Raw genomic sequence first — 103445 nt, forward strand, 5'->3', positions numbered from 1 at the left:
GTGGAGTGGAGCGACGCCGCGCTGGAACTCTTCTACGGCAGACCGGCCACCGAACGCCAGATCGCCCTGGCCGGGCTGGTCGGCGAGTTCCACCAGTGGCTCACCGCGCAGGTCACCGACGGCGCGGGGCAGCACGGCCTGATCGGCGCACTCCGGGAGCACCGGCTGCCGGACGGCACACCGCTCGACATACCGACGGCGGTGGCGGCCTGCTTCTTCGTCTTCATCGCGGCGCAGTCGACCACCGGGCAGCTCATCGCCACCGTGCTCCGCACCGGCTGCGCCGACCCGTCGACATGGGCCCGGGCGACCGACGAGGTATTCGCGCGGAACTGGGTGGACGAGGTGCTGCGCCGCGAGCCGCCGGTGACCACATGGCGCCGGGTGGCGGCACAGGACACCGAGCTGTCGGGCGTGCGGATCCCCGCCGGAGCCGAGCTGCTCCTGCTGTTGATGGGCACGGGGTCCGACCCGTCCGTGTTCGCCGAGCCGCAGCGGTTGTGTCCGCACCGGGAGAACACACGCCGCCACCTGTCCTTCGGTGCCGGACGGCACCGCTGCCCAGGAGCACTCCTGGCCCGTACGGAGGCCGCGACCGCTCTCCGCACGGCGGCGACGGTTCTGCCCGGCATCAAGCTGCTGGACGACGACCCCGACATGCTCGGGCTGCTGTCCTTCCGGGCACCACGGCGGGTACAGGTGACCCGGCGGCAGCCCGGCCCGGGCACCGAGGCGGTGCCCGGTCAGGCAGCCGGTGGGAGGCATGCGGCCTTCTCCCGGCCGTGAGCCGACACCGGGCGCGGGGCGCAGGAGGGGCAGTGTGGAGCACCGCCTTCCTGTGCGGAACGGCAAGGGCCGGACGTGACACGCGGGGCGGGCCGGGTCAGCGCGGGGGTGACACGCGGGCGGACCGGGTCAGCGCGGGGACGCGGAGGGCCCGTACCAGTCGAGACAGATCACCACGGCGTCATCGCTCAGTGGTGTGTCCCCGTGATGCGCGGCGAGCTCCCGCAGCACGGCGGCGGGCACCTGGCTCGGGGGCAGCAGGCGGGAGGCGCTGAGCGTACGGGCCAGAGCGCGGCCCCCGTACTGCTCTCCGTCCGAGGACCGGGCCGTGTACACGCCGTCGCTGGCGAGGAGCAGCCGGTCACCGGGTTCCACGGTCATGTACTCCGGTGTGTAGTGGGTGTCCTCGAACATGCCGAGCGGCATCTGAGCGTCGAAGCGGAGCGGCTCCACCGCTCCCGCGCGCAGACGCCATGCTCGCGGTGACCCGGCGTCGACCACCTCGACCTCTCCTGTGGCCAGTGTGAACCGCATCAACAGCACCGATACGTGGGTGTGCCCGCGATACTGCGCGTAGACGGCCTGGTCGGCCAGCGCGGCCTGGCTCGCGAGATCCAGACCGGCGCGCCGAGCGTTGCGCAGGGCGTTGACGGCGAGGTTGGTGAGGAGCGCGGCATCGATGCCCTCGCCCATGCCGTTGGTGACCGTGAGGGTGAGGTGGTCCGCGGACACCGACCAGTCGTAGTTGTCGCCGAGAACGGCGTACGCGGGTTCGAGGTGCGCACCGAGGGAGAACTCCCCACGGGAACAGGCACGCCCGGGCAGGAGCTGCCACTGCATCTCCGCCGCCAGAGTGAGGCGGGCCGCGCGCCTGGCCAGGACGTAGAGGTCCGTGTCCCGCTCGGCGACCAGGATCTCGTGGCCGAGCGCCTCGCAGATGTGCTGGATTTCGGGCAGCACCGTCGTGACACGGTCCTCGTCGGGCAGTCTCACCGAGAGCACGCCCATCCGGTCACCCCGGATGGTCACGGGCAGATGCACATCCACCTTTCCCGTCGCGCGATCGGGCACGACGACGGGCTCTTGCGAACCGAAAGCGCGGCCTTGCGGGCTGTCGTGGATGGGCAGCGGCTCCGTGGCCCACGGGATCTGTCCGACGGCTTGCAGCGATCGGACACTGTAGTCGGCGAGCCGGAGCTCGACGCGCTCGGCCTGGTACTCGCCGGTCAGGGCTGCCGTCACGATCCCGAGGAGGGCGTGAGGCGCCGCGGCGCGCAGGGCCCTGTCGACGGCGACGATCCTGTCCACGTTCCACTGCTTTCCTCGGGTTCCCGGACGGCCGCCGGGTACTGCCCCCCTCCGCGCGCTCCCCCTGCGGGGCCGCCGGGGTGCGGTGACGGGGTGCCTTCCGGGCCCTGTGTCAGCTCAGCCTCAGTCTAGGCCGGTGGGCGCCGGCGTGTCCGATGATCGCCCGCGTCACCCCGGAACGGCCGGGCGCCCTCGCCAGGGACTGCCCGTCGGTCCAGGCCGGCGCCCCTCCCCTGCGGCTCCCGTAGGGCCGCACCGCCGACCGGAAGGCCGTGGAGGGGCGCGCCGGCGCGGTCCGGCGCCGCCCCTCTAGGGTCGGTGGCCGGTGGTCGGCGCTGGGGGACGTTGTGCGCCTCGCGTCGAACCAGCGGGCTCGACCGAGTCGCCTGTCCACCGTGTCGTACCGAGACGTACGCCCTTCGCAGGACCAATTGCGGCCATGTGCGACCTATGTCACCCGGAACCGGTCAAGGCATACAATCGCGGCGGAATCAGGAGTGCGTCAGTACGTGGAACACGGTGAAGTAGCGGGTATGCGCCGTCTCCTGTGTCGCAGCGGGTTGTGCGAGCAGCGGACAGCGCCGGCCCAACGAGCGGTCACCCACGCTGTTGTCACCAGCGGCAACCGCGCCATGCCCAGGGGCCGGCAACTGCCACTCCTGGCCGCCCGATCATGAACCCGACTCCGGAACCAACGCGCCGATGGGCCGCGGTTGAGCGCCTCACTGCCACAGACGGCTGAAGTCCGAGCTGAACCGACGGGCAGCCCCGGCGGAAATGACACGTTTCCGGCGGCTGCCGACATCCGGACGAGTACGAGGGGGAACGTCATATGGCCATCTACCGGAAGTGGCTGGTCGCCGGTGTCAGTGCGATCTTCATGGCGACAGCCTGCGCCGAATCGGGTTCGTATCCGGACTCGCAGACGCAGGGCGCAGAGGCCGGAACGGACCGGGAAGACCCACCGGTGGACGAAGACACCCAGGTGGAGCCACCGGCCGACACCGGCGCGGAAGGCGGCGGAGTGGATTCGGACGACGCCTGGATGGCAGAGACCGAGGACGCAGTGGCGGTGGTGGACCGCTTCTGGCAGTCGCACTGGAACGACCACTTCACCGGGGCGTACCAGTCGCCGACCGTCTTCGGAGCCTATGTGGCCGGCACCCCGGAGGCTCCCAGCTGCGGAGGCGAGGCTGCCACCCCGCACAACGCGTTCTACTGTTCTCAGGGGGACTTCATCGCGTGGGACGTCGCGCTGATGCGTGACGGTTATGCGCAGGGCGACTCGTGGGTCTATCTGGTGGTCGCCCACGAATGGGCCCACGCGGTACAACGACGTGTTTCCGGACTCCGGGCGGTGGCAGCCGAGTTGCAGGCGGACTGTCTGGCGGGGGCGACCCTCTTCGGCTCCGAAGACCTCGTGTTCGAGCAAGGGGACGGGGAGGAACTGGCCCAGGCGCTTGCCGCCCTCGCCGATGAGACTCCGTGGACCCGTTCCGAGGACCACGGTGACGCCGCGCAGCGCACCACGGCGTTCAGCAACGGCGGCAGCAACGGCGTTGGCGCGTGCCTGCCGGACTGACGGGACAGGCCCGGCGCAACGTCCGTCGCGATGCCGACCAACTGCTGCGGGTGTGAGGGACGCACGGCACCAACGCATCGCCACAGCAGGGAAATCCACCGATCCGAGGAGACCATGGCCAACACCCCTGACGGAGGAACTGGCGGCCCGCCGGGTGCGCTGAGGCGAGCATGGTCCGAACATCCGGCGACCATCATCGCTGCGCTCATCGCGGCGGCTGGTGCTCTCGTGGGTGCCGTTGTGCAAGGCGTCAATTCGGCGGGGAAGACGAATGACGACTCCGCCCAAACGGAAACGCCTGTCGACCGCCCCCGGTTCCCGCCTCCCTCCTCGCCCACGTCGCCGGCACTGGATCGACCAGCCTCCGCGCGGCGATGGCAAGGCCCCGTCACCCTCCCACTGAGTCTCAATGTCACCTCAGCCGTCGGCGCCGAGCTGGACGGAGAAAGGCCGGGGAAGTTGGTGGGAGTGGATGACGACCTGCGGGGTGACTACAGCACGACGCCGGCCGTCATCGTGATGAGCGGTCGCGCCGCGGAAACAGGCAAGGACCTGGACGAGCTCGATGCGGCGACCTGCGAGGGCAAACTGCCTGCGCTGCCGGGCGATCCACCGAGGATCAGCGCCTACCGGGAAGGGACCTATTGCTTCGCCACATCCTCGGGTGGCGTCGGGGCCTTCGCGATCACATCGCGTCTCGCTATCTCCGATATTCCCGACTCGTTGGCCGTGCAGGTGGTCCTGTGGGACTGATCAGTCCCACGGCCGTCCCGCCGTCGGCCGCCTTCATTCACCACGGTGACCCTGGAGTCGCCCAGGAGGGGCCGCCGCCGCTTTCCCACAACCGCCTGGACGCGTTGATCGGGTTCGGCAGCCGTTCCACTCCCCGGCTGGGGCGAGCGTCGGAGGCACGGGCAAGCGGCCGGCCGGGGCCCGGCCGCCTTGTCCCCTCGAGGTCGCCCGGGGCCGCAGCGGCGGCGACGCCGCCCGCGCCACGGCCCGCGACGCCTGCCCCGGCGTCGGTACGCCCTACTCCACCGGCTCCCAGGCGCGGAGCAGGTCGAGCAGACCTGCGTCTCCTTCGATGCTCAGGGAGTCCGCCGGGATACGGTCGTACATGTAGAGGACCAGCTCACTGGCCGTGCCACGAACGGAGACGCAGGCCGCTTCCGGGCCCTCGCCGGCAGCGGCGGGGGGTGTCGCGGCGGATGCGGGGAGACGGGCGGAGCGTGCGCCGTCGGCGTCGACCGTGAGGCGCCAGGAATGGCCCTCGGTGGCGTGGAAGTCGAAGGCTGCGGGCTTGTGCGGCCAGGCACTCGTCGTGGCGACGCAGGTGAACAGAAAGTCCCCGACCCCGTCGAGTGCCACCTCGTCCGGCAGCGGCTGACCGGCACCCACGGCGACCTGAGCGTCGTAGGTGTGAACCGCGATCTCCTGGAGCTGGTGCCGGGCGACGGCACCGCAGGTCTGCGGTGACTGCGACGCACCCCACCAGGTCCAGCAACCGCGATCCGGGCCGGCCTCCCGCAGGGCGTCCAACAACTCCTGCGTCGATGCGGCCAACCAGGCCGACACGACTTCACGCTCCCCAAGTCCGGCCGGGGCGTCCGGCGCCGTGGACTTGGCAGTGGCGGCAGGTCCCGCGGCGACGGTGGCGGCCCAGGCGCGGCGCCCCTGGCCCAGGTGCCGCACCAGATCGGACAGCGTCCACTCGGGGCAGGTCGGCACCCGCACGTCGAGGCCGGGCGCCGAGGCGACCGCGGCGCGGAAGGCGGTCGAGCGTTCGTCGATCAGCCGCAGCAGATCGGGGAAGTCCAGGGTCTTTTCCACTCCGGATGTCTATCACCGTGCTCCGGCGACGGGACAGCGATTTACCCGTCGCCGCCGCGGCGAGCGCGGTGCCGTTCCGGTGCCGTGCCGACGTTCTCGGACGAGCACGCTCGCTGACCTCCGGGGGACGGTGGCGGGTCAGGCGGGTGGGCAACGGTGTCGGGGCAGGACGGTCCTGATCACCGAGAGGCGGCGGCGGTCGGGGCCTCCCGCAGAGTTCAGCATGCGTTCACTTCTGCCGCGACCAACCGTTTCTGCGGCAGAGAGCCGCTCACCTGCCGGCCCGTAAGAGTTCTCTTCCACGCTCCTTATCGGCCGGTTGCCCGGCTCCTACGCTCCGGGGTGACCAGTCGGTGGCACGCCCTGTGGTTCACCCCATCTCCCTCTGCAGAAGGAGTAGTTGTGGAACGACGTACTGTCCTCCGTGCCGCGATCGCCGGCGCCGGTGCGGCCGCCTTCTCGGGTTCGCTGTGGCGGCAGGCCGCCGCCTACCCCGCCGTGCCCGGCGCGAGCCCCTACGGCGCCCTCCAGGCGGCCGACGCCAACGGGATCATGCTCCCGGCCGGCTTCACCAGCCGGGTGATCGCCCGCTCGACCCAGACCGTGTCCGGCACCAGCCACAAGTGGCACAGCGCACCCGACGGCGGCGCCTGCTTCGCCGACGGTACGGGCTGGATCTACGTGTCCAACGCCGAGATCGGCAGCGGTGGGGGCGGCGCGAGCGCGGTCAAGTTCAACAGCAGCGGCGCCATCACCGGCGCGTACACCATCCTGTCCGGCACCCACAGAAACTGCGCGGGCGGCGCCACGCCCTGGAACACCTGGCTCTCCTGCGAGGAGGTCGACACGGGGTACGTCTACGAGACCGACCCCTGGGGTGTGAACGCAGCCGTCCGTCGCGCCGCCATGGGCCGTTTCAACCACGAGGCCGCCGCCGCCGACCCCGTACGCCGGGTCATCTACCTCACCGAGGACAAGTCCGACGGCTGCTTCTACCGCTTCGTGCCCACGACCTGGGGAAACCTGTCCAGTGGCACCCTCCAGGTCCTCAAGGACGTCTCCGGCACCCTGTCCTGGGCCAACGTGCCCGACCCGGACGGCAGCCCCACCGCCACCCGCTACCAGGTATCCGGCGCCAAGGTCTTCAACGGCGGCGAAGGATGCCACTACCGCTCCGGCATCTGCTACTTCACCACCAAGGGCGACAACCGCGTCTGGGCCTACAACGCCTCCGCCAACACCCTCGCCGTCGTCTACGACGACAACGTCGCCGGCGCCCCGCTCACCGGGGTGGACAACGTGACCGCCGCGGCCGTCGGAGACCTCTATGTCGCCGAGGACGGCGGCAACATGGAGATCTGCATCATCACACCCAACGACATCGTCGCCCCGTTCCTCAGGATCACCGGCCAGTCCTCCTCCGAGATCTGCGGGCCGGCCTTCAACCCGGCGGGCAACCGCCTGTACTTCTCCTCCCAGCGCGGCACGTCCGGCTCCAGCAGCGGCGGCATCACCTACGAGGTGACCGGTCCGTTCCGCACCTCCCTCTGACCGATCCCGCCGTCTCTCCGTCCCGGCGTCCCGCCGCCCAGCGGCAGGGCGCCGGGACGCCCCTGTGACCGTGGCCGGGCTGTCCCGTGCAGCCGTACGGGTCACCTGGTCCGGTAGCGGGCGGTACTCGTCGAGGGCGGCCCGCGCGTCCGGCACGGGCCGTGTCCCGCAGCAGCACGCCGGCCCGGCGGACCGGGTTGAGTACCGAGCCCGGGTGCTGAAGGTCGACCGGCGGGAGGACGACCGGCGGATCGAGCCACCTGCCCCGCCGATGCGGGACCGCGCCGTATCCCCGAGGCGTGCGCATCCGTGAGGCGTACCGCGACGCTTCGGGGACACGCGGGTGACGCACCCGTCACGCCCCTGTTGGGACACTGCGCCGGAGTGTCCCTGGAGCATCGGGCTCCTGTCGCCACCGATGTGCTTGTGGGAGGGGTTCCGCCGATGCCGGCGCCGAAGACTCTCGCGGTGCGGCCGACGGCGTCGACGGCGGTGTCCACGCCGGCGAAGCAGCGGCCGGAGACGACCGGTCCCACCCGGCCCCCGGTGGGCGCGTCCAACACGGCGGTGAAGAACGCCCTGGTGGGCGGGGGAGGACCGGCGGTTCCGCCCTTCGCCGGGCGGCTGACGCCCGCCGCCCAGGACATGGTGGGCAACGGAGCGGTCTCGGCGGCCGGCCGTGGCGAGGCGGGTGCCGCACCGGCGGCGCGGGGCACAAGGGAGGAGGCTCCGGCGGCGGGCGGCGGCGGGCAGCGGACGAAGTCCCGGCCGGGCCCCGAGGCGGACCCCAAGTTCGCGGCGCTGAAGAAGGACGTGCGGCACAAGAAGCGGGCGCTGGCCGCCTCCCACCCCCCGCCGCGTGCCGAGGCGGTGGCGGCGCAGGACGCCGCGCTGCCGCCCAAGGACGACGAGGTGGCGCAGGGCAAGACCGCCAACGCCGAGAAGATGAACGAGGCCAAGCCCAAGGAGTTCGACAAGGACGCCTTCATCAGGGCGGTCGAGAAGGCGATCGCGGACAAGGCCCCCAAGAACCTGGACGAGGCGGACAAGTTCGCCGGCTCGGGCAAGGCCGACGAGGTCCGGGCGGAGGTGCACGGCAGGGTCGGCGAGGGCAAGTCCGACTCGGCCGAGCAGATCGCCACGACGACCGCCGCCCCACCGGACACCACGGCGGCCGTGCCGAAGAAGGTCGTGCCGATGAGCGCGGACCGGCCGCCCGGCGCTCCGGGCGCGCCGAACCCCGCGCAGGCCGTGCCGGACACGCTGCCTCCGTCGGCCACCGACATGTCGGCCGGTCCCGCCGACGTCGACCGCCGGATGGCGGACGCGCAGGTCACCGAGGGCCAGTTGCGGAAGTCCAACGAGCCGTCGTTCACCAGGGCGCTGGGCGAGAAGCAGGCCGCCGAGCGGCACTCCGACACCGCGCCCGGGCAGTTGCGCAAGCACGAGGCGGCCGAGCTGCGCGCCTCCACGGCGCAGGCGAAGCGGCTCGGCACCGCCGCCATGGGCGCGATGGGCGCCGAGCGGGTGCGCACCGGGCAGCGGGTCGACACGGGCAAGAAGAGCGCGAAGAGCCGGGACGAGGAGAAGCGGGCCCAGGTCACGGCGGTCCTGCAAGGCGTCTTCGACACGATGAAGAGGGACGTCGAGGCGATCCTGGAGGGTCTGGACAAGCTCGTCGACGACCAGTTCAGCCGGGGTGAGAAGGCGGCCCGGGAGGCGTTCACCGCCGAGCACCGGCGGAAGATGGACGAGTACAAGGACCGCCGCTACTCGGGTGCCACAGGCAAACTGCGCTGGGTGCGGGACCTGTTCGCGGGACTGCCCGCCGAGGCAGACAAGATCTTCGAGGAGGCGCGCGACACCTACGTACGCCGGATGCGGCAGGTGATCTCCGAGGTCGCCGACACCATCGGCGCGGAGCTGAACCGGGCCAAGCGGCGCATCGCCCAGGGCCGGGCCGAGCTGCGGGACGCGGTGCGCAAGCTGCCGGCCGATCTGCGGACCATCGGGCAGCAGGCGGCGGCCGAGTTCAGCGACAAGTTCGACGAGCTCACGCAGGCCGTGGACGACAAGGGCACGCAGCTCGTCGACACCCTGGCGACCAAGTACACCGAGGCGCTCAAGGCCGTCGACGACGAGATCGCCGCGGAGAAGGAGAAGAACAAGGGGCTGGTGGCCAAGGCCGTGAACGCGGTCAAGGCCGTGATCAACACGATCATGGAGCTGAAGCGGCTGCTGCTGGCGGTCCTCGCCAAGGCCGCCCAGGCCGTCATGCTGATCCTGAAGGACCCGATCGGCTTCCTGCGCAACCTGGTCTCCGCCGTCGGCGCCGGTCTGCGGCGGTTCCTCCAGAACATCGGCCGTCATCTCCAGCAGGGCATCCTGTCGTGGCTGCTGGGCAGGACGGCCGAGGCGGGCCTCGAACTGCCCGCGAAGTTCGACACCCAGGGCGTGGTGAAGATGCTCGCCGGCCTGATGGGCCTGACGTGGCAGAACATCCGCGCACGGATCACCCGGAAGGTCCCCGAACCGGCGGTCGCGGCGGCCGAGACGGGCGTGCCGCTCCTCGCCGACGTGCGCAGACGGGGCGTCGCGGCGATGTGGGAGGACCTGCGGACGCGCGTCGGCGACCTGAAGAAGAAGCTGCTCGACGACGTCATCGCCTATGTCACTCCGACGATCGTGGTCGCCGGCATCACGTGGGTGATCTCGCTGCTCAACCCGGCGTCCGCGTTCGTCCGGGCGGTGAAGCTGATCATCGACTTCGTCCGGTTCATCGTCACCCAGGCCCGCCAGATATTCGACTTCGTCAACGCGGTGCTCGACGCGGTCATCGCCATCGCGCGGGGCGGCAGCGGCGGCGTACCGGCCCTGATCGAACGCGCGCTGGCCCGTTCCATCCCCGTCCTGCTGGGCGTCCTCGCGGCGGTCCTGGGCGTGGGCGGCATCGCCGGCCGGGTCCGGCAGATCGTCCAGCGGCTGTCCGCCCCGGTCAACCGGGCGGTGGACTGGGTCATCGACAAGATCGTCGGGATGGTCAAGAGATTGTGGGCCAAGCTCGGGTCGCGGTCCGGCAAGAAGGACCCCCCGAAGCGCCGCCCCGACCGCGACCGCCCCGGCACGCACCGCAGGCGCAGGCGTCCCGACCGGCGGCGCGGGCCCGACCGGCATCGTCCCGACCGGCGCGGGCCGAAGCGGAAGGACCGGCGCGACCCCCGGAAGAAGCGCCCCACCAAACGGACCGAGGCGGACAAGAAGAGCGCCCTCGACGCAGCCGTGCGTGACGCGACCCGCCTTCTCAACGAGGAGTCGGCCACGGTCGCGTCGGTGCGGCGCGGGCTCCCGGCCATCAAACGGCGGCACCGCCTCACCCGGATCGAGCTCAAGAAGGTGGCCGAGAACCAGTACCGCATCAGGGTGGCCGTCAATCCGGAGGCGGAGACGCCGGTCGAAGACCTGTCGGAACGGGAGTTCCCGTACAAGATCGCCAGGGCCCAGGGGCGCTTCGACGTCGTCAGGTACGGTCCGGTGATCACGCAGCTGCACGACGTCAAACCCGCCGTGCAGGGGAACGACCCCTTCATCGGTTTCGTCGTCAACATGGCGGCGATCCCTCAGGAGATCAAGGACAACCCCACCGTGGCCGCCCGGTACCTGAGCGCCGCCTGGGACGTCCCCGGAGGCGCGTCGGAGGACATGGCAGCGGCCAGGACCGCGGTCGTCATCGGTGTCAACACCTTCGAGAGCCTCAACCCGGAGAAGAACAAGAGCGAGCTGAGCGCGGCCATCGGCTCGGTCACGACACCGGCCAAACTCGTCATGGCCGTCTTCGGCTTCGTCTGGACGCCCAGGTGGGTCCACGTCGACAACGGCAAGGAGGGCGGCGACGCCCCCTTTGCCGAGGTGCGCGCCAAGTATCAGGGCCTCAAGGACGGCAAGAAGGAGCTCGCGGAGGCCAATGAGTCCGGTCTGCGGGACAAGAAGGCCCTGCCCTACGGTGTCTTCCGCCAGGAGGTGATCGGTTCCTCGTACACGAACAAGGCCGTCGACATCCTCCGCAAGGCCAACAAGCAGGTCCACATCGTCAGCCAGGACGCCGACACCAACGTCGCGACGACCAGGGGGATGGGCGTCCTCGCGGCCTACACCAAGGTGCTCGGCGAAATGCGGGAGCACCCACTGCTCACCATCGGTGGCTACACCTTCGAGAACTTCGACTGGCACAAGGTGGCCGAGCCCCGGACCGTACAACTGACGACGCTGTCAAACCAGGTGGACCGGGCGATCCGGGAGGCCGTCTCGAAGCTGTACACGCAGATGCTCTACCCCACCGAGCCGAACATGCTGATCAAGGCGTGGGACGAGGAAGGTTCCAAGGGGGTCTTCCAGGACTCCCGGACCCGCGGCCTGCTCCAGGCGCAGGGGGAGCTGTATCCCATCGGGGGTGCGGAGGGCCGGAAACTCAAGATCAGACTGATGGAGCTGTTCGGCGCCGACTTCTCCGTCGTCTACGCGCCCCTGGCCAGTACGACCACGAGCCCGGCTCCCGGAGATGACAAGCGTGCCCTCGAGGTGCCCTGGCAGAAGGTCGTCCGCGCCGCCCGCGGCGAAGACCTCCCTCAGGCGCTGAGTGCGGAAGAGATCGCCCGCCGCAGCCACAGGGCCTATGCGCTGGTGCTCCAGTCGCAGTCGATGGCCAGCGCCACGCGGCTCGCCCAGGAGTTCATCCAGTCCACCCCGAAGCCGCAGGGCGTCAGCAAGCGTGCCTGGCAGAGTCTGCAGGGTCAGCTCCAGGACTCGGTCTTCGTCCATGTCGAAGAGGTCGTCAAGCTGATGGCCGAGGATCCACGGCGCACCGTGAACAGTGTGGTGATCAGAAAACAGACCGCGCACCTCAGGCGCGAGGCGGAGCGTCTGGTCGCCACCGCGATCGAGGAGGGCAGGCCCCAGACGGAGGAGATCATCAAGAGGGCGCAGCGAGTGACGCGGCGGATCATCACCGCGCTGACCGCCGACGCGCTCAAGGGAGTGTGGGGAGAGCTGTCCCCGCTGCTGAACGGCATCATGGAAGAAGCCCAGCAGGGGGACCGGAGGGAGTCCTGAGTGCCCGAGGACGCGCTCGAGCGCCTGCGTGCCCAGGCGTCACGCGACGACTACGCCTCGATCGCCCGTCTGGCGAGAGCTCTCTACGCGGAGGGCCTGGGGCCCCGCGAGGTCGTACGCGAGTGCTACGGCGTCGGCTTCCCCGAGGAGTTCTTCGCCCTGGCCGAGGCGGACCCCGTGTCGCTGGACCTCATGGTGACCTTCACCCGCCTGCCCTGGCAGTTGGCCGTCACTCCCGACCGTGGCGGCCCGGGCGAACGGCCGGGCTCGCTGGACGACATCGAGCGGAAGGTCTTCGCCCGCGACCCGGACCTCGTCCCGCTCCTCCTCGGCATCAACACCAACCTCGCACACGGCGGTCGGATGCACTGCTACAGCCTCGACGAACTCGCGGTCGGCCGGACGGCCGTCTTCGGGGTGTGGAAGGACGTCGAGCCGCACAACGAGGTCGTACGCTGCGGTGATTCCCTCCTCGCCGTCCTGCGCGAGCACCACATGGCGTACGCCGACTGGCTGGAGGAGCAGATGTGGGACCCGGCGAACGCGCGGACCGAGCCGGTCGACGAGGAGACGGTGACCGAGGTGCGGGAGCTGGTCGACCGCATCGAGGAGTTGCAGCGCCTCGTCGCTGCGCGTCAGGACGGCTGACTCATGTCTTCGGCACGGTGACCGGTCGTACGGCTGGGATCTGCCGCATCGCCGCCATGGCCACCGCCGCGTTCCCGATCCCGTCGTGGGCGGCGATGATCGGGGGCCCCACGGTGGCCGGGAGCAGCGCCGTACGAGCCGTCGCCGCGTTGCTCACGGGCGCGGGGGTGGGCGTGGGGGTGGGCGTGGGCGTGGGGGCCGGTGACGTCTGGCGGACGGACGTCGTCGCGGTGTCCTGGGGGTACGCCGGCGGGACCGGGGCCACGAGGCGGCGCGGCGAGAGCGGGGATTCGGTGGGGAGCATCGATGTCACCCCTGGGACGCGGCGTCGAGCAGATGGGCGTGGGGGCCGAGTTCGGACGGGCGCAGCAGGCGGGCCTCGCGCTGGAACTGGCGCGCCACTCCGCGTACGACGTGCCGCATGGCGATCGCGTCGCCGTCGCCGTCCACCGCGGCCAGGGCGGCGGTGCGGGCCGCCGCGGTGATGCCGGCGCCCGTCATGTCCAGGCGGGCGAGCGCGTCCAGGTCGACGTCGGGTGCGAGCGGGGCCTCCGGGGGGAACGCCAGGCGCCACAGCCTGCGCCGCTCGGACGCGCCGGGCCGGGGGAAGTGGACCACGAAGTGGAAGCGCCGGGTGAACGCCGGGTCGATGTTGTCCTTCAGGTTGCTGGTGAGGATCACCAGGCCGTCGCTCGCTTCCAGGCGCTGGAGCAGGTAGCCGACCTCCATGTTGGCGTAGCGGTCGGTACCGTGCTTGACGTCGCCGCGCTTGCCGAACAGGGCGTCGGCCTCGTCGAAGAGCAGCACCGCGTGGCTCTCCTCGGCCTGCCGGAACGCGGTCTCCATGTTCTTCTCCGTCTCCCCCACCCACTTGGAGACGACCTGGGCCAGGTCCACCTTGAGCAGTTCCAGGCCGAGCATGCCGGTGACGATCTCGGCGCTCATGGTCTTTCCGGTGCCCGGCTCTCCGGTGAAGAGCGCCTTGACCCCGCCGTGCGCGGAGCGGCGGGCGAAGCCCCAGGTCTCGGAGATCCTGGGCCAGGCGCGGAACGCCGAGGCGATCTCCAGGATCTGCTGGAACTGGACGTCGGGCAGCACCAGGTCCTCCACGGTGCGCCGGGGCACGATCGAGCGCACGGCGCTTCCGCTCCGTCCACGGGTGACGGTGGCGATGGCGGGTTCGACGTGGTCGGCGACCGGTTCGGGGCGGCCGTTGCCGGCCAGGCGCGCGCCGGCGTCCGCTACCGACGCCACGGCGCGCAGTTCCCCGCCGCTCATCCGGTAGCGCACGGCGAGGTCCTCCAGGAGGGGGGCGTTCAGGTCCGGGAGCGCCGCGGACCACATGGCGCGCCGGTCGGTGAACCCGGGCGCGGGTACGGCGAGTTCGGCGTAGGCGCGTACGGCGAGCAGGGCCGCGGGGCGCCAGGGGCGCAGACCGGTCAGGCACACCGGCACACGGGAGCGGAGCAGCACGGCGGAGACGGTGTCGACGTGCTCGCGCCGGGTTTCGCCGTGCAGGTCATCGGTGGGGATCCACAGCAGCGCGCCCAGGGCGGCGGCCGTGCGCAGATCGGCCTCGGGATCGCCGGTCAGCGTCCGCAGCGGCGCCCCGGCGGCCAGGGCCAGTGCCTGTACGGCATCGAGCTGGCCGTCGGGCGGGCAGCCCCACAGCCCGGCCAGGTCGATGCCGCCCGTGCCCAGCGCCCGGCCCAGGCGGGTGAGCCGGTCGGAGGACAGGTGCGGGGCCAGGAGGCGCGGGTCCGGCGGTGCGACCTCGCCGGGGTCGTGCCCGAGCAGGCCGACGTCGGTGCCCCAGCCCAGCAGGAAGTCCAGCACCCCGGGGCCCAGGACGAGTTCCTGCGCGAGCTCGACCGCGGCTTCGCCGTACGGGCGCAGCAGCCCGTAACGGCGCAGCGGCCCGGCCGGTCCGAGCGCGCGGCGCAGGGCGAGACGGGCGGCCGCGCTCGCGTCCCGTTCGCCACCGCCCGGGTCTTCCGCGCTCAGCCCGCTCCCGGCCCGGTCCTCCTCGTTTCCGTTCCCTTCACCGCCGTCCTGGTCCGCGGCCCTCCCGGGTCCGTTCGGGGCCGACCCGCTCAGCGCCCCGACCGTGACCAGCAGTTCCACGCTCGGCAGCCGCCGGTTCAGGTTGTCCACGATGTAGGCGTAGATCCGCTCGTAGGCCGGGTCCAGTTCGGGCGCGGCGACCAGGAGCAGCGCGTCCTGTTCGGCGCGGGTCAGGCCGAACCGGGTGGCGAGCGCGTCCAGCGGGAGGGTCGTGCCCCTGGCGGACGTGCGTCGCCTCAGGTCCCGTTCGGCTTCCGGCTCGGGACGCCGGGGTGCGTCCGGCGCGGCCATCGCGTCGGTGAAGACGTGCACTTCGCCGAGCAGCACGTCGACCTGTTCGTCGGTCACGCAGTACGGCGTGAGGTCCGGCCGGGTGAGCCGGGCCGCGAGGAGCGCTTGTCGCTCGACGGCGGCGCGCAGCGCCCGGTGGAGGTCCGCGAGGCGGATCCGCAAGTGTTCCAGCGCCGGTTCCCCCATGGGGGTCACCCTCCCGAGAAGGTCAGGGCCCGCCCGCCCAGCCAGGGCACGCCCCGCACGTCGGCGAGCAGCCCGGCCCTCAGCAGGTCGGCGTGGCGCCGTCCCATCGGGACGCGTACCCGGACGGCGGCGGGCTCGAACCGGACGGTGGCCTCCAGGTCGGCCAAGCGGTGCAGGGTGGACAGCGGGTCGGGGGTCTCGCGGTCGCGCCAGAGCGTCCAGGCGATCGTGGACAGGCCGAGTGCGGCGGCGAGGGTGACGGTGCGCTCCAGTCCGCCGTCCGGCGCGAGGGGTACCGCTCGGCGCTCGGTGACCAGGGCGGTGACCAGTTGTGCGAACCGGTCGGCGTGGCCGGGCAGTTCGGCGGCGAGGCGCCGGTCGGGGAGCTGTCGTGCGGCGCCGGTCCACAGGGGGGTGCGCCAGGGCAGCCGCGTGACCGGATCGCCGCGCAGTGGGCGTACGCCGGTCAGGAACGGCACGCCCGCGGCGTCCAGTTCGCGCAGCGTGCCGGGGGGCAGGGGCCCGTCGCAGACGAGCACGGCCGGCCGCCCGCAGGCCTGCCAGTGCGGCAGCAGTGTGGCGAGGTCCGCCGTCCAGGCGATGGGGAACATGCCCTGGGCGTCCACGAGGAGGAGCCCACCGTCCGCGCCGGTGAGCAGCAGCGGATCGGCGGGGTCGTGGCCGCGGCACACCGCGAGCGCGAGGACCCCGTCGAGCACCGGGAGCGCGGGGCAGGCGACGCGGGCGAACGCGGCCAGCCCTTCCTCGGGGACGGGTGGTTCCAGCCCGGCGAACGCGGCGGCCGCCTCGGCGTCCCGTTCGCCGCGCCGCCAGCCGCGCGCGGTCACGCCCAGGACCTTGTACGCCAGGGCCGCGGCGAACAACGGTGCGTCCGCGGCCAGTTCGGCGCCGGCCAGGGCGGGGCCGATCGCGTCGAGGTACCCGATGCGGGCCAGGGGGCCGGCCATCAGGAACGGCAGCACGGACCACACGACTGCCTCCCGGGTGGCGCCGCGCGCCGCGACGGGCCCACCTGCCTGCGGAGGCGGTTCCCCGGCCGATCCGTCCCGCCCGCCCGCCAGGGACCGGGCGAGCCGTGCCACCGCGTCGTGATCCACCGACATCACGTACGCGGCGAACAGGTGGGGCAGGGCCTCGGGCCCGGCGCCCGCGGCCTCGGCGCGGAGGGGCTCGGGCAGCAGCCCGGCCGGGTCGCCCGGGCGGGCGCGACGGGCGAGCTCCGCGAGCAGCCGGGCGGCCGCCGCGTCGTCGGCGCCGAGCAGGGCGAGCGCGTACATCTCGAGCGCTTCCTCGGGCATCAGCGCGAGCAGCGCGTCCAGTTCCCCCCGTTCGTCGAGTTCGCCGAAGAGCGCGGCGGCCCCGGGCTCGGGCCGTAAAGTCGCCGGCGCGGCGAAGGACTCCTCGAACGACACGGTGGAGGCGGGCTCCTCGTCCGCGACCTCGGACAAGGAGACCGGTGCGACGTGGACCTCGGCGGTCACACGGGGGCGGCCGGGCCATCCGGGTCCGCCCGGCCGGACGGTGACGGTCACCGGTTCGGTGATCTCCACGTCCGGGCCGTCGCCGTCGAGCTGCTGTGCGAAGTGGTCCGCCAGCAGCTCCGGGAGGGTGTCGATGACGTTCCGCACCAGGGCGCGCGGATCGGGTCCCCAGCTCCACCCACCGCGCCGTTCCACCGTCACGGTGCACCGGTGCACCGTGATGTCCGCGGTTTCCCCGGCGGTCGGGGCGGTGGGCGCGGTCACGTCACCTTCTCCTTCTCCAGGCGGCCCGCCCAGCCGGCCACCAGCACCAGCACGCCGTGCGTGCCGCCCGGGGTGAGGGTCAGGGGAAGCTTCACCCGGTTCTGCTGGGCGGGGACCTCCCCTGCGAGCACGTGGGTGTCCTGGTCGTCGGAGACCAGGGCGACCACCTTGGCGGACCGTGCCACCGGGACCCCGACGGTGACGGTGAGCCCGTCCGCCGCCAGCGCGATGCTGTCGCCACCGGTCCAGGTGGGCAGGCGCAGCAGCGCCGGTCCGGGCTTGCCCTCGGGGGTCAGCTCGACGGCGAAGGCCAACGGGTCGGTGAGTGCCGCCGGTTCGTCGTCCACGGCAGCCACGGCGAGCTCCCGGGCGTTCAGCGGGAGGGTGGTGGTGCGGCCCCCGCCCAGGGAGACGCGCAGCGGCAGCTCGCGCCCGACGAGGGCGGCCACCTCGGCCGGGGCGGCGGCGCCGGTCAGGGCCAGGGCGCCCACGACATGGCCGGTGTCGGCCATGTACACCACGGTGAGAGCCATCGTCAGTCACCGCCGTTCGTCGCCGCGACCGTCGCCAGGACGAGGAAGTCGACGGCCCCGGGCCGTTCGACGACCGTGGCCGGGACGGCCAGGGGGTCGTACAGACGGGTCCGGCACCTGACCCTGCGGTCCTCGCCGACGGTGGCCTCCACGGTGCTGACCAGGGTGGTGTCCGTGGCGGTCGGTGGGGTGCGCGGGGTGAGCCGCACATGGATCACGACCCGGCCGTCGGCGACCTGTTCCGGGGTGACGCCGGAGGGCAGCGGCAGCAGCATCCCGTCGGTGGCGGTCCCGGACGTCACCAGGGTGCTGCCGGCCGGCATCCGGCCGCTGAAGCTGCCCTCGACGGTGAGGTTGCCGTTGGCCGCGACGGTCATCAGCGGGGCGACGGTGCCGCTGCCCTGGTACAGGCCGAAGACCAGGCCGGGCCGGTCGCCGCCGGACAGCACGAGCGCGGGCTCGCCCTCCTGGACGGCCGGCGTGGTCCGCAGCGTCAGGGAACCGGAGCGTGCGGCGACGGTGTCCGCGCGTACCCCGGCGAAGCGCGCCGCCATGCCGCGCGCCTTGGTCTCCACCCCGCTGAAGTGGCCGTCCGTCCAGCGGACGTAGCCGAGCAGGACGAGCCAGCGGACGGGTGGAGTCGCCGGCGGGGCGCCGGTCGCGGGCGGGCGCTGCTCCTCGACGAGCCGCTCGTCGCCGAGGCGCCCGAAGAGGATCTGGTACGACTCCTCCACGCGCGTGCCGGTGGCGCCACCGCCGCACGGGACGAGCCCGGGGGCCCTGGCGGGTTGCCGGTCGGCCGCGGTGAGGAAGACCGGGTAGAGCTCGTCCGTCGGCTGGTCGGCGCCGTTGACCTCCTCGAAGTCGCTCTCGCGCAGCACGACCGGTTCGGTGACGACCACCTCGCGGCCGGTGCCGTCGACGGCGATCCCCGGCGCCACGCTCACTTCGACGTGGCGGGCGTTGGTCAGCGGGTCGGTGCGGGGCTGGGTGACGAGCTCGAGGCCTTCGGCGATGCCCCAGTCGTGCAGGTGCCGCGCGTGCCGGACGGCCAGGCCCCGCGCGTAGTCCACGGCGGCCGACAGGTCCGCGGCGGCCAGTACCTGGCCCTCGTGGAAGGTGGGGCGCAGCGGGCCGGTCATGGCGTGCCCCCGGACTTCCGGTTACGGGTGGAACGGGTGCGCCTGGCCGGCGGCTTGGCGGGCTCGTCCCCATCGGGCGGTTCGTCCGTCGCCTCGTCGGAGGCGCCTGCCGCCGGTGCGGACTCCGTGCGGTCGGGTGCCTCGACCTGCTCCCGGAGCCGGACCACGTCGGTCCGCGCGCTGCCCAGTTGGGAACGCAGGTCCTCCAGCGCGGAGGTCAGGTCGGCGACCTGCGTGCGCAGCGCGGCCAGCTCGTGCAGGCTGTCGGTCACTTCGCTGGGGGTCGTGTAGACCTGCTCGTGCAGCGCCTTGGGCGGGGTCTCGCCGGGCGCGGGGGTGAGCAGCAGGGACAGCATCTCCTCCAGGTCCCCCGTGCGCGGCCAGTCGCCGAGCAGGCCCGCGGCGTACGGCCGGGCCACGTCGCCCTCCGGCGGGAGGTGCGGCCTCGGGTGCGCGGGTACGGGCCGGCAGCACAGCCGCTCGGCCAGTTCCCGCATCCGGTACAGCTTGGGCAGCCACTCGCCGTACGCCGACCCGCCGGGCAGTACCTGCTCGCGGGTGGCCGAGCAGAGCCGTACGACGTCGCAGCCGTCCAGCTCCACATGTGCGAGCAGCACGTCGGTGTCGGTGGAGTCGCCGCAGGGCGGGTTGAGGGTGGCGCACGCCGCGTCGGTCAGGAAGCGCCGCAGCGCGACGGTCAGGGCCGCTCCCGCTTCCGCGATCTGCTGTACCTCGGCGACGGTCGCCCGCTCCACGCTGTCCGGCGGCGGGGCCGGCAGCAGCGGGGGTACGTCGACGGCGGCGACCTCCGTGCGCAGCCCGCACTCACCGGCTCCACCGGTGAAGTCCAGGCGGCACAGCAGCCACTCCCGGATCAGTGCGAGGTCCGCCCGGAACTCGACCCGCAGCGCGTGGCTCAGCGGGGTGCCCTGGGCCAGCATGCGCACGTCCAGAGGCGCGTCGGCGTCGCCGCGCTCCGGTACGACCCTGGCCACCGTCTCGGTGATGACGGCGTGGGCGAGGGAGCGGCGCAGCGGGTCGGGCCAGGCCGCCTCCATGTCCGTGTCGCGGAGCCGGTCGCAGGCGGTGCCCAGGACGTGACGCGCCTCCTGGATGGAGGCGAGGTCCGGGTACTCCCGCTTGAGCCGTTCCTGCCCGGCCGGGTCGTGGGTGTCGTACCGTGCCACACCGCTGGCGAGGGCGCGTACGTGCTCGGTCGTCTCGCGGGCCGCCGGGGGCGGCGGCGGGCCCTCGCCGCCCGCGTTCCGGCGCAGCCAGGCGAGGGAGGTGGCGTACCGCCCGGCGTCGGCGGCGTCGAAGCGGAACGTCCGGCCGGTGCCGGCCGCGGCGGTGGACATAGCGTCGAGGTAGTGGCCGAGCCGCCGGGCCCTGGCGCGGGCCCGGTCGGCGCGTGGCAGGTCGCCGATGGCGGCGAGGAGTTGGGTGCCGGGGTTGTGGCGGTGGTCCTCGAAGTCGGCGCACCTGACGACGAAGCGGAACCCCTCCTGGATCCGGGAGGGTACACAGCCCGGTGAGGGGCAGGGTTCCTCCGTGGCGTACGGAGCCACCGGCTCCACGGGGAGCTCCTGGTAGCGCACGTACAGGCCGTAGCGGCGCCCGCCCTCGTCGTCGCACTCCTCCCCGCAGTCCACGCCGAGGCCGCTGATCCGCCGGTCCCGGACCAGGGCTCGTACGTCGACCTGTTCGGTGCAGGGCACCACGATGTCGTTGCCGGCGGAGTCGAGCGCGTGGCCGGGGTGGACCTCCACGGTTCCGCCGCCGCAGGGCGCGCAGGTGACGCCCAGGCCGCAGACGACCCCCGGCCCGTACAGGGAGCGGTTGTGCAGTCTGCTCTTCGCGGTCATGTAGTCGACCATCAGACCGAGGTCGTCCTCGGTCAGCAGTTGGCCCGCGAAGAAGCGAGGGCGTACGAAGGCGGAGGTGCGGGTGGCGTCACCACCGCAGCCGCATCCGCAGTCTGTTCGCATGATCAGCGCTCCTTCACGAAGAACCAGCTCTCGAAGACGTCCCCGCCCGCGCCCGTGCCGGACGTCCAGGGACCGATGCCTGACGGCGGGAGGTCGCACCCGGCGTCGCCGTACGCCGGGGTGTCGGCGTCGATGGCCGGTACGCGTCCGCCGACGTGGGTGCCGTCGACCGGGCGGCAGCAGCGGTCCAGGAGGAACGCGGACCGGACGGTGATCATGACGCGGTCGCCGTCCTGGAGCGTCTCGCGCGTGGTCTGGCGGTAGCGGAACTGATGGGTGAACTCGTCGCACTCGGCGTCCGGTTCGGCGAACGCGCCGCCCATGTACCAGGTGGAGGCGTTGCGGCCGCTGCCGCCCTCGATCACCTGGAGCTCTACCACTCCGGGGCGCAGCGAGTCGGTGCGTACGCCGGCGGAGAACCGCACCACCAGCCCGCCGTCCTCGTCCTGGGTGCCGAGCAGCGCCTTGGCCTCGTCGATGGTGTAGGTGTGCCCGTGGATCCAGTTGACACCGGTGATCACCGTGGGCAGATGGCGGCCGAAGGGGCGGCGGACGTTCATGTGGATCTGATGCCGGCGCACCGGCTGGTGCCGGTCCACGCAGTCGATCCGCGCCAGCCACAGCACCTTGTGGTCGCACGGGGCGCAGCAGGTGTCGCAGCGGTCGTCCACCGGCGGCTCGCACCCGGTGACGCAGACCTTGTAGCACTCCTCCGTCCAGCCGAACTCGCAGTCGGAGGTGTCCGCGCAGGCGTCGTTGTAGACGGCGCGGGTGGGCTCGACGGGCCGCTCGGCGTACCGGATGCCCACCCAGACCGTGTCGGTGTCCCGCTCGTCGGAGGGGAGTGCCTTCCACAGGTCGATCACGCAACCGCCGCGCACCACGACCTCGTTGCCGTCGCAGTCCACGGCGAGGCCGGAGGTGATCCTCACCTTGGCCTTGCGTTCGGTGTGCTCCGGCTGGGCGCCGGTGTCCCCGGCCGGTGACGGGGGCTCGTGAGCCGTCGCCGTGTGCTGATCGGCCGTCTCCGTGCGATCGTCGGCTTCCGTCCGCTCATCGGCCCGTGCCGCCGGGTCGGCCGCGGCCGGGCGTTCGCCGGGCGGGCAGTCGTCGTCCCACGGCACGGGCTCCACGTGCAGGCCGCAGACCACGCCGTAGCCCAGCAGGCAGCGCATGTGCAGCTTCAGCTTCTCGCGGTGGTAGTCCTGTTCGCGCTGGAAGTCCCGGGCGCCCAGCATCTGCCCGTGGAAGTAACGCAGCCTGCGCAGCGGTGGCGCGTCGAGCCCCGCTGTCCTCGGTGTTCCTGTCTCGGTCATCTCCCCGTCCTCTCACGACACTTGTGTATGCACACCGACGGCGGAGACGACTCCCACGCCCACCCCTCGGCGCGATCCCGCGGGTCCCGGTCTGAGCACCGCGTCGCGGTTCAGCCGCAGCGGGCTGCCGCCTCCGAGCACGGGCGGCGGCAGCGGGACGAACGCGGTGTCCACGCCGACCGTGGAGCGGGAACCGACCACGAAGCCGGCTCCGCCGGTCCTTACCGACCCCACCGTGTGCGCGGGCGCCTGGCGCTCCACCAGCCGCCGCAGGGCCCGCTGGTCGGCCGATCCGGCGGGCAGGAGCACCCGGAACCGGTGCGCGTGCGCGGCGAGCGGATCACCGTCCGGGTCCCCGAACGCACGCAGTGGCGCCGTGCCCAGGGCCGAGCCGCCGATCCGGAAACGGCTCGCCGACCGGCCGAACAGCCGTACCGAGCCCAGCCCTTGCCCCTGTCCCACCCCGCTCCCCGGTGGGCGCCCCTCCCCGTCACCGTCGACCGCCGCGCGCAGGTGCGCCCAGCGGCGGTCCGTGGCCAGCTCGTCGACGACCGGGGCCACCCCGAACACGATGCGCACCGCTTCCCGCAGCGCCCATGGCGTGCCCCGGCGCCGGTACAGCTCGGGGGCCGCGGCGAGGAGCGCGCGGCGGGTCGGCGCGTCCCAGTCCGCCTCGAACGACAGGCCGAGCAGCCCGGCGAGCCACGGCAGCACCCGGTCCGGCACGCCCGCCGGGTCGAGGAGCGCCGGATACCGCTCGATGACCCGGTCGAGGTCGGCGAGCGTGGCGTCGAACAGCGACAGGAAGCGCTCGGTGAAGTCGTCGGCAGCCGGGTCCTGCCGGAAGGCGGGCGGCAGCAGGTCGGCGCTGGTCACCCGGGGGAAGTCGAGCCGGATCCGGTGCACGACCGGGGTCGCGCCGCCGTCGCCCGACAGCTTCAGCCGTAGCCGCAGGTAGCGGCCGGGCGGCTGGTCGACGAGGAAGTCCGTGACTCCGGGGGCCGACGCCTGCCAGTCGCTCTCCTCGTACCGGCCGTCCTCGCTCACGACGATCCCGACCGACACCGCCGTGCCCGCCGGGACGTCGGCGTCCAGGCGTACGCGGTGCCACCGGCAGCGTGAGACGCCGCTGTCGATCAGGGTGGTGACGTACGAGCCGCTGGTGACGTACGCGCCGGCCGGCGGCGGCACGGTCGGCCGGGGCAGGCCCCGCCAGGTGTAGCCGTGGGCCAGGGGCCCGTCCGGGCCGTTCTCGCTCAGGCAGAAGCCCTCCTCGTCCACCGAGGTGAGCGCGGACGGCGGCAGGGCGTCGGCCAGTTCGTCCACGGTGACGGTACGGAAGGGCCGGCCGTGGCCGCCCCGGTGGATGGTCAGCCGGGAGCCGTCGTCGGCGAGCACCCACACCGTGTGCCCGGGGCCGGTGCGCAGCCCGATGATCTCGCCGCGCGCCCCGGTGCGGAGCGTTCCGCGGAAGCCGCCCGTGGAGCCGTACCGGCGCAGGTCGGTGCCGCCCCGGCAGGCGATCAGGACCTCGTCGCCCGGTGCCGTCGCGGCCCACCGGGGCCGCCGCACCGGGATGACGCCGGCGAGCTGGGCACCCTCACGGCGCCACACGAGCACCCGGTCGTGCTCCACCACGGCCAGCCGGTGTCCCCGTGCGGCGACCGACACCGGCTCGCGCAACAGGCCGGGGTCGCACGGGGGCTGCCATACGGGGGGGAAGGCGCCGGTGCAGGGGTCGCGGCGCAGCAGCCGGCGCTCCCCGGGGACGAGCAGGTACCAGCCGCACGGCCCGCACCCGGGTGTGAGGCGCGGGTCGGGGAACCACGGCAGGAGCTCGGCCCTGGTGGGGCCTTCGGGGTCGGTCCCGGGGTGGGCGAGGCGGATCCCGGCCGGGTCGTCGAACCCGACGATGCCGCCCGTTCCGGGCTCGCCGGCCGGGCTCTCGTCCCAGCCGACGTACGCGTCGAGCAGGCGGAAGGTGGCGGGGTGCGGTGCGCAGGTCATGGCCGGTCTCCTACCGGGATCAGCAGCGGGCGCTCCGGCCAGACCAGGTCGTGGGGCCCGATCGGGTGGTCGGTGCAGGGCGGCAGCCGCAGCCCGTCTACGGTGAGCGCGAGCCGGGAGACGGCCAGCACCCCGTCGACCGCGAGGAGCCGCCGGACGAGTGCGGTGTGCCGCAGCGCGCCGCCGAACGGCCAGCCCACGCCGTCCTCGCCGCCGCGCAGCGGGTCCAGGTACGTGCGCACCGCGTCGCCCGCGTGGGACAGGACCGCGGCCCGGTCGAGGTCCGGGTCGAGGGCGACCCACGACTCGACGGCGACCCGGCGGTAGGAGGCGGGGGCCGCGACGACGGTGACCCCGGCGGGGGCGGCCTCGCGGGTCAGGAAGTCGGCGACGGCCCGCAGTGTCGCGGCGGTGGGCACCGGCGGCTCGCCGCCGCCGTCGCCCGGCGGCACGACGAGGACGCCCACGACGCCGGGGATCGGCGCCCCGGCGAAGTCGGGGTGCAGGCCGGGTACGCCACGGGCGCGGGCGACCGACGCGCCGGGCGCGCGGGTGGCGAGCGGGCCGTAGTCGGCCGGGGCCACGGCGCGGCCCCGGGCGCGCAGTTCGCCGACGCCCCGGCGCGTCGCGGTGGCGTCGGACTCGGCGTCGGTGCCTCCGGAGGCGGGGAAGGGGTTGGTGACGCCGATGACGTACGGCAGGGCGGTCACCACGGAGTTGACGGCGCCCGCGCTCACGGCTCCGGCGCTGCCGCCGCCCACGCGGTAGCGGACGGCGCGGACGTTGCGGAAGCCGGGCGGTACGGCCGCGCCGTGGACGCCGTCGCCGAAGGTCACTTCGCCGGTCGCGTGGTCGACGGTGAAGACGCGGTCGTCGGCGCCGTGGCCGGCCAGGCTCTCCACCTCCCGCCAGCGGGCGGCGGAACCGGCCCGGGTGCCGAACACATCGGCGCCGGGGTCGTCGTCGACCTCGATGACCACGGAGTCGGCGAGGATGGGCACCTGACTGAGCCTCATCCGCCGGCGGCCGCTCGACCCGGTGTCCTGGACGGGTTGCAGCGGCTCGTCCCTGATGGTGCGGGCGGCCGTGGCGGGGACCGTGTTCAGGCGCAGCCCGGACAGCACGGGGGCGGGCCCCCCGAAGCCGCCGTGCGCGATCCGCAGGCGCAGCCAGCGCAGCGGCGGCCTCGGCCGGGCCCCGGGCGGGGTGCCGGGCTGCCAGGTGCGCGGGACCCGCAGTTCGACGGTCCCGCTCGCCCGGAACCCGGCGGTGGAGTCGCGCACCACCTCCGCGGGGACGAGCCGGGTGCCGTCCAGCACGTCCCAGCGCAGCAGCGGCGCCGGGGGCGGGGGCAGGGGGACCGGCCCGCCGGAGCCGGCCGGCGCGGGAGGGGCGGCGGCCACCACGAAGCCCAGTGACAGACGCGGGTGGGGGGCGGCCGTCCCGGCGAGCCCGATCCACAGGCCGTTGCCGGGCTGCGTGTCCCGGCCGAACAGCGCGAACGGGCGGCCGGGCCCGGCCGGTCCGGTCGGCAGGGTCTCCAGCGTTCCGCCGTCCTGGACGGCGAGGTCGGCGAGGGTGGCCGGGGTGGCGTACAGGTCCTGGTCCGTCTCGTACACCACCTGCCCCGCCGGCCCGGACGCCGCGCTCTGGAATCCGGCCGGTACGAGGACGGAGGCGCCGTCCGGCGGGTTGACCGTGAACTCCAGGAGGGCGGCCGCGGCCCCGGCCGGGCGCCTGCGCACACCGGCCGTCGCCAGGTGTTCGGCCAGCACCTTCTCCGGCAGCCGGTTGACGCGCGCGAGCACGGGTTCGGCCTGGGTGCCGAAGAGGCGGACGAGTGCGACACCGGCGTCCTGGCGGTCGGGGTCGGTCCAGTCCGGGGTGTAGCCCGCGATCCGGCGTCGTACCCGGTCCCGGACCGCCTCGCGGGTCGCGTCGGTCAGCTCCGGCTGGACGCCGGTCGGCCCGGGTCCCGGTACGACCCGTCCTTCCTCGTCGCGGGCCGCCTTCTCCCACCACACGTCTCCGGTCATGCCAGCCCCTCCCCCGGTTCGACGGCGGGCACGATCCGGGTGCGGACCGTCCGCAGGACGGGCAGGTCACCGGGCCCGAGCGGCACTTCCCGGCAGGCCTCGTCCGGGGCCGCCCCATCGAGGCCGATCGCCACGGCGGACACGTCCGCGAGGTCGCCCAGGGCCCGCTGCGCGGCCCGCAGCAGGACCGACGGGTGCAGCGGCCGGCCGAACGGCCAGCCGTCCCGGTCGTCGCCGCCGACGAGCGGGTCGAGGAAGCGGCGCAGCGCCTCGGTGAGCACGGTGGACACGCGGGCGCGGTCGGCGGGGTCGCCCGACAGGTCGGCGCGCACCGCCACGTCGCGGTAGCGGGGCGCGCGGACGAAGACCTCGGAGGTGAGCAGCCGGGCCCGCTCCAGGTGGGCGGCGACCGCGCAGAGCATGCCCGGGTCGGGCCGCGGCGCGGCGACGAAGTCCTCGCCGGTCACGTCGTCGCGCGGCACCGCCGGTACGAGGTGCACGGTGACCGCACCGGGCACCGGGGAGCACGGGAAGCCGGGATGCTCGCCGAGGGAGGCGTACGCGCGGGCGACGGCGACGCCCGGTGTCGTACGGGCGAGGGTGACGAAGTCGTCGGCGGTGACCGCGCGGGTCACCTCGCCGAGGGAGGCGGCGGCGCGCTGCCGTGCCTCGGTGACGCTCTCCGGTTCGGCGCCGCCTTCGGCACGGACGACGTTGACGGCCGTGACCGCCGCCGGGGACTCGCCGGCCGGGACCCAGTTGGCGGTCATGCCGCCGTTGCCGGACCGGCCGCCGCCGATGGCGTACTCGACGCTCGCGTCGGTGCCCGGGCGGGGGATGCGGCCGGTGAGTCCGTCGCCGAACACCACCGCGCCCTCGGTGCGGTCGAGGACGAAGACCCGGTCGGCCGGCCCGCCGAAGGTGAGGTCCGGCACGGGCCGCCACTCTTCGCCCGCGAGCCGTACGCGCGCCTCGATGAGCCGCTCAGCGGCGTCCGGCAGCACCAGGTGCTGGCCGGGCAGCTTGAGCCAGGCGTCGATCTGCTCCCGGAGCTCCTCGCCGGCGGTGTACCACTGACGGTGGTGGGCGGTGGAGACGTTGACGGCGAGCTGGAGCAGGCGCGGCGGCGCGGCGTGGGTGGCCGCCGGGGTGGAGAGGAGGATTCCGTGGTCCCGGGTGGTCCAGCCGGCGGGCGGGTGGAGCCGGACGACCCCGGAGCGCCTGAGCCCGGCCGTGCCGTCCTCGACCTTCTCGAACGGGCCGCGGACGTCCGTTCCCGGCCGGAACCATGACCAGGTCAGCTCGGCGGGTGGCGGCAGGTCGGCGACCGCCCCGGGCAGCCATGACGGTGCCGACGCGGCGGGCGCGTCCAGCTCGAACAGCAGGCTGAGCGGGCCGGGCGCGGGGTGGGCCCCGGTGAGCGGCAGGGTGAACCGGGCGCACGCGGGGGCCCCGTCGCTCGCGAGGAGCGGGACGCCCCGGCGGGACGCCAGGTCGGCGGTGCGGTCGCGGCCGGTCCACACGGTGACCTCGGCGCCCTCGGCGAGCGGGAAGACGGCCACGTCGTCGTCGAGGGTGAAGACCACCTGTGCAGCCGGGTCCCGGGTGAGCGCCGTCCCGGCGGGGACGACGGGGACGGCGGCGTCCGGTCGCCGGGCCGCGACGCGCAGCACGGTGGCGGCGGGCCGGGCCGGGTGCGGGGGTTCGAGGCCCAGCAGCCGCAGGACGGCGACCACGAGGGCGTCGGGCACCTGGTCGAGCCAGTACAGCCGCTGTTCGAGGAGGTAGGCGAAGAGTTCGAGGAGGGTGATGCCGGGGTCGACGGGCGCGTGCAGCGTCCAGGTGCCGCCGGATTCGGCGGGGGTCCGGCGGCGGATGGCCGCCATCATGTCGGCCCAGGTGAGGTCGTCCAGTTTGGGCGCGGGCAGGGTCATGGGGTCCTCCCCGCGGGGCCGCTGAGCCCGGCGTAGAAGGGGAACACCAGGTTGGCCTTGGTGTTGCTGCGCCGGATGCGGTAGACGACGGAGACGGTGATCCGTGACTCGTCGGCCGGGTCGGTCTCCGCGCGGACCTCGTCGAGCTCCACCCTGGGCTCGTGGTCGCGGACGGCGGCGGCGATGGAGCTCTCCAGGTCGCGCAGGTTCTGGACGCTGCCGGGCGCGAAGACCAGTTCGTGGGCCCGCGTGCCGAGTTCGGGCCGCATGACGCGCTCGCCCGTGCCGGTGAGCAGCAGGGCCCGCAGGCAGTGCTCGATGCTCTCCTCGCCGACGGCGTATCCCAGCCGTCCGGACGCGTCGGGCAGGATCGGGAACCGCCAGCCGGTCCCGAGGAACTCCTCGCTCATGCCGTCCTCGCCTTCTTGGCCAGGACTGCGGGGGTGAGCGGCGGGGTCGGCGGGCCGGTGGGCCCGGCGGCGGACGGGTGGGTGTGCGTGTTGAACGCCTGGAGCAGCGCGTTGCCGAGCACGAGGGGCTCGGTGGCGCCGCCGCCGAGGTCGATGGAGGGGGAATCGACCGTCACCTTGGGCGCCTTGAGGGTGATCTCCCCCTGCGCGGTCACGGTCACGCTGCCGCCCTCGGCGGCGGTGATCCGGATCGCCTTGCCCTCGTCGTCCATTTCCACGACGTGCCCGGCGGCCGAGGTGATGCGTACGGCGGCCTTGGACCGCGTGTCGTCGAGGAGCACCTCGTGACCGTGTCTGGTGCGGATGGTTTTCTGGTCGCGGCCTTCGGTACGGGCGGTCGGCGGCTTGTCCTTGCCGTTGTAGAGGCCGCCGAGCACGATCGGGAACCGCATGTCGCCGTGGACGAAGGCGACGAGGACCTCGTCGCCCTTCTCGGGCACGAACACGGTGCCGTAGCCGTGGCCGGCGTAGAGCTGGCTGACGCGGATCCAGTCGGTGACGGTGACGTCGTCGAACCACGGGAACTTCAGCTTGACGCGCCCCTCGTCGTCGCCCTCGTTCTCCACGACGAGCGCTTCGACGACCCCGTAGTACCGCTTGTCGGTGCTGCGGGCCCGTGGTGTGGTTCTGATGGTCACTGGTCCCCCTGGTGGATGCGCCGCCCGGTGAACTGGGTGAAGAACCCTCCGGTGTTGAGCGTGTGCTCGACGCGTTTGACGAAGTACATGCCGGAGAAGCGGCGCCCGAGGCCGTGGATCTCCAGGTTGTCGCCGGGCCGCAGCTCGGGCAGGCCGGCCACCTTGCCGGTGGCGGTGATGAACTCGTACGCCCGCTCCCGCAGCAGGCTGATGGCCAGTTCGCGGGCCTCCTGGTCGCTGCCGACGGGCGCGTCGACGAGGACTTCCTGGCGGCCCTGGAGGGTGGACTGGGCGACCTCGGGCCCGCTCTGCCCGTCGGCGGTGTTCTGCCCGGCCGGGAGGTTCTCGGCGGTCGCGGTGAACGCGATGGGCTGTTTGGTACGGGGGTCCCAGCCGCGCACGGTGACCTTGCTGACCTGCTGGGACACCGTCAGGGTCGGGGTGAACTCCAGCAGGTTGGGGATCAGCCCCGCGGGCTGGGCGGTGGGTCCCGTCGACAGCCCGGGCGCGTAGGCCAGCCGGTACACGCGCATGGGGCGGCCGTCGCGGCCGTCCGTCGGTCTGATGAAGTAGAGGGTGTCCTCCCCGGTCTTCGGGTCGGGCAGGATGTAGCAGTCGAAGTCCAGCCGCTTGGCCCGCTCCAGCAGGAAGGTGGCGTCGTCCTGGTTCTTCTGCACCACCCGGTCGTGCGTCGGCCCCTCCCGGGTGACCTCGACGCGGAGGTGGTTGCGCTGGGCGATCTGCTCGGCGATCCGCCAGTCGGGCATATTGCGGTAGATCTTGGTCTCGTTCTCGGTGGGCTTGCGGTCCTTGAGCCGCAGCAGCCCGTCCACACCGCTCACCTGGACGGTGGGGGACGCGCTCTCGGTGAACCGCGGGCTGAGCGTGGAGATGGTGCCGGTGGCGACGGTGAGCAGTTGGTCGGCGTAACCGAGCCGTACGGAGACCCGGCCGCCGAGCCGGAAGCTCGGCGAGTCGCTGTGCTTGAAGCGCAGGTTGGCGTCGTCCCAGTTGTTGAGGGTCAGATCGAAGCCGGACATCTCGTCGATGTCGCGGTTCACCTTGATGTCGATGATGTCGTTCTTCGTGGAGGGGTCCATCTGCAGGCCCTCGATCGTCACGTCGAACTCGGGCGCGTACCGGTCGGGGGAGGCGACCTCGGGGGTGGGAGTGCTCATGGCGCGCTCCTCACGGCAGCCGGGGCACGGTCAGCACCCGGCCCGGCCGCAGGTCCCGTGGGTCGGTGATGCCGTTGGCGCGCGCCAGCTCCCGCCAGGCGTCGGGCCGCCGGTACAGGGCGCTGGAGATGGAGCTGAGCGTGTCCCCGCGACGCACCACATAGCTCTTCTCCACCGTGGGTGAGGAACGCGGGGTGGCGGCGACCTGCACGGCGGCCGGCCGGAACTCCTTGAGCGTCAGGTCCAGCATGGCGCGCAGCGGGACGCCGTCGGGCCGGAACAGCTGGTAGTTGACGTCCAGTTTCTCCACGACACCGGTGAAGACCTCCTCGTCCCACACGAACCGCACGACCGGCGGGGCGTGTTCGCGGCTGTCGGGCCGCAGCAGGTCGCGCAGGGCGTCGACGTAGGTCTTCCGTACGTTCTCCAGGGTGTCGGAGGTGTCGACGAGCGCCTGGACGGTGAGGGTCTCCGTCCCGCCGCGCACGTACTGCAGGGGCGGGGTCTCCAGGCCGGGGATGGTGATCTCGGCGAAGGTGTTGGCCTTGCTCAGCTTGTAGTCGGTCGGGTTGAACCGCAGGGGGATGCGCCGCCGCCGCTCGTCGGCGATCACCGGGCGGACGATCTCCAGGTGGGCCTGGGCGGCGCCCTGGCGGGCGAAGGACACGGGCGTCACGCTCACGGCCGGTCCTCCCCGTCGCCGAAGCCGCGTTCGGCCTCGGTGCGCCTGGCGCGGGCGCACGCGTCCTCGTACAGCTTCGACCAGGCCTGGATGTGCTGGTTGAACAGGCGGGTGAACACGGCACCGTCGTCGCCGTCCACCTGGAAACGCACTTCGAGATGGTGAATGGTCACCTTCGGCACGTCGGTCACCTCCCTCGGTTCAGTGGCGGCAGGGCGCTCGCCGCGGTGTCCTGAAGGACCTTGGTCAGCCCCTCGTGGGCGATCTCCAGCGATTCGACGGCGATCGCGTTCTGCTCGGCGTGCAGGTCGGGTCCGGTCCACTTGGCGGCCAGGCCGCCGTGGAACGCCCAGGCCGCGCCGGGTGTCCCGTCCGGGCCGAGCACGATCACCGCGCCGTCGCGGCGGGCGCCCAGCGAGTCGGCGAGCCCGGCCTGGTACCAGGCCCACAGGCCCGGGTCGCGGACCACACCACGCTTGAGGGTGATCCGGTTCCACGAGTGGCGCACGGGGAGTTGGTGCACCGAGTCGTTGCGGCCGCCCTCCGGGTAGCTCGTCACCTCCAACTGCGCGCCCAGGCCGGCGACCTCCTGGAACGCGCCGGACGCGACCAGCGGCAGCAGCAGCGCCTGCGCGGACGGCAGGTACGCGTCACCGGGGTCCAGTGTGACCAGGAAGCGGTACTTCGGCAGCGGGTCCTGGTTCATGCCTCGATCACCTCCAGGCCCCGGTCCTGACCGAGGACGAGTCGCAGCCTGATGAACTCCATGGGTACGGCGGGGGCGACCTCGATCTCGCAGACGAGCTGCCCCGGGTCCTGCTCGGGCGGGTTGTCGGTGTCGTCGCACACCACCCGGAACGCCTGCTCGGGCCGTGCCCCGGCGAGCGCACCGGCCCGGAACGCGGAGAGCAGCACCGAGGTGACCGCCCTGACCAGCGTCAGCCGCAGTTCGGGCGAGTTGACGTCGAACACCAGTGGGCCGGCCACCCTGCGGATGGCGCGTACCAGGAGGTGCACGAGCCGGCGGTGCGCGATGTAGCGGGTGCGGGGGTCGGCGGAGAGGGTGCGCCCGCCCCACACCGTCAGCCCGCGCCCGCGTGTGCACCGCACCAGGTCCAGCCCCGCGTCGAACAGCCGCACCTGCTGTGGCTCGGGGAACTCGTCCACCAGGTCGACCGCCTCCAGGATCACGGCGTTGGCGGGCGTGTGGTGCGCCCCGCGCTCACCGTCGAGGCGGGCGATGACGCCCAGGACGTGCCCGGATGCGGGGACCGTGCGCAGGCCGTGCCCGTCCGGGGTGCGCAGCGCCGGGTGGTAGACGGCCGCGCAGGACAGGAGCGCGCTGTCGCCCGTCGCCGTGAGCGAGCGCACCCAGCCGACCGCCGCGTCCACGTCGGACAGCCCGGGCGGTACGTCCAGGACGGCCAGCCGGTCGTGCAGCGGGGCGACGGTACGCAGCAGGCCGAGCACGACGTCGGTGTGGGCGCTGGCGGTCAGGTCCGTGCCGAGGTCGGGCAGCGCCACCAGCGCCGGTTCCGGGAGCTCGGCCTGTACGGCCACGGCGTCCTCGTACGCCTCGCGGGTGGGCGCGGAGTCGGTGCCGTCCGTCAGCGTCAGGTGCCAGGCCATCGAGATCGGGCCGGGCCGCCCGGACGGCGGCGGGGGCCCGTCCGGGACGAGCCGGACGAAGCGGGAGGCGGCCAGCCGGTCCGCGAGAGCGGCGAGCGGCAGACCGGGGAACACCTCGGGCGGCTCGCCGGGCACGGTGACCCGTACGCTCACCGTCGGCGGCCCGGCCACGGTGCTGGCCTGGTAACGGACCGCGACGTGCGTGCCGTTGGCCCAGGCTCCGGGGCTGGTGGCGGCCACCCGGTACCGCGTGGCGGGGAAGCCGCTCAGCGGGCCGACGGTCCACCGGGCGCGGGCGGTGGCGGCCGGGCCGGACACACGCACCACCCAGGCCGTGCGGCCGCCGTTCTCGAAGAACCCGCGCAGGGCGTACGGGGTGGCGAAGGCGCCGTCCTGGTGGTGGCCCGCCCGGGAAGGCCCCGTGGGCGGACCGAAGGTGCCCACGACGTCGTTCCAGCTCTCCACCCGCACCGGGGTGGCGACGGGGCCCCGGCGGAGCCGGCCGAGGAACGCCGCCACGTCCGTGCGCAGCGGCTCCGCCTCGACGCCGCGCGGTGCGGACGACAGGGACACCCCAGGAAGCGCTGCACCGGTCATGTCAGGTCGATTTCCAGCTTCTCGACCGCGAGGACGAGCGTCTCCATGGCGACCTCGTTCTTGGTGGCGCTCAGGGTCGGGCCGGTGTACTTGGTCGGCCAGGCGCGGTTGAACTTCCAGCGCATGACCGGCCGGCGGTTCTCGTCGAGGAGCTCGATCTGGCCGGAGGTGCGCTTCACCTTGCCCTCGAGCGCGTCGAATACCCACGTCCAGAATTCGACGTGGCCGGTGATGCCCCGCTTGAAGGTCAGGTTGGTGAACTTCTTGAGCCCCGGGATCTTGCGGACGGTGATGTCCTCGCTCCCGTTGCGGTACTCGATCGGCGGGATCTCCAGCTCGAGACCGCTCACTTCGGTGAAGGACCCGCTCACCGCGATGCCGTCGTTGCTGACGTTGCTCACGATGACGCGGAAGTTGTAGGACGCGTACGGATCGTCCCTCATGGCAGGTGGCACGGTGGCCCCTCCTCACTGCTCGGTCGGATGCTCAGGTGAGCTGGGTCTCGCGCGTCTTCTGCTGGATCCGGAAGATCACGAACTCGGCCGGGAAGACCGGCGCGACCCCGATGACGCAGATGAGACGGCCGTTGGCCAGGTCGTCCTCCGTCATCGTGGTGCGGTCGCAGGCGACGAAGAACGCCTCTTGGGCGGTGGTCCCGGCGAGCGCGCCGCTGCGCCACACGGTGGTGAGGAAGTCGCTGACCGTCTGGCGGACCAGAGCCCACAGGGACTCGTCGTTGGGCTCGAAGACCACCCACTGGGTGCCCTCGTCGATCGACTCCTCCAGGTAGAGGAAGAGCCGCCGGACGTTGACGTACTTCCAGGAGCTGTCCGAGGAGAGCGTCCGCGCGCCCCACACCCGGTGGCCGAGGCCGGGGAAGTACCTGAGCGCGTTGATCCCCTTGGGGTTCAGCAGGTCCTGGTGGCGCCGGGTGATGTCCTGGGCGAAGCCGTCGGCCTGCCGGACGCCCCGGACGACCACGTTGGCGGGAGCCTTGTGGACACCGCGTTCCACGTCCACCCGGGCGTAGATGCCTGCCATGTGGCCGGACGGCGGCACCTCGACGTCGCGGTTGGTGGACGGGTCGCGGGTGACCAGCCACGGGTGGTACAGGGCCGCGTACTTGGTGTCGAAGGGCTCACGGAAGGCCTGGATGCCCTCCATGTCGAGGCCGTCGCGCGGGTCGAGGATCGCGAACCGGTCCTTGAGCAGTTCGCAGTGGGTGACGAGGCTCGATTCGACCGTGCCGGACCACATGCCGGGTACGGCGCAGACGGCCACCTCGTCGATGTCCTCCAGGGCGACGATGCCGGTACGCCGGCCACTGCCGCCGTCGGTGCCGACGAAATCGGCCACGCTCAGGGACTCGTACGCGTCGTCGCCGCCCGCCAGCGAGAGCCAGGAGCCGATCGCGGGGACCGGGAACCTGGTGGGGTCGGTGGACAGGCCGGGCAGCGCGGTGGCCCGTACGAGCTGGGAGCGGCTCTCCAGGGCGGTGGTCAGGTTGGCCGGGGTGTCGCCGGAGAACCGGAGGTTGCCGAAGGTCTCGGTGACCGTGGCGCCGCCCGGGTCGGTGAACCGGGTGCTGACCTCGGCCTCGATCAGGTGCATCCGGTCGGTTTCGAAGAAGGTGCCCGGTACGTCGCGGTCGAAGGTGACGGCGTCCCCACTGACCGTTTCGACGTTCACCGCGGTCAGGGTGGTGCCGTCGTCGAGCTGGACGACCGAGCCCTCGTACAGCCTGCTCGCGCCGCCGATCCGCAGGGTCCGTCCCGTCCCGGTGTTGCCGCGGCGGACCCGGCGCACCGTCAGGCCGGTCTCCCACGCGCCGTGCGTGGTGCCCGCCGGGAAGGTGAGCGTGAGCTTGCCGTCCGCCGGCCGGCCGACCTGGACCTTGAACCGGCCGGGGCCGATCTGCACCCACACATCGGCGGGGAGGTCGTCGGGGTCGAGCCCGGTCACCGCGGCGACCTCGGCCGTCTCGCTGTTTTCGGCCGCGTCCGCGACCAGGCGGGTGACGAAGAGCCCGCCCTCCTGCGGCTCCGGCAGCACCGGCAGCGTGGCGCCGACCATGGGCTGGACCCGTACCTGGACGCCGGCGCCCCAGGTGCCGGGGCTCACGGCGGAGAACCGCAGCGTCTGTTCGTCGCCGCGTTCACCGATCTGCACGTAGTCGCCCCGGGAGCTCCTGACCTCGGCGGGCAGCGGCTGGGCGAGGGTGACGCGGCGGGTGGCCATGTCGTAGCCGGATACGGTCACGGTGTGGATGGCCTGCTGGTCGTCGCCGCGCAGGATCTGGATCTGCTGGCCGGCCCCGGTGAAGCCGATCAGGTGCCCGAGCCGGAGGTGGGTGGCGCCCCGCGCGGCGTCGGCGGTGATCGGGCTGACCAGGCCCTGGCCCAGGGAACCGGACGCCGCCCGGGCTCCGCCGCTGGCGACCCGCTTGACGTACAGGCGCTGACCGCCGTTGTCGAAGAAGCCCTTGACGGCCAGTGGGAACAGCCACCAACGGCCGCCCTCGGAGAGGTTGTTCGCCCAGGCGTCCCGTACACCCGCGTCCGGCTCGGGCAGAAAGCCGCCGAAGGTGTTCTGGAACTCCAGGAAGTTCGAGACCAGTTTGGGCTTGCCGGTGTACGGGCCGCGAGCGGTGACCCCGACCATCCCGGCGGTGCTCGTGCTCACCCCCGCGATCGGCCGCGGCCCCGCGTCGATCTCCTCGATGTAGACCCCGGGGCTCAGGTACTCGGCCATGAATGGGCTCCTCACTGCTCGCGGATCTCGATGACGTGCTGACGCTCTGCGTCCTGGGGGAGGTGCACGGCCAGCGCCCCGGTCCGGCCCGGCCGCTCGGTGGCCTCGATGCGGAAGGTCTCCTCGACCGCGTGCTCGGATGCCCTCTCCCCCTCCCACCGCAGCGGGAGCCGGAAGGCTCCCCGGGCGTCGGAGAGGGTGCGTTCGTGCCACGGTGTCAGGTCCTGGCCCGTGCGCCCCCTGGCCTCGACGAGGGCGTTCACCACGGGCGCCCCGGAGGTGGCGTCCCGTACGACACCGTGGACCGTGCGCGCGCCGGGTGGGTAGGGGTAGGCGGTCCCGGGCAGCAGCCGGACCAGCCGCGGGGAGGCCTCGACGGCGGGCGGGTGGGCGTCGTTCCAGGGGTGCACCTGGAACTCGACGCCGACCAGGCCGGCCGAGAACGGCTGCCCGTCGGCCGGGTACAGCGGCAGTCGGCCGGGGGCGGCGACACGGACCCGGTGGCGCTCCGGCCGGCCCGCCCACGGCTCGGCGCGCCTGCCGAGTCCCGGAAAGGCGATGACTCCGCTGGGCGTACGCACCGCCTGGTCGTCCAGCCGCAGCCAGCCGCCGCCCGCCTCGTCGAACCGATCCAGGTGCACCTCCACGCCCGCGGTGTGCACCTGGCGTGTGTGGTCGTCGAACGGCACCAGCCAGACGGGGCTGTGGAGCGCCGACCGGGCGAGGGGCATGAAGGGGCTCATGGCGTCGCCGTTCCCTCGATGATCCGGCTCCGCACCGGCCGCACGGGCGTCTCCACGGCCGAGTCCAGGTCGACCACGCGCACCTCGTAGTTCAGCGAGAGCCGGTAGGGCTTCTGGATCGCGTACCAGACCCAGGACTTCTGGTCGAGGGTCAGCGGTGTCAGGGTGAGGTGCAGGGCATCGGTGCTGCCGGCCAGACCGCCGGACAACTGACCGCCGTCCAGGATCGCGTCGTCGTAGAACGTCTGGAGGGCGCGCCCCAGCATGCGGTGCTGGGTCGCCTGGTCGCCGCCCCACGGGGTGATCAGGTACCGCAGCAGCAGGGCCATCGGCGGTTTGCGGGTGGTGAGCGGGCCGGGTGGCTGGGAGCGCACCGGAGGCCGGTTGCGCGCGGTGGGGTCCTCGGCGATCTCGTAGAGGAACACGGTGAGTTTGGGGGGCGGCGTCTGCACCGTCTCCGAGAGGTCGTTCAGTTCCGCGATCGGCGGTTCCACCTGGCTGAGCCCGCGGAGGGACTGCGTCAGCGTGTTCACGATGACCGACGAGACGTCGGCGATCACACCGAAGTCACCCAATGCGAAGCCCCCCTCGGCCCGACGTGCCCGACCACGTATGCCGCGAGGATGCACAGTCCCCTGTGATCCGTCCGCGACTCACCCGTCGCACCAACGTCACCGACGCGTCCACACCGTGCGCCATGACGTCACCGGACACGGATCGACGACGCCGGGGTGACACCAGTGCGGGACACTCAGTTCCCATGGAGACCCCCTCAGCGCGGTCCGGTGTCCTGATAGTTCGGGTTTGGGTGGAAGGTGGTGGCGGGCCGGACGGCTTGCGCGCGCGCATCCTCCAGACCGTCGACGGGGAGGAGAGGCATCCCTCGGCGGCGTGCCGGCCCACCGACGTCCTCCTGGCCGTCCGGGCCTGGCTCGATGAGCTGCTGGAACAGGACGGGTGACGTTTCCGCGACGCTTCGTTGATTCCGGCGTGACGCCCGTACCACTAAAGAGTCGATCCTGCGGTCATAACTTGCCCGTAAGATGGCTCCGTCAATTTAATGATCCGAGCCGATAGTTCACCTAAACCGACATCGGTACCGGGGGCGTCGATGAACGGACAGGCACATCTCATTACCCTGAGACTCCTCAAGGGCTTCACTCTCGCTGTCGATCACACGCGCATTCCGGTCTGCTCCAGCACTCAACGGCTCCTGGCGTTCTTGGCTTTGCAGGACATGCCGAGGTCACGGACCTACGTGGCAGGAATTCTCTGGCCGGACGTCACGGCGTCGCGGGCCAGCGCGAACCTGAGGTCATCGCTGTGGCGGGCGGCGCAGACCGGCCATCCCATCATCGACGTGTCAGCGCGTGAACTGGCGCTTTCCCGGCACATCGTCGTGGACCTGCACGAGGCGGTCGCCTACGCGCACCGCCTGCTCGACAGTTCGCGTTCGTGCGACGACATCCTCACCATGCAGACATTGTCCAAGCTTTCGGCGGACCTGCTTCCGGAATGGCCGGAAAATGACTGGATGCTGATCGAGCAGGAGCAGTACCATCAGCTCCGCCTTTATGCCTTGGAAGCGATGACCGAACGATTCGTGTCGGCTCAGCGCTACGGCGAGGCCGTAGCCGCAGGACTCGCGGCCGTACGCACGGAACCATTACGGGAAAGCGCCCACCGCGTTCTCGTAAAGGCGCACCTGGCCGCCGGCAACAGGGGCGCGGCGCTGCGCCAATACGAACAATGCCGCCGCATCCTCCGGGAGGAACTCGGGCTGGAGCCCTCCTCCTCGCTGAGAGCCCTCGTGCCGCTGCGCGACCCGGAGCTCAGCGAGCACCCACGACTCCACCCCTCCACGACGGCCTGAGCGGCAGCCGCCGGTCCTGCCCTGCCCTGCCCTGCCCTGCCCTGCCCTGCCGCAGGAGCCGTTGCCACGGCGCCACTGGTTCGTCGACATGAGGTGAGGAGTCCCCCGCCGAAGGCACCTTCGAGAGCTCCGTGTCCTGCCGCGCCGAGCCTGCCGACCGGATCTCGTGACGCCCGCCCCCGCCGCTCCCGCCGGAACGGTACGCGCGCCGGCCGCCCCCCACCCACGCGCCCGGGAAGACTCGGCTACGCCCGTGAACCGAATGCCTTCCGGTACCCCTGCGGACTCGTTCCGACCACCCGGCGGAAGCGTTCGCGGAAGGCCGTCGGCGAGCCGAATCCGCACTGCCCGGCGATCCGCTCCACCGAATAGGAGGTCGTCTCCAGCAAGTACTGTGCCCGCCGCACCCGCGCCCGGTGCAGCCACTGCAGCGGCGTCGTTCCGGTCTGCTCGCGGAAGCGGCGGTTCAGGGTCCGGGTGCTCATCCCGGCACGTCCGGCGATGGCGTCCAGCGTCAGGCCCTTGTCACAGTTGTCCTCCAGCCAGCTCAGCAGCGGCTCGAAGGTCGCACCGGACGGTGCCGGTGGGCGGTCGTGGACGATGAACTGGGCCTGCCCACCCTCCCGTTCGAGCGGCAGCACGGACATCCTGGCGGCATGTGCGGCGACCGCGGAGCCATGATCCCTGCGGATCATGTGCAGGCACATGTCCATGGCCGCCGCCGCGCCGGCCGAGGTCAGGAACTGGCCGTTGTCCACATAGAGCACGTTCGGGTCGACCGTCACCTTCGGGTAGCGCGCCGCCAGGTCCGGCGCCGCGATCCAGTGCGTGGTCGCGCGCAGGCCGTCCAGCAGGCCCGTCGCCGCGAACAGGTACGCGCCGACGCAGACGGAGGCGATCCGGGTGCCCCCGTCCGCCGCCGCGTGCAGCGCCTCGGTGACACCCGGCGGCAGCGGGTCCGGCGGATCCTCCACACCGGGCAGGATGATCGTGTCCGCCTCGGCCAGCGCGTCCAGTCCGTACGGCGCCTGCACCGTGAACGCGCCGGCACTGACCTGCTCCTGGTTCGAGCAGACCCGTACCCGGTACGCCTCACGGCCATCCGGAAGCCGGGCCCATCCGAAGGCGTCGATCGGCGCGGAGAGGTCGAAGGGGATGACCCGGTCCAGTGCGAGGACGGCGACGGTGTGCATGACGGAATCGTAGGGCGGGATTGTGGGGGTCCGCCGAGGTGCCGCCGGCCACCTTCCACGCCGCCGCCTGGCGGCGGAGGAGCCGTAGCGCCCCACGAATGCTCCGTGGCGTAAATCCGTTGAGGCATGGCACTATTGCCACTTCTCCCCCGCACCGGACGCCGCCTACCGTCACGGCCGTGACCAAGTTCCTCCTTGCCGTCCACGTCCTTGCCGCGATCATCGCGATCGGGCCCGTCACCGTGGCCGCCAGCATGTTCCCGCCCGCCGCGCGCCGGTCCATGGCGTCGCCCGCTGATCCGCGGGCCGTCGAGACCGTGCTGCTGCTGCACCGCGTCTGCCGGGTGTACGCCACCGTCGGCGTTGTCGTGCCGGTCTTCGGCTTCGCCACCGCGTCCACCATGGGAGTGCTCGGTGACGCCTGGCTGATCGTGTCCATCGCGCTGACCGCCCTCGCCGCACTGGTCCTGGGCGCGCTGATCCTGCCCGGGCAGAGCGCACTGCTCGAAGCGAACACCGGCAGTTCGCGGGAGGCGACCGTGCGGCTCGCGATGTTCACCGGTGTCTTCAACCTGTTGTGGGCGGTCGTGACAGTGCTGATGATCGTCCGGCCCGGGTCCACGACCGGCGCCTAGGCCGTGTCCGGCGTCGATGTGAAACGAGGGAGGGCATCCGGGTCAACACCTGGCTGGCCCATGCGCCTCGACCCGGGAGCCGGCGGCCGCCGTACCCGGCCCCCGTACTCCGGTGAAGTCCGCGGGCGCTCCACCTCTGGCTCCACCCAGCGGCGCAGGAGCCACGGCTGCGGTGTCAGTGTGCTGACGTATCCTTCCCGCCACCGCACACCGACTGGGGGGACCAAGAGAATTGACTGGCATGTCCGCTTTCCCACTGCCCTTTCAAGCTTCCCGTTCCCTATCCTTCGCGACACCCCGAACACTGCGGGAACTGCAGATGATGCAGTGCAGCTCCCACATTCGAGCGAAGCCGGGGTGGTTCGACAAGATGAACGATGCCGGCATCGTCGCCAGATGGACGCAGGAAGCGGTCGACCAGGGCCTCACCGAAGCGCAGGTGCGTTACGTGCTTGCCGAGCTGGTGCATTACGCCGCGCTGCGGGACGGACGGACCGGCATCGAGGTGTCCGCCGTCGACGGGGTGTGGCAGTCGGACACGCTGATCGACGACAAGCTCAGGTCCCGGCTGCGCGAGGCGGTCGAGGTTCTGGAGCAGGTTCCCGAAGAAGGGAAAGACTGGCATCCCGGATCTGACGGCCACGTACTGGATCTGGTCCATCCCTCACTGTTCTGCCTGGTGAAGGAGGCGAGCGGCGCGCCCGAGCGGGCGTGGCGGAACCCGACGGACCGCTATTCGACGTACGAATTCTCCGAGAAGTTCCAGTGGTTGCCCACGGACGTCGACGTGAGTGACGACGGCGATGTCACCTTCCGTTCGTACGTCAACAACGTCCACCCCGAGACGCATCGTGAACTGGCCGACGTCCTGCCGGACTTGCTCGCACGGTTCCGCCCGCTGCTGGAGAACGTGCTGACCGACCTGCGCCATCCGCGGCCCCTGCGGATCGAGGCCGATCCGTACGGGTGGTACGACTCGGAGCCGGAGTTCCCCGACAAGTCCTCCTACAGCGATCAGGAGGCCCACGCGGAAGCCGTCCGCGCATGGGAAGAGGCCCAGGACGACTGGTGGGAGAACCGCCGCCCGGTCATCCCGGACGCCCCGGTCTTCATCTCGCCCGAGGTGCCCGATGCATCCGCCCGAGTCGACCTGCGCGGCCGCCGTCTCCAGATCATCGTCAAGCTCGCCACCATTCATCTCACCCCGGACAAGCCCGAGTACCCCGGCGGTTCCTGGCATGTCGAGGGGATGTTGAACGAGCGGATCGTCTCGACCGGCATCTACTACTGGGACAGCGACAACATCACCGAAAACCGGCTGAGTTTCCGGACGGCACTCGACGACCCCTCCTACGAACAGAACGACGACAACGGTCTGCGTGAGGTCTACGGCCTCGAGGACGAAGACGGACTGAACCAGGTGCTGGGATCGGCGTCGACTCCAGCGGGCCGCTGCCTGGCGTTTCCGAACATCCTGCAACACCGCGTCGGCTCATTCCGCCTCATGGACCCCACCCGCCCGGGACACCGTAAAATTCTCGCGTTCTTCCTGGTCGACCCGTCGGAAACGATCGTCTCGACATCCGACGTACCACCACAGCAGCCATGGGCCGCCACCTCGACCATGACGCTTGAACAGGCCAAGGCTTACCGCGAACAACTCATGCAGGAACGCAAGTTCTTCGTCGACGAACACAACGAGCAGCTCTATGAACGTGAATTCTCCCTCTGCGAGCACTGAACCTCTTCGGTGCTGAATACGTTCAGGCCAGGACGGTGTGGACGGTCCGGATGACAGTGCGCCAGGAGCATTGCGTGCTTGTCCACCCGTCGACGATCGACCGGTCCCGTCGCGCCCCCGCGGTGGCCCGACCGGACAACTCGCCGCCCGGGTAGGGGAGATCGGGACCCGACGGCGACGTCCGGCCGCCGGCCGTCAGGCTCTCCTCCCCTGACCCACCGCGAGGCGAGGACGCGTACGCGCGCCTCGCCGCCGGGTTCGGCATCGGCACTTGTCGGACCTGTGGCATGAGGGAATACTGCGGCCCATGATCTCAAAGAAACTGAGGCAGTCATTGGTCGGCGCGGCTGCGGCAGGCGCGATGGTGCTGATCGGTTCGCCACCTGCCCACGCCGCCGCCGAAAATGTCGGCAATTCGGTGCTGACCCTCTCAAGTGGGCGCGGGTCCGTCACACACATAGATGACGGCGACAAGTTCATGGCCTGTGACCTCAAAGCCGACGGGTACGGCGTCTCCGGTGTTCTCTGGCACGTCTTCGACGACGGTTCCGCCACAATTGTCGCCCGTTACGACGACGGCGGCGACGCGGGATGCGACGCGGTAACGTACGACATCAAAACCGGAGAAACGTACTACATGACCCTGAGGTGGAACGGCTCCAGCTCCGGAACCGTTTCAGAGATCATGTACATCTGGGAATAGGCGGACGTCAGCGGCGACATCGTCCTGGCCGCGGTCCGCTCCGCGGCAGGCTCGGCCGTCAGACGGCTCCCCCGACCGAGCAGCGCCCCCTGCCGATCCCGGATCGGACGGTGTCAGTGGCTGGTGACAGGATCGAGGGGTGCTGATCAAGGGATACGACGTCGGCCCGTTGGTGCCGGGCGAGTCACTGCTGGTCCGCCCGGGCTTCTGGTCGAATTACCTTCTGGCGATGTGCAGCGACGGATGGTGTGCCGAGCGCCCGGTGCCGGAGTGGTTCGGCGACGACGGCGCCGATGTCGATGAGCTGTCAGAAGTGCTCTTCGATCCTGAACGCTGGCCGGTGTTCAGGGTGCCGGCAGAGGACGGCCCCGGAGCCGTGGTGGTCCACCGCAACCTGGATGGCGACTACGGCATGGACTACCTCCTTACCCATCCGGGCAGGAGCCGCGTCGAGCAGATCGCCGGCTGGGACGGAGATTTCTGGGGCAGGGGGCTGACATGGCGCGAACTGATCCGGATCGCTGACAGTCCGTCCTTTGCGGCCGAAGGCGTCCAGGACACGGCCATCCGCTTCCTGCTGCTGCTTCCCCTCCTCACCGACCCGGACGTGCCGGAAACGGCATCGGCACGGCTTGTCACCGCCCTGGCCGCAATCGGCGCGCCGCAAGACACCGCCTCCATCACGGCGGAGCATCTGCTGGCGCACCTCACGAGGAGATCCCGACACGACCCCAGGTGGGCGTCCCCGCTGAGCGGCAGCTGAGAGGCGATCCCGATTCCGGGTGCCCGGGCGGCCCCGAACCGCTCCGGCAGATCCCTCCGATGAGGCGTTCGGCGATGAGTCGCACGGATCCGCGTGGACACGAGGCGGGGCGGTACAGACAGCTGTACCGCCCCGCTCGCGTTCAGATGGCGCATCCAGGTGGGTGATCCGCCCTCTGCTCCTCCTCAAGGTGTCGCGCTCGCCGGAAGGTGAGCCCGCACAGCACGTTGGTGGCGAGGGGTGAGCATTCGCCAACGGTCACTCATCAGACCAGACCCGGCGGGTACCCGTAGTGCTGCCCGCCTCGTGTGAAGGCGCGCCAGGATTCCTCCGTGGCGGAGCGGTCCGGGAGGATGTCGACTCTGAACCCGCGGGTCGCCTCCAGGGTCAGCGCCCCTGCCGGCCCCTGGAGGACGGTCTCGACCTGCGGGCAGGCCCCGCCAAGTACGCGGCTGAGGAGAGCCGCGCGGTCGTCGTACAGCGTGGCGAAGTTGTCGAAGGCGTCCTCCTCCGCGCCGCCTCGCACGTACGTCATGTCACGGGAGCCCAGCAGTACCTGGCCGTCGTGCACCACCCGGAAGGCGCACTGGATGTGCAGCGCGAGGTCCTCCCCCTGCACGCCGGTGAGTTCCAGTACTCCCATGTCCACGGCACGGCCGACCGAGCGGATCACCGCTCCCGTCAACAGCCGCCGGACGCCCGTCGACTCCAGGTCAGCATCCACCGAACATCCCCTTGGCCTCGTCGATGATGCGATGGTAGTCGTACCCCTGACCGGTGATCCGGTCGTGCAGGGCACGGCGCTCGGCAGGGGTCACCTGGCGGCCGAGATCGCGCTCGACGGACCGCAGGGCATCCCTGAACTCCTTGTTCTCGGCCTGGTTACCGCGACGTGCGTGGTAGCCGTCGTCGTCCTGGTTGACGGCAAGGCCGACTACTGGGTGATCAACCCCAACGGCTCCGTCAACGTCCATGTCAATCAGGGCGGCGACGGGCACGGTGGCTGGAAGAACCTCGGTCAAGTCGCCTCGGGAGTGACCACCGAACACGGCCGCGTCCACTTCACTGACTTCGACGGCGATACGCACGCCGACTTCCTGCTGCGCGGCAGTGGCACGAGCACCGCCTACAGCGCCTGGCTGGGCAACGGCAGCGCCAACGGATGGAACGGCCTCGGACAGATCGCGAGCGGCGTGTAGCGACGCCGGATCGGTGCCTGCCGGCAGGCACAATTGCGTCCGGTCGGTCCCCACCGACCGGATGCTGCCGCGGTTGGTGACCCGCGGTCCAGGGTGCGGAGCGGTCGTGTCGGTCGCCGGGCAGACCCATGACGTTCAGCACGGATTCCGCACACTCGGGGATCTCGAAGGCGGAGTTCGCTCCTGAGGACGAGGCCAGTGCGAAGAGCCCGCACCGCCTCCAGGGTGGGCGCGTGCACTCCCACGCCCATAACCATGATGTCCCACCACATACGCCCCTGACCTGCGCGTTCCTACGGTCTGGCGACATGCGCATCGTCGCCGCGAGTCTCATCGGCACGACCGCTCGAGCGGGAGGAGGGGGTCCCGGCCACACGAGGTCTCGGGCAGTGGCACGGCCCGACGTGGCCAGATGCAAACGGCCGCCAACAACCAACGGATCCGCCCTCATCAGCCTCCCAGCACCGAATAGAGGAACGCCGCCACGGCCAAAGACAGCGTGACCGTGCCTGCGAACACGGCTCCGGCATGAAGCAGCGCATTCGCGTCGCAGGCCCCGCCACGCCGGGCCAGCATGCCGGCCGCCACCCCGACCAGCAGACCGAACAGAACATCGACCGCGACGAACAGGCATACCAGTACGAACTGAAGCGTGGACGGGCTCAAGGTCCCTCCCTCTGTCGATACGGAGTCTGTGACCGGCAATTTCGCGACTTTTGCGTTCGGCAGTGTCCACGGCGAACGAAGATGAACGAGAACGGTCTTCGAAGGGAGTGCGTCCGGCATGGGTGAAGCGGTCGACGGTCCGGCAGCGGCGCTCGCCGCACGACTGCGCGAGCTCCGCTTGCGGCGCGGGTTGCAGATGGGCGGGCTGCAACAGCGGTCCGGGCTGGGCCGCACCACCATCAGCCAGGCGCTCAACGGGCGCACGCTCCCGTCCGAGGCGACCGTCGTGGCACTGGCACGGGCGCTGCGTACGGAACCCGGCCCTCTGCTCGCACTTCGCCGACAGGCCACCCCGGAGAAGAGCGGGACAGCCGTGGCCGCCCCACACCGGACGTTCACCGATCGGTACCTGGACTATGTATCCGAACGGCACTCCCATCTGACCGTGGTAGGTCTGGACCTCAGCCGTCCGGAAGCGGCCTCCTGGCCGTTGGATGCCGCGTATCTGAGTCTCGAACTCACCGAACAGAACGAGGACTGGCGCGATGGCGACGACAGGCCGCACCAGACACACACCGTGTGCCGGGCCGAGCACGCGCTCGCCGGCCGCCGGCGCATCCTTCTCAAAGGGCTTGCGGGGAGTGGCAAGACCACTCTCCTGCAGTGGTTGGCAGTGTCCGCGGCCAAGGAGCGACTGCCTTCGGAGCTGGCCGACTGGCGGCGCAAGATTCCCTTCGTGCTCCCGCTGCGTACTCTCGTGCGGCGAGGACCGCTCCCCGCGCCGCACGAGTTTCTCGCCTCCGTGGGCTCTCCACTCGCCGCGGCGCAACCGGCCAGGTGGGCCGACGACCTTCTGGCCCGTGGACAGGCCATCCTTCTCGTCGACGGCGTGGACGAGGTCCCGCACGAGCAACGCCAAACAACTCGGAACTGGCTGGTCAACCTGTTGGCCACCTACCGTGACGTGGCCTGCGTGGTCACCAGCCGCCCCTCGGCCGTGCCCGAAGGCTGGCTGACGCCGGCGCCGCTGGGCTTCACCGAGCTCTCGGTACGCCCGATGGGTGCCGCTGACACCAGTCTGTTCGTCAGCAGGTGGCACACGGCGGCACGACAGAGCTGCACCACCGAGGAGGAGTCGATCCACCTCCACCATCTGGAAGACGCCCTGCGTCTGACGGTGCGGGCCGAGCGGGACGTGGCCCAACTGTCCACCACTCCCCTGATGTGCGCGCTCATCTGTGCCCTGCACCGGGAGCGACGCGGCCATCTGCCGCACAGCCGTATGGAGTTGTACGACGCCGCTCTGTCGATGCTGTTGGTCCGGCGCGACCGCGAACGCGACATCGCGGTGCCGGAGGGCATCCATCTGACCGAGCACCAGAGCATGCACCTGCTCCAGCATCTGGCCTACTGGCTGATCCGTAATCAACAGACGGAGATGGCGGAGAGCACTGCGGTCCGGCTGCTGGAAGAGACCTTGCTGTCCATGCCCACGGTCTGCGAGCAGGGCGGGGCAAGGAAGATTCTGAGCCATCTCGTGGGACGAAGCGGGTTGCTCCGTCAACCCACCCTCGACACGATTGACTTCGTCCATCGGACCTTTCAGGACTACCTCGGGGCAAAGGCGGCGGTGGAGGCACTCGACTTCCCGCTACTCGTCCGGCATGCGCACGACACGCAGTGGGAGGATGTGCTGCGCATGGCCATCGCCCACGCCCGCCCGGTCGAACGCGCGAGCCTGCTGCGCAAGCTCGTCGAGCGCGGTGATGAGGAGCCGGAATACCGCGCACGGCTGCACCTGCTGGCGGCGGCGAGCCTTTCGTACGCGACGGAGGTCAGCCCGGAGGCGCGGGGGCTTGTGACGAAGCGAGCGGCCGCGCTCATGCCGCCGCGCAGCCGGCAGGAGGCGGACACACTTGCCGCGTTGGGTCCCGGGGTGCTGGATCTCCTGCCACGGGATGCGGAGGGGTTGCAGGATGACGAGATAGGGGCCGTGGTTCGGACGGCCGGCCGCATCGGGGGTGATCAGGCATATGTCTTCCTCAAGCACTTCGCGCCGGCGTGCACTTCTTCATCCCGACACGAACTGGTGGACGCGTGGACGAACTTCGACGCCGTCGGGTTCGCCAGGGAGATCTTGGCCCCGTTCCGCGAGGATCTCACCATCGCGGTCAGCACACACGCACAGCTCGATGCCTTGCCGCTTCTGGCGCCCACCAAGCGCGTCACGTTCCGCCTGCCTTTGACGGAGGAGGAGATCACCAGGCACTTGTGTCCCGAGCGCCTCGAGGTACTTGACGTCTGGCAGGGGCACCGACTCTCGGACTTGTCTTTCGTCCGGCGCCTGACCGCGTTGAACTACCTCGCCGTCCGCGAATGCGCGGGGCTTGCCCATCTCGAGGACCTGGCGGGGCTAAGTCTTCCCCGTCTTCTACTCGGCGACCTGCCCGACACCATGTCCTTCAACGCTTTGGAAGCCCTGGCCGGCCTGACCGATCTCAAGCTCTACACAGTGCTGCCGTGGCGAACGCTCCGGGACCTTCCCGCACCTTCAGGGCTCACCAGTCTGTGGCTCGGCCAACAGATCCAGGCGTCCATCACCGGCATCGCTCGGTGGGAGAGCTTGCAGGACGTCGTCGTGAACCATCGGCTGGACGCCGTGGAATGGGAAGAACTGGCGAGTCTCCCACAGCTGGCTCGGCTCAACGCACGGGACATAGACCTCACCGCCGCTCCGCACATGCCTCACATCACCGAGCTCGTAATCAGCGGGGAGCGCACCGACAGCCGCTTGGACCTAGTACCAGACCGCTTTCCGAACCTGGAGGCCCTCACCCTCAGCTGCCTCCGGGAGTGGTCCCCCGACATCACTCCGCTGCAGGAGATCGACAATCTGCGGTTGACCATCATGAACACACGCCGCGTCACCGGTCTGGAGGGTTTCCCGTCTGACCGCATCCGCCTCTTCCCCAGACCGCGGGAGCTTTCCTGACTGGGACACGCGTACAGGTCGGACACGCGGGGCGAGGGGACGTTTAGGCCGCCTTGGCTGACGCAGCACGAGGCGGAGATCGTCTACGGTCCGGGAGGACACGGACGGTGACAGCGACCCCCGCTTCCATCCCGAGGTCGCCTTCACCCCTCCGGACAGCGATGAGGTCAGGGTCGAATCCAAGCTCGGCCGGCTGTATCCGATCGACTGCCCGACGCGGATACGCGTCCGGTACGACCCAGCCAAGCCCCGACGTGCCCGTCTGCAGGGCTACGGCGAACCTGGCATGTTCGGATCCCTGGTGGGCGGGGTCGCCGGGGCCCTCGTCGCCGTGGTGCTGATCCTGTCGATCTTCCGCACCACCTGGCCGCCGGCACGGCCCAGGAACAGGTTCTCGATCCGCCGCCTCGCCCCCTCGGTCATCGTGTTGACCTGACCCTTTGACGACCGCTCCCAGGGCGACGAACTCGCGGAGCCGACAAGGCATTCAGCGCCCTGAACAGAGGCATCACGACAGCGAACGCGCCGACGCCCTGCTGAAGGTCACCTTCATATGCACTGGCCCGCGTAAAGGAGGGGCACGAAACTGCCCCTTAGGGTGACCTGTCGGGAAACAGAGATCAACGCAGGTGAGAGATCACCATTGGGGGGACGAGAACGTGGCGGGACTGGTAGGCAGATCGGCGGAGCTCGAACGGCTGGATGCACTGCTCGTGGACCTGGACCGCTCCGGGCAGCCAAAGGTCGTCGACGTCGTCGGCGAACCCGGCATCGGAAAAAGCAGGTTGCTCGACGAGGTGTGCGCGCGGGCCCGCCGAGCCGGGATCACCGTGCTGCGCGGACGGGCCACCGAGTATGAACAGCATGTTCCCTTCCATCTGTTCACGGACGCTTTCGCCGATGCCGATCCCGGCGCACAGACCGCCTTCGCCGACCCTGCCGTCGCCGAGGTGCAGTCGGTGTTGCAGGGCATCCGGCACGCCCCGGGCGGCGGTTCCGTCGAGAGTGCGGCCGCCCGGTTCGGGCTGCATCGTGCGGTCGCGGCGTTCCTGACACAGCTGGGTGAGCGCGGTCTGGTGCTGGCTCTGGACGACGTGCACTGGGCGGATCCCGCGTCACGCGAGCTCGTGGACCATCTGATCCGGCACCCCGCGCGCGGACGCGTCCTGCTGGTGGTGGCCCGGCGGGTCCGGCAGACGCCGGCATCCCTGACCGCGGCGCTGACGCGCGGCTCGGACAGCGGGACCGTGCTCCACCTCGCCCTTGCGCCGCTCTCCGAGCAGGAGTCCGTCCTGGCGCTGGCGCCCGACATCGCCGAGGACCAGGCCAAGCGGCTGCACGCCGCCAGCGAGGGCAACCCCTTGTACCTGCTGGCGCTGGGGCACGCCCACCGCACCGGGGCGTTCCCGCCGGGCCTCGGCTCGGACACTCATGTCGCCGCCACGGACGACGCCGGGTACGCGGCCGACGTACCCGGCGGGCTCGCCGCGCTGCTGCTCGACGAGTTGGGCACGCTCACCGGATCGCAGCGCCGACTCGTCGAGGCGGTGGCGGCGCTCGGCGACCACGCCTCGTCCGCTCTGCTGGCCGTGGTGAGCGAGCGAGCCGTGCAGGACGTGGAGGAGGAGACCGAAGCCCTGGTGGCGCGCGATGTGCTGCGGGCCGGGCCGGGCGGCCGGTGGACGCTGCGCCATCCCCTGGTCCGGGCCCTGGTCCACGAGAGGACCGCGCCAGGGCGGCGAGCCGAACTCCACCGCCGCGCGGCGCGGGAACTGGCCCGACGCGGCGCTCCCGTCACCGAGCGGGCCGGCCACGTCGCACGGTCGTTGACCTGCTGGGACGCCCAGGCGGCGGAGGTGCTCATCGAGGCGGCCGCACGGTTCGCGTCGACCGCGCCGGCCACCGCCGCCCATCTGCTGGATGTCGTCCTGACCCATATGCCGGACGGTCCCGACCGCTTCACGCAACGCGGCGAACTGGTGCTGGCGCGCGCCCGCGCGCTCGGCGTCAGCGGGCACCTCCGAGAGAGCCGGGACCTGCTGCACACCCTGATCGAGACCGCCGGGAAGGACCATCCGGAACTGCGGACGCGGGCGGTCGCCCAGTGCGCCGTGATGGAGCGGCACCTCGGCCACTCTCCCGAGGCCACCGCCCTGCTGCGCCGGGAGCTGTCCCACGATCCCGGCCCGTCCCCCGCCCAGGCGGTCTCCCTGCGCCTGGCCCTCGGCATGTCCGCTCTGCTGACTGCGTCCTATCCGCAGGCACGCGCGGACGTCGCGCAGGCCGTCGCCGTCGCTCGCGCCGACGACGATTCCACCGGTGAGGCAGCGGCGCTCGCGCTTGCGGCCCTGGGCGAGGCGTACGAGGGAGAGACGGAGGCGGCGGCCGGGTTCGCCGACTCCGCCGCGTCACTCGCGGACGCGCTGACCGATCCCGGCCTCGCCGTTCTGTGCGAGGCGCTGGTCTGGCTGGCCTGGGCGGAAACCCTGCTGGAGCGCTACGCCGACGCCGAGCGGCACATCACCCGGGGGCTGGACATCGCCCGTCGCACCGGACAACTCCACGTTCTGCCCCACCTGTTGACGAGTCGCGCCTTCGTCCACCTCACCACGTGCCGTCTGCCGTCCGCGCTGGAGGCCGCCGAGGATGCGGAGTCCATCGCCCGGGCCGCGGGCAGCGACGACCTTCTGGGCTTCACCCTGGCCATCAAGACGCTGGTGCTGTTGCTGGCCCGACCGCTGGGCGACGGAAGCGCCCTGGCCACCGGTGAGGAGGCCACCGCAGCGGCCGGCCGCAGCAGGGGCTGGTGGTCGTCGCTGGCCTGGTGCATGCTCGGGCACGCGACCTTCGTCGGCGGTGACCCTCATCGCGCCCAGGAGACCATCACGAGGGCAGGCGGCGGCCCCGGACTGCCCCTGCTGCAGCCGTCGATCCGTCCGGGCCAGCTCGACACCCTCGCTGCCGCGGCCCTCACCGCCGGGGACGTCGCGGCGGCCGGCCGCTGGGCAGCCCAGGCCACCCACGAGGCCGACCGGCTCGGCCTTCACGGTCAGCGCGCGGCCGCCCTGCGCGCCCAGGCCACACTGGCCGAGCACCATGGCGAGACGGGCGAGGCCGTGCGGCTCCTCGACGCGGCAGCACAGGAATACGTCCGCTGCGGCCAGCCCCTGTGGGAGGCGTACTCGTTGCTCCGGGCGGCGCCCTTGGTGCAGCACACTGGTCAGGGAGCACGCGCCGCCGCGATGTGGCACCGGGCCCACCGCATCGCCGTCGGCGGCGGCGCACGCCTGCTGGTGGACCTCGCCGAACTGATCCGCCCACAGGTGATGGCGGAGACGCCGGCGCTTCCGGCGCAGCTCGCGGAACTGACCGCTCGTGAGCTGGAGGTGGCCGAGCTGGTGGCGCAGGGGCTGAGCAACCAGGACATCGCCGCCCGGCTCCATCTCAGCCGACGCACCGTCGAGACCCACCTGTCCTCGATCTACCGCAAGGCGTCGGTGCCGTCCCGCTCGGCCCTGGCCGGTCTCATGACCCGTGTCGGACTGGGAGCCGGGTCGTGAGCGAAGATACGCCGTGCAGTGGTCGCCGTCATTCATGAGTGCGGTCGTCAGCCACAGCACCGGGAGCAAGCACCGACGCCGTCCTGGCCAGGGCGATCAGCAGCCCGTACGTCCCACCGCGTCGGCCCTGCAAGGCGCCGGCGGGCGACAGCCCCATCGGCAGGAGGGCCAGAGGTCCCTTGCCCTCGCCTCGGTGTGGCGGTGCCGTGGGGCCGGCACGGCACATCCGTGAAACCACGTACTCCACGCCACCTCCGCACCGAACACCCGCGACTTGGCGAATCCCGTAGTCGATTACGTGTTTCCACTGAGGCCGCTGCCCCCGCCGCCGTCTACGGTCGATCAGTCGGACAACTCGAGCGGCAGAGGGGACTGCGTGAGAGGCAACGCCTGTGGCGTACGGGGCATTTGGGTGCCACTCCTGGTGACGGGGAGCCTGCTGGCCGGGTGTTCGGCCCAGGGGGCTGACGGCGGGTCTCCGCGGCGGACCGGGGCGTCCGCGCACACCGCCTCGCCGCGATCCACGGCGCCCCCGTCGGGCGGGTCGACCGCCACCCCCGTCCTCACACCCGACGCGTCCCTCGTTCCCAGGACGTCGAAGGACGGTCAGACGATGGTGGAGGCGGTGGTGTTCGCCCCGGGTGACTGGGGGCGGGGCTTTGTCGCCCAGGATCCGGCCGTGAGCAGGCCTGGCACCTGGGCCGTGCTGGACGACGGCTGCCGCTGGGAGCGGGAGAAGGCCCCTCGGGGAGTGCTGGCCGGCCTGTCCCGCTACAGCCTGCTGCCCGCCGGCCGCTCCCAGAACGCCATCAGGGTGACGGCCGCGGCCACCGTGCACTCCTCCGCCCTCGGCGCCGACGAACAACTGAGCACCACCCTGGAGGAAGTCCTGCGCTGCCCGGAGCAGCACCTCCGTGCCGACGCCCGGATCACCGGCCTGAACTCGCTCGGCACCCCCTTCGGCGCCCGCGAGCAGGAGTACGCCGACGACTCCGTGCTGGAGGCCGGGCAGTACGTCGAGAAGGGCGGCGCTGTCCAGCCCTACCGGTGGATGGTCGCCCGACTGGGCACGGTCGTCGTGGCCGTCTCCGTGACCGGCGGGAAGGGACACACGGAGCAGGAACTCCAACAACTGGGCGCCGACGCCCTGGGACAGATGCTGGCGCGCGTCCAGCAGCGCTTGAAGGGGAAGTGATGGACCCGCTGCGTACCTCCGACCCGTCCAGCCTGGCGGGTCATCGGTTGCTCGGACGCCTCGGGGCGGGCGGGATGGGCGTGGTCTACCTGGCCCGCTCGGCCGGCGGCTCCCTGGTCGCACTGAAGGTGATCCAGGCCGAGTATGCCGAGGACGACGGCTTCCGGGAACGGTTCCGCAGGGAGGCGGAGACGGCCCGCCGGATGACCAGTCCTTGGGTGGCGCCCCTCGTCGACGCGGACCCGGATGCGCCGCAGCCCTGGCTGGCCACCGCCTTCGTGCCGGGGCCCTCGCTCGGTGAGGCCGTCGCTGCCCACGGGCCGTTGCCCCTACGGGGCCTGCGAGTGCTGGGGATGCGGCTCGCCCAGGCGTTGGGGGACCTGCACGGCGTCGGCCTCGTGCACCGGGACGTGAAGCCGGGCAATGTGCTGCTGGCGCTCGACGGGCCCCGGCTGATCGATTTCGGTGTGGCCCGCGACCCGCAGGACACCGCGCTGACCTCGACCGGTGTGGTGGTCGGCACCCCCGGCTTCCTGCCGCCCGAACAGGTCCACGGCACAAGGGAGTTGGGTGTATCCGGCGACATCTTCTCGCTCGGGTGCGTGCTGGCCTTCGCGGCCACCGGCCGTCCCCCGTTCGGCACCGGCTCGCTGGACGCACTGCTGTACCGCACGGTGCACGACGCCCCGGACCTGGAGGGCGTACCCCGACCGCTCGCCGAGGTGGTGCGCGGCTGCCTGGAGAAGGACCCGCAGCTGCGGCCCACGGCGGAAGCGCTGTCGGAGACGCTCACGGTCGCCGCGTCCGAAACCCCACCCGACCCACGGGAGGTGCTGCGGGCGGTGCGTCCCGCGCCCATGCAGGACACCGACGCGCCGGATGCGATCGCCGACGGCGAGGCCGAGCAGGCGGCCGACGGGCGATTGCCCGCGGACGACGCCTGGTTGCCCGAGCCGTTGGTCCGGCTGATCGCGGAACGCTCGGCGGCCGGGCTCGCCCTGCCCGCCGTCGACGAGACCGAGGTCGACCCCGCGTCCGCCGGCACCGCCCCGCCGGACACCGCGGCCACGCAGCCGGCGGCCCGTGCCGTCGGCAGACGCCGGTTCCTGCTGCTGACCGGAGGCGCGGCGGCCGTCGCGGCGGGGGGTGGACTGGCGGCGTGGGCAGCACTCGACCGTGACGGCGGCGGGGAGGACGACGCCACGCCGGACGCCACCGGTCCGGTGTACACCCTTGGCCTGCACGCCGACCTGACGGGTAGGCAGAGGGAGGTCGGGCGGGCTCAGGAGCGAGGGCTGCGGCTCGCGGTCCACGAGTTCAACTCCCGTGCTGCGGACAAGCCCTTCACGCTCGCCGTGAAGACGGTGGACGACGGTGGCGATGCGACCCGGGCGCCCGAGGCGGCCAAGGAACTCGTCGCCGACCGTTCCGTGCTGGCGGTGATCGGTCCGACCACGGACGCCACCGCCCTGGCCTCGCTGGCCACGTACGACGCCGCGTCGCTGCCGCTGATCGCGGTGACGCCCGGTGCCACCGTGCTGCAGGTGATGGGCAGCCGGTCCTTCCTGCACGCCCGGGTGACGGACACGCTGCTGCCCCTCTATCTGGACGTGTACCTGCGCGGGACGGCAAAGTCGCGCACGGTCGGGATCGTCGACGACCGGGCGGCGGGCGCCTACGCCTGGGAGATCAGCAGCACCCTCGCCACCGTCCTCCGCAAGGTCCCACTGCCTGCCGTGCCCAAGGTGGTCAGCGCACTGCGCACCGACTTCGGGCCGACCCTGGACGCCATGCTGGTCAGGGGCGCCGATTCGGTTGTCTTCGCCGGTTACCACGACCGGGCCGCGCTGCTGGCCCGGGAACTGCACCGCCGTGACTTCCCGGGAGCGAGGGCCGCGGCCCAGGGGGTGCTCGACGCCCGGTTCCTGTCCGCCGCGGGGGACGCGGCCGACGGCTGGGTGATCGTCGCCCCAGCCATGGACGCAACCGTGGCGCCTGAGGCGAAGTCGTTCAGGGCCGCCCACCGCAAACTCTTCGGCGCGGAGCCGGAGCGGTACGCCGTGGAGACGTACGACGTGGCACAGTTCGCCGTGAAGACGCTGCGGTCACTGAGCGCCGGGCGCCGCACCCGGCAGACTCTGACAACGGCCCTGCGATCGGGGTCGCACAAGGGCATCGCCCGGAACCTCGCGTTCGCCAAGGAGACCGGGGCGCTGGTGGCCGACGGCAGCGGGGTCTACCTGTGGAAGGTCGAGGGCGGCAGATTCGCGTACCAGGGCCCGGCGCCGTACCAGGTGGCCACCTGATGGGGCATTGATGGAGCCGTTGCGCGGAGCCGACCCGGCCAGGATCGCGGGTTACCGGCTGCTGCGCCGCCTCGGCGCGGGCGGCATGGGCGTGGTCTACCTGGCCCGCTCCGGGGGAGGCTCGCTCACCGCGGTGAAGGTCATCCGCGCCGCGCACGCGGACGACCCGGGCTTTCGGGCCCGCTTCCGCCGCGAGGTGGAGGCGGGGAGCCGGGTGGCGAGCCCCTGGGTCGTGCCTCTTCTCGCCGCTGACCCTGACGCGGAGTCGCCGTGGCTGGCCACGGAATTCGTGCCGGGGCCCTCCCTTGCGGAGGCCGTGGAGGAGTGCGGCCCCCTGCCGTACCGGAGTGCCCGCGTCCTGGGGGTGCGGTTGGCCGAGGCGCTGGAGGCGGTGCACGGGGCGGGTCTGGTGCACCGGGACGTCAAGCCCGCCAATGTGCTGCTCGCGGTCGACGGGCCGCGGTTGATCGACTTCGGGATCGCCCGGCCGCCGGAGGACACCGCGCTCACCACGAGCGGGATGGTGGTCGGCTCCCCCGGGTTCCTCTCCCCCGAACAGGCTCAGGGGCGGGGGCGGGAGATCGGGCCGGCCAGCGACGTCTTCTCGCTCGGCTGTCTGCTGGCATACGCGGTGACGGGCGAACGCCCCTTCGGGTGGGGCTCGGCGGCCGAGGTGCTGGTGCGTACGGTCCACGACGATGCGGACCTGGACGCCGTACCGGCGCTGTTGCTGCCGCTGTTGCGGGACTGCCTGGCGAAAGAGCCCGGCGCCCGCCCCACCGTGGCCGAGGTCCGCGCGGCTCTGGACCGTGCGGACGAGGCTGAGGGCTGGTTGCCGGAGGCGCTCACCCGGTTGATCGCACGCCGTTCGGCCGCCGTCCTCGCTCTGCCCGCAGCCGAGGCGACCGAGGTGACCGGCACCCCGGCAGGCACCGACACGGTGCCGGGCTCGCGGGAACGGCCGCCGGGCGTCACGCGGCGCCGCCTGCTGGCGCTGGGCTCGTCCGCCGGGGTCGTGGCAGCGGGCGCCGCGGCCACCTGGTGGACCGCGGGTCGCCCCCGCCGCGCGTCGGCACAAGGGGGCGACACACGGCTTCCGCAGCGGGTGGTCGCCCTGCACGCCGACCTGACGGGGGACCAGAAGACGGCCGGCCTGGCGCAGGAGAGCGGTGTCCGGCTCGCCGTCGACCACCTCAACTCCCGTGCCGGCCGCGGCTTCGACCTCGCCCTCGAAGTGCGAGACGACGCGGGCAGCCCCACCCGGGCACAGCGGATCGCGCGGCAACTGTCGGCCGACGACCGGGTCAGCTCGGTGATCGGGCCGACCACCGACGCCTGTGCCAAGGCCGTCCTCGAGCAGTACCGGAAAGCGCTGCTGCCCATGATCTGCGTGTCGGTCGGGCTCGATGGGGTGTCCGCCGAGAGGTACCGGACGTACGCGGCCACCCGGCCCCCCGACCGCAACTTGGCGGCACCCCTGGTCGCCCACCTCGTCCGCACCGTCCGAACACGCAGAACGGTACTGATCGACGACGCTGCCGAGGGCGACTTCAGCTGGGAGCTCTGCGCGGACGTCGCCCAGGCGCTCCCATACGGACAGCGCACCACGACCCGGCGTACCCTCGCCGCCGAGGACGATACGACTGACGACTTCCGTGCCCTGGCCGAGTCGGTGACCGGCGGGAAGGCGGACGCAGTGCTGTTCGCCGGAGGCTTCGAACGCGCGGCGAAACTGGCGCGAGCGCTGCGCGCGGCCGGCTACTCCGGAGCCCGGTTGACCACCCAACGGGCCCTCGACCAGGACTTCTTCACCATGGCCGGAGAGGCCGCCGAGGGCTGGGTCTTCGCCACCACCTTCCTCGATCCGACCCGTGTGACGGCCGCGAAGTCCTTCGTCACCGACTACCACCAGCGCTTCGGCACCGCCCCACCCTGGTACTCCGCGGAGGCCTACGACGCGACGCTCTTCGTGGCCCGCGCGCTGACGACGCTGGGCGCGTCCCTCACCGAACGGGGCCCGCTCGTGGCACGGTTGCGGCAGACCGACTACCGAGGAATCACCAAGCGGCTGCGCTACACGGGCTCGAGCACCGGCTACGCCACCAAGGCGATGTACCTCTTCCAGGCGTCCGGCGGCCGCTTCCGCTTTCTGGGCCAGTTCGAGGACGCCACGGCCTGAGCCGCGCGAGCGGGGGTCCGCTCGCGTCACGGCTCCTCGGCCGCCAACGCAAAGGCCTGGGTGCAGGAACGACGACGAATGGCAGCCGTGGAAGGAGTGACGAGCCGTCACCGTCCTCGTCGGCGTGAGTCCGGTCGACTACGTGCGCCACTACGTGGTGTCCCGGATGGTGGAGCCATGTCGCCTCTGCGGTGATCGCTCCTCCAGCGGTACAGGACCGGGCGGGGCAGGACGCCCACCACCGAGTCGATCGCGCTGGCCGCCCTCTACGTGACCGCGCTGATCGGCGGCCCATGGCGGCCCAACTCATCTACATGGTCATGTTCGATGAGTTCTCGGAGTCCGAGCTGGTCACGATCACACCACTATGGTTCTTCCCGATCGTCTTCGGACTGTATGGCTTCGTCTCCCAGCGGCTGCTGCGCTGTATCGCCTCCGGACGCGCCGGGACCCTGGGCGAGGCCGCCCGCATGACCATCGACGTGGCAGGGCCATGGGCGGCCCTGGTGCTGTTCCCGTTCCTGGTACTGAAGTGGCGCAGCTCCCTGCTCGTGTCACTGGCCGCGGCGCTCTTCTGGGCCGTCCTGCTGCCTGTTCCTCACGGCCGTCTTCCCCAGCCTCTGAGCCCGGCTTCCGACACACAAGGAAGTGCCGCACATCAGCGCCGGTTCACCCAGCGCTGATGGTATGGAGGACCTCCACACCTCTATCAGCCCGACGGTCCGCTGCTGCCCGGCCGACGCGGCCGACGGCATGGCACCATCGGCCGGCTCCTCCGCGAGCTCGCGTCCGATCGTCGTGTCGCTCATGTGGCGTCTCCCCCTTGATCAGCGGATCCGCCGTTGATCGGAGAGTCCCCCGGCCCGTGAGGACGTTCAGCGCTCCGGGGCGCCGTCCCCGGCGAGCGCGTCGAGGTCCGGAAGCATCCCGGCCAGTTCCTCCAGCAGCCTGCCCATGTCCACCACGTCCGGCAGCGGGTGGTGGACGAAGCAGATCGCGTCCTTCGTCACCGACACCGCCGGTCCGGCGAGCTCGACCAGGCGCCCCGGCAGCTCCGAGGCGTAGAACCGCTCGGTCGTCCCCGCGCGGTCGTCGCTCATCGGCAGGTACGGCGCATCCAAGTGGAAGGTGAGCCCGAGCTCCGCCGCACTCCAGTTGCGCTCCAGACGCAGGCTCGGCCGGCTGCCCGGCACGTCGAACACGAAGACCAGCCAGTGGGCGTCGACCTTGCTCGTCAGGTTCTCAACGAGCCTGGCGACGGTGACCTGGTGCTCGCCGAGCGGACCGGTCACGGTGGTCCCGAGCTGCGCCCGCAGCAACCAGGGGAAGTGGACCGCATAACCGGCCCACCGCGCCCCGTCCTCGTCGCGCTCGACCTGCCGCCAGCCAGGACGAGCGGCAAGGGCACGCATCGCCCGGTCCGCCTTGCCGACCCGGCGCGCGGTACGGACCGCGAAGGTCAAGCCGATCAGGGACGGGGCCAAGATGACGGCGAAAAAGATGATCCAGCCCACCACGTGGTCCCTTCGCTCCGGCCCGGTAAGCCGTTCGCCCGTATCTTCGCGTCCTGGGTCTCCGCAGGACATCGGGGAAACCACGTAGGGGCCTACCGAATCCGGCGCCCGCCCGCCGCACACCCGGCCGCCGAGAAGGCACGAACGTCCAAACTCGGCCAGCCTCGTATGCGGACGTGCAGAGACGGTTGCGGAGGCACTGACACCAACTCCATGGTGGCCCCGCGCACACCCGACCCCATAACTATGGTGTCCCACCACATACGCCCCTGACCTGCGCGTTCCTACGGTATGGCGACACGCAAACGTCCCCGTCGACCGCCAGGAAGTGGTGCCGATGTCCTCCCCCGCGACCGCTCCACCAGCCCCCTCCAGCCTCAAGCGCATCGTCGCCGCGAGTCTCATCGGCACGACCATCGAGTGGTACGACTTCTTCCTGTACGGGTCTGCCGCCGCGCTCGTCTTCAACAAGCTGTTCTTCCCCGGCTCCGACCCCCTCGTGGGCACCCTGCTGTCGTTCCTCACGTACGCCGTCGGGTTCGCCGCCCGGCCGCTCGGGGCATTGGTGTTCGGGCACTACGGGGACCGGCTCGGGCGGAAGAAGTTGCTCGTGCTGAGCCTGCTGTTGATGGGCGGGGCCACCTTCGCCATCGGGTTGTTGCCGACGCACGCCACCATCGGGACGGCCGCGCCCGTGTTGCTCACCGTGTTGCGGTTGGTGCAGGGGTTTGCGCTCGGGGGCGAGTGGGGCGGGGCCGTGCTGTTGGTGTCGGAGCACGGGGACGCCGGACGGCGTGGGTTCTGGGCGTCCTGGCCGCAGACCGGGGCGCCCGCGGGGCAGTTGTTGGCGACCGGGGTGCTGTCCGCGCTGACCGCGCTGTTGTCGGACGCGGCGTTCACCTCGTGGGGGTGGCGTATCCCGTTCCTGTTGTCCGGTGTGCTGGTGATCGTCGGTCTGTGGATTCGTCTCTCCGTCGACGAATCGCCCGTTTTCAAGGCCGCGTTGGCGCGGGCGGAGGCGCGCGAGGCGGAGACCGCGCAGGTGGAGAAGATGCCGCTGGTCACCGTGGTACGGCACCACTGGCGCGATGTGCTGATCGCGATGGGCGCGCGGATGGCCGAGAACATCAGCTACTACGTCATCACCGCGTTCATCCTGGTGTACGCGACGACCTCGACCGGGCTCAGCAAGCAGACCGCGCTCAATGCCGTGCTCATCGCCTCCGCGGTGCACTTCGCGGTGATCCCGGCCTGGGGAGCGCTGTCGGACCGTATCGGGCGCCGACCGGTCTATCTGATCGGGGCGGTGGGCGTCGGGGCGTGGATGTTCCCCTTCTTCGCGCTCATCGACGGCAAGAGTTTCGGCGGCCTGCTGCTCGCCGTGACCGTCGGACTGGTGCTGCACGGGGCGATGTACGCGCCGCAGGCCGCGTTCTTCTCCGAGATGTTCGCGACCCGGGTGCGCTACTCGGGCGCCTCCATCGGGGCGCAGTTCTCGTCGGTGGCGGCCGGGGCACCGGCGCCGCTGATCGCGACCGCGTTGCTCGCCGACTACGGCAGCTCGACGCCGATCGCCCTGTACGTCATCGCCGCGGCGCTGCTCACCGTGGTCGCGATCGCGTGCGCCCGGGAGACCCGGAACCTCGACCTGGCCGACGAGGTGGAGGAGGAGCGGGTCGTGGCGGGGCGCTGAGCCGGTCGGGAAGGGCCGGTCTCCCCCATGTGGGGAGAGCGGCCCTTTCAGCGCGTGACCGCGTCCGCCATCGAGTGCAGGCGCAGCGCGAGCTGGATCTCCAGGGCACGGGACGGGGACTGCCAGTCGGGGCCGAGGAGCCGGCCTATCCGTTCCAGGCGCTGCGCCACTGTGTTCACGTGGACGTGCAGTTCGTCCTTGGTGCGGACCGGGCTCATCCCGCTCGCGAAGTACGCGTCGAGGGTGCGCACCAGGTCCGTGCCACGGCTCCGGTCGTAGGCGACGACCTCGCCGATCGTGCGGGACACGAAGCCGGCGATGTCCCGGGTGTCGGCGAGCAGCAGGCCCAGGAAGCCCAGGTCCGAGGCCGCCGCGCCCTCGCCGGAGCGGCCGAGCAGGCGCAGCGCGTCGAGGCAGCGGCGGGCCTCGGCGTACGCGGGGGCTATGTCGCCCGGGCGGGCGGCGGGCGCGCCGACCGGCGAGGAGGCACCGACGGTGACCGACTCGCGCAGGGTTCCGCCGAGGTGCCTGGCGGTCTGCCGGGCGAGCTCGGCCGCGGTGTCGTCCGGTCCCAGGGGCAGCAGCAGGACCGTGCCGCCGTCGCGGGCGGAGGCGAGGCCGTGGCGGGTGGCCGCCAGGTGCGAGGCGGCCGACCAGAGGCGCTGCCGGTCGGCGCCGTCCCGGTCCGTGCCGGGCGGGTCGGTGGCGGCGGGGTCGGCGTGCGGACCGGAGTACGGACCGGCGTGCGGACCCGGCCGGTCGAGGCGGGCGGCCAGCACCACGTGCGGGGCGTCGAAGTCGGTGCCGAGGCGGGCGGCGCGCTCCTTCAGCAGCCGCCGGTCGCGCTCGGGGGCGTCGAGCAGGTCGTCCAGCAGTTCACCCCGTACCCGCTGTTCCGCCTCCCCGGCGGAGCGGCGCGCGAGGAGCAGCAGGGAGGTGACCATGGCGGCCCGCTCCAGGGTCCGCTGGTCGACCGGGTCCAGGTCCGGCTGGCCGCGCAGCACGAGGGCCCCCAGGGTCTCGCCGCCGGCGGAGACGGCCGCGACCCATTCGTCACCGCGCCGCGTGGTGTGGCCGTCGACGGACTCGGCGGGAAGGGGGCCTTCCGTGAACTCCACGGCCCCGCCCAGGACTTCTGAGACGGTCGCCGCGACATCATGCACACCGCCGCCCCGCAGGACCAGCTCGGTCAGCCGGTCGTGCACCTCCGAGGCCCGCTCGATGACGCCGCTGTGGGCGCGGATGATGCCGTTGGCCCGCTCCAGCTCGGCCAGCGCCGACCTGGTCTCGGCCAGCAGGTTGGCGGTGTCGATGGCGACGGCCGCGTGCGCGGCGAACGAGCCGAGCAGCGCGACCTGTTCGCGCTCGAAGACGCGGGCGCGCCGGTCCGCGGCGAAGAGCACCCCGATCACCTGGCTGCCGAGCATGAGCGGCACGCCGAGGATGGCCACCAGGCCCTCGTCGCGTACGCCGGAGTCGATGGCCCGCGTGTGCCGGAACCGCTCGTCGTCGAAGTAGCTCTCCGTCACGTACGGTCGGGCGGTCTGGGCGACGAGGCCGCCGAGCCCCTCCCCCATGCCCAGGCGAAGCTGCTGGAAGCGTGCGGAGACCGAACCCTCGGTGACCCTCATATAGGTGTCGCCGCGGGCGGGGTCGTTCAGACTGAGGTAGGCCACCTCGGTGCCCAGCAGTGAACGCGCGCGCTGCACGATGGCGCGCAGCACCGCGTCGAGGTCCCGCAGCCCGGCGAGATCGTGCGCGGTCTCGAACAGCGCGGACAGCTCGGCCTCGCGGCGTCGTCGTCCCTCCAGCTCGGCGCGGACGCGCAGCGCCAGCTGCTTGGCGTGTTCGAGCGCGGCGAGAGCGCCGGGGCCGGCGCCGCTCGCGCGGGCGAGCAGCACGGGCCGGTCGTACGCCTCGACGGCCGCCCCGCGCGCGAGAAGCCCCAGGTAGGCGGCCGGGTCGGCGCTGGGCTCCGGCTCGCGGAGCTGTTCTTCGGACATGGTCACAGGGATACCTGCCGTACGGGTGGTCGCACCAGCCCTGTGGACAACCCCGGGTGCGTTCAGTGGGCGGTCCAGCCGCCGTCCAGGACCAGCGAGGTGCCGGTGATGAACGAGGCGTGCGGGGCGCAGAGGTAGGCGACGGCTTCGGCGACCTCGTCCGGTTCGACGAGCCGTTTGAGTGCCGAGTCCTTCAGCAGGACCTCGGTGACGACCCGCTCGGCGGGGATGCCGTGGGCGTCCGCCTGGTCGGCGATCTGGGCCTCGACCAGCGGGGTGCGTACGTATCCGGGGTTGACGCAGTTGGAGGTGACTCCGTGGGGTGCCCCTTCGAGGGCGGCCGTCTTGGAGAGGCCTTCCAGGCCATGTTTCGCGGCCACGTAGGCGGACTTGTAGGCGGAGGCGCGCAGACCGTGGACGGAGGAAACGTTGACGATGCGGCCCCACCCCTGCGCGTACATGTGTGGCAGTGCGCCTCTGATCAGCCGGAAGGGGGCTTCCAGCATCACGGTGAGGACGGTGTGGAAGACGTCCGGGGGGAAGTCCTCGATGGGGCGGACCAGTTGGATTCCGGCGTTGTTGACGAGGATGTCGGTGCCCGCCGCCATCTCTTCGGCGGCGTCGAGGTCCGTCAGGTCGAGTACGTGGGTTTCGACCGCCCCGCTCGCCGCGGAGGCCGCTTCGGTCAGGGCGTCGAGCCCCGGGGCGTCCCGGTCGACGGCCCTGACCTTCGCCCCGGCCGCCGCGAGCCGCAGCGCGCAGGCGCGGCCGATGCCGCTCGCCGCGCCGGTGACGAGGGCGGTCCGGCCGCCGAGGTCCAGGGAAGCGCGGCCGCCGAGGTCGAGGGAGGTGACGGTGTGGGGTGCGGTCATGCTCCGCACCTTATGGAGCGCGGCCTCCCGAACCGATGTGGTCCGCACCCATACTTCGCCCTAGTCGGCCATGGTGGAGAACCATGTGGGGCCGTCGGTGAGGGCCTGCTTGATCCGGAACAGCTCGCCCTCGCGCAGCGGCGGCAGCGCGTCCAGCGCGAACCACCCCACCTCGAGCGATTCGTCGTCGTTGACGCGCGCCCGGCCCCCCACGGCCCGGCAGCGGAAGCAGGTGTCCATGAACTGGCACTGGTCACCGTTGGCGTATGTGACCGTCGGCAGCGTCTCCACGAGGACCACGCGCTCGACGACGCACTCCACGGCCGTCTCCTCGTACACCTCACGTACGGCGCTCACGGCCGGCTGCTCCCCCGGTTCCGGAATGCCTCCGACGAGCGACCACCTGCCGTTGTCCGCGCGCCGGACCAGCAGGAGTCTCTCCTCGTCGTCGAAGACGACCGCGCTGACGCCCGGCAGGAGGAGCAACTGGTGCCCGGCGGTGGCCCGGACGGCCCGGATGAAGTCAGGAGTTGCCATGGGCCGACCCTAGGCGGTCGGGGCGGGCGGCGTGGACCGGCGGCGTGCGGCCCCCAGGTACGCGCTCCAGCCGACGCCTGCGGCGGCGAGGGCCACCAGGGCCGCCTCGGGCAGGGTGCCCATACGGGTCGCCGGCGTCAGCGAGGAGCGCAGCGGCACCTCGGCCACCAGGGCGTCCGGGGTGAACATCCGGGACTCCCGCACGATGGTGCCGTCCGGCCGGATGATCGCGCTGACGCCGCTGGTGACCGGGACGACGACGGAACGACTGTGCTCGACGGCCCGCACGCGGGACATGGCGAGCTGCTGGTAGGTCATCTCGCTGCGCCCGAAGGTGGCGTTGTTGCTCGGTACGGAGATGAGCCGGGCACCGTGGGTGACGGTGTCCCGCACCGCCCAGTCGAAGGCTGCCTCGTAGCAGGTGGCGAGTCCCACCCGGGTACCGGCGAGGTCGAACACGCCCACCTTGGTACCGGGTCCGAAGTCGCGGCTCACGCGGTCGACGTCCTTGTTGAAGATCCGCACGAAGGACCGCATCGGGATGTACTCGCCGAACGGCTGGACGTGCCGCTTGTCGTACGTCGCGACCGGACCGGCCTGCGGGTCCCATTGGATCAGGGTGTTGCGCAGGGGGCCGGTCTCGGGGGTGACGACGGCCCCGATGACGGTCGGCACGCCGATGGCCCTGACCGCCTCGTCGATGACGGACCGGGCGTCGTCGTTGCGGTAGGGGTCGAGATCGGAGGAGTTCTCCGGCCACAGGACGAAGTCCGGCCTGGGCGCCTTGCCGGCCGCGACGTCGTCGGCGAGCTGCTCGGTGCGGCGGGCGTGGTTGTCGAGGACGGCACGGCGCTGTTCGTTGAAGTCCAGGCCCAGTCGCGGCACGTTCCCCTGGATCGCCGCCACGGTCGCGGTGCCGTCCTCCGGAGCGTCGGAGACGAGGGGCTGGGCGGCGAGGGCGGCGGTGACCGGTACGAAGAGGGAGAGCGCGGCCGCGGCGAGGGGGCCACGGGGGAGGCCGCCGGTCGCCCTGTACGCCAGGAGGAGGCGTACCGCCTCGTACAGCCCGAAGCCGCACAGCGCGACGGCGAAGCCGAGCACGGGCGTGCCGCCCACCGCCGCGAGCGGCAGGAAGAGGCCGTCGGCCTGGCCGAAGGCGATCTTGCCCCACGGGAACCCGCCGAAGGGCACGCGCGCGCGTGCCGCCTCTCCCACGATCCACGCGGCCGCGGCGAACACCGGCCAGGCGGGAAGCCGCGACACGGCGGCGACGAGGAGACACGCGGCCGCGACGAAGAGGGACTCGGCGGCGACCAGCGCCAGCCACGGCACCGCCCCGACCTCCTCGCCGGTCCACACCAGGAGGGGCAGGAGGAAACCGAGCCCGGCGAGGTAGCCGAGGCCGAAACCCGCCCTGAGCCGGCGGCCGCGCAGCGTCCACCCGAGCAGGGCGAAGCCCGGCACGGCGAGCCACCACAGCGGGCGGGGCGGGAAGCTCAGGAACAGCAGGGCGCCGGACAGCAGCGCGCCCGTCGGCCGCGCCAGCCACCGAGGCAACCGGGCCCCCTGCTCCTCGGGGGCGGGGGGAGGGACATCGACGGTGGTCATGGTGGCGCTCACGTGCGGAGTCTACGGCGACCATGTGTGCGAACCCCAGCCCGGACGGCCGCGCCCCGGTCCTCCCCCCGGACGCGCCGGGTCAGGGCGGGCCCGTGGTGCCGGGGGGGCCGGGTAGTGGGGCGCCGTCCGGCCCGGGATCCTCGGGGCGCACCGCCTCGGGACGCACGTCCCGTGGACGCCCGTCCCGTGAACGCACCGCCTCGGGACGCACCGCCTCGGATCGCGGGCCCTCCGCCCGCGGGTCCACGGGACGCACCGCCTCGGGACGCACCGCCTCCGCGCGCAGGTCCTCGGGGGTCGTCCCGTCCAGGCCCCGCCACTCCGGCACGGCCGCCGCGCGCTGCTGGCCCCGGTGGCGCAGGCGGTGGCGGATGACGCGGACGGCGGCTTCCGCGTCGTCCACGGTGACCGTGAAGCTCCGCCCGTCGCCCAGGGTGAGGACGAGGCCCTCGCCCCGGCGGACGACGACCGCCGTGCCCTTCTCCGGGAGCCAGCGGTAGCCCCAGCCGCCCCATTGCCGTGGGGTGACCGAGGGGGCGAATTCGGCGCCCACCACGGTGTCGAGCGGGATGCTGCGGCGCGGCACGCCCATGTGGCCGCACCGCACTTCGAGGGAGTGCCGGTCCACCGTGAGTTCGACGTACACGAAGGCGAGCGTCCCGAAGAGCACGAGCAGCCCCGCCGCGACGCAGCCGACCACCGCCATCAACAGGGCGGCCGTACCGGAGGTCCACGACAGGTCCACGGCCAGTTCGATACCGAGGGCCACACAGGCCGCTCCGGCGGCGGCGAGCGCCCATTGGACGCGGTTGGTGGCTCGTCCGGTCCATACGTCGGGCACCGGGTCCGTGGGGGGGCGCTCGTTGTGGGAGTGGTCCCTCATGAGTAGCAGCGTACTCACGTACCGCAATCACGGCCCCTTGCGCGGGGCCGGTCCGACGAGCGGCCGGACGCTTCAGCGTGTCGGCGCGGCGGCTTTGAGGAGGCGGCCTTCGGCGTAGGTCACGGCGGTGTGCGGGAGCTCCGCCTCCCGGCCGCTGAGCAGCACCGTGAGGTCAGCGGGGTCCGCGGCGGGTGTCGCGCCGGGGTCGGGAAGGACGCCGATGCGGCGCAGTGCCTGGGCGGCGACCGCGTCGGCCGAGCCGTACAGCACCACGGGAGGGCGGCCGACGGGCCGTACGGCCGTCCGGATGCGTTCGGCGACCAGTTCGTAATGGGTGCAGCCCAGGACGACGGCCCTCACATCGGTGGGGGTGAGCGCGGCGGCCGCGGCGATGGCCCGGTCGATCGCCTCCTCGTCGGCGTGCTGGACCGCGTCGGCGAGGCCGGGGCAGGGCACCTCGGTGACGTCGACGGAGCCGGCGAAGTCACGGATGAGCCCGCGCTGGTAGGGGCTGCCCGTGGTGGCGGGGGTGGCCCAGATGGCGACCGGCCCACCGTCCGCCGCGGCGGGCTTGATCGCCGGGACGGTCCCGATGACCGGGATGGCGGGCTCCAGCTCGGCGCGGAGGGCCGGCAGGGTGTGGACGGAGGCGGTGTTGCAGGCGACGATCAGCGCGTCGGGCCGGTGCGCGGCGGCCGCGCGGGCCACGGCGAGGGCGCGCGTGGTGAGGTCGTCGGGCGTACGGGGGCCCCAGGGCATGCCGTCGGGGTCCGAGGAGAGCACGAGAGCCGCGTCCGGCCGCAGCCGACGCACCGCGGCGGCCGCCGCCAGGAGGCCGATTCCGGAGTCCATGAGCGCGATCTTCACCCGGTCACCCTAGCCGACACCCCTTGCGGCCCCGTCATTGTGGGGCAGACTGCGACGAATGAGCACCATTGCGTGGATCGCCCTGGGGTCGGTGGCCGCCTGGGTGTGGCTGCTGTTGGGGCAGGGCTTCTTCTGGCGTACGGATCAGCGCCTGCCGGGCCGTACGGCTCCGGCGCGATGGCCGTCGGTCGCCGTGGTGGTGCCCGCCAGGGACGAGGCGGAGGTGCTGCCGCTGAGCCTGCCGTCCCTCCTTGCGCAGGACTATCCGGGGCCGCTGGAGATCTTCCTCGTGGACGACGGGAGCGAGGACGGTACGGGGGACGTGGCACGAGCCCTGGCCGTCCGGTACGGAGGGCCGCCGCTGACAGTGACGTCGCCCGGGGCGCCGGCGCCGGGCTGGACGGGGAAGCTGTGGGCGCTGCGGCACGGAATCGGGCTGGCACGCGCGCGTGGGGCGGAGGCGGACGCGGAAGGGGCGGGCGGTCCGGAGTACCTGCTGCTGACGGACGCCGACATCGCGCACGAGCCGGACAGCCTGCGGGAGCTGGTCGCCGCGGCCACCACGAACGACCTGGACCTGGTGTCGCAGATGGCGCGCCTGCGGGCGGTGACCGGGTGGGAGCGACTGGTGGTGCCCGCGTTCGTCTATTTCTTCGCGAAGCTGTATCCGTTCCGCCGGGTCAACCGGCCGGGGGCCCGGACGGCGGCCGCCGCGGGCGGGTGTGTGCTGCTGCGTACGGAGGCGGCCGAGCGGGCGCGCGTACCGGAGTCGATCCGTCAGGCCGTGATCGACGACGTGGCGCTGGCCCGGGCGGTGCGGCGGGCCGGTGGCCGGATCTGGCTGGGGCTGGCCGACCGGGTGGACAGCATCCGCCCGTATCCGCGGCTGGTGGAGCTGTGGCGGATGGTGGCACGCAGCGCGTACGCCCAGCTGTGGCACAACCCGGTACTGCTGGTCGGCACGGTGGCGGGGCTGGGGGTGGTGTACGTGGCACCGCCCGCTGCGGTGTGCGCGGGTCTGTTCGCGGGCGACGCGGAGGCCGGGGTGCTGGGGGCGGTGGCGTGGGCGGTGATGGCGGGGACGTACGTCCCGATGCTCCGCTACTACCGGCAGTCGCTGTGGCAGGCGCCCCTGCTGCCCTTCACGGCGTCCCTCTATCTGTGTATGACGGTGGATTCGGCGGTTCGCCACTACCGGGGCCACGGAGCCGCCTGGAAGGGCCGCACCTATCCTCGTCCCGAGGTGGCGCCCGAGAGGTGACGGAGCGTCAAGGACTCGATGTCGGACGGAGCTGGAAAGGGGCGCCGATACCGGATGCCGGTGCTGATGTCGCAGCGCACTTTTCCCGGCACGCGGAGTAACGCCGTCTCAATTCGATGTTGATGCGATGTTGATGCGGCGTGAAGACTCCGCACGTCTGGCGGAACATTGATCAATTTAAGCATGGACATGCAGAAGCCCACCGCCGGCCGCCACGCCTGGATTTATGTATGGGGCACCTTGAGGGTGCGTCTCGGCACGCCACGCGGACCTGCCGGTAACCCCCCATCAGCCTGGCCTTTACACGGACGGTGACCGTTTTTCCCAGGTTCGCTCGTATTGGCGATCCGCCGCCACTCACACCGCGTAAAACAACCTGCTTATCGGCCTCCCCAACCAGCACATCGTGGGCTTAACTTATGTGCCATGACCTCCCCCCGTTCCTACGGCGGCGCTTACTACAACGCGCCGTCGTTCCCGGACACCCCGATCTACGACTCTCTCGTCGCGGAACGGGGCACGCCTCAGATCGCGCCGATCCGAGTGCCCGCCGCGTACGACACCGGCAACTCCTACCTGCCGGCGCTCCCCACGGCCCTTCCCGCCCTGCCGGCGGCTCCCTCCCAGCCCATGCCGTCCTACGGCGGCTCGTACGGCTATCCCCAGCAGGCAGCGCCGCAGCCCGCCCCGCTGCAGCACATGTCGGCGCCGTACATCCCGCAGCAGCCGACGGCGCCCCGTGGCGGTTACGGCTACCCGGGGCCCCAGCCGCACCAGCAGGCGCGGCCGGTCCCCGCCGGGTACGAGGCGATGCGCCCGGCGGCTCCGCGGCCCGTTCCGGCGCCCTCCCCGTACGACGACCCGTACAACCGCCCCTACCAGGGCGGGGGGTACTGAACCGTTCCCTAGGGATGTCATGCGTGCTGGCAGGATGAGGTCATGCCGAATCCTTCCCTGCACTCCCTGCACGTCCGTCCGGTCAAGTCCCTCGGCGGGTCCTCACCCGTCGAGGCGGCGGTCGAGCCATGGGGGCTCACCGGGGACCGCCGCTGGATGCTGATCGACGCCGAGGCGAAGGTGGTCACCCAACGTCGGCACGCCCGGCTGGCGTTGGCCTTCGCCGAGCAGTCCGCCGACGGCGGGGTCAGGGTGTCCGCACCGGGCATGGAGCCGTTGCCGGTCCCCGTGCCGGAGCCGTCGGTCACCGTTCCAGCGGAGATCTTCCAGACGAAGGTGGAAGCGGTACCGGCGGGAGCGGCCGCCGACGCGTGGTTCAGCACCTACCTGGGCGAGGACGTACGGCTGGTGCACCTGGACGACCCGGCCCGCCGCCGCCCCATCGACCCGCGCCACGCGCTGCCCGGCGAGACCGTCAACTTCGCCGACGGCTACCCCGTGCTCGTCACGACCGTCTCCTCGCTGGACGCCCTCAACTCCCTCATCGCCCAGGGCGACCACCCCGAGGAGGGCCCGCTGCCCATGGACCGCTTCCGGCCCACCGTGGTCGTCGGGGGCACCGCCCCCTGGGACGAGGACCACTGGACCCGTATCGCGATCGGCGAGGTCACCTTCCGCGTCGCCAAGCCGTGCGCCCGCTGCGTGGTGACCACGACCGACCAGCGGACCGCGGAGCGCGGCAGGGAACCGCTGCGCACCCTGGCCCGGCACCGCCTCAGCGGCAAGAAGATGATCTTCGGCCAGAATCTGGTTCCCGAGCGCACCGGCACCCTGCGCGTGGGCGACCCCGTGGAGATCCTCGCTTAGCAGCCGTGCGGTCCGTCGCATAGGCCGTGCCTTCACGGGAACCCGGGAGCTCGGCAGACGCGTTGACGGACACGAAAGGGGGTGCGGTGCTGTGCGTGCGGTCGTGGGGCTCTGGCGCTGGCGGCACAATCCTCTGCGCCGGGCCACCGATCTCGCCGAGGCCTGGGTGGCCCTGGCCGCCCTGCTGCTGATCTGTGTCGCCGCGCCGCTCACCGGCCTGGTCACCGGCGCAGCGACGAACACCTCGCTCCAGCAGTCGGTTCGGCTGCAGCAGGAGCAGCGTCATCCCACCACGGCCTGGGTCCTCGACCGCGAGGAGCACGACGAGCACGACGGTCGTGACCGGGTCGACGAGAACGAGGGGCGCGACGGGACCGAGGTGGCCGAGGAGCGCGACGGGCGTGGCGCGTACGAGCGTTCGGGGGCGCGCGACGCCGAGGCGACCACCGACCACCGGCTGCGCCGGTCGGTGCCGGCCCAGTGGACCGGGCCCGACGGCACGCGCCGCACCGGCGCGCTGACCACCGCGCGCCACGACCTCGCCCCGGGGGACACCTTCCGCATCTGGACCGACGACCGGGGGCGGCCGGTGAACCCGCCCATGACCGAGCAGACCGCCCGTGACCACGCCGTGCTCGCGGGCATCGGCACCATGCTCCTGTCGGCCGGACTCGTCGAGTGTGTCAGGCGGTTGATCGTATGGCGGCTGGTGCAGCGGCGGTACGCGCGCCTGGACCGGGCGTGGGCGCAGGCAGGTCCCGACTGGGGCAGGACGGGCGCGGGCAGCTGACCGGTCGTCGTCACCACGGTGACCGACCGGTCAACTCGCTCCCGCCGCGCGCGCTACGGTGGAGCGATCGTCCGGAGAGACGCGCGGCGCACGAGGTGGGGGCAGAGCAGCACCATGGCACAGGGCACGGTCCAGGTGACGCACACCGGCACATCGCGGTGGCGGCGCCGCACGGGCGAGTACGCCTCCCTCGCCGCGGCCCTGGAGGCGGCGGGCGACGGCGATGTCCTGACCATCTCCCCCGGTACGTACCGGGAGAATCTGGTCCTCCAGCGCGCCGTCACCCTGCGGGGCACGGAGGGCGCGGTCGGTTCGGTGCGCATCGCCCCGGCCGACGGGGTGCCACTGACCGTGCGGGCCTCGGCCACCGTCCAGGACCTGCACGTGGAGGGCCAGGACACCTCGGCGCCCGCGCTGCTGATCGAAGACGGCACACCGGAGCTGCTGGACCTGCGGATCGTGACCCGCTCGGCGGCCGGGGTGGAGGTACGGGGCGCGGCGCGGCCCACCGTGCGGCGCTGCACGGTCGACAACCCGGCGGGCGTCGGGATCGGCGTGCTGGACGGCGCGGGCGGCGTGTTCGAGGAGTGCGAGGTGGTCTCGGCGGGGCAGTCGGGCGTCTCCGTGCGCGGTGGCGCGCACCCCCGCCTGGAGCGCTGCCGGATCCATCACGCCTCGGGCTCGGGCCTGTCCGTCACGGGCGAGGGCAGTGGCCTGGAGGCGATCGGCTGCGAGGTGTACGAGATCAAGGGCAGCGGCATCCAGGTCGCCTCCCGGGCCGCGGCCCACCTCACCGACTCGTCGGTGCACCGGACGACGGCCGACGGGATCACGCTCGACACGGACGCCGTACTGACGCTCTCCGACTGCGACATCCACGACATCCCGGAGAACGCGGTCGACCTGCGTTCCCGTTCCGTGCTGACGCTGACCCGGTCCACGGTGCGGCGGTTCGGCCGCAACGGTCTGTCGGTGTGGGACCCGGGCACACGGGTGGACGCCAACCAGTGCGAGATCCACGACAGTACGGGCGATTACCCGGCGGTCTGGGTCAGCGACGGCGCGACGGCCGTCCTGGACTCGTGCCGTGTCCACGACGTGCCCGACGCGCTGTTCGTCCTCGACCGCGGCTCGCGTGCCGACGTGGTGGACAGTGACCTCTCCCAGGTACGGAACACGGCGGTGTCGGTCAGCGACGGCGCCACCGCGCAGCTCGACGACTGCCGTATCCGGGAGGCGTCCACCGGAGCCTGGTTCCGTGACCACGGCAGCGGCGGCACCCTCAACGGCTGCACCATCGACTCCGTGCAGACCGGCGTCATCGTCACCAAGGGCGCCGATCCGGTGATCGAGCGGTGCACGGTCACCTCCCCCGCGGAGGCGGGTTTCTACGTGTCGGCGGAGGGCCGCGGCACGTTCCACGCCTGCCGGGTGACAGGCAGCGGCGGGTACGGCTTCCACGTGATGGACGGCTGTCGTACGACGCTGAGACGGTGCCGTACGGAGCGGTGTGCACGCGGTGGATACGAGTTCGGAGAGGACGGGCCCGTCGTCGAGGACTGCACCGGCGACGAGAGCGGGGTCCTGACCGCCCGGGCCGGGACGACGGTCCCGGCCGCGCCGCCTTCGGTGGGCGGACTGCTGGGCACGGTGGCGCCCCGCGTCGAGACCCGCGTACCGCCCCAGACCCTGCCCCGGGAACCGGCGGACAGCCCGGCGACGACCGTGCCCGAGCCGTCCGCCGGGCCTGCCGTACGCACCTCCCAGGACGTCCTGGGCGAACTCGACGCGCTGGTGGGCCTGGAGAGCGTCAAGCGCGAGGTCCGCACCCTCATCAACATGATCGAGGTCGGCAGGAGGCGCCAGGAGGCCGGTCTCAAGGCCGCGTCCGTCCGCCGCCATCTGGTCTTCACCGGCTCCCCCGGCACCGGCAAGACGACCGTCGCCCGGCTGTACGGCGAGATCCTCGCCTCCCTGGGGGTGCTGGAGCGGGGGCATCTCGTCGAGGTGTCGCGGGTGGACCTGGTCGGCGAACACATCGGCTCCACCGCGATCCGCACCCAGGAGGCGTTCGACCGGGCGCGCGGCGGTGTGCTGTTCATCGACGAGGCGTACGCGCTGTCCCCCGAGGACTCGGGGCGGGATTTCGGTCGCGAGGCGATCGACACGCTGGTGAAGCTGATGGAGGACCACCGGGACGCGGTCGTGGTGATCGTGGCCGGGTACACGGCCGAGATGGAGCGGTTCCTGACCGTCAACCCTGGCGTGGCCTCCCGCTTCTCACGGACGATCACCTTCAACGACTACGTACCCGACGAGCTGCTGCGGATCGTCCGGCAGCAGGCGGAGGACCACGAGTACCGGCTCGCCGAGGGGACGGCCGAGGCGTTGCTGAAGTACTTCACGGAGCTGCCGAAGGGCCCCGCGTTCGGCAACGGCCGTACCGCCCGCCAGACCTTCGAGTCGATGGTCGAGCGGCACGCGGGCCGGGTCGCCGGGCTCACCGAGATGAGCACCGACGACCTCACCCTGCTCTACCCGGAGGACCTGCCCGAGCTGCCCTGAGCGTCGTCGGGCGAACCCGCTCCGCCCCGCTGCTCGGGCAGGGGGGCCGGCAGGGGAAGGGCGGGCGGAAGCCGGTCGAGGAGTACGGTGCGTTCCTTGGCGAACACCGGGTCGGCCTGGTAGTCGCCGTGGCCCAGGATCGGTTCGGGCAGCGGGTGCTCGGGGGTGCGGCCGTAGACGACCGGGTCGCGCAGCGCCCTGTGGTCGACCTCCGGCTTCTCCCCTTCCGCGGGGAGGTTCACCGGGCCGCCTATCGGGTCGGTACGGCGCCACAGGTTGCGCCAGCAGTGCAGCTCCCGGTGGAGGGCGCCCAGGGGCCCCGGCCCGAAGTAGGCGGGGAACCACCGCCCGTACAGCCGCTCCAAAGGCGATCCGTAGGTGAGCAGCGCGACCCGGCGACGGGTTCCGGCGGGAAGCTGCCAGACGGCCGCCGCGGCCAGCACGCTGCCCTGGGAGTGACCGGAGATGACCAGGCGTCCGCCCGTGCGGCTGGTCCAGGACGACATCCGCCAGGCCAGGTCCGGTACGGCCCGCTCGGCGTAGCAGGGCGGGGCGAAGGGGTGGGCCGCGCGCGGCCAGAACGTGCCGACGTCCCAGAGGATGCCGATGGTGCGGCGGGCGGAGGCGTCCTTGTAGGCGCGGCGGCCCCAGGTGACGAACAGTATGAATCCGAAGCCGATCAGCCAGGATCCCAGCGCCTGCGCCGTCTCGGCCGCGCTCTCCACGAACGGGTGGCGGCCGGTGAAGGCCTTGCCGGGTACGGTTTCGCTCACCCACGCCCCGACGAGCGCGCCGGCGCCCAGCAGGAGGGTGGCGCCGGAGATGAGGCCGACGGCGGCGGGCGCCAGGTCGGTGAGCGCAGCACGCGCGCGCGTACCCGCGATGCGCCGGGTACGGACGGCGTCCGGCTTCTCGCCCTCGTACTCGGCCTCCACGACGGGCGCCAGGCGGCGGGCGGTGAGTGCCGTGCGGACGGCGAGGACGACGGCCGGGACCAGCAGCAGGATCAGCAGGACGGGAATGACGGAGGCCTGCCAGCTGAGCAGCACGGGCGGCCCGATGGGGTCCTCGCCGCTGCCGGGGGTGGCCGGGCCGTCGAGCCAGTCGGCGACGCGCTGGGCGACACCGCCGCTCATGACGCCGCCGAGCGCGCAGGCCAGCATCGCCACGGCCGGGCCGCCGAGCCCGTACAGGACGGTACGGGTGTGGGGGGCGCGCCGGTGCAGTCGCCGTGCCACCACGGCGAGTGCCAGGACGAGGGCGCCCTGGGCGAGGGTGATCACACTGAACGTGGTGTCGCCGGGGAGCGTGCCGTCGGACCGCCAACCGGGGCGCGACCAGGCGGCGTAGAGCACCGCGCAGACGAGGAGGGCGAGGGAGGCGCCGGGCAGCCAGCTCACGACGGTGCGGTCGAGCGTGCTGTCGAGCCGCTTCTCGCTGCGGCCCCGGCGGCACACCACCCAGACGACGACCACCGCTCCGAGGAACAGGGCGGCCTCCAGGGTCCAGCCGAGCACCTCACGGGCCGGGCCGGCCGCGTTCCGGTCGTACCTTGCCGCGGCCCCGCCTACCGCCGCCGCCACGGTGAGGAACCCGGCGGCGGTGTGCGCGGCGCGCAGCCGGGCGACGAGGCGGCGCCCGTACCAGAAGCCGGCCCGGCCGAGCGCGGGCCGCACCTGCCGGTCGAGCGTGCCGTCGCCGTCCAGTTCGCCCCGGGGCGGACGCTGGGCCTCGTACGCGCTCCAGGTGCGGTTCGACAGGTACCACAGGAGTCCGACCAGGGCCGTGGGGACGACTGCGGCGACCACCAGCCGGCGGCCGGGCTGGGACCACCAGCCGCCCTCGGCCGCCGACATGAACCCGAGCCAGGACCGTTCCTCGGCACAACGGGCGGACCCCGCGCACTGCCAGGCCGTCAGGTCCAGAGCGACCTCGCACGCGGCGGCGGTGAGCAGCACGGTCAGGCTCAGGGCGACCAGCCGCACGAGAACGCCGTAGAGCCGGACGGACGCGGCCTGGCGCTCGGCGGGCGGGCGCATCCAGTGGGCGAGGTTGACCACCATGAACGGCAGGAGCAACAGCCATAAGGCGCGGGAGCCGTTGCCGGACGTGAGATTGCACCAGCAGTACGCCTCGGGGACCGGCCGTCCGTCGGCGAACCGCTCGGGTTCCCTTTCGGCGTGCTGGTCGACGGTGCGCCGGTAGATCGCCGCCGTCCCGTCACCGGTCACCCGAACGGTACGGGGATCGTCGAGCATCAGCTCGGGCGTGGTGCCGCCGACGCCGTGGACCAGCAGTTCCAGCGCGGCGCCGGGGCGGGTGGGCTCCGGGGTGGCAGGGGGCACGGGTGGGCTCCCTCTCAGGGTGGGGTCGGAGTGCTGGACGAGTGCGGGGGACCGGTCGTGACCGGACGTGACAAGAATCGTCGAACGCGGCGGTGGATGTCAGGGTTCTCACGGAATCTCCCCGGTCCGGGGTCCTTGTCCGCGGTCCGGGGCCGTAGTCCGGGTCCATGGTCCGGGTCCGTAGTTCCTGGTCCGGGTCCGGGTCCGCGGCTAGTGGTCCGCAGCCCCGGGGTCCGGCCCGTGGCCCGTGGCCCGCGGCCCGGGGTCCGGGGCGGAGGCCGCACCGCGAACGGTCTGGCGCCGCAGGCCCCCGTGGCAGAAGCCCGGTCCGTCGCCGCAGGGCCCGTGGCAGGATGATGACCCTTGGCCAGCGGTGTTGACGATACGGAAGGACCGGCCACTGCGGTGAGCGACAACCAGAACCTCCTCGCGGAGCAGCGGCGCGCCTTGATCCTCGACGAGGTGAGGCGGCGGGGTGGGGTGCGGGTCAATGAGCTCACCCGCAGGCTCAACGTCTCCGACATGACCGTCCGCCGGGACCTGGACGCGCTGGCGCGGCAGGGCGTCATCGAGAAGGTGCACGGCGGTGCGGTGCCGCTCGTCGAGGCGAGCACCCATGAGCCGGGGTTCGAGGTGAAGTCGTCACTGGAGCAGAGCGCCAAGGAGGACATCGCGCGGGCCGCCGCGGCGATGGCGGCGCCGGGCAGCGCGATCGCCCTGTCGGGCGGGACGACGACGTACGCGCTGGCGCAGCACCTGCTGGACGTGCCGGATCTGACGGTGGTGACCAACTCGGTGCGCGTCGCCGATGTGTTCCACACGGCGCAGCGCACCGGTTCGGGCGGCGCTGCCCGGCCGGGTGCGGCGACCGTGGTGCTGACGGGCGGTGTGCGGACTCCGTCGGACTCGCTGGTCGGTCCGGTGGCCGACCAGGCGATCCGCTCGCTCCACTTCGACGTGCTGTTCCTCGGAGTGCACGGCATCTCGGTGGAGGCGGGGCTGTCCACCCCGAACCTCGCCGAGGCGGAGACCAACCGGCGTTTCATCCGCTCGGCGCGGCGCGTGGTGGTCGTGGCGGACCACACCAAGTGGGGCACGGTGGGCCTGAGTTCTTTCGCGCGGCTGGACGAGATCGACTCCCTGGTGACGGACGGCGGGCTGTCGGGCGAGGTCCGCGCGGAGATGGCGGAGCACCTGCCGGGGCTGGTGGTGGCGGGCGAGGAGGACGCGGTCTGACGGTCGTTCCCGGCGGCGCCGGTGCGAGGTTCGGCGGACATACGATCGGGGCATGGCTCTGTTCCGGATCGTCCGTAATGCCCCGATGTCCACCGCCGAGGCGTGGCAACGGCTCACCGATTGGCCGGCCCACGCGGCCCGGGTCCCGTTGACCCGTGCCACGGCGGTGACTCCGGGACCCGTGCGGCCGGGGAGCCGGTTCACGATGCGCACCGGGATCGGGCCGGTCGGGTTCGACGACCCCATGGAGGTCGTCCGCTGCGAGCCGCCGGGGCCGGGCGGTACGGCCGGGGGTGCGGACGTGGGCGTGTGCCGGCTGGAGAAGCGGGGCCGGGTGATCACCGGGTGGGCCGAGATCGAGGTGCGGGGGGCGGCGCCGGACGGCGTCCGGGTGACATGGACGGAGGAGCTGCGCGTACGCGGCGTTCCCCGGGTGTGCGACGCGGTGGTCGCGCGCACGGGCCGATGGGTCTTCGGCCGGGCGCTGTCCGGTCTTCTGGGGGACAACTGACGGGTCGCCAGCTATGGTGTGGGGCCCAGGTCGTGTCCGTGGAGTCCCCCGCGTACGGCGTCGGCGCCGGATAGAGCCCCGACCTGCGCGTCGCCGCCCTGCGGGCCCGGTCCGCCGCTTCACGGCACTGCCTGACGCCGCCATCCCCCTCACATGCTGGAGGTACGGTCCCATGGCACGCCGACTGCGCCCGGTACGGCTCGACTTCCTCGACTCCGCCCCCCTGCGTCTCGTCTTCGACACGGAGGTGTCCGCGCCTCCCTCGGCGGTGTACCGGGCACTGGCCGACGAGGTCGCCGACAGCCCCTCCTGGTTCACCGCCATCGCCGCCGCCCGGCCGACCGCCGGTGGCGCCGGCCGGGAGATACGGCTGCGCGGCGGCGTGGTGCTCCAGGAGCGGATCATGGTGACGGACGCCGGCGAACGCTACGCCTACCGGGTCGAGGAGACCAATGCCCCCGGTGTACGGGCCCTGATGGAGGAGTGGCTGCTGACCCCGGCACCGCACGGGACGGGCACCCGCGTGCGGTGGACGATGGCGGCCGAGGGCGCCGCGCCGTTCCGGCTGGTGATGAGGCTGGTCCGGTCCGGCGTGGGGCGGTCGTTCCGGGACGCGATGCGCAACCTGGACCGCAGACTCACATCGACCCCGGCACCGTGACGACGCGTCAGGCACGGCCGTCGCGAGGTCGGGGCGCGGTCGCCGGGGTGTCGGCCACCGTGCCGCCGACCGTCGGTCACAGGTCGCCGTGCCGCCGACCGTCGGTCACCGTGCCGTCGGTCGCCCGCCATCGGCAGTGGTGACGGTGGCGGGCCGGTCCGGCCAGACACCGCTGCTGAGGAACTCGTCGATGGCGGCGCTGTACGGAGTGATGTCCAGGCCCTGTTCGGCGAGCCAGGCGTCGGAGTAGTACTTGTCCAGGTAGCGCTCACCCGGGTCGCAGATCAGAGTGACGACGCTGCCGGTGCGGCCCCCCCCGACCATCTCGGCGACGATCTTCAGCGCGCTCCACAGGCCGGTCCCGGTCGAACCGCCCGCCTTGCGCCCGATGGCGTTCTCCAGGGCACGTACGGCGGCCACACTCGCCGCGTCGGGCACCTTCATCATCCGGTCGATGGCGCCGGGTACGAAGCTCGGCTCCATCCGGGGCCGGCCGATGCCCTCGATGCGCGAGCCGCAGTCGCTGGAGGCGTCCGCGTTGCCGGTGGTCCACCCCTCGAAGAAGCAGGAGTTCTCGGGGTCGGGGACGCAGATCCGGGTGTCGTACATCATGTAGTGGACGTAGCGGGCGATGGTCGCCGACGTACCGCCCGTTCCGGCCGTGGCGACGATCCAGGCGGGTTCCGGATAGCGCTCCAGCCGTAGCTGCTGGTAGATCGATTCGGCGATGTTGTTGTTGCCGCGCCAGTCGGTGGCCCGTTCGGCATAGGTGAACTGGTCCATGTAGTGGCCGCCGGTGGCGGTGGCGAGGGCGGCGGACTCCTCGTACATCTTGCGTGAGTCGTCGACGAAGTGGCACTGCCCGCCGTGGAATTCGATGAGCCGGATCTTCTCCGGGCTGGTGGTGCGCGGCATCACGGCGATGAAGGGCACACCGACCAGGCTCGCGAAGTAGGCCTCGGATACGGCGGTCGAGCCGCTGGAGGCCTCGATGACGGGCTTTCCGGGGCGGATCCAGCCGTTGCACAGCCCGTAGAGGAAGAGCGAACGCGCGAGGCGGTGCTTGAGGCTGCCGGTCGGGTGGGTCGACTCGTCCTTGAGGTAGAGGTCGATGCCCCACCGTTCGGGCAGCGGAAAGCGCAGGAGGTGCGTATCGGCGCTCCGGTTGGCGTCCGCCTGGACCTTGCGTACCGCTTCCTTCAGCCACTCCCGGTACGCGGGGTCACTGTGGTCCACGTCGATGGTCGTGGCCGGTCCGTTCGACTGCGCCGGTTGTTCCGGCTGTGCTGGTTGCGTCGCCTGTGACGGCTGGGTCGACTGTGTCTGCCCTGCTTGCCCCATGGTGCTCACACGCCACTCCTCATCCTTCTCTCCCCTGCTGCCCCACCTCGAACATACCTCCCTCACCTGCACAAACGATGACTTTGATGCCCCATAGGGAACGCTTGCAGAGCCGGGCGCCGGGGCACGGGGGCGCATCACCCGGCGGTACGCGCGCAGGGGGCGCATCACCCAGCGCGGCACACGGCGCAGGGGGCGCATCTATCTACGCGCCCTGGCGTAGAGGCGATCCCTTGTGCAGACTGACCGGCATAAACCTGCGCGAAGGGGGCTGGGTACGTCATGGCTGAGGCTGATTTCAGCGCCACAGGCGTACGGATCGAACGGTGGCCGCGTTCACTGACCCGGGCGGGCGAGGTCCTGATCAAGGACGGCAAGCTGGCACTCCTCACCAGCTACGGACGGGTGATCGACACGGCGCCGGTACGGGCGGTCAGGGCCGGCCGGCCCTGGTTCGCGGGGCGCGACGACGCCATGGTGGCCACGCTCAACGGCACGCGGTACCGGCTGACCATGGGGCAGCGCGGCGGACAACGGGGCGGGGCGGCGGCGACGGCACTGGCCGGCCGCCTGCTGGAGGCCGTACGCCGAGCGGGTGGCAGCAGCAACTGAGAGAAGTGCCGCAAGGGACCCACGGGTAACCGGTTGCCGCGAGTTGCGAAGCCGTCACCCCTGGTCCACGCTGGACTGACATCACTACCCAGGGTGCACCGGCGGTGACGCTGCGATCCAGCCCGCCGGACCAACAGCCAGCCAACTACTGGATCCGATCTCCGTCTTCTTCCGGACCTCATTTCGGGGAGTCGCAGCCGTGATCAGCCAGGCAAGCAGGCAGTGCACGGTAGAGCTCCAAGCCCTGCCGTCGCGGATCGGTCAGGTCCGCAGAATCGTTTCAGCGCAATTGCGCTACTGGAATCTCGATTGTCTGATCGAGAAGGCCGCGCTCGGTGTCACCGAGCTCCTGACGAATGTCCATCAGCACGCCCAGCCCGACAAGGTGTGCACCGTCGAGATCGAGCTCCTGCTCGACCGGCTGACGGTCTCGGTCCACGACCACGATCCTCGCCTCCCCACTGTCAACACGTCGGATCCGATGGCCACTTCGGGCCGCGGTCTGGCCCTGATAGAGGCGGTCAGCGAGAGTTGGGGCGCCAGGCCGCAGGGCGATTCCGGGAAGGTCGTGTGGTTCACCCTCCCGGCGCCGTCGTCCACGCCCCTGCCGATACCGCCCCTTCCCGTGTACGGGGCCGCCACCAGCGGTCCTTTCACGGGCACGGTGCCCTTCGGGGACACGGCCGAGGCGGCCGACGCGGTACGCGAACGGGCCGCGGCCCGGCCGGCTGTGGCGGGCTGACCGGGGCGGTGCCGCGAGGGCGGCGCGCTGATGGAGGCGCCGCCCGGTAGTCACCCGCCCGGTACTCACCCCTGCCCGGCACGGAGAACCGTCGCCGGCACTCGACCTCGCGTGCCCACTGCGAGGCAGTACGCCTGCGGTGCGCATCCTCGCGCGGCTACGACGAGGGAGTACGCCCCCGGCACTCCTCCCCACGCGCCCACGACGAGGGCGTACGCCGCCGGGCTCTCATCCCCGCTCGCCTACGACGAGGAAGTACGCCGCCAGGTGCTCGACCTCGCACGCCGACGGCGGAGGAAGCACGCCCCCGGCCCTCCTCACCCGCCCACGGCGAGGGAGTACGCTCGCCGGTGACGGAGGGGGAGGTCATGAGCGAGGACCGCGCGGGTGTGGTCGTCTACTGGCGGCCGGGCTGCCCGTTCTGCATGAAGCTGCGGCTCCAACTGCGTTTCACCGGGCTGCGGTACACCGAGGTGAACATCTGGAAGGACCGTGAGGCGGCGGCTTTCGTCCGCTCGGTCGCCGACGGCAACGAGACCGTGCCGACCGTGAGTGTGGCGGGCAAGGCGTCGCTGGTGAACCCGTCGCTGCGGCAGTTGCTGAACACGGTCAGGACGCACGCCCCGCACCTGATGTGAACCCGGCGGTCGGGGCGGGTTGGGCGTGCCCCATGACCCCCCATGCCCCCTGAGACCCGGCGCTTCGCGCGGCCGGGCAGCGCGGCTGCTCGGGCCGGCTTACGCGGCCGGGCGGCCGAGGGCGGCGAGGGGGTCGTCCAGCACTGGTTGCCAGGCCAGTTCGGCCGCGCCCGCGAGGCTGTTGTGGTCCAGGGTGCAGCCCAGGATCGGCACACCACCGCTGCGGCCCCACAGGCTGCGGTCGGCGACCACGGCGCGGAGCCGCTCGGGGTCGGCGGCGAGGAGCTCGCGGTGCAGGCCGCCGAGGATGATCCGGTCGGGGTTGAGGATGTTGACCAAGCCCGCCAGCCCCAGGCCGAGTCGGTCGATGAGCTCCTCCGTGGCCGCCCGTACGCCGGGGTCGTCGGGGTGGTCGCGGAGCAGGTCGCGGCTCTGCTGGAGCAGGGAGACCTCGGGCCCCGGTGCACGGCCGGCGGCCGTGAGGAAGGCGAGGGGGTCGGCCTCGACGTCCAGGCAGCCTCGGCTGCCGCAGTAGCAGGGGCGCCCTTCGGGGTTGACGGTGAGGTGGCCGACTTCGAGGGCGAGCCCGGAGCTGCCGGTGTGGAGGCGCCCCTCGAGGACGAGGGCACCGCCGACGCCGCGGTGCCCGGTGGCGACGCACAGCAGGTGCTGGGCGCCGCGGCCCGCGCCGTGCCGGTGCTCGGCGAGCGCGGCGAGGTTGACGTCGTTGCCGGTGAAGGCGGGGCCGTCGATGCCGGCCGCCCGGACCAGCTCGGCGAAGAGGGCGCGTACGGGCGCCCCTGCCGGCCAGGCGAGGTGGAGCGGGTTGAGGGCGGTGCCCTCCGGCTCGGCGACCGCGGAGGGCACGGCGAGGCCGGCGCCCACGCAGCGGAGCCCGGTCTCGCGCAGCAGCCCGGCGCCCGCCTCGACGACGGCCGCCAGGACCTGGGCCGGGTCGGCCGAGACGGTGACGCAGCCGGGTGCCGTGGCCACGATGCGGCCGCCGAGGCCGACGAGGGCGGCGCGGAAGCCGTCGGCGTGGATCTGGGCGGCGAGCGCGACCGGTCCGTGTTCGTCGACGGTGAGCCGGTGCGAGGGCCGGCCCTGGGAACCGGCGGCGGCACCGGGGCGGGAGTCGACGCGGATGAGGCCGAGGGCTTCCAGTTCGGCGGCGACGGCACCGGCGGTGGCGCGGGTGACTCCGAGCTCGGCGGTGAGGACCGCGCGGGTGGGGGCGCGTCCGGTGTGCACCAGCTCCAGCGCGGGGCCGAGCGCGCTGCGGCCCCTGTCCAGCCGGGGTGATCGGGTCGTGGTCGCCTTGCCGTTCATGGGGGCGAGTCTCCCATGATCCAGCGGCCCGCCCGGCCCGGTGGTGCTGTTTCGGCCGGTCGTGGACGGGTACTGCGGGCGGCAGGATCGCCGAGGTCCACATCCCGAGGCCCAGGACGGCCCAGGACGCGGCGGACGGTCGCCGCGCGAGGTTCCGGGAGGTTCCATGGCACGCCCCCACAGTGACAGCGGGACGACGGTCCGGGCCCTGCTCGACGAGGAGGGCCGTACGTACGCGGAGGAGGCCGGGATCCGTCTCGGGGACAGCCCCCAGCCGCTGTACCAGCTCCTGGTCCTGGCCCATCTGCTGAGCGCCCGGATCAGGGCCGACACGGCGGTCGCGGCGGCCCGGGCCCTGTTCGACGCGGGGATGCGGGACGCGCGGCGCATGCGCGACGCCACGTGGCAGCAGCGGGTGGACGCGCTCGGCGAGGGCGGTTACCGGCGCTACGACGAGAGGACGTCGACCCAGCTCGGCAAGGCCGCGGAGCTGGTACTGGACGCGTACGGCGGTGATCTGCGCCGGATGCGCGACAAGGCCGGCGGTGACGTGGAGGAGCTGCGCGCGCTGCTGCAGGAGGCGCCGGGCATCGGCCCCGCCGGGGCGGACATCTTCCTGCGCGAGGTCCAGGGGGTGTGGCCGGAGCTGGCGCCGTACCTGGACGACAAGACGCTGGACGGAGCCAGGCGGCTGGGCCTGCCGGCGGACCCGGAGGCGCTGGCCCGCCTGGTCGGGAAGGAGGAAGTGCCCGCGCTGGCCGCCGCGCTGGTGCGCGCCGCGCTGGACAAGCACGTCGTCGACGAAGTCCACGAGACAGCCAACGAAACACAGGGAGGATCCGGATGACCACCGACCACGGCGGACTTCCGCTGCCCGATTACGACGAGCTGCCCGTCGGCACGCTGGAGCACCGCATCCGCTCGCTCAGCGTCCCGGAGCTCGACCAGCTGTTGCACTACGAGCACGAGCACGCCGACCGCGCCATGGTCGTCCAGGTGCTCACCGCCCGGAAGCGGCAGCTGGACGCCGGAGCCCCCCTGTCCGGTGGCAACCCCGCCGCCTTCAAGCCCGAGACGGCCGGTCACGGCCACGGCGGCTCACGGGTCTCGCCCGCCACGTCGCCGGAGCCCATGAGCCCGCCGCCGCACGGCACGCCGGACCAGCAGGGCAAGCCGAAGGGCGACCGCACCGGCTGACGCCCCGCTGGGTGGGAACCGCCGGGCGGACGGCGAGTCGCGTCGGCCCGGCGGTTGATGGCTGTCGCGCCGACCCCCTATCCTGAGTTTGTGCCGCTACTAAACAAACTACGGACGGCCGCTCCGGGGGGATCCGGCGGAGACCCCGCCGCGCGCTCCCTGACCCGCCTCCGCACCGCTCTGACCCTGTTCTTCGCCCTCGACGGTTTCCTGTTCGCCGGCTGGGTGGTCCGCATCCCGGCGATCAAGCAGCAGACCGGCGCCTCCGCCGGTGACCTCGGGCTCGCCCTCCTCGGCGTATCGGCCGGGGCGGTCGTGACGATGACGCTCACCGGCCGCCTCTGCCGTCGCTTCGGCAGCCACCCGGTGACGGTCGTCTCCGCGGTGCTGCTCAGCCTGAGCATCGCGCTCCCGCCGCTCACCCACTCGGCGCTCGCGCTCGGCCTGGTCCTGCTGGTGTTCGGCACCGGGTACGGCGGCATCAACGTGGCGATGAACAGCGCCGCGGTCGACCTCGTGGCCGCCCTGCGCCGCCCGGTGATGCCCAGTTTCCATGCCGCGTTCAGCCTCGGCGGCATGGTCGGCGCCGGGATCGGCGGCCTGGTCGCGGGTGGCCTCTCCCCCACCACGCACCTCCTCGGCCTCACCGTCGTGGGCCTCGCCCTCACGGCCGCCGCCGGCCCCGTGCTCCTGCGCCACCCCGCCCCCACGGTCCCCGAGGCGGTGCCCTCCGAGCGGCCGGTACCGGGCGGACGCCTCGACGGGCGGTCGCGCCGGCTCGTGACCGTCTTCGGCGTGATCGCGCTGTGCACGGCGTACGGGGAAGGGGCGCTGGCCGACTGGGGGGCGCTCCACCTGGAGCAGGACCTGCACGCGCACCCCGGTGTGGCGGCCGCCGGGTACTCGGTGTTCGCCCTCACCATGACCGCCGGGCGTCTCTCCGGCACGGCGATGCTGGAGAGGCTCGGCCAGACCCGCACTCTGGTGGCGGGCGGGGCGACGGCGGCCACCGGCATGCTGCTGGGCGCTCTGGCGCCGACGGTGTGGCTCGCGTTGCTCGGGTTCGCCGTGACGGGGCTGGGCCTGGCGAACATCTTCCCCGTCGCCGTCGCCAGGGCGGGCGCCGTGGCCGGCCCCGGCGGGGTGGCCGCCGCCTCCACGCTCGGCTACGGGGGGATGCTGCTCGGACCGCCCACGATCGGGTTCCTCGCCGACTGGTTCTCGCTGCCCGTCGCGTTGACGACCGTGGCGGCGCTGGCGGGCGGCGCGGCCCTGATCGGGTACGCGGCACGCGACGCCACGGCGACCGCGCGGCGGCCGTGACCGCTTCCGGCCATACCCCTCGGTGGTCCCCCGCTGGCAGAATCGCGCCATGGAGATCACCGAGCACATCAAGTCCCTGGCCGCCGAGGGCCAGTTGCTCGCCGACGCGGCCGAGCGGGCGGGTACGGGCTCGCCGGTCCCGACCTGTCCGGGCTGGCAGGTGCGGGACCTGCTGCGGCACACGGGCATGGTCCACCGATGGGCCACCGCCTTCGTGAGGGAGGAACACACCTCGTACCACCCGGCCGAGGGCGAGCCCGACCTCGACGGCGCGGAACTGCTCGACTGGTTCCGCGAGGGCCACGGCCTGCTGGTCACCGCGCTGACCGAGGCCCCCGACGCCCTGGAGTGCTGGGCTTTCCTGCCGGCACCCTCGCCGCGCGCGTTCTGGGCACGGCGCCAGGCGCACGAGACCGCCGTGCACCGGTTCGACGCGCAGACGGCGCTGGGGGCGGGAGCGGCGCGGATGCCGGAGCCCGCGCCCGCGTTCGCCGCCGACGGGATCGACGAGCTGCTGTGCGGCATGCACACCCGGGAGAAGAGCCGGGTGCGTACGCCGGAGCCGGGCGTCCTGCGCGTACGGGCGACGGACACCGGCGACGTGTGGAGCGTACGGCTGTCGGACCGGGCTCCGCGCGTGGAGCGGGCGGCCGAGGGGCCCGCGGACTGCGAACTGAGCGGCCCGGCCGCACAGCTCTACCTGACCCTGTGGAACCGGCTGCCGGCCGACGCCCCGAAGGTCACCGTGTCGGGGGACGTGCGGCTGGCGAGGCTGTGGCGGGAAACGTCCGCCGTCACCTGGTCGTAGAGCCCGGTTCTCCGGTGAGCATGCGGCTGAGCACGGCACGCTGAAGGGGTTGCGCCTCGGCGTGCCGGGCCCGGCCCGCATCGGAGAGGGCCACCCGCACCCCGCGCCGGTCCTCGCTGCACATGCCGCGGGTCACCAGCCCGTCCTTCTCCAGCCGCGCGATCAGCCGCGACAGGGCACTCTGGCTGAGGTGCACCCGGGAGGCCAGTTCCTGCACGCGATACGCGCAGCCGCCATCCTCCGCCGCGCCCTCGGCGAGCACGTCGAGGACCTCGAAGTCGCTGGCACCGAGCCCGTGCGGATGCAGCGCGCGGTCGAGCTCGCACATCGTGCGGGCGTGCAGGGCGAGCACGTCACGCCACTGTTCCACGAGCGCGCGCTCGGACTTCTTCACAGCCATGGAGTCACGTTACCAGGGAAGACACCATTTGTTGCACAGGAATTAAATGCGCTTGCATTCAATGCATGTGCATGTAGTGTGCTGCGCATGACCTCTCCGCTCAACCCCCCTTCCCCTGCCGTGGGTTCGGCCACGGAAGACCGCTGGAGCCCCCGCCTGTGGGGCACTCTGCTGGTGCTGTGCGCCGCCATGTTCCTCGACGCCCTCGACGTCTCCATGGTCGGCGTCGCCCTGCCGTCCATCGCCACCGACCTCGGCCTGTCCACGGCCACCCTGCAGTGGATCGTCAGCGGCTACATCCTCGGTTACGGCGGTCTCCTGCTGCTCGGCGGCCGGGCGGCCGACCTCCTGGGCCGCCGCCGCGTCTTCCTGATCGCGCTCGCCGTCTTCGCGCTCGCCTCCCTGCTCGGCGGACTCGTCGACTCCGGCCCGCTGCTCATCGCGAGCCGCTTCATCAAGGGCCTGAGCGCCGCGTTCACCGCACCCGCCGGCCTCTCGATCATCACGACCACCTTCAAGGAGGGCCCGCAGCGCAACCGGGCCCTGTCCATCTACACCACCTGCGCCGCCACCGGCTTCTCGATGGGCCTGGTGCTCTCCGGGCTGCTCACCGAGCTGAGCTGGCGCTGGACCATGCTGCTTCCCGCGCCCGTCGCGCTCATCGCCCTGGTCGCGGGCCTCAGGCTCATCCCGCACAGTGACCGTGAGGAGACCCGCGGCGGCTACGACGTGCCGGGCGCCGTCACCGGCACCGCCGGCATGCTGCTGCTGGTGTTCACCGTGGTCCAGGCGCCCGAGGTGGGCTGGACCTCCGCCCGTACGCTGCTGTCGTTCCTGGCCACCACCGTCCTGCTCGCCGCCTTCGTGACCATCGAGCGGCGCAGCGCCGCCCCGCTGCTCCGGCTCGGCGTGCTCCGCTCCGGTACGCAGGTGCGCGCCCAGCTCGGCGCCGCCGCGTTCTTCGGTTCGTACGTCGCCTTCCAGTTCATCGTCACGCAGTACATGCAGTCGCTCCTCGGCTGGAGCGCCCTGCAGACCGCGCTCGCCTTCCTGCCGGCCGGTGTGCTGGTGGCGCTCTCCTCCACCAAGATCGGTGACGTGGTGGACCGGTTCGGCACGCCCCGCGTCATCGCGACCGGCTTCACGCTCCTGGTCCTCGCGTACGCGATCTTCCTGCGGGTCGATCTGACCCCGCGTTACGCGGCGGTCATCCTCCCCGCCATGCTGCTCCTCGGCGCGGCTTGCGCCCTGACCTTCCCCTCGCTCAACATCCAGGCCACCAACGGTGTGGACGACGACGAGCAGGGCATGGTGTCCGGGCTGCTCAACACCTCCATCCAGGTCGGCGGCGCCGTCTTCCTCGCCGTCGTGACCGCCGTGATCACGGCGGGCGGTCACGAGGGAGATGCCGCCGCGTCCCCGCAGGCGGTGCTGGACAGCTTCCGGCCGGGTCTCGTCGTGGTGACCGCCATCGCGCTCGCCGGGCTGCTGGTCACCCTCACGGGACTGCGACGCCCCCGGCGCACGCGCCGGCAGTCGGTCGTGGTCACCAAGTCCGCCGGTACGGCCACGGCTTCGGTGGAGCGGCCCGAGCCCGTCGGCGTACGGGACTGACCCGGCGCGGCGCGGCGTGCGGCCGGTGGGTGATGTCCTTGCCCACCGGCCGCGCGGTTGTGACACTCGGGCCATGGGGAATCGAACGCAGGCACAACGGGACGCCATGACCGTCGAAATCGGGTACGCGCTGGTGACGGCGGCGTTCCTCGCGGTGGGGCTCTTCGTCCTGTGCGCCGCGCCCGTGCTCGTGCTGGACCTGGGGGGCGGCACGGCGCGGGGTACGTTCATGGTGGCCGCGACCGTGGCGGGCCTGGGGTTCGTGACACGCGTGGTACGGGTGTTGTGGCGGTTCGGAGGCGGGCCTGGCACCCGGCACTGAACGTCCGCACCGGCGCCCCGGGTTACCCGCGCTCCGCCGTGGCGGTGAACTCGACGGCGACGTCGTACAGGCCCGGATTCGGCGTGACCGGCGTCCGCGCGTCCTCGCGGGCGGCTCGGGTGCGCTCCTGGAACTCGGTGTCCGCGGTGGCGGCCTCCCACGCCTCCCGGCTCTCCCAGTGGGAGACGTTGACGAGCTGGAACCTCGCCTCGGACGAACGTGCCCGGTGCAGACGGGAGTCGAGGAAACCGGGCTTGGCGCTCATGAGCGCGGCACGGCGCTCCCACTCGGCGACGAACCCGTCGACCTCGTCGGCGGCGATCTCGAAGACGTTGATGAACGTGACCGGGGTCATGGAAACTCCAGGAAGGGATGGCGCCGCCCGGCCGGCTGGACACCGGCGCGAGGCCGGTGGCCAGAACCTGCCGCGCAACGCGGCGAGTTGGAGGTGGCGAACACCAGGCAGGCTTCGTCACGCTTCACCCACACGCTACTTCGTCGGTGTCGACGAGACGCGATCACGGTGGCCCACCTGACAACTACGGTCGGGTGCCGGGAAGTTGACCCTCGGCGAGGAAGCCGACCACGAGCGGTGTGGCGATGTCGGCGAACTCCTCGAAGTAGGCGTGGCGCGCACCAGGTACGAGGTGCAGGCGGGCCTCCGGGACGCGTTCGGCGAGCAGGGGGGCGTCGGCCGTGGGGTTGAAGGTGTCGTCGGTGCCGTGGACGACCAGCGTCGACGCGGTGATGCGGGGCAGCGCGTCCCAGGCGTCGTGGCGGGCACTGGCCCGCAGATGACGACGGCGGGCGTGGGCGGGCATCGACGGGTCACCGAGCGTGTGGAACGTCCGCCCCGGGTGCGTCCGCAGCCGGCCGGGCGTGTACATCAGCTCCAGCAGGACGCGACGCGCGGCCTCGGGGTCGGACTGGGCGAGTGCCCGCCGTACGTCCGGCCCGCGTTCGACGCCGTGCGGCGCGCCCGGGGACGTACAGCCGAGGACGAGGCGGTCGACGCGTACGGGGTGGTCGGCGGCGAGCCATTGGGCGACGCGGCCACCCATGGACGTGCCGTAGACGTGGGCCCGGTCGATGCCGGCGTGGTCGAGGACGGCGAGCGCGTCGCGGGCGAAGCCCGGTGTGGTGTAGCTGTCGGTGTCGGGCCGGTCGCTGTCCCCGGTACCGCGGTAGTCCATGACGACGGTGGTGAAGCGTGCCTCGAAGCCGGCCCGTACGGCGTCCCACCACCGGTGATCGTTGGACTGGCCGCTCAGGAGGAGGAGCGGGTCTCCGGAGCCGTGGACCTCGTAGTACAGGGCGGCCCCGTCGGCCGCGTACGCGTACGGCATCAGCGCAGCACCCCGAGGTCGCGCCCCAGCCGGTCGACCGCGTGCGCGAAGAGCGCCTCGGGGTCCTCGACGACCCGGTTGAAGTGGCCGAACACCTCGAACGAGATGAGCCCGAACAACTGGCACCAGGCCCCCACGAACGCCACCACGAGGGCGGGCGGCAGGTCGGGAGCGAGGTCGGCGGTGAGGCGTTCCGCCTCGGCGCGCAGCTCCTCCGTGAGCGGCGGGGGCGCGACGCCGTCGGTGCGGTGGGCGCCCCGGAGGACGGAGAGCAGGACGTGGGCCACGCGGGAGGCGGGGGCGACGGTGGCCTGCGGGGCGGAGTAGCCGGGCACGGGAGAGCCGTAGATCAGGGCGTATTCGTGCGGATGCGCGACGGCCCAGGCGCGTACGGCGCAGCAGACGGCGGTCCAGCGGGCGCGGGGGGTGCGGGCGGCCGGGGTACGGGCATCGGAGGTGCGGGCGCCGGGGTCGGCGGTCGCGACGGCGGCTTCCGCGGCGGCGGCTTCGGCGGCGGCGCCGATGGCGTCGTACGCGTCGACGATGAGCGCGGTCAGCAGGTCGTCGCGGCTGGGGAAGTAGCGGTAGAGGGCGGAGGAGACCATGCCGAGTTCACGGGCGACGGCGCGGAGCGAGAGTTTCGCGGCGCCCTCGGCGGCGAGCTGTCTGCGGGCCTCGTCCTTGATGGCGGCGGTGACTTCGACACGGGCCCTGGCCCTGGCTCCTCGCACGGTGGTCATGGAGAGCAGTGTGCCACTTTTCGGAGCGGTGCACTGAATCGAGAGCAGTGCTCTTGCTTTGACTCACCCCTTCCGTGCACACTGCTCTCAACCGAGAGCACTGCTCACACTTTGGAGGGTCCGGCCCATGTCCTTGCCTGCGGAGTCCCGGCATGTCATCAAGCCCGGCTGGTTCACCATCCACGTCGTCAACCGGGCGGTCGCCTGGCTGACCCGGCGCGGCGTCAGCGTCTGGGGCTCCCGTGTCCTGGCCGTGCGCGGCCGCAAGAGCGGCGAGTGGCGGCGTACGCCGGTCAACGTGCTCACCGTCGACGGCGACCAGTACCTGGTGGCGCCGCGCGGTCACGTCCAGTGGACGCACAACATGCGGGCGGCGGGCGGCGGTGAGCTGCACCTGGGCAAACGCGTCCAGGCGTTCACCGCGGTCGAGGTCGGCGACGACGCCAAGCCCGAGGTCCTGCGCGCCTACCTCAAGCGCTGGAAGGCCGAAGTCGGCGTCTTCTTCAAGGGCGTCGGCCCGGAGTCCACGGACGCGCAGCTCCGCGCCATCGCCCCACGGCACCCGGTGTTCCGGATAACCCTGAGCTAGCGCTCCCGGCCCCGCGCTGGCGAGGGGCGGCTGCGGACGCCCACGTGCGCGTGCCACGCACCACGGGGCACGGGCACGCACGGGGCACGGGCACGCACGGGACACGGACCACAAGGCCCGCACGGGCACGGGCCACCGGCCACAGGCCCGCACGGGCCACGGCCACGCACGGGCCACCGGCGACCGCGGCGGGCCGGGCCGCTACAGGCGGCGGTCCAGGGTGTCGATGGCCCGGCGGGCGAACGACGAGCTGCGGACGAGACCGCCCAGGGTGGTGACGCCGCGGGTGATGTCGGTGAACGCGTGCCACGCCGGGCGGAAGCCGGTGATCGTCGCGTGGAGCAGGCCCGGCCGCTTCTCGAACAGGGCGAGCATCCGGCGCCCGACCGCCATCTCCACGCCCAGCCCGGCCTTGATGGCGAACGCGTAGTTCAGCGCCTGGCGCCGGGCGTCCACGGCGTCGTTGGCCTCCGCGATCCGTACCGCCCACTCCCCCGCCAGCCGCCCGGACCGCAGCGCGAAGGAGATGCCCTCCCGGGTCCACGGCTCCAGCAGCCCGGCCGCGTCACCGCACACCAGCACCCGCCCGCGCGACAGCGGCGAGTCGTCGCTGCGGCACCGCGTCAGGTGCCCGGACGAGATGGCGGGCTCGAACCCGGCGAGCCCGAGCCGGGCGATGAAATCCTCCAGGTACCGCTTGGTGGCCGATCCCTCGCCCCGCGCGGAGATCACGCCCACGGTCAGCGTGTCGCCCTTGGGGAACACCCAGCCGTAACTGCCGGGCATCGGCCCCCAGTCGATGAGCACCCGCCCCGCCCAGTCCTCGGCGACCGTCTCGGGAACCGGGATCTCCGCCTCGAGGCCGAGGTCGACCTGGTCCAGCTTCACCCCGACGTGCGCCCCTATCCGGCTGGCACTGCCGTCCGCGCCCACGACCGCCCGGGCGAGCACGACCTCCCCGTCGGCCAGGACGACCGCGACCGTACGCCGGTCGGGGACCGCCGTGCCGTGCTGCTCGACGCGTGACACCGTCGCGCCCGTACGCAGCTCGGCACCGGCCTTCTGCGCCTGCTCGACCAGGCCCGCGTCGAACTCGGGCCGGTTGACCAGCCCGAACAGCATCCGCTTCGAGCGGCGCGTCCGGGCGAATCGGCCGTTCATCGAGAACGTGACCGCGTGCACCCGGTCCTGCAAGGGCAGTTCGAAACCGGGCGGCAGGGCGTCGCGCGACGGGCCGATGATGCCACCGCCGCACGTCTTGTAGCGCGGCAGGTCCGCCTTCTCCAGCAGAAGCACCCGCCGGCCCGCGACGGCCGCCGCGTACGCCGCGGACGCTCCCGCCGGTCCCGCGCCGACCACGACGACATCCCACACCGGCGCGGAGTATTCGTTACCGGCGCCTGCGTTCTCGCTGCTCACGATGTGCTTCTGCTCCTGATCCCGACTGGTCCCGACTGATCCCGACCCATTTACCCATGCCTGTGATCGCATCCTACGGCGTGGGCCGCGCCCACCCTCTGTGGGAGGATCGGTCCCGCGTTCGCCGTACAACCACACGCAACGCCAGTCTTAACGTCGCACCCACCAGGAGCGTGCCCATGACCGCCCAGCCGAGCCGGCCGATCCCCGGGATCGCCGCGACCGTCTCCTCCCTGATGCCCCGCGCGAAGGCGGAGCTCACGGAACTGGTGGCGTTCCAGTCGGTGGCGGATCCGGCGCAGTTCCCGCCGAGCGAGTGCCGGGCCGCCGCGGACTGGGTGGCGGACGCGCTGCGGGCGGAGGACTTCCAGGACGTGTCGGTGTTCGACACCCCGGACGGGTCCCAGTCGGTGTACGGCTACCTCCCCGGCCCCGAGGGCGCGCCCACCGTGCTGCTGTACGCCCACTACGACGTCCAGCCGCCGCTCGACCTGGCCGGCTGGGACACGCCGCCGTTCGAGCTGACCGAGCGGGAGGACGGCCGCTGGTACGGACGGGGGGCGGCCGACTGCAAGGGCGGCTTCATCATGCACCTGCTGGCGCTGCGCGCCCTCAAGGCGAACGGCGGGATCCCGGTCGGCGTCAAGGTCATAGCCGAGGGCTCGGAGGAGCAGGGTACGGGCGGCCTGGAGCGGTACGCGGAGGCGCACCCCGAGCTGCTGGCCGCGGACGCGATCGTGATCGGCGACGCCGGGAACTTCCGGGCCGGTCTGCCGACCGTCACGGCGACGCTGCGCGGGATGACGATGGTGCGCGTCACCGTGGACACCCTCCAGGGCAATCTGCACTCGGGGCTGTTCGGCGGGGCCGCTCCGGACGCCCTGGCCGCGCTGATCCGCGTGCTGGACTCGCTGCGGGCGGAGGACGGTTCGACGACGGTCGACGGACTCGACGCCGAAGGCCGGTGGGAGGGCCTGCAGTACCCCGACGAGGACTTCCGCAAGGACGCCAAGGTGCTCGACGGCGTGGAGCTGATCGGTCACGGCTCGGTCGGTGACCGGCTGTGGGCGCGGCCGGCCGTGACGGTCATGGGCATCGACTGCCCGCCGGTCGTGGGCGCCACCCCGTCCGTCCACTCGACCGCTCGCGCCCAGATCAGCCTGCGGGTGCCGCCGGGCCAGGACGCCGCCGAGGCGACGAAGCTGCTCACCGCCCACCTGGAGGCACACACGCCGTGGGGCGCGCGGGTGTCGGTGGAGCAGGTCGGGCAGGGTCAGCCGTTCCGGGCGGACGTCACGAGCCCGGCGTACACCTCGATGGCCGAGGCGCTCCGGGCGGCCTACCCGGGCCAGGAGATGCAGGTGGCGGGCATGGGCGGGTCCATCCCGCTGTGCAACACGCTGGCGGCCCTCTACCCGGACACGGAGATCCTGCTGATCGGGCTCAGTGAGCCGGAGGCGCAGATCCACGCGGTGAACGAAAGCGTGTCGCCGGACGAGCTGGAGCGCATGTCGGTCGCGGAGGCGCTGTTCCTGGTGAACTACGCCGCTTCCGTGCGGGATTGAGCCGACGGCGAATCTGCGCACAGCAGAGTGGGCGGCGGCGGACCGGCGCGGGTGCGTACGTTCGCCGCATGACCATGAACGTGGATGTCATCGAGGTACGGTCCCGGCTGCTCATGCTGCGCTTCCCCATCGGGCAGGCGTACGTGTGGGCGGACGGGGACGACGACCTGACGCTGATCGACGCGGGCTGGGCGGGCACGGCGCCGCTGATCGAGGAGGCGATACGGAGCCGGGGCCTCCACCCGGAGGGCCTGCGCCGGATCGTGCTGACCCACTGCCACCGCGACCACGTGGGCGCGGCGGGCGAGCTGGCCGGGCGGTACGGCGCCGAGGTGCTGGCGCACGGCCTGGACGCACCGGTGGTCCGGGGCGAGGAGCCGGTCCCCGATCCGGCTCTCCTCGACTGGGAGGTGCCGCTGTACGAGCACGGGCTCACGGTGCCCGAGGCGCCGCCGATGCGGGTGGACCGTGAGGTCGCGGACGGGGACGAGCTCGGTTTCGGCGACGGGGCGCGGGTGATCCACACGCCGGGCCACACGGACGGTTCGATCGCGGTGCATCTGCCGCGGCACGGTGTGCTGTTCACGGGCGACACCGTCGCCGCGGTGGGGCGCGTGACACTGGGCGTGTTTCATGTGGACCGTGAGCGGGCCAAGGCGTCGATGCGGCGGCTGGCCGGGCTGGCGCCGGAAACGGTGTGCTTCGGACACGGCGAACCGCTGACGGACGGTACGGCGGCAGCGCTCCGGGCGGCGGCGGACCGGGAGGCCGCCGACGACGACGTACGGCCGTAGAGGCGGACGCGCCGGTCAACCGGCCGCGGCTGGGGGCCGGGCGCGGCGCTGGGCCGGGCGCGGCGGTGGGCCGGGCGCGGCGGTGGGCCGACCGGGGTGGGTGAACCGGGGTGGGTGAACCGGCCGCGGTGCTCGCCGACCCGCCTGGTCACCGCCCGTCCTCCGCCCCGCCCCTCCCGGCGTCGCCCGGCCCCGCCGCAGGCGGGAAGGGGCGGGAAGGGGCGGGACCGGCGTCAGCCGACCGGGACGCCCGCCTCCAGGTTCAGGACCGTGCCGCGCTCACGGGCGCGCAGCGCCCAGCGGAGCCGTTCGTAGCGGTTGGGCGGCAGCATCCCGGACGCCTCGCCCTCGGTGACGAACCGCCAGCCGCGCAGCTCGGCGCCCGGCAGCAGGACGTTCCGGGCCTGGGCGGCGGTGAGCCGGCCGCCGTCGAAGAGGAGCCGGAGGCCGCCGTGGCCGGGTGGCCGGGGCGGCTCCCAGTCGACGAGCAGCAGCTTCGGTACGGCGTCCAGTTCGAGCCCTATCTCCTCGGCCACCTCCCGCATCCCGGCGCGGGCCGGTGGCTCACCGCGTTCGACGACTCCGCCGGGGAACTCCCAGCCGGGCTTGTAGGTGGGGTCGACGAGCAGCACGCGGTCCTGCTCGTCGAAGAGGAGGACGCCCGCGGCGAGGGTCTCGCCGGTCGGCTCCGGCGTCTGCACGATCCCGCACGCCGTCGCCGCCCCGGTGCGTATCGCGTCCGCGATGGTCCGGGCGGTTTCGGCCGGTGTGAGGCGGCTGTTGTCGACGGCGTGGGCGTCGGTGGACAGCCAGCCGCCGAGGGCCGCGCGGTACGGCTCGATGTGGTCGTACGCCCACTGCCGTACCCGCTCGTTGCCCTCCGGGTCGTCGTCGAACTCCTCGCGACCGGCGATACGGCTGCGCAGTATCGTTTCGTCCGGTGTCAGCAGCACATGGTGTACGGCGATGCGGCGGGCGGCGAGCCCGCCGAAGATCTCGTCGCGGTACTCCTGGCGCAGCAGCGTCATCGGCACCACCAGGACGCCACCGACCTCGGCGAGCATCGCTGCGGCGGCGTCCACCACCATCCGCCGCCACATCGGCAGGTCCTGGTAGTCGGTCACCTCGGCGAGCCTCTTCTGCGGCAGCAGGTGGCGCAGCGCCCCGCCGATGATCTCGGGGTCGTAGACGGTGCTGTTCGGGATCAGATCGATCAGTTCGCGCGCGGCACTGGTCTTGCCGGCACTGAACGCACCGTTGATCCAGACGATCACGGTTCCCCCTCCTCCGTAGCCCCCAGTGGCTTGCCCGCAACACCCTGCCACGGAAACCCGCCCGGACACGCGGGTGTCTGATCGCGCGCAGAACTGTGGCCGGGCTGTTGCGATTCCGTCGCGTCCGACGGGGCACCAGAAACGTCTCACTGTACGAAGAGATGCCCGCACGGGCCGTAACGCTCCGGACCCGGGTGTCGTTGGAGCAGTTGATGGACAGGGGGTGCGCGATGGCACGCACGGTGTTGGAGAGGTTCCCGGCGGGAGGCCCGCGGGGCTCGTGGCCGGCGGAGGAGTTCGCCCAGGCCCGCCGGAACGAGGGCCTGGCGGCGGAGGTCGTCATGGACATCGAGGCGGACGCGTTTCTGGTGATCATCCCGCAGCCCCGCACGACGCGGGCCCGCATGACGGAGCTGCGCACGGCCGAGAAGCGCACGGCCGAGACCCACGCGGCCTAGGCTCGTACGCCCGAGGTCGGTACGCCCGGCCGCGCCCGAGCCTCGTACGCCCGGGACGCCTGCGGACGGGCTCCACGTCCCGCCCGCCGCGCACTGACGGCCGGTCAGCCGGTGAAGGTGACCGCCGCCGGGCCGCGCCGGGCCGGGGCCGCCGCGGCCGCCGCGCCGAGAAGGCCGGCGTCGCCGCCGGTGAGCGCCGGGGCGACCGTCAGCCGCTGGACGAAGGAGAGCGTGGCGTAATCGCGCAGGCACCGCCGCAGCGGGGCGAACAGGACGTCACCGGCGCCCGCGACTCCCCCGCCGATCACCGCGATGTCGATCTCGACGAGGGTCGCCGTGGCGGCTATCCCGGCCGCGAGGGCCCGGGCGGCGCGTTCGAACGACGCGGTGGCGATCGGGTCCCCTGCGCGGGCCGACGCCGCCACCGCGGCGGCCGTGGTGTCGCCGTCCGGCCCGGGGCGCCAGCCGTTCTCCAGGGCGCGGCGGGCGATGTTGGGGCCACTGGCGATGCGCTCGACGCAGCCGCGCGACCCGCAGGGGCAGGGGTCGCCCTCCAGGTCGACGCTCATATGGCCGATGTGACCGGCGTTGCCGGTGGGACCGGTGTGCAGGCGGCCGCCCAGCACCAGCCCGCCGCCGACGCCGGTGGAGACCACCATGCACAGCGCGTTGTCGTGGCCGCGCGCGGCACCCTGCCAGTGCTCGGCCGCCGTCATCGCCACACCGTCGCCGACCAGCTCCACGGGCAGGCCGCCGGTCGCCCGGCGCACCCGCTCGACGAGGGGATAGCCGCGCCAGCCGGGGACGTTGACGGGGCTGACCGTGCCCGCGGAGGCGTCCACCGGACCCGCGCTGCCGATACCGACGGCGCCGACGCCCGGCCACAGCGGTGACGCCGCGAGTTCGGCCAGAACCCCCTCCACGGCGCCCATCACCGTCTCGGCGTCCTCCCGCGCCGGGGTCGGCCGCTGCACCCTCAGCAGCATGCGGCCGCCGCCGTCCACCAGCGCGCCGGCGGTCTTGGTGCCGCCGATGTCCAGCGCGGCGACGATGTCGGAATGCATCGGTGTCGGATCCCCCGTAAGAGCGTGAACGTGCCTGGGCGTGCGTGAGCGTGCCGGAGCATCGGGGCGCAGAGCCGTACGGGTGCCGGAGCGACCTTGCGGAGCTGCGCTTTCGAGGCCTCGTTCAAGAGCGGTTCAAGAACGGTCCGGCCTCAGTCTCCCCCGTCATGACAACGTTGTCCAGGGCCTATGCTCGACGCCACAGCCTTGCACACCCACCCGCACGCCGGACGACGAACGACAGGACAGCGCACCGTGGCCGAGACCGCCCGCCGCCCCGCCCACCGCTACGGCAACCGGCCCACCATGAAGGACGTGGCCGCCCGCGCGGGCGTGGGGCTCAAGACCGTCTCCCGCGTGGTCAACGGCGAGGCGGGCGTCACGCCCGACACCGAACGCCGCGTCCTGGAGGCCATCGAGGCGCTCGGCTTCCGTCGCAACGACAGCGCGCGGGTGCTGCGCAAGGGGCGCACCGCCTCCATCGGCCTGGTCCTGGAGGACCTCGCCGACCCGTTCTACGGCCCGCTCAGCCGATCCGTCGAGGAGGTCGCGCGGGCGCATGGGGCGCTGCTCATCAACGGTTCCAGCGCCGAGGACCCGGACCGAGAGCAGGAGCTGGCGCTGGCGTTGTGCGCGCGCCGCGTCGACGGGCTGATCGTGATCCCGGCCGGCGGCGACCACCGCTACCTGGAGCCGGAGATGCGGGCGGGTATCGCGACGGTGTTCGTGGACCGCCCGGCCGGGCGGATCGACGCGGACGTGGTGCTGTCCGACAGCTTCGGCGGCGCCCGCGCGGGCGTGGCCCACCTGATCGCGCACGGGCACCGCCGGATCGGGTTCATCGGCGACCAGCCGCGCATCCACACCGCCGTGGAGCGGCTGCGGGGCTACCGCGCGGCCATGGAGGACGCGGAGCTGGCGGTGAACGACGCGTGGGTGTCGCTGGGGTCGACGGAACCGGAGCGGGTGCGGGAGGCGACGGCGGCGATGCTCGGCGGTCCCGACCCGGTCACGGCGATCTTCGCGGGCAACAACCGGGTGACGGTCACCGTCGTACGGGAACTGGCCGGGCGTGAGCGGCCGGTCGCCTTCGTCGGCTTCGACGACATCGAGCTCGCGGACCTGCTGGGCATCACGGTCATCGCCCAGGACGCCGCCGCGCTGGGGCGCACGGCGGCGGAGCGCCTCTTCCGGCGGCTGGACGGCTTCGACGACGCCCCGGCGCGGACCGTCCTGGACACGGTGCTGATCCCACGAGGCTCGGGCGAGATCCCTCCGGCGTGACGCCCCGCGCGGGCTCGCTCCGGACACGGTCCGTGCCCGCACGCGCCCGGCGACGACCTGTTGGTCACACGGCGCTGTTCACTCGCCCGGCAGCGACCTGATGGTCACCCAGCGGCGTTCTCTCACCCGGCGGCGCCCTGGTGGTGCTCCAACGGCGTCCTCTCACCCGGCGGCGCCACGGTGGCCCCCCCACGACGTCCTCTCGCCCGGCGACGACCTGATGGCCACCCAGCGGGCTCTCGCCCAGCGGCGACCTGACGGTCACCCAGCGGCGTTCTCTCACCCGCCGACGCCCTGGTGGTCCCCAGCAGCCCTCCCGCCCGGCGGCTCGGGCGGGTCACCGACGCGCCCGGGCCCGGCCACCGCACCGGTCAGCAGACGGGGAGGCCGGGCACCGGCTGGTCGTTGTCGCCGCCCTGGATGTAGACGTCGCTGACGTACACCCCGGTGTTGCCGCTGTCGTCGTCCGTCCTCGCCCACCAGACGTTGGTCCACTCGCCGTGAGTCTCGCGGCGGCCCAGGTTGGCCTGGCAGTAGAAGTAGTTGGTGCCCGCGTTGAGGACGCCGGCCTCGCTGCCGTCGGCGCGGATGGACTTCGCGGTGCGCCACACCTGGCAGTTGTACTTGCCGCCGCCTATGGAGTGACAGACGGGCGCGGGCGCCGGGTCCCCTCCGCCGCCGGTGGTGGTCGTGGCGCCGCCTCCGGTCGCGGAACCGCCGCCCGTCGAGCCCGAACCGGAGCCGGAGCCCGAGGCGGAACCGGTCGTCCCCGACCCGTCGCCGGTGGAGCCGCCGCCGTCCGTGCCGCCGTCCGTGGTGCTGCCGGCCGCCGCCGAGGCGGAGGCATGTGGCTTGTCCGCCGCCTTGGAGGACTTCGCGTCCGTGGGCTCGGAGTCGGACGGCTCGGTGCCCGCCTTGTCGTCGGTGGCGGAGGGGCTGCCGGCCGGAGCGAGCGGGCGGCCGGGGTCGCGGGTGTCTCCGGGGTCGGCCTGGCCTCCGGCCAGTTCCTGGCTCCCGGCCGACTTCTCGCCGTCCATGAACGCGTACGTCACCCCTCCCCCGGCGAGCAGGACGGCGACCGCCGTCAGCGCGATCAGGGCCTTGCCGCGGCTCTTGCGCTCCGCGCGAGCCGCACGGGTCACGGGAGCCGCGGCGGCCGCGGGAGCCGCGGCCGGCACCGGGGCCGCCGGGGGCTGCGGCATGGCCGGCGCGGGGCCGAAGCCCTGCGGCTGGTGCGGGAGCACGGTGCGCTCGGTCGGGACGTACGTCGGAGCCGCGCTCTCGGGGCCCGGCCCATGTCCCTCCGCGACCGCCGCCAGCAGCCGGGCCGCGGTCGCCGCGTCCGGCCGCTGTGCCGGGTCCTTGTCCATCAGCTGCCGCAGTACGGGGCCGAGGGCGCCCGCCCGCTGCGGTTCGGGCAGCGGTTCGACGACGATCGCGGTGAGCGTCGACCACGTCGACGTACGCCGGAAGGGCGAGGCACCCTCGACCGCGGCGTACAGCGTGGCGCCGAGGGCCCAGATGTCGGACGCCGGGCCGGGGTCCTGGCCCTGCGCCCGCTCGGGGGCCAGATAGTCGAGCGAGCCGACGATCTCGCCGCTGCGTGTCAGGTGGGTGGTGGAACCGTCGCCGGGGTCCTCCATGGCGGCGATGCCGAAGTCGGTGAGGACGACCCGGCCGCCGCGGTCCAGCAGCACATTGCCCGGCTTGACGTCACGATGCAGTACGCCCACCGCGTGCGCGGCGTCGAGCGCCTCCAGCACCTTGGCGCCGATCGCGGCGGCCTCGCGCGGGTCCATGACACCGCGCTCGGCCAGGACGTCGTCGAGGGACGGCCCGTCGATGAACTCCATCACGATCACCGGGCGGCCCTGGTGGTCGGCGACGTCGTGGACGGAGATGACCCCGGGGTGGCGGACCCGTGCGGCGGCCCGTGCCTCGCGCTGCATCCGCAGCCGCAGGTCGGCCAGCTCGTGGCCGGAGGAGTCCGTGTAGGTGCGGAGCTCCTTGACGGCCACCTCGCGGCCCAGGACCTCGTCCACGGCGCGCCAGACGACGCCCATGCCCCCGCGCCCGAGCTGCCGGACCACCCGGTAGCGCCCGGCGATCAGTTCGTTCTCCCCCGAAGACACCGCTGCCCCGTTCCCTGTGTCGTGTTCCCGTCCGAACGCGTTACAGAGTACGGGGCAGCTGTGACAGCGCCGACAGGCGCTGGGCTTACTGGGCGGTGGCCGTCAGGTCACCCCGGCGGGGGGCGGCGAAGCCGTCGAGGTCCGCGCGGGTCAGTCCGGTGAGGCGGGCGACCTCGCCGGTGTCCAGGGCGCCGCAGTCGATGCCGCGCAGCAGGTAGGAGCTGAGGGCCTTGGCGGTGGCGGGCTCGTCCATCACGTCGCCGCCGGCGTGGCTGGCGTACGCGGAGAGGCGGGCGGCGGCCTGCTCGAAGCCCTCGCGGTAGAAGGCGAAGACGGCGGCGTACCGGGTCGGCAGGTGGCCGGGGTGCATGTCCCAGCCCTGGTAGTAGGCGCGGGCCAGGGCGCGGCGGGTGAGGCCGTAGTGCAGGCGCCAGGCGTCGTGGACCTTCTCGGTGGTGCCGACGGGCAGGACGTTGGTGGAGCCGTCGGAGACGCGTACGCCGGTGCCGGCGGCGGCGACCTGCATGATCGCCTTGGCGTGGTCGGCGGCCGGGTGGTCGCTGGCCTGGTGCGCGGCGGAGACGCCGAGGCAGGCGCTGTAATCGAAGGTTCCGTAGTGCAGGCCGGTGGCGCGGCCCTCGGCGGCGTCGATCATGCGGGCGACGGTGGCGGTGCCGTCGGCGGCGAGGATGGCCTGGCTGGTCTCGATCTGGATCTCGAAGCCCAGGCGGCCGGCGTCGAGACCGTGGGCCTTCTCGAAGGCCTCCAGGAGCCGTACGAAGGCGCTGACCTGCTCGGCGTAGGTGACCTTGGGCAGGGTGAGGACGAGGCCCTCGGGGAGGCCGCCGTGCTCCATGAGGCCGCTGAGGAAGACGTCGGTGGTGCGGATGCCCCGGTCGCGTACGGCGGCCTCCATGCACTTCATACGCACGCCCATGTACGGGGCGGCCGTGCCCTCCGCGTACGCCTCGGAGATCAGGCGGGCGGCGCGGGCGGCGTGGGTGTCCTCGTCGTTGCCGCCGTACCCGTCCTCGAAGTCGACGCGGAGGTCCTCGATGGGCTCGCGCTCCAGTTTGGCCCGCACGCGCGTGTGAACGGCGTCGGCGAGCTCCTCGGGCAGGCCGAGGACGGCGGCGAGGGAGGCGGCGTCCGGGGCGTGCTCGTCGAGCATGGCGAGGGCCTGGTCGCCCCAGGAGCGGATGGTTCCGGCCTCGAAGGCGTCGCCGGGCACGTACACGGTGTGGACCGGCTGGCGGGTGCCGGGGTCGCCCGGGTAGCGGCGCGCGAGCTCCTCGTCGACCGAGACGAGCGAAGCGCTGATGCCCTCGCTGACCGCGCCGGTGAGGCTCGTTGCCACCTTCTCCTGCTGACCCATTCCCACACCCTCCAAATTTCCACTACACGGAATCAACAATCCGTATGGTGAAGTTAATGGGTGGCGATGACCTGCGTCAATGGTCGCCCCAACGGCGCGGGGGGGGGGGGGGGGGGGGGGGGGGGGGGGGGGGGGGGGGGGGGGGGGGGGGGGGGGGGGGGGGGGGGGGGGGGGGGGGGGGGGGGGGGGG

General features: G+C 72.4%; 87 protein-coding genes and 1 pseudogene (1 of these 88 only partly in view). 43 read left to right on the forward strand and 45 right to left on the reverse strand.

What is annotated here, in order from left to right; all coding sequences use genetic code 11:
* On the forward strand, positions 1-786 hold the 3' portion of the coding sequence (locus ACZ6C1_RS28310; protein ID WP_469244525.1) for a cytochrome P450. 540 nt of this gene lie to the left of the window's left edge; 786 of the gene's 1326 nt are visible here — the last part of the coding sequence; the start codon falls outside the window, past its left edge; it ends in the stop codon at positions 784-786.
* Positions 787-915: 129 nt separating this feature from the next.
* Here ACZ6C1_RS28310 and ACZ6C1_RS28315 read toward each other — a convergent pair whose 3' ends face one another.
* Positions 916-2094, reverse strand: a complete 1179-nt coding sequence (locus ACZ6C1_RS28315) for a PP2C family protein-serine/threonine phosphatase (RefSeq protein WP_469244526.1) — start codon at positions 2092-2094, stop codon at positions 916-918.
* Between the two features lie 832 nt (positions 2095-2926).
* Between ACZ6C1_RS28315 and ACZ6C1_RS28320 the strand changes: the two genes are divergently transcribed.
* Positions 2927-3676, forward strand: coding sequence for a neutral zinc metallopeptidase (locus ACZ6C1_RS28320; RefSeq protein ID WP_469244528.1), 750 nt, complete (start codon positions 2927-2929; stop codon positions 3674-3676).
* Positions 3677-4144: 468 nt separating this feature from the next.
* On the forward strand, positions 4145-4429 hold the full coding sequence (locus ACZ6C1_RS28325) for a hypothetical protein (RefSeq protein ID WP_469244530.1): 285 nt from the start codon (positions 4145-4147) through the stop codon (positions 4427-4429).
* Positions 4430-4705: 276 nt separating this feature from the next.
* Here ACZ6C1_RS28325 and ACZ6C1_RS28330 read toward each other — a convergent pair whose 3' ends face one another.
* Positions 4706-5506 (reverse strand): maleylpyruvate isomerase N-terminal domain-containing protein, encoded by an 801-nt coding sequence (locus tag ACZ6C1_RS28330; RefSeq protein WP_469244532.1) that lies wholly within the window; start codon positions 5504-5506, stop codon positions 4706-4708.
* A gap of 402 nt (positions 5507-5908) precedes the next feature.
* On the opposite strand from ACZ6C1_RS28330, the gene ACZ6C1_RS28335 reads away from it, so the two are divergent.
* The 3 genes from ACZ6C1_RS28335 to ACZ6C1_RS28345 all read left to right on the forward strand — a co-directional run bounded on the left by ACZ6C1_RS28335 (position 5909) and on the right by ACZ6C1_RS28345 (position 12811).
* Complete coding sequence (locus ACZ6C1_RS28335) at positions 5909-7057, forward strand: alkaline phosphatase PhoX (protein ID WP_469244533.1); 1149 nt, start codon at positions 5909-5911, stop codon at positions 7055-7057.
* Positions 7058-7501: 444 nt separating this feature from the next.
* The gene (locus tag ACZ6C1_RS28340; protein ID WP_469244535.1) at positions 7502-12163 is read left to right on the forward strand and encodes a phage tail protein; all 4662 of its coding nucleotides are present in this window, start codon (positions 7502-7504) and stop codon (positions 12161-12163) included.
* Positions 12164-12811, forward strand: coding sequence for a hypothetical protein (locus ACZ6C1_RS28345; protein ID WP_469244537.1), 648 nt, complete (start codon positions 12164-12166; stop codon positions 12809-12811).
* A gap of 1 nt (position 12812) precedes the next feature.
* Here ACZ6C1_RS28345 and ACZ6C1_RS28350 read toward each other — a convergent pair whose 3' ends face one another.
* From ACZ6C1_RS28350 to ACZ6C1_RS28450, 21 genes are read right to left on the reverse strand one after another with little or no spacing between them, the layout of a single operon-like run.
* The gene (locus tag ACZ6C1_RS28350) at positions 12813-13115 is read right to left on the reverse strand and encodes a hypothetical protein (protein ID WP_469244538.1); all 303 of its coding nucleotides are present in this window, start codon (positions 13113-13115) and stop codon (positions 12813-12815) included.
* Between the two features lie 5 nt (positions 13116-13120).
* Positions 13121-15352: an ATP-binding protein gene (locus ACZ6C1_RS28355; protein ID WP_469244539.1), complete on the reverse strand. Its 2232-nt coding sequence runs from the start codon at positions 15350-15352 to the stop codon at positions 13121-13123.
* Between the two features lie 5 nt (positions 15353-15357).
* Positions 15358-17118, reverse strand: a complete 1761-nt coding sequence (locus ACZ6C1_RS28360; RefSeq protein ID WP_469244540.1) for a hypothetical protein — start codon at positions 17116-17118, stop codon at positions 15358-15360.
* Positions 17115-17651, reverse strand: coding sequence for a hypothetical protein (locus tag ACZ6C1_RS28365; RefSeq protein ID WP_469244541.1), 537 nt, complete (start codon positions 17649-17651; stop codon positions 17115-17117). The genes ACZ6C1_RS28360 and ACZ6C1_RS28365 overlap by 4 nt, the downstream gene beginning before the upstream one ends.
* A 2-nt stretch (positions 17652-17653) precedes the next feature.
* On the reverse strand, positions 17654-18793 hold the full coding sequence (locus ACZ6C1_RS28370) for a hypothetical protein (protein WP_469244542.1): 1140 nt from the start codon (positions 18791-18793) through the stop codon (positions 17654-17656).
* Entirely contained in the window at positions 18790-20781 is a 1992-nt protein-coding gene (locus ACZ6C1_RS28375; RefSeq protein WP_469244543.1) for a hypothetical protein, read from the reverse strand. The genes ACZ6C1_RS28370 and ACZ6C1_RS28375 overlap by 4 nt, the downstream gene beginning before the upstream one ends.
* A gap of 2 nt (positions 20782-20783) precedes the next feature.
* Complete coding sequence (locus tag ACZ6C1_RS28380; RefSeq protein WP_469244544.1) at positions 20784-22097, reverse strand: hypothetical protein; 1314 nt, start codon at positions 22095-22097, stop codon at positions 20784-20786.
* A gap of 12 nt (positions 22098-22109) precedes the next feature.
* Complete coding sequence (locus ACZ6C1_RS28385) at positions 22110-24104, reverse strand: phage tail protein (protein ID WP_469244545.1); 1995 nt, start codon at positions 24102-24104, stop codon at positions 22110-22112.
* The gene (locus ACZ6C1_RS28390) at positions 24101-26140 is read right to left on the reverse strand and encodes a putative baseplate assembly protein (RefSeq protein WP_469244546.1); all 2040 of its coding nucleotides are present in this window, start codon (positions 26138-26140) and stop codon (positions 24101-24103) included. The genes ACZ6C1_RS28385 and ACZ6C1_RS28390 overlap by 4 nt, the downstream gene beginning before the upstream one ends.
* A complete protein-coding gene (locus ACZ6C1_RS28395) occupies positions 26137-28074 on the reverse strand; it encodes a putative baseplate assembly protein (RefSeq protein WP_469244547.1) in 1938 nt (645 codons plus the stop codon). The genes ACZ6C1_RS28390 and ACZ6C1_RS28395 overlap by 4 nt, the downstream gene beginning before the upstream one ends.
* A complete protein-coding gene (locus ACZ6C1_RS28400; RefSeq protein WP_469244548.1) occupies positions 28071-28484 on the reverse strand; it encodes a GPW/gp25 family protein in 414 nt (137 codons plus the stop codon). Before ACZ6C1_RS28400 ends, ACZ6C1_RS28395 begins: the two co-directional genes overlap by 4 nt.
* Positions 28481-29182, reverse strand: coding sequence for a phage baseplate assembly protein V (locus ACZ6C1_RS28405; protein WP_469244549.1), 702 nt, complete (start codon positions 29180-29182; stop codon positions 28481-28483). The genes ACZ6C1_RS28400 and ACZ6C1_RS28405 overlap by 4 nt, the downstream gene beginning before the upstream one ends.
* Positions 29179-30360: a phage late control D family protein gene (locus tag ACZ6C1_RS28410; protein WP_469244550.1), complete on the reverse strand. Its 1182-nt coding sequence runs from the start codon at positions 30358-30360 to the stop codon at positions 29179-29181. Before ACZ6C1_RS28410 ends, ACZ6C1_RS28405 begins: the two co-directional genes overlap by 4 nt.
* Positions 30361-30370: 10 nt before the next feature.
* On the reverse strand, positions 30371-31042 hold the full coding sequence (locus tag ACZ6C1_RS28415; RefSeq protein WP_469244551.1) for a CIS tube protein: 672 nt from the start codon (positions 31040-31042) through the stop codon (positions 30371-30373).
* Positions 31039-31224 (reverse strand): putative phage tail protein, encoded by a 186-nt coding sequence (locus ACZ6C1_RS28420; RefSeq protein ID WP_469244552.1) that lies wholly within the window; start codon positions 31222-31224, stop codon positions 31039-31041. The genes ACZ6C1_RS28415 and ACZ6C1_RS28420 overlap by 4 nt, the downstream gene beginning before the upstream one ends.
* A 5-nt stretch (positions 31225-31229) precedes the next feature.
* Entirely contained in the window at positions 31230-31748 is a 519-nt protein-coding gene (locus ACZ6C1_RS28425) for a phage tail protein (RefSeq protein WP_469244553.1), read from the reverse strand.
* Positions 31745-33268: a phage tail sheath family protein gene (locus ACZ6C1_RS28430; RefSeq protein ID WP_469244554.1), complete on the reverse strand. Its 1524-nt coding sequence runs from the start codon at positions 33266-33268 to the stop codon at positions 31745-31747. Before ACZ6C1_RS28430 ends, ACZ6C1_RS28425 begins: the two co-directional genes overlap by 4 nt.
* On the reverse strand, positions 33265-33723 hold the full coding sequence (locus ACZ6C1_RS28435; RefSeq protein ID WP_469244555.1) for a phage tail protein: 459 nt from the start codon (positions 33721-33723) through the stop codon (positions 33265-33267). Before ACZ6C1_RS28435 ends, ACZ6C1_RS28430 begins: the two co-directional genes overlap by 4 nt.
* A 31-nt stretch (positions 33724-33754) precedes the next feature.
* Positions 33755-36019 (reverse strand): phage tail sheath C-terminal domain-containing protein, encoded by a 2265-nt coding sequence (locus ACZ6C1_RS28440; protein ID WP_469244556.1) that lies wholly within the window; start codon positions 36017-36019, stop codon positions 33755-33757.
* A gap of 11 nt (positions 36020-36030) precedes the next feature.
* Positions 36031-36762, reverse strand: coding sequence for a carboxypeptidase-like regulatory domain-containing protein (locus ACZ6C1_RS28445; RefSeq protein ID WP_469244557.1), 732 nt, complete (start codon positions 36760-36762; stop codon positions 36031-36033).
* Positions 36759-37337 carry a Pvc16 family protein gene (locus tag ACZ6C1_RS28450; protein WP_469244558.1) on the reverse strand — a complete coding sequence of 193 codons (579 nt, stop codon included), beginning with the start codon at positions 37335-37337 and terminating at the stop codon, positions 36759-36761. The genes ACZ6C1_RS28445 and ACZ6C1_RS28450 overlap by 4 nt, the downstream gene beginning before the upstream one ends.
* 260 nt (positions 37338-37597) lie before the next feature.
* Here ACZ6C1_RS28450 and ACZ6C1_RS28455 point away from each other — a divergent pair, with 260 nt between their 5' ends.
* Both ACZ6C1_RS28455 and ACZ6C1_RS28460 read left to right on the forward strand, forming a co-directional pair.
* The gene (locus ACZ6C1_RS28455; RefSeq protein ID WP_469244559.1) at positions 37598-37723 is read left to right on the forward strand and encodes a hypothetical protein; all 126 of its coding nucleotides are present in this window, start codon (positions 37598-37600) and stop codon (positions 37721-37723) included.
* A 150-nt stretch (positions 37724-37873) separates the two neighbouring features.
* On the forward strand, positions 37874-38635 hold the full coding sequence (locus ACZ6C1_RS28460) for an AfsR/SARP family transcriptional regulator (protein WP_469244560.1): 762 nt from the start codon (positions 37874-37876) through the stop codon (positions 38633-38635).
* Between the two features lie 245 nt (positions 38636-38880).
* Here ACZ6C1_RS28460 and ACZ6C1_RS28465 read toward each other — a convergent pair whose 3' ends face one another.
* A complete protein-coding gene (locus ACZ6C1_RS28465; protein ID WP_469244561.1) occupies positions 38881-39828 on the reverse strand; it encodes a GlxA family transcriptional regulator in 948 nt (315 codons plus the stop codon).
* A 179-nt stretch (positions 39829-40007) separates the two neighbouring features.
* Between ACZ6C1_RS28465 and ACZ6C1_RS28470 the strand changes: the two genes are divergently transcribed.
* From ACZ6C1_RS28470 to ACZ6C1_RS28485, 4 genes are all read left to right on the forward strand, one after another.
* Positions 40008-40463, forward strand: coding sequence for a hypothetical protein (locus tag ACZ6C1_RS28470; RefSeq protein ID WP_469244562.1), 456 nt, complete (start codon positions 40008-40010; stop codon positions 40461-40463).
* Positions 40464-40695: 232 nt separating this feature from the next.
* On the forward strand, positions 40696-42204 hold the full coding sequence (locus ACZ6C1_RS28475; protein ID WP_469244564.1) for a DUF4246 domain-containing protein: 1509 nt from the start codon (positions 40696-40698) through the stop codon (positions 42202-42204).
* Positions 42205-42511: 307 nt separating this feature from the next.
* Entirely contained in the window at positions 42512-42907 is a 396-nt protein-coding gene (locus ACZ6C1_RS28480) for a hypothetical protein (RefSeq protein ID WP_469244566.1), read from the forward strand.
* A gap of 139 nt (positions 42908-43046) precedes the next feature.
* Positions 43047-43670 carry a hypothetical protein gene (locus tag ACZ6C1_RS28485; protein WP_469244567.1) on the forward strand — a complete coding sequence of 208 codons (624 nt, stop codon included), beginning with the start codon at positions 43047-43049 and terminating at the stop codon, positions 43668-43670.
* Positions 43671-43935: 265 nt separating this feature from the next.
* Here ACZ6C1_RS28485 and ACZ6C1_RS28490 read toward each other — a convergent pair whose 3' ends face one another.
* Positions 43936-44394 carry a hypothetical protein gene (locus ACZ6C1_RS28490; protein WP_469244569.1) on the reverse strand — a complete coding sequence of 153 codons (459 nt, stop codon included), beginning with the start codon at positions 44392-44394 and terminating at the stop codon, positions 43936-43938.
* Between the two features lie 31 nt (positions 44395-44425).
* On the opposite strand from ACZ6C1_RS28490, the gene ACZ6C1_RS28495 reads away from it, so the two are divergent.
* Positions 44426-44869 (forward strand): FG-GAP-like repeat-containing protein, encoded by a 444-nt coding sequence (locus ACZ6C1_RS28495; RefSeq protein WP_469244571.1) that lies wholly within the window; start codon positions 44426-44428, stop codon positions 44867-44869.
* A gap of 450 nt (positions 44870-45319) precedes the next feature.
* Here ACZ6C1_RS28495 and ACZ6C1_RS28500 read toward each other — a convergent pair whose 3' ends face one another.
* The gene (locus ACZ6C1_RS28500; protein WP_469244573.1) at positions 45320-45535 is read right to left on the reverse strand and encodes a hypothetical protein; all 216 of its coding nucleotides are present in this window, start codon (positions 45533-45535) and stop codon (positions 45320-45322) included.
* A 118-nt stretch (positions 45536-45653) separates the two neighbouring features.
* Here ACZ6C1_RS28500 and ACZ6C1_RS28505 point away from each other — a divergent pair, with 118 nt between their 5' ends.
* The 7 genes from ACZ6C1_RS28505 (at position 45654) to ACZ6C1_RS28535 (ending at position 58450) form a co-directional block, all read left to right on the forward strand.
* Complete coding sequence (locus ACZ6C1_RS28505) at positions 45654-48527, forward strand: NACHT domain-containing protein (protein ID WP_469244575.1); 2874 nt, start codon at positions 45654-45656, stop codon at positions 48525-48527.
* A gap of 286 nt (positions 48528-48813) precedes the next feature.
* Positions 48814-48963, forward strand: coding sequence for a hypothetical protein (locus tag ACZ6C1_RS28510; protein WP_469244577.1), 150 nt, complete (start codon positions 48814-48816; stop codon positions 48961-48963).
* 223 nt (positions 48964-49186) lie between these two features.
* Positions 49187-52087 (forward strand): helix-turn-helix transcriptional regulator, encoded by a 2901-nt coding sequence (locus tag ACZ6C1_RS28515; RefSeq protein WP_469244579.1) that lies wholly within the window; start codon positions 49187-49189, stop codon positions 52085-52087.
* A 679-nt stretch (positions 52088-52766) separates the two neighbouring features.
* Positions 52767-53282 (forward strand): hypothetical protein, encoded by a 516-nt coding sequence (locus tag ACZ6C1_RS28520; protein WP_469244581.1) that lies wholly within the window; start codon positions 52767-52769, stop codon positions 53280-53282.
* Positions 53282-55588 (forward strand): bifunctional serine/threonine-protein kinase/ABC transporter substrate-binding protein, encoded by a 2307-nt coding sequence (locus tag ACZ6C1_RS28525; protein WP_469244583.1) that lies wholly within the window; start codon positions 53282-53284, stop codon positions 55586-55588. The genes ACZ6C1_RS28520 and ACZ6C1_RS28525 overlap by 1 nt, the downstream gene beginning before the upstream one ends.
* Positions 55589-55598: 10 nt before the next feature.
* Complete coding sequence (locus ACZ6C1_RS28530; RefSeq protein WP_469244584.1) at positions 55599-57767, forward strand: bifunctional serine/threonine-protein kinase/ABC transporter substrate-binding protein; 2169 nt, start codon at positions 55599-55601, stop codon at positions 57765-57767.
* Positions 57768-58060: 293 nt separating this feature from the next.
* Complete coding sequence (locus tag ACZ6C1_RS28535; protein ID WP_469244586.1) at positions 58061-58450, forward strand: hypothetical protein; 390 nt, start codon at positions 58061-58063, stop codon at positions 58448-58450.
* 192 nt (positions 58451-58642) lie between these two features.
* Here ACZ6C1_RS28535 and ACZ6C1_RS28540 read toward each other — a convergent pair whose 3' ends face one another.
* On the reverse strand, positions 58643-59281 hold the full coding sequence (locus ACZ6C1_RS28540; protein ID WP_469244588.1) for a hypothetical protein: 639 nt from the start codon (positions 59279-59281) through the stop codon (positions 58643-58645).
* A 337-nt stretch (positions 59282-59618) separates the two neighbouring features.
* Between ACZ6C1_RS28540 and ACZ6C1_RS28545 the strand changes: the two genes are divergently transcribed.
* The gene (locus ACZ6C1_RS28545) at positions 59619-60974 is read left to right on the forward strand and encodes an MFS transporter (RefSeq protein WP_469244589.1); all 1356 of its coding nucleotides are present in this window, start codon (positions 59619-59621) and stop codon (positions 60972-60974) included.
* A 47-nt stretch (positions 60975-61021) separates the two neighbouring features.
* Here the strand turns inward: ACZ6C1_RS28545 and ACZ6C1_RS28550 are convergent, their stop codons facing one another.
* The 6 genes and pseudogenes from ACZ6C1_RS28550 to ACZ6C1_RS28575 all read right to left on the reverse strand — a co-directional run bounded on the left by ACZ6C1_RS28550 (position 61022) and on the right by ACZ6C1_RS28575 (position 67756).
* Positions 61022-62977, reverse strand: coding sequence for a helix-turn-helix domain-containing protein (locus ACZ6C1_RS28550; RefSeq protein WP_469244591.1), 1956 nt, complete (start codon positions 62975-62977; stop codon positions 61022-61024).
* Positions 62978-63039: 62 nt separating this feature from the next.
* Entirely contained in the window at positions 63040-63849 is an 810-nt protein-coding gene (locus ACZ6C1_RS28555; protein WP_469244593.1) for a 3-hydroxybutyrate dehydrogenase, read from the reverse strand.
* Between the two features lie 60 nt (positions 63850-63909).
* Positions 63910-64386: an NUDIX hydrolase gene (locus ACZ6C1_RS28560; protein WP_469244595.1), complete on the reverse strand. Its 477-nt coding sequence runs from the start codon at positions 64384-64386 to the stop codon at positions 63910-63912.
* A 9-nt stretch (positions 64387-64395) separates the two neighbouring features.
* The gene (lnt, locus tag ACZ6C1_RS28565; protein ID WP_469244596.1) at positions 64396-66006 is read right to left on the reverse strand and encodes an apolipoprotein N-acyltransferase; all 1611 of its coding nucleotides are present in this window, start codon (positions 66004-66006) and stop codon (positions 64396-64398) included.
* A gap of 355 nt (positions 66007-66361) precedes the next feature.
* Positions 66362-66889 (reverse strand): annotated as a pseudogene (locus tag ACZ6C1_RS28570) (hypothetical protein); the annotation flags it as partial.
* A 72-nt stretch (positions 66890-66961) separates the two neighbouring features.
* Positions 66962-67756, reverse strand: a complete 795-nt coding sequence (locus tag ACZ6C1_RS28575; RefSeq protein WP_469244598.1) for a glutamate racemase — start codon at positions 67754-67756, stop codon at positions 66962-66964.
* A 58-nt stretch (positions 67757-67814) separates the two neighbouring features.
* Between ACZ6C1_RS28575 and ACZ6C1_RS28580 the strand changes: the two genes are divergently transcribed.
* The 5 genes from ACZ6C1_RS28580 (at position 67815) to ACZ6C1_RS28600 (ending at position 74136) form a co-directional block, all read left to right on the forward strand.
* Entirely contained in the window at positions 67815-69017 is a 1203-nt protein-coding gene (locus ACZ6C1_RS28580; RefSeq protein ID WP_469244600.1) for a glycosyltransferase, read from the forward strand.
* Positions 69018-69443: 426 nt separating this feature from the next.
* Positions 69444-69914, forward strand: coding sequence for a DUF6643 family protein (locus tag ACZ6C1_RS28585; protein ID WP_469244602.1), 471 nt, complete (start codon positions 69444-69446; stop codon positions 69912-69914).
* A 42-nt stretch (positions 69915-69956) separates the two neighbouring features.
* Complete coding sequence (locus ACZ6C1_RS28590) at positions 69957-70781, forward strand: MOSC domain-containing protein (protein ID WP_469244603.1); 825 nt, start codon at positions 69957-69959, stop codon at positions 70779-70781.
* A gap of 91 nt (positions 70782-70872) precedes the next feature.
* Positions 70873-71571 carry an Rv1733c family protein gene (locus ACZ6C1_RS28595; RefSeq protein ID WP_469244606.1) on the forward strand — a complete coding sequence of 233 codons (699 nt, stop codon included), beginning with the start codon at positions 70873-70875 and terminating at the stop codon, positions 71569-71571.
* Positions 71572-71685: 114 nt separating this feature from the next.
* A complete protein-coding gene (locus ACZ6C1_RS28600; RefSeq protein WP_469244608.1) occupies positions 71686-74136 on the forward strand; it encodes a right-handed parallel beta-helix repeat-containing protein in 2451 nt (816 codons plus the stop codon).
* Here ACZ6C1_RS28600 and ACZ6C1_RS28605 read toward each other — a convergent pair.
* Positions 74106-76481, reverse strand: a complete 2376-nt coding sequence (locus ACZ6C1_RS28605) for a hypothetical protein (protein WP_469244610.1) — start codon at positions 76479-76481, stop codon at positions 74106-74108. The two genes, ACZ6C1_RS28600 and ACZ6C1_RS28605, sit on opposite strands and share 31 nt — an antisense overlap.
* 405 nt (positions 76482-76886) lie before the next feature.
* Between ACZ6C1_RS28605 and ACZ6C1_RS28610 the strand changes: the two genes are divergently transcribed.
* The 3 genes from ACZ6C1_RS28610 to ACZ6C1_RS28620 all read left to right on the forward strand — a co-directional run bounded on the left by ACZ6C1_RS28610 (position 76887) and on the right by ACZ6C1_RS28620 (position 78889).
* Complete coding sequence (locus ACZ6C1_RS28610) at positions 76887-77717, forward strand: DeoR/GlpR family DNA-binding transcription regulator (RefSeq protein WP_469244611.1); 831 nt, start codon at positions 76887-76889, stop codon at positions 77715-77717.
* A gap of 52 nt (positions 77718-77769) precedes the next feature.
* Positions 77770-78228 (forward strand): SRPBCC family protein, encoded by a 459-nt coding sequence (locus tag ACZ6C1_RS28615; protein ID WP_469244613.1) that lies wholly within the window; start codon positions 77770-77772, stop codon positions 78226-78228.
* Positions 78229-78400: 172 nt separating this feature from the next.
* A complete protein-coding gene (locus ACZ6C1_RS28620) occupies positions 78401-78889 on the forward strand; it encodes an SRPBCC family protein (protein ID WP_469244615.1) in 489 nt (162 codons plus the stop codon).
* A gap of 105 nt (positions 78890-78994) precedes the next feature.
* On the opposite strand, the gene ACZ6C1_RS28625 is transcribed toward ACZ6C1_RS28620, so the two are convergent.
* Positions 78995-80230 (reverse strand): PLP-dependent cysteine synthase family protein, encoded by a 1236-nt coding sequence (locus tag ACZ6C1_RS28625; RefSeq protein WP_469244666.1) that lies wholly within the window; start codon positions 80228-80230, stop codon positions 78995-78997.
* A gap of 282 nt (positions 80231-80512) precedes the next feature.
* On the opposite strand from ACZ6C1_RS28625, the gene ACZ6C1_RS28630 reads away from it, so the two are divergent.
* The 3 genes from ACZ6C1_RS28630 to ACZ6C1_RS28640 all read left to right on the forward strand — a co-directional run bounded on the left by ACZ6C1_RS28630 (position 80513) and on the right by ACZ6C1_RS28640 (position 82222).
* Complete coding sequence (locus ACZ6C1_RS28630) at positions 80513-80842, forward strand: hypothetical protein (protein WP_469244617.1); 330 nt, start codon at positions 80513-80515, stop codon at positions 80840-80842.
* 199 nt (positions 80843-81041) lie between these two features.
* Positions 81042-81584 (forward strand): ATP-binding protein, encoded by a 543-nt coding sequence (locus ACZ6C1_RS28635; RefSeq protein WP_469244619.1) that lies wholly within the window; start codon positions 81042-81044, stop codon positions 81582-81584.
* A 368-nt stretch (positions 81585-81952) separates the two neighbouring features.
* Positions 81953-82222 carry a mycoredoxin gene (locus ACZ6C1_RS28640; RefSeq protein WP_469244621.1) on the forward strand — a complete coding sequence of 90 codons (270 nt, stop codon included), beginning with the start codon at positions 81953-81955 and terminating at the stop codon, positions 82220-82222.
* A gap of 99 nt (positions 82223-82321) precedes the next feature.
* Here the strand turns inward: ACZ6C1_RS28640 and ACZ6C1_RS28645 are convergent, their stop codons facing one another.
* Positions 82322-83551 carry an ROK family protein gene (locus ACZ6C1_RS28645; protein WP_469244623.1) on the reverse strand — a complete coding sequence of 410 codons (1230 nt, stop codon included), beginning with the start codon at positions 83549-83551 and terminating at the stop codon, positions 82322-82324.
* Between the two features lie 166 nt (positions 83552-83717).
* Here ACZ6C1_RS28645 and ACZ6C1_RS28650 point away from each other — a divergent pair, with 166 nt between their 5' ends.
* From ACZ6C1_RS28650 to ACZ6C1_RS28665, 4 genes are all read left to right on the forward strand, one after another.
* Entirely contained in the window at positions 83718-84398 is a 681-nt protein-coding gene (locus ACZ6C1_RS28650; RefSeq protein WP_469244625.1) for an HhH-GDP family DNA glycosylase, read from the forward strand.
* On the forward strand, positions 84395-84748 hold the full coding sequence (locus ACZ6C1_RS28655; protein WP_469244627.1) for a DUF8129 domain-containing protein: 354 nt from the start codon (positions 84395-84397) through the stop codon (positions 84746-84748). The genes ACZ6C1_RS28650 and ACZ6C1_RS28655 overlap by 4 nt, the downstream gene beginning before the upstream one ends.
* Positions 84749-84838: 90 nt before the next feature.
* Positions 84839-86071, forward strand: a complete 1233-nt coding sequence (locus tag ACZ6C1_RS28660; RefSeq protein ID WP_469244630.1) for an MFS transporter — start codon at positions 84839-84841, stop codon at positions 86069-86071.
* A 49-nt stretch (positions 86072-86120) separates the two neighbouring features.
* On the forward strand, positions 86121-86879 hold the full coding sequence (locus ACZ6C1_RS28665) for a maleylpyruvate isomerase family mycothiol-dependent enzyme (protein WP_469244632.1): 759 nt from the start codon (positions 86121-86123) through the stop codon (positions 86877-86879).
* On the opposite strand, the gene ACZ6C1_RS28670 is transcribed toward ACZ6C1_RS28665, so the two are convergent.
* Entirely contained in the window at positions 86866-87279 is a 414-nt protein-coding gene (locus ACZ6C1_RS28670; RefSeq protein WP_469244633.1) for a MarR family winged helix-turn-helix transcriptional regulator, read from the reverse strand. The two genes, ACZ6C1_RS28665 and ACZ6C1_RS28670, sit on opposite strands and share 14 nt — an antisense overlap.
* Positions 87280-87366: 87 nt before the next feature.
* Between ACZ6C1_RS28670 and ACZ6C1_RS28675 the strand changes: the two genes are divergently transcribed.
* Positions 87367-88893, forward strand: a complete 1527-nt coding sequence (locus ACZ6C1_RS28675) for an MFS transporter (protein WP_469244635.1) — start codon at positions 87367-87369, stop codon at positions 88891-88893.
* A gap of 73 nt (positions 88894-88966) precedes the next feature.
* Entirely contained in the window at positions 88967-89215 is a 249-nt protein-coding gene (locus ACZ6C1_RS28680) for a DUF6332 family protein (RefSeq protein WP_469244637.1), read from the forward strand.
* A gap of 22 nt (positions 89216-89237) precedes the next feature.
* Here the strand turns inward: ACZ6C1_RS28680 and ACZ6C1_RS28685 are convergent, their stop codons facing one another.
* The 3 genes from ACZ6C1_RS28685 to ACZ6C1_RS28695 form a co-directional block, all read right to left on the reverse strand.
* Positions 89238-89570, reverse strand: a complete 333-nt coding sequence (locus tag ACZ6C1_RS28685; protein WP_469244639.1) for an antibiotic biosynthesis monooxygenase family protein — start codon at positions 89568-89570, stop codon at positions 89238-89240.
* 184 nt (positions 89571-89754) lie between these two features.
* Positions 89755-90561 (reverse strand): alpha/beta fold hydrolase, encoded by an 807-nt coding sequence (locus ACZ6C1_RS28690; protein ID WP_469244640.1) that lies wholly within the window; start codon positions 90559-90561, stop codon positions 89755-89757.
* Complete coding sequence (locus tag ACZ6C1_RS28695) at positions 90561-91301, reverse strand: TetR/AcrR family transcriptional regulator (protein ID WP_469244642.1); 741 nt, start codon at positions 91299-91301, stop codon at positions 90561-90563. The genes ACZ6C1_RS28690 and ACZ6C1_RS28695 overlap by 1 nt, the downstream gene beginning before the upstream one ends.
* A 127-nt stretch (positions 91302-91428) precedes the next feature.
* Between ACZ6C1_RS28695 and ACZ6C1_RS28700 the strand changes: the two genes are divergently transcribed.
* A complete protein-coding gene (locus ACZ6C1_RS28700) occupies positions 91429-91890 on the forward strand; it encodes a nitroreductase family deazaflavin-dependent oxidoreductase (protein ID WP_469244644.1) in 462 nt (153 codons plus the stop codon).
* A gap of 201 nt (positions 91891-92091) precedes the next feature.
* Here the strand turns inward: ACZ6C1_RS28700 and ACZ6C1_RS28705 are convergent, their stop codons facing one another.
* Positions 92092-93381, reverse strand: coding sequence for a geranylgeranyl reductase family protein (locus ACZ6C1_RS28705; protein WP_469244646.1), 1290 nt, complete (start codon positions 93379-93381; stop codon positions 92092-92094).
* Positions 93382-93488: 107 nt separating this feature from the next.
* On the opposite strand from ACZ6C1_RS28705, the gene ACZ6C1_RS28710 reads away from it, so the two are divergent.
* Positions 93489-94874: a M20/M25/M40 family metallo-hydrolase gene (locus ACZ6C1_RS28710; protein ID WP_469244648.1), complete on the forward strand. Its 1386-nt coding sequence runs from the start codon at positions 93489-93491 to the stop codon at positions 94872-94874.
* Between the two features lie 68 nt (positions 94875-94942).
* The gene (locus tag ACZ6C1_RS28715) at positions 94943-95668 is read left to right on the forward strand and encodes an MBL fold metallo-hydrolase (RefSeq protein ID WP_469244650.1); all 726 of its coding nucleotides are present in this window, start codon (positions 94943-94945) and stop codon (positions 95666-95668) included.
* Positions 95669-95901: 233 nt separating this feature from the next.
* Here the strand turns inward: ACZ6C1_RS28715 and ACZ6C1_RS28720 are convergent, their stop codons facing one another.
* Positions 95902-96942: an NUDIX hydrolase gene (locus ACZ6C1_RS28720; RefSeq protein ID WP_469244652.1), complete on the reverse strand. Its 1041-nt coding sequence runs from the start codon at positions 96940-96942 to the stop codon at positions 95902-95904.
* Between the two features lie 230 nt (positions 96943-97172).
* Between ACZ6C1_RS28720 and ACZ6C1_RS28725 the strand changes: the two genes are divergently transcribed.
* Positions 97173-97400, forward strand: a complete 228-nt coding sequence (locus ACZ6C1_RS28725) for a hypothetical protein (protein ID WP_469244654.1) — start codon at positions 97173-97175, stop codon at positions 97398-97400.
* A gap of 104 nt (positions 97401-97504) precedes the next feature.
* Here the strand turns inward: ACZ6C1_RS28725 and ACZ6C1_RS28730 are convergent, their stop codons facing one another.
* Positions 97505-98464, reverse strand: a complete 960-nt coding sequence (locus ACZ6C1_RS28730) for an ROK family protein (RefSeq protein WP_469244656.1) — start codon at positions 98462-98464, stop codon at positions 97505-97507.
* 306 nt (positions 98465-98770) lie between these two features.
* Here ACZ6C1_RS28730 and ACZ6C1_RS28735 point away from each other — a divergent pair, with 306 nt between their 5' ends.
* Positions 98771-99748: a LacI family DNA-binding transcriptional regulator gene (locus ACZ6C1_RS28735; protein WP_469244668.1), complete on the forward strand. Its 978-nt coding sequence runs from the start codon at positions 98771-98773 to the stop codon at positions 99746-99748.
* Between the two features lie 371 nt (positions 99749-100119).
* On the opposite strand, the gene ACZ6C1_RS28740 is transcribed toward ACZ6C1_RS28735, so the two are convergent.
* Positions 100120-101880: a serine/threonine-protein kinase gene (locus tag ACZ6C1_RS28740; RefSeq protein ID WP_469244658.1), complete on the reverse strand. Its 1761-nt coding sequence runs from the start codon at positions 101878-101880 to the stop codon at positions 100120-100122.
* Positions 101881-101965: 85 nt separating this feature from the next.
* Entirely contained in the window at positions 101966-103255 is a 1290-nt protein-coding gene (locus ACZ6C1_RS28745; RefSeq protein WP_469244660.1) for a DUF6986 family protein, read from the reverse strand.
* Positions 103256-103445: the final 190 nt, after the last annotated feature.

This window comes from Streptomyces sp. NPDC041796 (assembly GCF_055590785.1).

Bases quoted from the DNA above. Each gene is read 5' to 3' on its own strand.
- ACZ6C1_RS28320 (WP_469244528.1), top strand. From the start codon at position 2,927: ATGGCCATCTACCGGAAGTGGCTGGTCGCCGGTGTCAGTGCGATCTTC.
- ACZ6C1_RS28340 (WP_469244535.1), top strand. From the start codon at position 7,502: ATGCCGGCGCCGAAGACTCTCGCGGTGCGGCCGACGGCGTCGACGGCG.
- ACZ6C1_RS28350 (WP_469244538.1), bottom strand. From the start codon at position 13,115: ATGCTCCCCACCGAATCCCCGCTCTCGCCGCGCCGCCTCGTGGCCCCG.
- ACZ6C1_RS28355 (WP_469244539.1), bottom strand. From the start codon at position 15,352: ATGGGGGAACCGGCGCTGGAACACTTGCGGATCCGCCTCGCGGACCTC.
- ACZ6C1_RS28365 (WP_469244541.1), bottom strand. From the start codon at position 17,651: ATGGCTCTCACCGTGGTGTACATGGCCGACACCGGCCATGTCGTGGGC.
- ACZ6C1_RS28370 (WP_469244542.1), bottom strand. From the start codon at position 18,793: ATGACCGGCCCGCTGCGCCCCACCTTCCACGAGGGCCAGGTACTGGCC.
- ACZ6C1_RS28375 (WP_469244543.1), bottom strand. From the start codon at position 20,781: ATGCGAACAGACTGCGGATGCGGCTGCGGTGGTGACGCCACCCGCACC.
- ACZ6C1_RS28380 (WP_469244544.1), bottom strand. From the start codon at position 22,097: ATGACCGAGACAGGAACACCGAGGACAGCGGGGCTCGACGCGCCACCG.
- ACZ6C1_RS28385 (WP_469244545.1), bottom strand. From the start codon at position 24,104: ATGACCTGCGCACCGCACCCCGCCACCTTCCGCCTGCTCGACGCGTAC.
- ACZ6C1_RS28390 (WP_469244546.1), bottom strand. From the start codon at position 26,140: ATGACCGGAGACGTGTGGTGGGAGAAGGCGGCCCGCGACGAGGAAGGA.
- ACZ6C1_RS28395 (WP_469244547.1), bottom strand. From the start codon at position 28,074: ATGACCCTGCCCGCGCCCAAACTGGACGACCTCACCTGGGCCGACATG.
- ACZ6C1_RS28400 (WP_469244548.1), bottom strand. From the start codon at position 28,484: ATGAGCGAGGAGTTCCTCGGGACCGGCTGGCGGTTCCCGATCCTGCCC.
- ACZ6C1_RS28410 (WP_469244550.1), bottom strand. From the start codon at position 30,360: ATGAGCACTCCCACCCCCGAGGTCGCCTCCCCCGACCGGTACGCGCCC.
- ACZ6C1_RS28425 (WP_469244553.1), bottom strand. From the start codon at position 31,748: ATGAACCAGGACCCGCTGCCGAAGTACCGCTTCCTGGTCACACTGGAC.
- ACZ6C1_RS28430 (WP_469244554.1), bottom strand. From the start codon at position 33,268: ATGACCGGTGCAGCGCTTCCTGGGGTGTCCCTGTCGTCCGCACCGCGC.
- ACZ6C1_RS28440 (WP_469244556.1), bottom strand. From the start codon at position 36,019: ATGGCCGAGTACCTGAGCCCCGGGGTCTACATCGAGGAGATCGACGCG.
- ACZ6C1_RS28445 (WP_469244557.1), bottom strand. From the start codon at position 36,762: ATGAGCCCCTTCATGCCCCTCGCCCGGTCGGCGCTCCACAGCCCCGTC.
- ACZ6C1_RS28460 (WP_469244560.1), top strand. From the start codon at position 37,874: ATGAACGGACAGGCACATCTCATTACCCTGAGACTCCTCAAGGGCTTC.
- ACZ6C1_RS28465 (WP_469244561.1), bottom strand. From the start codon at position 39,828: ATGCACACCGTCGCCGTCCTCGCACTGGACCGGGTCATCCCCTTCGAC.
- ACZ6C1_RS28480 (WP_469244566.1), top strand. From the start codon at position 42,512: ATGATCTCAAAGAAACTGAGGCAGTCATTGGTCGGCGCGGCTGCGGCA.
- ACZ6C1_RS28495 (WP_469244571.1), top strand. From the start codon at position 44,426: ATGGTAGTCGTACCCCTGACCGGTGATCCGGTCGTGCAGGGCACGGCG.
- ACZ6C1_RS28505 (WP_469244575.1), top strand. From the start codon at position 45,654: ATGGGTGAAGCGGTCGACGGTCCGGCAGCGGCGCTCGCCGCACGACTG.
- ACZ6C1_RS28510 (WP_469244577.1), top strand. From the start codon at position 48,814: ATGTTCGGATCCCTGGTGGGCGGGGTCGCCGGGGCCCTCGTCGCCGTG.
- ACZ6C1_RS28525 (WP_469244583.1), top strand. From the start codon at position 53,282: ATGGACCCGCTGCGTACCTCCGACCCGTCCAGCCTGGCGGGTCATCGG.
- ACZ6C1_RS28530 (WP_469244584.1), top strand. From the start codon at position 55,599: ATGGAGCCGTTGCGCGGAGCCGACCCGGCCAGGATCGCGGGTTACCGG.
- ACZ6C1_RS28535 (WP_469244586.1), top strand. From the start codon at position 58,061: ATGGCGGCCCAACTCATCTACATGGTCATGTTCGATGAGTTCTCGGAG.
- ACZ6C1_RS28545 (WP_469244589.1), top strand. From the start codon at position 59,619: ATGTCCTCCCCCGCGACCGCTCCACCAGCCCCCTCCAGCCTCAAGCGC.
- ACZ6C1_RS28550 (WP_469244591.1), bottom strand. From the start codon at position 62,977: ATGTCCGAAGAACAGCTCCGCGAGCCGGAGCCCAGCGCCGACCCGGCC.
- ACZ6C1_RS28555 (WP_469244593.1), bottom strand. From the start codon at position 63,849: ATGACCGCACCCCACACCGTCACCTCCCTCGACCTCGGCGGCCGCGCT.
- ACZ6C1_RS28560 (WP_469244595.1), bottom strand. From the start codon at position 64,386: ATGGCAACTCCTGACTTCATCCGGGCCGTCCGGGCCACCGCCGGGCAC.
- ACZ6C1_RS28580 (WP_469244600.1), top strand. From the start codon at position 67,815: ATGAGCACCATTGCGTGGATCGCCCTGGGGTCGGTGGCCGCCTGGGTG.
- ACZ6C1_RS28585 (WP_469244602.1), top strand. From the start codon at position 69,444: ATGACCTCCCCCCGTTCCTACGGCGGCGCTTACTACAACGCGCCGTCG.
- ACZ6C1_RS28590 (WP_469244603.1), top strand. From the start codon at position 69,957: ATGCCGAATCCTTCCCTGCACTCCCTGCACGTCCGTCCGGTCAAGTCC.
- ACZ6C1_RS28600 (WP_469244608.1), top strand. From the start codon at position 71,686: ATGGCACAGGGCACGGTCCAGGTGACGCACACCGGCACATCGCGGTGG.
- ACZ6C1_RS28615 (WP_469244613.1), top strand. From the start codon at position 77,770: ATGGCTCTGTTCCGGATCGTCCGTAATGCCCCGATGTCCACCGCCGAG.
- ACZ6C1_RS28620 (WP_469244615.1), top strand. From the start codon at position 78,401: ATGGCACGCCGACTGCGCCCGGTACGGCTCGACTTCCTCGACTCCGCC.
- ACZ6C1_RS28625 (WP_469244666.1), bottom strand. From the start codon at position 80,230: ATGGGGCAAGCAGGGCAGACACAGTCGACCCAGCCGTCACAGGCGACG.
- ACZ6C1_RS28630 (WP_469244617.1), top strand. From the start codon at position 80,513: ATGGCTGAGGCTGATTTCAGCGCCACAGGCGTACGGATCGAACGGTGG.
- ACZ6C1_RS28640 (WP_469244621.1), top strand. From the start codon at position 81,953: ATGAGCGAGGACCGCGCGGGTGTGGTCGTCTACTGGCGGCCGGGCTGC.
- ACZ6C1_RS28645 (WP_469244623.1), bottom strand. From the start codon at position 83,551: ATGAACGGCAAGGCGACCACGACCCGATCACCCCGGCTGGACAGGGGC.
- ACZ6C1_RS28650 (WP_469244625.1), top strand. From the start codon at position 83,718: ATGGCACGCCCCCACAGTGACAGCGGGACGACGGTCCGGGCCCTGCTC.
- ACZ6C1_RS28655 (WP_469244627.1), top strand. From the start codon at position 84,395: ATGACCACCGACCACGGCGGACTTCCGCTGCCCGATTACGACGAGCTG.
- ACZ6C1_RS28665 (WP_469244632.1), top strand. From the start codon at position 86,121: ATGGAGATCACCGAGCACATCAAGTCCCTGGCCGCCGAGGGCCAGTTG.
- ACZ6C1_RS28670 (WP_469244633.1), bottom strand. From the start codon at position 87,279: ATGGCTGTGAAGAAGTCCGAGCGCGCGCTCGTGGAACAGTGGCGTGAC.
- ACZ6C1_RS28675 (WP_469244635.1), top strand. From the start codon at position 87,367: ATGACCTCTCCGCTCAACCCCCCTTCCCCTGCCGTGGGTTCGGCCACG.
- ACZ6C1_RS28680 (WP_469244637.1), top strand. From the start codon at position 88,967: ATGGGGAATCGAACGCAGGCACAACGGGACGCCATGACCGTCGAAATC.
- ACZ6C1_RS28685 (WP_469244639.1), bottom strand. From the start codon at position 89,570: ATGACCCCGGTCACGTTCATCAACGTCTTCGAGATCGCCGCCGACGAG.
- ACZ6C1_RS28690 (WP_469244640.1), bottom strand. From the start codon at position 90,561: ATGCCGTACGCGTACGCGGCCGACGGGGCCGCCCTGTACTACGAGGTC.
- ACZ6C1_RS28695 (WP_469244642.1), bottom strand. From the start codon at position 91,301: ATGACCACCGTGCGAGGAGCCAGGGCCAGGGCCCGTGTCGAAGTCACC.
- ACZ6C1_RS28700 (WP_469244644.1), top strand. From the start codon at position 91,429: ATGTCCTTGCCTGCGGAGTCCCGGCATGTCATCAAGCCCGGCTGGTTC.
- ACZ6C1_RS28705 (WP_469244646.1), bottom strand. From the start codon at position 93,381: ATGCGATCACAGGCATGGGTAAATGGGTCGGGATCAGTCGGGACCAGT.
- ACZ6C1_RS28710 (WP_469244648.1), top strand. From the start codon at position 93,489: ATGACCGCCCAGCCGAGCCGGCCGATCCCCGGGATCGCCGCGACCGTC.
- ACZ6C1_RS28715 (WP_469244650.1), top strand. From the start codon at position 94,943: ATGACCATGAACGTGGATGTCATCGAGGTACGGTCCCGGCTGCTCATG.
- ACZ6C1_RS28725 (WP_469244654.1), top strand. From the start codon at position 97,173: ATGGCACGCACGGTGTTGGAGAGGTTCCCGGCGGGAGGCCCGCGGGGC.
- ACZ6C1_RS28730 (WP_469244656.1), bottom strand. From the start codon at position 98,464: ATGCATTCCGACATCGTCGCCGCGCTGGACATCGGCGGCACCAAGACC.
- ACZ6C1_RS28735 (WP_469244668.1), top strand. From the start codon at position 98,771: ATGAAGGACGTGGCCGCCCGCGCGGGCGTGGGGCTCAAGACCGTCTCC.
- ACZ6C1_RS28745 (WP_469244660.1), bottom strand. From the start codon at position 103,255: ATGGGTCAGCAGGAGAAGGTGGCAACGAGCCTCACCGGCGCGGTCAGC.